The sequence below is a fragment of the Bradyrhizobium yuanmingense genome (genome assembly GCF_900094575.1).
In the GTDB taxonomy this organism is placed as follows: Bacteria; Pseudomonadota; Alphaproteobacteria; order Rhizobiales; family Xanthobacteraceae; genus Bradyrhizobium; species Bradyrhizobium yuanmingense.
In genome coordinates this window covers 55,708-169,400 of record NZ_FMAE01000003.1, presented here as the reverse complement: position 1 = coordinate 169,400, position 113,693 = coordinate 55,708, and the positions used below count along the sequence as shown (strand labels likewise).

Here is a 113,693-nt window from a genome sequence, read left to right as displayed (position 1 = left end):
GCCTCCTTGAAGCGCGCGTCCTGATTCCACAGCGTCGGCAGGCAGCCCGGCGGCATCGGCAGCCTGATGACGATCGAGCCCATGGTGTTGGGGCCGACCGGCTTTGCCGCTTCGTCGACGACATCGACCTGATAGCCTGGCATCGGCACCGTCGGCGAGCCGTGCTTCACCGGCAGCATGCCGAGGCCGACCGGATTGCCGGCGATGCACCAGCCCGTCTCGGTCTGCCACCAATGGTCGATCACCGGTACCTTTAGCTGCTGCTCCGCCCATTCCACGGTCGGCGGATCGGCGCGCTCGCCGGCGAGGAACAGGGTGCGGAATTGCGAGAGGTCGTACTGCCGGATGAATTTCCCTTCCGGGTCGTCCTTGCGGATGGCGCGGAAGGCCGTCGGCGCGGTGAAGAAGGCCACCGCCTTGTGCTCGGAGATCACGCGCCAGAACGCGCCGGCGTCGGGCGTGCCGACCGGCTTGCCCTCGTACATGATCGTGGTCGCGCCATGCAGCAGCGGGCCGTAGACGATGTAGCTGTGGCCGACCACCCAGCCGATGTCGGAGCCGCACCACCAGACCTCGCCCGGCTTGACGCCATAGAGGTTGAACATCGACCATTTCACCGCGACGAGATGCCCGCCATTGTCGCGCACGACGCCCTTCGGCACGCCTGTTGTGCCCGAGGTATAGAGGATGTAGAGCGGGTCTGTCGCGGCGACAGGCACGCAAGCCGCGCGCTTGCCGTCGTTCAGCGCCTTGCGGCGCAGGCTGGCCCAGTCGTAATCGCGGCTCGGCGTCATCTCGCAGGTGAGCTGCGGACGCTGCAGCACGATGCAGGCCTTCGGCTTGCTGCTGGCAAGCTTGATCGCCTCGTCGAGCAGCGGCTTGTACTGCACGATGCGGCCGGGCTCGATGCCGCAGCTGGCGGACAGGATCAGCTTGGGCTGCGCATCGTCGATGCGTGTGGCAAGCTCCTTCGCGGCAAAGCCGCCGAACACCACCGAGTGCACCGCACCGAGCCGCGCGCAGGCGAGCATCGCGACCACCGCCTCCGGCACCATCGGCATATAGAGGATGACACGATCGCCTTTGGCGACACCGAAATCCTGCATGATTGCGGCGAGCGCCTGGACCTCGTTCAGCAGTTCGGCATAGGTGAACTTGGTGACCGAGCCCGTCAGCGGCGAATCATGGATCAGCGCGACCTGGTCGGCGCGCCCCCGTTCGACGTGGCGGTCGAGGGCGTTGTAGCAGGTGTTGACGACGCCGCCGGCGAACCAGCGGCCGTAGGTTCCTTGCGAGGGATCGAAGATCTTCGTCGCAGGCTCGATCCAGTCGATCTCTTTCGCCGCCTCGGCCCAGAAGCTCTCGGGATCAGCCAGCGAGCGCGCATGGACTTCATGATAGCTGCTTTTGCCCTGGATATTCATTCCCGCGCTCCCGTTCCCTTTATTCACCTGGCTTGAACCTCGTGGCAGGACAGGCGCCCCGCCATGACAAGGATCAATTGCCGGCCTTGTTTGGAGCCATTTTCCCGGGAACGGGCCGCGGTTCAAGCTGAAAAGGATGGGTTTTTTTGGCGGAGGGGTGTGAAGCTTGCGCGGCATCGGCAGTCGGCCCCCTCTCCCGCTTGCGAGGGAGGGTTGGGGTGGGGGTGTCTCCGCGTTGGGATCGTGCAAGATTCATGAGGTCCCCAAGAGAGGAGAGAGCCCTCACCCGCCGCGCTCTCCGAGCGCGTCGACCTCTCCCGCAGGCTGGAGAGGTTACGGAGCCAGTCGCAAGGCTTCAGCTCCTTCGCCTCTCAGCTCTCCATCGCGTTCAGCCGCTGCAAGCGGTCCTGCATGATCCTCTTCAGATCGTATCCGGGGCGGCGGAAGCTCGCATTGCGCGTCGTGAGGAACTCGCGCTGGGTCTTGCGCAGGTCGCTAGCGGAACGTCCTTTGGAAGCCCTCAGCACGCGTTCATAGGTCTCGGCGATCTGACGGTCGAGCACGCCGAGCTGCGGATCGGCGCAGATCACTTTCTCGACCTCACGCTTGGCGGTGGCGCACTTGAAGGACGGACCGCTATCGTCGGCCGAGCGCGCATGCATTGGGCCCGGCGACGCCGCGCCGAACCTGGCGATCTCGGCAATCATGCTGCGGCGGCCGTTCGCTGCATTCTCGTTGCCGGGATCCAGCTTCAGCGCCGTCTCATAATCGGCAAGCGCCTTCTTGCGCTCGCCCATCTTCTTGTAGAGCACCGCGCGGTTGTTGTAGGTCTTCGCGAAATTCGGATCGAGCTTCAGCGCAGCCTCGTAGTCGCTCAGCGCCGCCCCGAGCTCGCCTTTGAACTGGTAGGAGTCGCCGCGGTTTGTCAGGAAGTTGGCGCGCTGCTCCCGCCGGATCGCCTGGTCGTAATCGGCAATCGCCTTGTCGTACTCGCCCATCGCAGCATAGGTCAGGCCGCGGTTGTCGTAATATTCCGGCACCTTCGGGTCGAGCCTGATCGCCTCGCCGTCGTCGGCGACCGCCTTGTCGAGCTGGCCGAGCTTCTTGTAGGCCGCGCCGCGATTGGTGTAGGTGCGCGCGCGGTCGGGATCGAGCCGCAGCGCCTCGTCGAAATTTCTGATCGCCTTCTCGTTGTCGCCGCCGAGATAATAGGCCACACCACGGTCGGACCAGGCTTGCGCATCGTCCGGCTTCAGCTTGATCGCCTGGTCGTAATCGGCGAGTGCGCGGTCGAGGCGGCGCTGATTGGTGTAGACGACGCCGCGCAGCTCGTAAGCTTCGGCATCCTGCGGGTCGAGCTCGATCGCCTTGGTCAGATCCGCTGCGGCGCGATTGAGATCGCCGCCGGCCTCGCGCAGGAGATCGCCGCGCACGCGCCAGGCCTTCGCGTTCTTGCCGTCGAGCGCGATGGCGCGGTCGAGATCCCGCAGCGCCTGTGACTGGCCTCCAAGGGTCTGCGCATTGGCTTCGGCGCGGACGACGAGGGCCGCGCTGCGTTCGGCGGCCGAATTGGCGGTCTGGTCGATGATGGCGCTGCACGCAGAGATCAACTCGACCGGGGCGGCCTTGCTTCCCAGCACGCACTCGGTGCTCGCCGCGGCGGGAGCCGCGAGAACGAAACTCATGGCCGCGCCGAGAAAGAGGGCGCGAAGCGAGATTTTGGCAGGCGAAAGCGCTTGCGCGGAGGCGTGAGTGCCGCACATGACATAGGGCTCCGTGACGTCGGGTTCTCACCGTTGTCGCAGCTGGCAAGCGATGGGTTCAAACCGGGCCTGGGAGGGACGGAGCGCTGCCGGCTCTCCCTCGCCCTGCTTGGGCAGGACTATCGCATATGAGATGTGGCTATGGGCACCGGCTGTCTCCACAGCGTCATGGCCGGGCTCGTCCCGGCCATCCACGTCTTTTCACACGGCACAAAGAACGTGGATGCCCGGTACAAGCCCGGGCATGACGACCCCTGCAATATTCAAATGCGATTGCCCTGCCGCTTGCCGGGAGAGGCGAAAATCTCAATATCCATCCACACCGTTCAGCCGCTGCAAGCGCTGCTGCATCGCCTTCTTCAGGTCGTATCCCGGCCGGCCGAAATCGGCATTGCGGCGCGCGATGAACTCGACCTGCTCGCGCTGGAGCGCTTTGGCCTCGGCCGCATTGCGCGCCTCCCGAATCGCACGGGCATTGGAGGCAAAGACCTCGCGATCGAGATCGGCGAGCTCGCGATTGCCGCAGATCGCCCGTTCCACCGCCCGACGCGCTCGCCCGCAATTGAAGCTGGGCTTGCCGGCGACCGCCATCTGCGCGCCGATCCGCTCGATCTCGCGCGCCATCGCCTTGTGATTGGCTTTGGCCTTCTCGTGGTTCGGATCGATCCTGAGCGCTGCGCCGAAATCCTGCACCGCCTTCGGCTTGTCACCCTTCTTCAGCCAGAGTTCGCCGCGCGCATTGAAGACGTCGGCAAGGCCGGGATCGAGCAGAAGAGCACGGCTGTCGTCGGCGATGGCATGGTCGACCTGATTGTGCCGCGCATAGAGCGCACCGCGCACGATCAGAGCCTTGATCAGATCGGCCTTCGTCGTCTTCTCGTTGTCGATCACTTCGGCGCAGGCCGTGGCGGCCTTGTCCATGTCATCGGCTGCGGCCGCGGCGAGGCAGGGCGCGACATCGACCTGCGTCACAGCCACCGGCTCGCCGCCGGTCGCGGCATCGGCCGGGGCGAACGATAGCGCATAGAGCAGTCCGGCGCCGATCAGCTGAATGAGAAAACGCATGCGTTGCAGTCGAAGCCTTGTCGTCGATGTTAAGCTCTTGCCTTGAAGCCGCACTATCCATCATACGGCCGGATTGGTGCTAGCTTGTGGCGCCGCTGAAATCGGCTTCGGGGATCATCGTGTCGACATTCGAATGGATCATTGTGTTGCTGCTCGGCGCGGTTGGCTTATCGGCGCTGGCGCGGCGGATCAAGGTGCCCTACCCGACCTTTCTCGCCATCGGCGGCGCGCTGATCGCCTTCGTGCCGTCGAGCCCGTCCTGGACGCTGGAGCCGGACCTCGCCCTTGCCCTTTTTGTCGCGCCGGTCCTGCTCGATGCCGCCTTCGACACGTCGCTGCGCGACCTTCGCAAGAACTGGGTTCCGGTCTCGACCCTGGTGGTGGCCGCGGTCGGCCTCACCACGGCCGCCGTGGCCTATGTCGCGCACCGGCTGATGCCCGACATGCCCTGGGCCGCCGCGGTCGCGCTCGGCGCCATCGTGGCGCCGCCGGATGCGGCCGCTGCGGTTGCGATCCTGAGCCAAGTCAAGCTGCCCCACCGCATGGTCAAGGTGCTGGAGGGCGAAAGCCTGCTCAACGATGCCAGCGCGCTGCTGATCTATCGCATCGCCGTCGGCGCGGTCGCCACCGAGCATCTGACCTGGAGCCAGGTCGCCCCGACCATGGCGCTGGCGCTGGTCGGCAGCGTCATCGCTGGTCTGGCCGCAGGCCGCATCATTCCGCTGTTCATGGAGCGGGTGACGGAGGCACCGAGCGCCATCATCGTGCAGTTCGCCACCACCTTCATGGTCTGGATCGCCGCCGAGCATCTCGGTCTCTCCGGCATCCTCACCATCGTGGTCTACGCCATCACGGTCGCGCGCACCGCACCGGCGCGCATCCCGGCGCGGCTGCGGGTGCCGTCCTATGCGGTGTGGGAGACGACCGTGTTCGTGCTCAACGTGCTCGCCTTCATGCTGATCGGCATGCAGATGCGGCCGATCTGGACGCGGCTGGATGCGGACGTGCGCTGGGAATATTGCGTGGCCGCCGCCTGGATCCTGCTTACGGTGATCCTGGTACGCCTGTTCTGGGTGACGTTCTATCGCACGAGCCTGCGGGTGCTGATCGCGCAGGGGCTCTATCATCCCAAGGATCCGCAGCAGGTGGCCTCGGCCAAGGGCGGGCTCATCATCTCCTGGTGCGGCATGCGCGGCCTCGTCACGCTCGCCACCGCCTTTGCCCTGCCGGAAAACTTTCCCTATCGTGACTTCATCGTCTTCATCGCGTTTGCGGTGGTGCTGGGATCGCTGGTGATCCAGGGCCTGACGCTGCGGCCGCTGATCCTCGCTTTCAACCTCAAGGACGACGATCCCGTCGGCATCGAGGTCGCCCGCGGCCGCGCCGTGGCCTATCGCGCCGCGCTCGATGCGATCGAGAGCGATCCGTCGGAGGAGGCGGAAATCCTGCGGCTCGAATATCGCGCCATCCTGATGCAGGCCGAGACCGATCCCAACGGCGGCATCAGCAACGGCGAACTGCCCGCCGATCCCCTGCGCCGCCGCGCTATCGAGGCCGCGCGCAAGGCGATCTTCGACCTGCGCGCCACCGAGGTGATCGGCGACGATGCGTTTCATCGGCTCGAGGAGGAGCTCGATCGCGCAGAATTGAGCGCGGGCGGATGATGTCTCTCCGCTGTCGTCCCGACAAGAGTTTGGGCGCTCTGCAATGTGCGCCGAGTCACACACAGCATCCCGCAGCTTGAACCAAACCCCGCCTCTCCAGACTCACCCCTGATGACGACCCTGATTGACGACCGTCGTGTACGCGCGCGTGATGCGTCGCCTGCACGATATTTTTATCTCCACATGGCGCTCGCCTGCGCCGCCACTGCCTTTCTCGGCTTCGCACCGATCTATTGGGTGCCGCTCGCTCACCGGACATTGTCCGCAAGCCCGGTGATCCATTTTCACGGACTCTTGTTCTTCACCTGGTCGCTTTATTTCGTGCTCCAGACCTGGCTCGCGGCCTCCGGCCGCGTGGTCAATCACCGCTCGTTCGGCATCGTCGGCGTCTCGCTTGCGACCGCGATGGTCATTTCTGGCTTCTTCGCGTCCGTGACCTCGATGAAGAACGCCGCGGCGCTCGGACAGGCCGATGCAGGCATCGCCTTCTCGATCGTGCCGCTGAGCGGCATCACATTCTTTGCCGTGGTGTTCGCGCTCGCCATCATGAACACGCGCAGGCTCGAGGTTCACAAGCGCCTGATGCTGCTCGCGGCGGTCTCGATCCTCGACGCCGCGATCGCGCGCTGGTTCCTGACCTTCCTCGCACCATCAGGACCGTCCGGCCCGCCGCCGGTGCCCGTGACGATCGCGCCTGCTGTGGTCGCCTCCCTTCTGCTCGTCGTCGCCATGGTGCGCGACTGGCGCGCCGAGGGCCGCATGCATCCGGTGTACATCACGGGCACGCTCGCGCTTCTGGCGGTGAAGGTGCTCAACTGGCCGGTCAGCGAAACGGCGGCGTGGCACGCATTTGCCGGCGGCATCCTGGCGCTGGCGCAGTAGGCGACCTAGAACCGCGGCAAATCCGGGAACGCCAGCTTGCCCGCGTGGACGTGCATGCGGCCGAGCTCGGCGCAGCGGTGCAGGGTCGGAAATACTTTTCCGGGATTGAGCAGGCCCTGCGCGTCGAAGGCGCATTTCAGGCGCTGCTGCTGGTTGAGGTCGATCTCGCTGAACATGTCGGGCATGAGGTCGCGCTTCTCGATGCCGACGCCGTGCTCGCCGGTGAGCACGCCGCCGAACTCGACGCAGGCGCGCAGGATATCGGCGCCGAAGGCTTCGGCGCGCTCGATCTCGCCGGGCTTGTTGGCATCGTAGAGGATCAGGGGGTGCAGATTGCCGTCGCCGGCGTGGAACACGTTGGCGCAGCCGAGCTGGTACTTTTCCGAGAGCTCGCGGATGCGCGCCAGCGCCTTCGGCAGCGCGCCGCGCGGGATGGTGCCGTCCATGCAGAGATAATCGGGTGAGATGCGGCCCACGGCGGGGAACGCGGCCTTGCGGCCGGCCCAGAACAGGTTGCGCTCGGCCTCCGAAGTCGAGATCTGGCAGGTGGTCGAGCCGCAGGCGTTCGCAATGGCCTCGACGCGCGTGATCAGCTCGTCGACCTCGATCTTGGGCCCGTCGAGCTCGATGATGAGCAGCGCTTCGACATCGAGCGGGTAGCCGGCATGGACGAAGGCCTCCGCGGCGTGGATCGCGGGCTTGTCCATCATCTCCATGCCGCCGGGGATGATGCCGGCGCCGATGATGCGGGCCACGCATTCGCCGGCCGCCTCGACTTGCGCAAAGCCGACCATCAGCGCGCGCGCCGTTTCCGGCTTCTGCAGGATGCGCACCGTGATCTCCGTGATGACGCCGAGCAGGCCTTCCGAACCGGTGATGACGCCCATCAGGTCATAGCCGGGATTCTCGCAGCCCTTGCCGCCGATGCGCAGGATCTCGCCGCTCATCAGCACGATCTCGCAGCCGAGCACGTTGTTGGTGGTCATGCCGTATTTCAAGCAGTGCACGCCGCCGGAATTTTCCGCCACGTTGCCGCCGATCGAGCAGGCGATCTGCGAGGACGGATCGGGCGCGTAATAGAAGCCGGCATGGGCGACCGCCTGGCTGATTGCGAGGTTGGTGACGCCGGGCTCGGTGACGACGACGCGGTTGTCGAAATCGATCTCGCGGATGCGCTTGAACTTGCCGAGGCCGAGCAGCACGCCGTCCTCGAGGGGCAGCGCGCCACCGGACAGCGAGGTGCCGGAGCCGCGCGGAACCACCTTGATGCCTTGCGCGGCACAATATTTCAGGACGAGCGAGACCTGCTCGGTCGTATCGGGCAGCACCACGACCATCGGCGGCTGCCGATAGGCGGTCAGCCCGTCGGATTCATAGGCCCGCATCTCGGCGAGGCTGTCGATCACGCCCTCGCCCGGCACGATTGCGCGCAAGGCGGCGACGATTTCGCTGCGACGCGCCAGCACGGCCTGGTCGCTTGCGGGCATCATGATGGCCATTTTAAGAAGCCTTCGTCCGACGGATGGAATTATCTCAGCAAATCAATCATGTCTTGCGGACTTTGGGTAGGTCCTCCGAAGGTCGCATTGCTTTGTTGCAGCGCAAGTTCTCTCTGGGGCAAGTCTGCTAGCAGGAAACCTGTCAGAGTTTCGCGGCTTGTCCACTTGCACCGGACCTGCCAAAACCACGACCCTCCATCTGACCCGGGAAGAGACGAAGAGCACACTTATGACAAAACTGACTTTCGGCGCGGTGACAATCCTCACCGTCATTGCCACCGCACCCGCCGCGATGGCGCAGGATGTCGCGGCCGGCAAGACATCGTTCAACAAGTGCCTGGCCTGCCACGCGATCGGCGAAGGCGCCAAGAACAAGGTTGGCCCGGAGCTCAACGGCCTCAACGGCCGCAAGTCGGGCGCGGTTGAGGGCTATAGCTACACGGACGCCAACAAGAATTCCGGCATCACCTGGGACGAGGCCACGTTCAAGGAATACATCAAGGATCCTAAGGCCAAGATCCCCGGCACCAAGATGGCGTTCGCCGGCATCAAGAACGAGACCGAGATCAACAATCTCTGGGCCTTCCTTGCCCAATACGACAAGGACGGGAAGATCAAGCAGTAAGCGCGCACGAGGCGGACGCTAGAGCTTCGGTTCTGATCGGACCAGAATCGAAGCTCTGGCTTTCTTGTTCTGACGCGTTTCTTCGCGCGAACCGGTTTCCACTTCGCTCGAAAAATGCTTTAGTCGGCGACCGCCTGCGCCGGGGCGATGTTTCCGATCATCGTCTCGATCTCCGCCTTCACGAGATCCGGCACGGCGTTCTGCACCATGTGGCCGAGATCGGGCAGCACGATCAGCTTTGCATTCGACACAGCCGCGGCGAACGGACGCGCGTGGATATTGGTTCTCACCGTCTTGTCGGGCTCGCCGGCGATGATCGTAACAGGCGCCGTAATCGCGCCATAGCGCGCGACTTGCGCGGCGACCGACTCCTTCAGCGTCACCAGATCATAGGCATTGGCGATGAACTCGCGCGGGCGCAGCAGGAGCGGTGTCGCGGAGTCCTGCACGAAACCATCCGGCATGATCTGCGGCAGGAACACGTTGCGGGCCCCGGCTTCGGTGATGAAATAGCCGAGCGGCAGCGTGATGGTGTAGGCGAGCAGCGGGCCGATCACGGGCGTTGCGATGATCTCGTTGTAGCGCCCGACACCGCCGCGCCAGGGATGCGTGACGGGCGCGAGCATCACGAGACCTGCCACGCGGCGCGGGTGATCGAGCGCGATCCGCGCGCCGAGGGCGCCGCTCCAGGAATGCACCACGAAGACCGCGCGATCGATCCCGAGCTTGCCGAGCGCCTCGTCGATCATGCGCGCCTGAATCTGCGGCGTCGAATCCTGCCGGCTTGCGCGCGTGCTCCAGCCATGGCCGGGGCGGTCGATCAGAATCACGCGATGATCCCGGGCGAGGAGATCGCCGAGCGGCCGCCGCATCGCTTCGAGGTTGGAGCTCGCGCCGTGCAGCATCACGATCGGCGGGGCGGCCTCGCGCGGGCCGATCTCGACGACGTGAAGCGCGGCGCCCTCGACCTCGACCATGCGCCCCTGCGGCGGAAAGGCCCGCTGCACGGCGACGATTCCGGCCTGCGTGAGCAGCGCCAGCAGGACCAGCGCCGTCACGACTGACATCACGATCATGGAGAGAATCCGGGTGATCCTGGGCACGGGGCAGTTACGGGTCTGCTCGGCCGGCAGTTTCGCCGCCGGCGGTGCGCGCTTCCACCAAAAATGCTGGGGCTGTGGATATGTGCATAATTGCTGATCGAGAAAACTCAATGAAATCAGAGCCATTCTAAGCCGCACGCAAGCTTCGGACCAGCTTCATGCGGGCGTCATCGCAGCTTCCATATAATCGCCATGGTCGGTTCCGCCATCTAGGCGCGGGTGGGCGCCGATCCTCCCCGCAACATCAGGGGGATGCGGGAAAGACCGGCAGGATTGTCCTGGTTTGAACCGGAGAATTTCGATGAGCTTCAGATCGAACGATACTGCAATCGACGAAATCGTCGCGAGCTGCAACGGCGACCTGCGCGGTGCGGTGCGGGCGCTGCTCCTGATCAACGAGCATCTCGAGACCGAGCTGGCAAAGGCCTACGCCGCAGCCGCCGACCGCGGCCTGGTCGAGCGCGGCAGCAGCGTGCTGCATTAAGCGCAGCCTAGTTCGCCCCCTCCTCCTGCTTTTCTTCCTCGGGCGTGACCGGGGGACAGACGCGAATCGTCGAGCGCGCAAGCTTGGCATCGGCCTTGGACTTGTAGGGACCGTCGCCGAACCAGATGTCGCCAATGATGACTGGATTGCTGGTCACGATGGCGCATTTGCCGGTGGCACGGTTGCCGACCACCCAGAACAGTCCGTCGGCGAAGCTCACCGTCCCCGACGCGAGCAGCAACGTCGCTGCGACCATCAAATGCTTCATGGCTTTCGCTCCTGCCATGCAGGTAGGCCTGCAACAGGCCTTGCAATAGTCCTTGCAACGTCCCGGCTCGGATCGTGGTTAATCCGCGGCGGCCGCGATCGCTCAAGATATGATCGAGTTATAGCTAGATGTCGCGGCCTTCGACCTTTTCGGTCAGCGCCTTGACCTGGTCGGGGATCTTTTCCAGGTGCGGATTGACGGCGAGCGCCTTGCGGTAGGCCTCGAGCGCGCGCCTCTCGTCCCCGACCTCCTGCATGATCATGCCGAGGCCGGCGAGCGCGCCGAAATGGCGGGGCTCCCGGATCAGCACTTGCTGAATGTCCGCGAGCGAGCGGCCATAATCGTTCTGCAGGTAATAGAGCGTCGCACGCCGGTTCCAGGCTTCGATGTAATCGGGCCTGAGCTTGATGATCGAATCCAGGAGCTTGATCGCGACGTCGATCTTCTTCGCATCGACGGCGGTCTTGGCGCGCGACATCAGGAGCGCGGCGGTGTCGCTCGGGGTCTGCAGCCAGATCGCCCAGATCCGCGCCTCGACATGCTTGGCGCTGGCCTCGTCGGGCGCCGCCTTCAGCGCGCCGAACAGGAAATCGAGATTCTTGCTGCGGTCGACCTTCGGCAGCTTCGACGGCGCCTCCGGCAGCTTCTTCTGCTTGCCGGGCGGCTCGACCTGCTGGGCCAGGGCGGCCGGCGCAAGGCCGGCGGTTCCCAGCACGAGGGCCAGACACAGGGTGCGCGCGAAACGAAATCTCACTGCCATGGTGGAAGTCTAAACGCGCAAAGCCACCCTTGCAAAGCAAAGGCGGCGTCAAACTCGTGTGAGACCGTGATCTTGCGGAGCGCGCGAAGGCGCCCGGCAGGGCGTGATCAGCCGCTCAGATCAGCCCTGGCGCGCCTTGAAGCGGCGCTGCACCTTGTTGATCACATAGACCCGGCCCTTGCGGCGGACCAGGCGGTTGGCGCGATGGCGACCGCGCAGCGATTTCAGCGAGTTACGGACCTTCATGGCAGAATCCTGAACGTTCGAAAGGCCGTGTTCGGCACTACCGTTTCGGCACGCGCGAATGTGGCAAAATGAGATTTTTCCCGCTGGCGGACCGACCGCCCGGGACGGAGCGGTTCTTAAGGCATGGCGGGAGGTCATGTCAATGTTAACTGCCCGGCTCCCAACGAGCAAAACCGCGAAAACAACCCCATGCTAGAAGCGGCCGGATCGGCCCGATCCGGCGCATTGGAGGTCAGGCCCGGCAAAGACAGTCGCTACCTGCGCTTTCGCCGCCACCAGCGCCTTGCCAAATTCGTTATATCCTATAATCAATTCGGCAACCCGTCGGGAGGACACCCATGCCGAAGCTGAAGCTGCCTGATATCGACAAAGTCGTCGCCATCGACATCCACACCCATGCCGAGGAGCCCTGCGGCACCCATCCCGACGACGGCTATGACGATTTCCAGGCGCAGATGGCGGAGTATTTCAAGTCGCCGCACAAGCATCCGCCGACCGTGCCGGAGACCGCGGCCTATTACCGCTCCAAGAACATCGCCGCGGTGATCTTCCCTGTTGATGCCGAGCGCGAGACCGGCTTCCGCCGCTACAAGAACGAGGAGATGCTGGAGATCGCCTCCGAGCATCTCGACGTGCTCATCCCCTTCGTCTCGATCGACCCGCACAAGGGCAAGCTCGGGGCCCGCGAGGCGCGCAAGCTGATCGAGGAATACGGCGTACGCGGCTTCAAATTCCATCCGACCATGCAGGGCTTCTACGCCAACGACCGCATGGCCTATCCGCTCTATGAGGAGATCAACAATGGCGGCGCGATCGCGCTGTTCCACACCGGCCAGACCGGCGTCGGCTCCGGCATGCCCGGCGGCATGGGCATGCGGCTGAAATATTCCAACCCGATGTACATGGACGACGTCGCGGCCGATTTCCCCGACCTCAAGATCATCCTCGCCCACCCTTCCTTCCCCTGGCAGGAAGAGGCGCTCTCGGTCGCGACCCACAAGCCGAACGTCTACATCGACCTGTCGGGCTGGTCGCCAAAGTATTTCCCGCCGATCCTGGTGCGCTACATCAACTCGATTCTCCAGGACAAGATGCTGTTCGGCTCGGACTGGCCGGTGATCACGCCGGACCGCTGGCTGTCCGATTTCGCCAAGATCGAGATCCGCGACGAAATCCGGCCGAAGGTGTTGAAGGCGAACGCGCGCAAGCTGCTGGGGATCTAGACGATCCGCTTCCATGAAACCGGCATGCAACTAGGTTTGGCCACGGGGTACATCTCGGCTGGCCCTGCCTAACGTATCCCTTCCATCTCTGGTCCGGATTCGGACGGCGCGTAGAGTACCTCGAACACGACGCGCGCCGCCTGCTCCGGATCCTCTGGGTACGTCAGAGCGACCGACATCGTACCCACAGTTCTTTCAGGCTGGCGGCCGGGCCGCGGTCCACATCGACCTCACGACGTTGTGTGATTCCACCCGATTCAAGCTTGGGCTGCTCACCAGCGGCGTCGAAGTAGGTGGATGGGGCGCGTGATACTCCGGCGATCCAGGACGCAAAAGCAGGTTGGAGGGAAACTTTCGGGTACCCGGGTCGTTCGCTAAGACACGTTGAGCAGCGAATGCCATGTCTCGCCCCACCGTCCTGATCACCGGCAGCAGCGGCTTTCTCGGCCAGGCGATCGCGCGCGGCTTGATGGATCGTTACCAGGTCATCGGCCTCGATGTCAGCCGCCCTAAGAAGCCGTTGTCCGGCATCGAGACGATTGAGATCGACCTCACCTCGGATGCAATCGTGGCGAAGGCGCTGGACCAGGTTCGTGCGCGAACAGGCCGTCGGATCGCCTCGGTCATTCACCTTGCCGCCTATTACGACACGACCGGCGAGGACAACCCGAGATACGATGCCGTCACCGTTCAGGGAACGCGCCGACTGCTGGCGGCCCTTCAGGCATTCGACACGGAGCAGTTCGTCTTCTCGAGCACGCTGCTCGTGCATGCTCCTAGCTCGGCAAAGGGAAGAAAGATCGATGAAGATTCGCCGATCGAACCAGCTTGGGCCTATCCGCAGTCAAAGGCGAAGACCGAGACCCTGATCCTGAACGAGCATGGCAACATCAAGGTCGCGATCCTGAGGCTTGCAGGTGTCTATGACGAGGATTGCCGTGCGGCATTCATCGCGCAGCAGATCGCCCGCATCTTCGAGCGCTTGCCGACCGCTTATCTCTTCACCGGCGACATCACCACTGGCCAGCCCTATCTCCACAAGAACGACCTCGTCGAGGCCGTGGTACGCGTGGTCGATCGACGCAATGATCTTGCTGATGAAACGACACTGCTCATTGGCGAAGAGGAAACGCCGAGTTACGACGAGATGCAGAGGCGGATTGGCCAGCTTGTGCATGGGGAGAGATGGCGGACGATGTCCCTCCCGAAAGAGATGACGAAGCTCGGCACTTGGATGCAGGAGAAGGTTCTCGATCAGGATACCGACATCAAGTCGTGGATGATCGAGAATGCCGACGACCATTATGAGATCGATACTTCGCGAGCGAGGAGCCTCTTGGGGTGGAAACCCCGACACAGTCTGACCGCCACGCTGCCCGAAATGATCCGGCGGCTTAAGGTCGACCCGACGGACTGGTACGAGACGAACAAACTTCATCCTGCGACGGTCGCCGCTTCCGAACCCGAGCTCGACCAGGCCGCGGAGAGACTGCGGCAATCGGTGGAGCCTTCGAAAGATGAGGTTGAGGCCGAGACGGAACGGCATCGGGCGCGCACGCTCTGGGCGCCGCTGACCAATGCAGCGATTGGACTGTGGCTCGTCGCCTCGCCTGTCACGCTTGGTCTCTTCGATCCATCCGCGGCGCCAATTCCACCGGCGCTGGGACATGAGATCGCTTCGCCCGAGACACGTGACGGCAGGCTCGGCATCAGCGAGATCGTGTCCGGCATTCTTGTCGTCGCGTTCGCACTCATCGGCATGCGTCGGCGCTGGCGCTGGTTGCAGTGGCTCACCGCTGCCGTCGGCATATGGGTCATGTTCGCACCTCTCGTGTTCTGGACCACGAGCGCTGGAGCCTACGCCACCGATACGCTTGCTGGCATGCTGATCGTGACGCTCGCGGTGATGGTTCCTCCAACACCGGGCATCAGCCGCCAAGCCCTCGCCGCCGACGATGATCGCCCCCTCGGCTGGACCTACTCGCCATCCACATTCAGCCAGCGCCTCCACATCATTGCTCTGGCCTTTGTCGGCCTGTTCGTCTCGCGCTATCTCGCCGCCTATCAACTCGGTCATATCGACGGCTTGTGGGATCCTTTCTTCGGCCCAGGTGATGCAGCGGTCGCCAATGGCAGCGAGGCGGTGGTGACCTCCTGGGTCTCGAAGGGCTTTCCGGTCGCCGATGCCGGGTTTGGCGCCTTCGCCTACGCGCTAGATGCCCTGGCAGGCGCGATCGGCGACCGTCGCCGCTGGCGCACAATGCCATGGATGGTGATTCTGTTCGGCCTACTGGTTATCCCGCTCGGGCTCGTGAGCGTCAGCTTCATCATTATCCAGCCCCCTTTGATCGGTGCACTGTGTACGCTCTGCATCATCCAGGCCGCGATCACGATAGTGCTCATCCCCTATTCGATAGATGAGGTACTGGCGAGCTGTCAGTATCTTTGGGGCGCGAAGCAGGCGGGCCAGCCGTTCTGGCGCACTTTCTGGCGCGGTGGCCCGGCGCTCTCCGAGAAGCAGGCGCCGACGCCCGATCTCGACCGCCCGTTATCGGCGGTGCTGCGCGATATCGTCACCGGCGGCGTCAATTTTCCCTGGACGCTGGTCGCGAGCTCTTTCCTTGGAATGCTGCTGATGATCACGCCGCTTGCCTTCGGCACGAGCCCGATCCTCTATTTCAGCGACCATATCACCGGCTGCCTTGTCATCCTCGTCGCCGTTACGGCGATGGCGGAGGTGGCGCGTGCCGCGCGGTTCGCCAACGTCGCGCTCGGAGCATGGGTGGCAATCTCCCCCTTTGTCCTCGACGGCGCCACGACAATCGCGACGATAGCCAACGTTGCAACCGGTGTCCTCCTCATCGGGCTGAGCCTGCCACGCGGCACCCGTAGCGCCGCGCATTACGGCGGATGGGACCACGCAATAGTATGACGCAACGGCGGGCTCTGCGTGGGCGCCACCGAAGATGATGCGGGGAGCTTTCTCATGACGCATCTGATCGGACCGCGGCATCACGTATGGCTCGCCGAGTGCTTGATCGCTGCAACAACAGAGGTGCCCTCTCTCCCGCAGGCTTGCGGGAGCGAGTCGGGAGAGGGTGCTTCCGCAATGGGACAATCCCCAAGAGGACAAAGCCCTCACCCGGCGCCATAGCCGATGCGAAGCATCGGCGTCTTAGAGAACGGCGGCCAGAGGCCGCCTATGCCTCTCCGCAAGCGGGAGAGGTGAACGAGCCCCACCGATCAATTCAACCTAAAGCCATTTCGCTCTAATCGTATCCTCATCGCAGCGCATGAGGGCTTCGATTCCATTGACCAAAGCCCTCGCACTCAGACGAAGGCTTCAGACTTGAGCCAAGCCTCCATCGACAAAGACCTCGCCGCCGGTCATGTAGCTGCTGTCCGAGGACGCCAGGAATGCGGCCACTGCCCCGGTCTCGCTGGGGTCAGCGACGCGCCCGATGGGCGTCGCGCTGCCGAGTGCATCGAAGGCTTCCTCGCCCACGACCTCCAGCGCCAGCTCCGTCTTGGTCGGCCCCGGCGACAGAACGTTGACGCGGATGCCGGTGCCGCGCAGGTCCAGCGCCCAGCTGCGCGCCAGATTGCGGATCGCGGCCTTGGTCGCGCTGTAGATGCTGAATTGCGGCGTTCCCATCACGCCCGTGCTCGAGCCGGTCAGGATGATCGACGATCCCCTCCGCATCAACGGCAGGGCTTTCTGCACGGTGAACACCAACCCCTTCACATTGACGTCGAAGATCTGATCGTAATGCTCGACCGTGATCTGGCCGAGCGGCGCAAACGCGCCGGTCCCGGCATTGGCGAACAGGACGTCGACATTGCCGCGTTCGGCTTTCACCGTCGCATACAGTCGGTCCAGGTCGGACAAGTCGGTGACCGATCCCCCGACGGCGCGCGCCGAGGACCCCAGCTGCGCGAGCGCAGCGTCGAGCGGCTCCTGCCGCCGCCCGAACAGATAGACGAATGCGCCCTCATCGACGAACCGTTTCGCGGCTCCGAGCCCGATGCCCGTTCCACCGCCCGTCACCACCGCCGTCTTGCCTTTTAGTCTGCTCATGATGTGCTCCTTCATTGAGGTTGCACTGAGCTGGCGGCGTACCCACCTATCGACAAGTATGCACCTTTTGGTAAGTACCCAAAAATGTCGTCAGATCGTTCAGACCTCATCTCCGCGCCGGCGCAAGCCCAAGCAGACGTCCAACGTTGCACGCCGAACCTGCCCGGCTTCACCTGCGGCCTGGATGCGACCTTGCGGGTGGTCTCAGGCAAGTGGAAGCCGCTGATCCTGTACTTCGTCGCCCAGGACGGACCGACCCGTTACGGCGAGCTCCGGCGCGCCATACGCGACGTCAGCGACAAGGTGCTGATCCAGCAGCTCAAGGAGCTGGAGGCCGATGGCCTGGTGAAGCGGACCGACTACAAGGAGGTGCCGCCGCGGGTGGACTACAGTCTCACGCCTTTGGGCCAGAGCCTCGCCGAAGCGCTGGTGCCGCTCTGCACGTGGGGCACCGAGCACATGGCGGAGGTCAGCCGGGTGTTCGCAGAGCGGGCGACCTGGACGCGGCCAGGACGTCAGCCGACCGGCTAGCTCGCGCTACTCGTCGTCCGAAGTCTGCTCCGCCCCTGATAGCAGCGCGTTGCCGCAACTCGACTTGCGTCCGACTTGGGCCAGGAGCGGACATCAGCCGTACTGATGCGATAGTTGTCATCTCGGCTACCAAGTTGGAGGTTGCGGCGCACGTTGAAGGGAGGCCAGAGCGAGCGTTTTCTCGTACTCGTTCAGATGGTGCTCTAGCGGCCACGCCGTAGCCCCGACTATACGAAGTTCTAGCGTATCCCTGTCCACAATGATGGGCGCGTTTCCGACAAGTGCTGCCGAATCGTCACCGATATCCAGAAACTGTTTCGCTTCATAAAAGAATATCCAACCGTAAGGCTTTGCGACTGTAGATTCGCGCACTATGCGAGCCTGCCCCTCGCACGTGAGTTCGACCCATAGCGTTGCCAATGCTGCCGCCTTTTCAAAGTCCAGTCGTCTTCATCTCATGCTCTCGTAGAGAGTCGTCAGTTCGGCCCAAGCGGTGGGCATGATCTCTCCAAATACGCGATAAGACCGCAAGGTGGCGATGTCTGCAATGGGTCACGCCCGGAAGAACTCAGGTCGAGCATATCGGGTCCGCTACACCCCGAGCAGCTGACATCCGACGGAGGTATCGCGTCGACCCCTTCGGGCTAGGAGCAGTCGTATGACTTCCGAACCTGCAAGGCGCGTTAGGCGAAATTGATCAAATCTAGCAGGTAATGCGCGAGTGCCACCGGCCATAGCACACCCGACCGCCGCAGCATTAACATGAGGAAAAGGCCAACAGTAGCCGTAGAAAGGACATTACCAAGGCCGGCCCACCAATGAATTGCGCCGAACAAAACTGACGTCGTGAGAACGGCAAAGATGCCGTCACCCAGATAAGGCCGGAATGCTAGCCGGATGTATCGGCGAAATATGACTTCTTCGCTGATAGCTACCAAGGCTAAGCCAAAAAAAAGATCGAACGCTTTTAGCCATCCGGTCGGGTGCGGATATGCGCCGAGAACGGTTGTAGGGAATGCCGCATTGAGGAAAGATTGCGGCAACTGGACAAAGCGATCTAGCAAGCAAATTCCGACGATCCAAAGGACAATCTCAAAAAGTGAAATTTGACGTCCACCTGTTCGAAATGCAGCGATCCGAGCAGAAGGCACTGCCGCCAAAATGGTGAGAGCAGTGATCCGACCCACATAGTCCCAGAGAAGCCAACTTGCCGCTTGATGTTGATGCAGCCGCATAACTTGCGACGCAACTAGCGCTATAAGGGCGAGGACGAACCACCAAATCAACGGGCGCGTATCGGAGCGATTGCTCTCACGCTCTTTAGGCACGACGAAAGAGTGCTCTTCCATGCTCGATGAGATATTCGCTTTACGTTTTTACGGTGACGAATCCTTCACTCCACGCGTCCTTGTCGATTTCCATCTCGCTGACTTGGAAATTATCGGGATAGTCGCGAAAGCCCTCAAAGCGCAGCTTGCGCAGTCTTGCTGCATCTGCTTCGGCCGCGCTGCTATAGAACCCGACGAGTTTATCTTCGGTATCATTCTCATCCAGAGCATCTTCGCGCGGATAGCTATGCCAGAGCAGGAAAACTGTGCGCATTTGTGTAAGGGCCATAACCGCGTGATTGCTTACGTCAGTTCGTCCAACCACCGCTGAGCCAATTTCGGCTCACCCGGAGTGTTTGAAAGGCGAGAGCCGATCTGCAGGAACCGCTCGTGGAGCTGGAAGGGTTCAATGCCGCACTTGTGGCGCAGGCGCTCGATTTTGGAGCCTAATTCAAGGAGCTCCTCCCGTGCGGGGTCGCGCAAACCAACTCGTTCGTACGAGCCGAAGAGTCCCCACTGTCCCTTAGCGCACCCCTGTAGTGCCGACAGAAGCAACTCCCTGTACGAAGCTTCAAGGGCCGCGAGCTGTCGTTCATACGAGGGTCTCATCGGCTCGAATAGGTTCTTGGGTCAAAGAATGCAGCGAGAGCGGAGACGACAGCGACAACCGCCAAGAACAGGACCGTGGTAGGATCGATGAACAGATACAAGACTGCCAGTATTCCGGCGACGGTCAGAGCTGGTCCAATGAGCGCAGGGTGCGTCTTAAGCCAGTTGATCACACTGTGGCGGACCTGAGGGACGTAGGCCGTAGCCGCGAGGAGAGCGACAAGTACAACAAGCCATTTCGGCATGGGACGAAGCGCCTTATTTGCCCTGCAACTACAATAGCTAAGCACGTCTGCATGAAGAATAGAGTTCAAATTATAGCGACTACCCGGCAATGTCTGTCTTGGGTCACAAGCTGCCGATCACACCTGCAGTGGCAGACGTCCGCTTTGCTCTGGTAAGCTGACGAATTATACGCACGCCCCAATCGGAGTTCTTGTGACCACAACCCCGGAAGGACAGCCGATGCCCATCAAAGCCGTCGTCTTCGACGCCTATGGCACGCTCTATGACATCCAGTCGGTCGCTGACGTCACTGAGGATGCGTTTCCCGGCTACGGCGAGATCATCACGCAGGTCTGGCGCATCAAGCAGCTTGAATACACCTGGCTGCGCTCGCTGATGCAAGCTTACCAGGATTTTGACGCGGTCACGCGCGACTCGCTCGCCTATACGCTGCGTGTGCTCGGACTCGCCTATGAGAGCGAGGCATTCGAGCGCGTCATCGAGAAATATCTGCATCTCGATCTCTATCCGGATGCGGCCGAAACGCTCGCGGCCCTGAGACCGCGCAAGCTCGCCATCCTCTCCAACGGCAGCCCGGACATGCTCAATGCGCTGGTACGCAATTCCGGGCTCGACCGCCTGCTCGATGCCACCATCAGCGTCGACGCGAAAAAGATCTTCAAGCCGAGCCCACAGGCCTATGAGCTGATCGGCGAGGTGCTCGGCACCGCGCCTGATGAGGTTCTGTTCGTCTCCTCCAATCCCTGGGACGCCGCCGGGGCAAAATCGTTCGGACTGAAGGTTGCCTGGATCGAGCGGGTGACGCCCGAAGCGATGGCGCTGGCTTGCGTCGAGAACGAACTCGTGGCACCGCTCACCATGTTCAAGGCGATCCGCACCCAGATGGACGAGCTCGGCTTTGAGCCGGATCATCGCGTCCGCGCCCTCTCCGAGCTGCCGGGAATCGCTTAGGGGTCGTCGCCCGCCTGTAAGATTGGAATGAGCTGCCCGGAATGAGCCTGGAATCCGTTCGCGCCTTCTTCGCCGAGAAAGCCCCCGACATCTCCGTCATCGAATCCCCGATCAGCTCCGCGACCGTGGCGCTGGCGGCCGAAGCCTATGGCGTCGAGCCCGGAATGATCGCCAAGACGCTGAGCTTGCGGATCGGCGAGCGCGTGATCCTGATCGTCGCGGCCGGCACCTCGCGCATGGACAACAAGAAGGTGAAGGCGCAGTTCGGCGGCAAGCCGAAGATGCTGGGTCTGGAGGAAGTCGCCGACATCACCGGACACGAGGTCGGCGGCGTCTGCCCGTTCGGCCTGAAGTCGCCGCTGCCGATCTATTGCGACGTCTCGCTGAAGGCCTTCGATGTCGTGGTGCCGGCCGCCGGCTCGACCCATAGCGCGGTGCGCATCACGCCGGAGCGGATGGCCGAGCTGACCGCGGCTGAATGGGTCGACGTCTGCGAGCACAGGCCCTGAGCGGCGCTATTCGTCCTCGTCGTAAGGCCGCTGTGGAGGCGGCGGAGCAATGTAGCGTGGTGGTGGCGCGGCGCGACCGCGCGGAACCTGTTGCTGCAGCGGCATCTGGTTGCTGGACTGGAACACCGCGCGGCAGCCGCTCGAGAGCTGCGGCGTGTTCTGCTGCAAGCAGGCCACAATGCGGTTCACATCGGGAATCTGATCGCTGCACAGGCGCCACACATCAGGTGTACATGCCATCTGCTGTTCCATCGTGCCGCGGTATTCCTGCGCGGATGCAGCGCTGTGCGCCACGATGCCGCCGACCGCAAGCGCCACACCTAGCGCGATCCGCTCTGTTCGCATGTCCAGATCCTTCCCAAGTCTCTCGAATTCTCTTCAATCAATGAGACGCGAGCTTGTTCTGGACCAACAACAAAATGTGAAAAGCGCGACTGGAACCATGGCAGCTCCCGCTGACGCCTTGGTCCGTGGCGCCCCAGCAACAGGGCAGAAGCAAACCGGCGTCTTGCGCGTTTCGCCATAAGGCATTTCGCGTGACGCCAAGAAGCATGACGGCGCTCCCGCTAGCAATGGGCTGCAATGAGGGGAATGTCGATGCCGACTGCAAGACCGGTCTGTGCGCAAAACGTCGCCACGGCCGCAATCTTTCGCCGCAAGCTGCTGGTCACCACCGCGCTGGCGCCCCTCGTGCTTGCCTTCCCGGTCCTGACGTCCAGCCCGGCGCGCGCCGCCTGCACCGTGGCAGGCACCGGCACGAGCGGCGCGCTCAATTCGGGTGATGTCGCAACCTGCACCGGCCTCGGCAACACCGATCACATCAACGCCACCGGCGGCACCAACGTCACCGTCAATGTCGGCGACGGCACCACGACATCGCTGCTGCCCGGCGCCGGCATACCTGCGATCGTTTTCGACGCCACCATCGCCTCGCATGTCACCGTCAACAATCAGGCGACAGTCTCGACCTCCAGCGGAGCGGTTCTGCTCTCCAACGGATCGACCCACAACAATGTGACGGTCGCCGCCGGTGCGATCGCGGAGGGTACGGGCAACGCCGAAGCAGCCATCGTCATCGACAATTCGAACGACAACCTCCTCAACATTCGCGGGACGGCCGTCGGCACCGGAGGAAACACGACGGGACTGCGGATCAGCGGGACGTCGAGCGGCAATGTCGTCCTCGTCTATGACAGCGGATCGATCGGCGGCGGCCATACCGGCGTGCAATTCATCGCCGGCGGCAATTCGCTCGTCAATGGCGGCACGATCTCCGGCGGCTTCTTCATCGCCATCCAGGGCTCTTCCGGCAGCGACACCATCTTCAACGCCGGCACCATCTCGGGCGGCGGCAGCGGAGCGATCGAGCTGAATGGCGGCGATGATCAGCTCGGCCTCGCTCCGGGGGCGACGATCACCGGGAATGTTCGCGGCGGGAGCGGTACCGACACGCTGAACTTCGGCAGCACTGGCAGCGCCACGTTCGACCTCGGCAATCTCGGCCCCGGCCTGCAATATGACGAGTTCGAGCAACTGAAGAAGAACGGCAACTCCGTCTGGACGCTGACCGGCACCACCGCCTTCAACGGCGCGACGACAGTGGACGCGGGCGGCCTGATCGTGAACGGCACATTGCCCTCGGTCGTCACGATCAATGGCGGCTATCTCGGCGGCACCGGCACCGTCGGCGGAATCGTCGTCAACAATGGCGGCATGGTCGCACCCGGCAATTCGATCGGGACGCTCAACGTCAACGGCAACGTCGCCTTCAATGCCGGCTCGACCTTCCAGGTCGAGATCAACCCCGCCGGCCAGTCCGACAGAATAGCGGCAACGGGCACCGCGACGCTCAACGGCGGCACAGTGCAGATCGTGCCGCTCGGCGCGGGCTTTATCGCCAATACGCAATACACCATCCTCTCGGCGGCGGGCGGCGTCAGCGGCACGTTCGCGGCGCTCACGAGCTCTGGCAGCCCGCTAGTCACAGGGCAGCTCAGCTACGACGCCAACAACGTCTACTTCCTGCTGCAGCAGATCGGCGGCTTCGGAACGTTGTCGGGGCTGACGCCGAACCAGGCCGCGGTGGCCGGCGCACTCGACCAGGCACAGCTCGGCGGCGCATCGGGATCGCTGGCTACCGCGATCAACACGCTCGCCGCGCTCAATACGCCGGGCATCAAGGCCGGCCTCGACGACCTGGCCGGTCAAATCCACGCCGATGGACGCCGCTTCGTCGCGGATCAAGCCGACATGTTCCAGAGCTTCATGTGGAATGCCGGGACGCAATCGCGCGGCGAGACCGTTCGGATGACCGCGTCCGCCTACGCGCCGGAGCCCACGGACCCGATCGGCAAGGCGCTGAACCGCCGCCGCGCGGCGCCGATGCAGAGCGTCTGGTTTGGCGGCTATGGCAATTGGGACAAGGTGGCCGCGAGCGACATTGCCTTCGGAACCAATTCAACCATCGCCGGCGCCGCGCTCGGCGCCGACCTCTGGCACATGCCGGGCTTTACGGCTGGCCTCGCGGTCGGCGCATCGACCGGCCAGCTGCGAATGGCCGGCCGCGGCGAGCGAATCGAGGCCAATGCCGGGCATGCCGGCGTCTACGCACGCAGCGAGGCCGGCGGCTTCAATCTCGCATCGGCGATCAGCTATTCCTTTGCGGCGCTCGACTCCTCGCGCACGATCGCGTTCCTCGGCGAGACGGCAACTGCCGCCTCGCGCGCAAACACCTTTGCCGCTTCGCTGGGCATCTCGCGGCCGTTCCAGACCGGATGGGGTCTTGTCGCCGAGCCCTTTGCCAAGGCTGATTGGTACGCGACACACCAGGGCAGTCTTTCAGAGGCCGGTGCGCCGGGGGTCAATCAGCTGGTGCGAGGCGGCAGTTTCGACCTCGGCTATGGCACGGCCGGCCTGCGCGGCAGCCAGCGCATGATGATGCCGAATGGCCACGCGGCACAGTTCGGCGCGACCATTGCCGTTCGTCATGAGTTTACCGGCAGCGCGGCGACCACGACGGCGGCGCTGGAAGGCGCACCCGGCATTCCGTTCGCGATCACCGGCGTCGAGCGCGCGCGCACGGTGGCGCTTGCCGGCGCCGAAATCCGGTGGGACCTGACGACCGCGACATCGTTCAAGGCCTCGTACGAGGGCGCGTTCGCGCCGGGATACGACCGTCACACGCTGCGCGGCCTGGTCCGCAGCGAATTCTGAACGGCCCTACTCCACCTTGCCGATCTTCTTCACCGCCGCGATCAGCCGCTTGCTGTCGGTCGCGACGAACTCAGAGAAGGCCGGCGCGTCCTGATAGGCGACGAGGCTGCCCGAGGTCTCGAATGCCTTGAGCACATCAGGACTCGTCATCACCTGTGCCATCGCCTCGCGCAGGCGAATCGCGATCGGCGCAGGAAGAGCGCTCTGCGCGAACAGCCCGGCCCAGATGTAAAACTCGACGTCCTTGTAGCCGAGCTCCTGGAAGGTCGGCACATCAGGGAAGCTCGCGATGCGCTGCGCGCCGCAATTGCCGAGCACGCGCAGCCTGCCGTCCTCGACCTGCGGTTTCAGCGTGCCGGGTGCAGCGGTGATCGCCTGCACGGTGCCGCCGAGGATCGCGGTCAGCGCAGGACCTGCGCCGCGGAACGGCACGTGCAGCAGTTTGATGCCGGCGCTGCTCGCGAACATCTCCATGGCCACATGCAGCGTGCCGTACGGCCCGGACGAGCCATAGGCGATCTGGCCCGGCCGCTTCTTCGCATCCTCGACGAAATCCTGCGCGGTTCTCCAGGGCGCCGAGGCCGGCACCGCGAGCAGCGTGGGATCGGCGAGCACGCGCGCGATCGGCATGAACTGCGAGACCTCGTAGGCGACGGGGCGGTCGAACAGCCGGTCGGCCTCGGGGAGCACCGCGAGCGAGGACAGCGTCATCAGCAGCGTGTAACCGTCGGGCTCGGCACGCGCGGCCGCGGCATTGCCGACCGATCCGCCGCCGCCTCCCGCCCGGTTGTCGACGATCACGGGTTTGCCGAGAATTCGCTCCAACGCCGTCGCGACCGGTCGCGCAGAGAGATCGGCCTGTCCGCCGGCCGGGAACGGAACGATCATGGTGATGTTGCGCGAGGGGTAAAGAGCTTGGGCAAAGCTTGATCGAGAGCAAGCGGCCTGTGCGAGGGGCAGCACGGCAGCGGCCTTCAGAAGTTCGCGGCGGTTCATTGGTGGGTACCTCCCCGATTGTTTTCGTGATTGGGAGGCAGCCTAACCGGAATGGATTGTGTTGCGATAGCCGTGCGCTTGCACCCTCCCCGGCGGGGCCTGGAGGGGGCGGCCGGTTGACCGCATCTCCCCAACTACTGCGACTGCAACAGGGTGGGCAGGCTCTTGTCGAGGACGTTGCCGAGCAGTTGCCGCGTCGACGCGCGCATCACTGGATTGTTGGCGGCTTCCGGCGGTTCTGGCCACTGCGCCCAATCGATACGCAGGGTCGGCGGCCCGGTCATAAAGTTGCTTCCGCTGATCGAGCCTTCGTCGCTCTTCAGAATATCGAAGCTTTGCCCGTCATGAACGTAGATCCGTATGACCGCGTAGATGTCGGCCATGTCGTACAGCGGGCTGACCTTCATGACACCGATGCCGAAGAATCCACCCTGGCGTATTCCCTTGATCACGACGACATAGCGTTTGCATCCGGCCTGACCGGCAACTTGGCGGACGATGGCGCCGGCCTTGTCGCTGCGAACGAACATGCCAAGCCCGGGATCGTAGGAACTGAATGCGGATCTATCGGCAGCGATCCTGCGGACGACAAAACCAGAGCCGACCGCGGCCCTCACACGTTCGACAACGAGGTCATCGAGCCCGAAACCGTCGACCGGAACCTCCTTGTTCTCGTTGCCGAACACGGTCACGCCGATCTTCTTCACGATGAAGCGATCGCCCAGCAGCGATATCACGCCGACGCACGGTCCTGCAGCTTGCGGCGTGGACTGCGAAGCAGGTGCCGGCTTGGGAGGCGCGTTCTTTGCCGGCTTGGCAACCGTCGCCGGCTGGTTGGTTTGCGCCTGCGCGGGGCCGGCCAGGCACAGTGCGAAGAGGAAGAGGCAAATAAGACGAAGCATCATGTAGCGGTCGTCGGGTTGTTGAGAAACGGGAAGCAGGAAACAGAACGCGGCGCGGGTATAGACAACAAAGTTCATGACCGCAACGCGAGGGCCCTAGCGTTTCTTCAACTTGGCAAACTGCCTGGGCAAAAACTCCGTCAGCGGCAATGCCGCAGCCGCACGCAAGAGACCGCGTCGATCCATGATTTGCCCTCGCCTGATTTTCTTGTTTCGCTGCCAGGCTAACGCGCCAGGCGGCAAGAACAAGACGTTTACGAAGCGTTAGCCATATCGGACTCCTTCAGGAACGCATGTCCGGGCCCGCTGTTGCCTTCCCAGGGAGAGTGGATGATGCGGAATCTGGCGACTATCGACGTTGCGCTGGACGAGATGCTGGTGAATCTCGCAGCGATCGTGTTGCGGCTTTCGACGCCCGAATTGACGGGAACGCCGGAAGCGCGGCGCGCGCTGGCGCGATCCGTCCATCAATATGGTGTGTGTGCGGCGCGGTCGAGCGACCCACGCGTTCACGAATTGAAGGCGCAATTGGAGGGGACGCTGAAGCCAAGCCTGCGCGTCGTCGCGATCCATGGCGTGAAGGTGTCGTAGTTCGTCATTGCGAGGAGCTCTTGCGACGAAGCAATCCAGAATCTCTCCGAGGAGACATGCTGGACTGCTTCGCTGCGCTCGCAATGACGGAGAGCGTTGAAGCCGCGCGCGCTCCTACGACGCTTTGCTTTTCCCGCGCGGCCGCCGCTTGCATGTGCCCGGCAGCTTCGCTGCCAGGAAATCGGCGAGCGCTTCGACGCGCGCGGGGCGGGGGCCGCCGGGCGGGGTCACGAGGTGCACGGCGCCTTCGGCCTGTTTCCAGTCCTTCAGGATGACCTCGACCTCGCCTGACGAGATCGTCTCGCCGACGATGAATTCCGGCAGATCGGCGATGCCGAGGCCCGCGATCAACGCCGGCATCACGGCTTCGCCGTTGTTGACGCGAAGCTGACCGCCCGGGCGCACGCTGGCCTGCTCGCCGGCCGAATTGGTGTAGTGCCAGGCATTGGGCGTGGAGAGATAGGCGTAGCTGAAGCATTTGTGCGCGGCGAGATGCATCGGGTGCGTCGGCCGGCCGTGTTTCTTGAGATAGGACGGCGCGGCGACCGTGTACCGCGGCATGGTGAAGAGCCGCCGCGCGATCAGCGAAGAGTCCGGCAGCCGCGCGATCCGAACCGCCATGTCGAAACCTTCGCCGATCAGGTCGACAGTCGCATCGCTCAAATGCAGATCGACGGAGACTTCCGGATAGGCCTGGAAGAACTCGGGCAGCAGCGGCGCCACCGCCTTGATGCCGAACGTCATGGGGACGGCGAGCCGCACCAGGCCGCGCGGCGCCACCGACTGCGCCAACGCCTCGTTTTCGGCGGCCTCGCCGTCGGCCAAGAGGCGCGTCGCGCGTTCGGCCAGCTTGTGGCCGGCATCGGTCAGCGCGAGCCGGCGCGAGGTGCGGTTGAACAGCCGCGCGCCGAGCCGCTCCTCCAATCGCGTGACCGCCTTGGACACCGTGGCCTTTGACATCCCGAGCTCGCTCGCAGCCCCCGCAAATGATCGCAGCTCCACGACTTTGGCGAAGATCGCGAGCGCTTCGAAATCTGGAAGTTTTGCCATGGCAGCCGGTCCTGATGGGGCATTTAAGGAAACAATGCGTTTCGACAGTTTCTATTTCTATACCACAGGCGAAGGCTTATCCAACAGGTCAATCCGACATCAAGGAATTGCACAGATGATCGAACTCAGACCTTTCGCGAAGCTCGGCGGCGCCGATCACGGCTGGCTCAAGGCCAAGCATCATTTCTCGTTCGCTGGCCATTACGACCCGAACAACATGGGCCACGGCGCCTTGCGGGTGTGGAATGACGACGAGATCGCGCCGAACACCGGCTTTCCCGCCCATCCCCACGCCAACATGGAGATCATCACCTATGTGCGCGAGGGCGCGATCACCCATCAGGACAGCCTCGGCAACGAGGGCCGCACCGAAGCGGGCGACGTGCAGGTGATGAGCGCCGGCAGCGGCATCCGCCACTCCGAGTACAATCTCGAGCCGACCAGGACGCGGATCTTCCAGATCTGGATCGAGCCGGCGATGCGCGGCGGACAGCCGACCTGGGGCTCGAAGCCGTTTCCGAAGGCAGACCGCTCCGGCAGGCTCGTCACCATCGCGAGCGGCTTTGCGGGCGACACGGACGCACTGCCGATCCGCGCCGATGCCCGGGTGCTCGCCACCACGCTGAAGGCGGGCGAGAGCGCGGAGTATGAGCCGCAGACGTCGCGGCATCTCTACCTAGTGCCGGCGGCAGGCGTTGTCGAGGTCAACGGCGTCCGCGTCAATGCCCGCGACGGCGCCGCGATCCGCGACGAGGCCAAGCTGAAGATCACGGCGCTCGAAGATTCCGAGCTCGTGCTCGTCGACGCGGCGTGACGAACAAGCAACCAATCACCTCACCCAATCCCAACGGAGACCACCATGACAAAAGTTCTCGTCCTCTATTATTCCGCCTATGGCCATATTGAAGCGATGGCCAATGCCGTCGCCGAAGGCGCGCGCGAGGCCGGCGCGACCGTTGACATTAAGCGCGTGCCCGAGCTGGTGCCGGCCGAGGTCGCGAAAGCCTCCTATTACAAGCTCGACCAGGCCGCGCCGGTCGCCAAGATCGAGGACCTCGCCAATTACGACGCGATCATCGTCGGCACCGGCACCCGCTTCGGCCGCATGGCCTCGCAGATGGCGAACTTCCTCGACCAGGCCGGCGGGCTCTGGGCCAAGGGCGCGCTGCACGGCAAGGTCGGCGGTGCCTTCACGGCCACCGCGACCCAGCACGGCGGCCAGGAGACCACGCTGTTCTCGATCATCACCAACCTGCTGCATTTCGGCATGGTCGTGGTCGGCATGAACTACGGCTTTGCCGGCCAGATGAAGCTCGACGAGGTCACGGGCGGTGCGCCCTATGGCGCCACCACGATCACCGGCGGCGACGGCAGCCGCCAGCCCAGCGCCAACGAGCTCGCCGGCGCGCGCTATCAGGGCCGCCAGATCGCGGAGACCGCCAAAAAGCTGCATGGATGATGCGACCCTGGGCGGCATTCTCAGCCGGGAATGCCGCCCCAATCCGGGATCGGGATACGGTCACCATTAAATCTGCGTGATGTCGGCGTGAGGCCGAACCGGCTCCGTCGGTAGAGGTGCGGGCACCGTCGAAAGCCACCAGCCCTCGCCGGCAAACCAGCATGTCTCGTCGGGGACGCCCTCTCTCCGCAACGACTGCACCCCTTCCCAACCTTTCGTGAACGCCTCGCCCAATCGCCGGCCGGCCTCGGCATCCTGCAATCCCGCGCAGCCGATGAATTGGGCGCGACTGAGGAATTTCGCCGGCCAGATTTCACCGTCATCCGGCCGCGTGATCATCAACATGCCGCCGTACATGCCTTCGGGCGCGAGCGGAAACACCAGCCGCCCGCCGGGCCGCAGCGCATCGAGCCATTCCGCCGCCGGCTGCGCCGCGCCCGCGCAGACATAGATCACGTCGGCCTCCGGCAGATCCGCCGCGATGCCCGAGCGTCCGCGCACGTCCACATGGGCGATGTCCTTCAGATTGTCGCGCGCAAGTCCCGCCAGACGTTCATCGATCTCATAGGCGTGAACGCGGCCGCCGGGACCGACGAGATGCGCGAGAATTGCGGTGTAATAGCCGCTGCCGGCGCCGATCTGGACCACGGTCTCGCCTTCCTTCACCGCGCAGCCGCTGAGCCAATAGGCGTGCGCTCCGGGCATGCCGATGTTGAGACCGCGCGCCGGGTCCAGCGCCAACAGCGCATTCTGATAGAGGAAGGCGGGATCATCGTCAGGCGTGACCACATAGGGATGGCCGCCGAGGCAGATCGACCACGGCCCGGGCCCGGCGAACGGCTCGCGCCTGACGGTCCGAAACGCCTGCTCGAGGCGAGGGTCTGCAGCCTTCGCAGCACCGCAAATCAACTGCGCATAGAATGCACGATATTTTGCCGAACGGTCTTCCATGTCGCCTCCGCGGAATGGAAGCGACGATAACACAACGAGGACGATCATCGGAAGGCTTGCGCAATCGCGGCCTTTTGTGACGGCGCCGTGACGTAGCCACGCCTCAACTCCGTTCCATTTTCTTCCTGACGAGGTCCTTGCCGATCGGCCGCACGGGTTCGCTCCGTAGCACCAGCGAGGTCGTCACAGCGCCAAAACCGGCGATGCGATCCACGATGGTCTCGAGATCCTCCGGCGCCGGAACGAGCACCTTGAGCACGAAACAGTCATCGCCCGTGACGCGATGGACTTCGATGATGTGAGGGATTTCGCTGAACCGCTTGAGGCAGGTCTTGATGTGCTCGTGCGAGGTGCGCAGGCGCACCAGCGCCATCAGGCCGAGCCCGAGAGCGCGCGGGTTGATGCGGGCGCCATAGCCCTCGATGATGCCGGCTTCCTCGAGCCGCTTGACGCGTTCGGACACGGCCGGCTGGGACAGCCCGACGGAACGGCCGAGCTCGGACAACGGTACGCGCGCATTGGCCTGCAGCGCCTCGAGGATCTTCAAATCCTTGGCATCGATGCTCCCGAAGCGATCCAAACTCAATTCTCCGTTCCACCTTGAGATCATCGGCAGATGGTCGATTTCGCCGATGACTTGCCATGTGATGCAGGACCGCGATCGGTCACACTGCGGTCAACTCAGATATCACGGGACGTTCATGCACGACATCATCACATTGCCCGGGCTCGGCGGCTCCGGAGATACCCACTGGCAGACGCTATGGGAGCGCGCTGACGCGCGCTTCACGCGATTCCAGCCGGCGAGCTGGGACCAGCCGGAGCTCGACGACTGGGAGCAAGCCCTGGAGCACGTGGTCGCGCGCTGCGCCAGGCCGCCCCTCCTGGTCGCACACAGCCTCGCCTGCCTTTTGGTGGCGCACTGGGCCGCGCGCTTCCCTTCCGCGATTGCGGGCGCCTTTCTGGTCGCCGTGCCCGATCCCGATGGCGGCCATTTTCCCGCGGAGGCCGCAGCGTTCAAGCCGGTCCCCGGCGGCGCGTTGCGCTTTCCCGCGCTGATCATCGCGAGCACGAATGATCCATATGGAGCGCTCGAGGTGACACGGCGGCGGGCGCAGGACTGGCAGTCCGGCCTGATCGTGCCGGGCGCGCTCGGCCACATCAATGCCGCGAGCGGGCTCGGCGACTGGCCGCAAGGACGCGCGTTGCTGGATGCTTTCCGGGCGGGCCTTCCGAGGTGATGGCGAAACAGACGGCGCCCGTCAGCGCGCTCCCTTGCCCATCGCCCTCGCCGCGAGGGAGGCGAGCTTCGGATAGCGCCGAAGGCCCTGCGCGGCGTGATCGCGCCAGGCGAAGGGCAGGCCGCGCCAGGACAGCGCGACGCTGACATCGGTCAGCGGCACCCTCTCGGCGCCGAAACGGCGCTTGTAGGCTTGATTGCCGACGCTGAGGTCGAAACGGCGCACGCCCAGTGCATGCAGCGCAGCCATGGTGCGCTCGATGACGAGCAGACCCGGCGAGCAGTTCGACCATGGATCGCCGGCATGGCTGATGCGCAGCAAGACATAGGTCGCACCGTGCTTGACGCCAAATGCGGTGGCAACGACGCCTTCGTCGCAGACCAGCGCCGACACCATGGCATAACCTTCCGCGAGCCCGTCGTGAACGACTGCGCGATAGAATCGCGCATGGGTCTCGTCGTTGAGAACGAACCGCGAGCCGAGCTTTTGCATGCGTGCCTGCTGCTGGAGATCCATCACGTCCAACAGCTCGTGCGCACGCCCGACATCGGCGGCGATCTCGAACCGCGCACCGGCAAGACGGCTGAAGACCCGCCAGCAGCGCGGCATCTGCAGGCGCTTGATCGCGGCCTGATAGCCGCCATAGTCGTCGCCCATCAACACGAGATTGCCGTTGAGCGAGGAGGATCCGATCCGGCCGAGCGATACCAGCGGGTTCGGCTTGCCGCCGACCTCCGCCGGCATCTTCTTCAGGCGGAGCAGATCGAAACGGTCGGGCAGAGCGCGTAGCGCGCCGATCAGCGCCGTGTTGATCGCGTCCGTCGCGCCCGCATCCAACGCGGCATCGAGCGCCAGGATCGGTGCGTTGTTGTCGGAGACGCCGAGGTCCGCGAACTCGACGATGCGGGTGCCGCGCCTGACATGGCTGATCATCGGCACGACCGCGATGTCCTTGCCGGTGGTAGCATCGGAGATCACGGCGATCAGTGGCGCGACGTCGTGAAACGACTCGTACCAGGCGCCGAGCCAGTTAGCATGCTGGAAGGCGGTGCGGTGCCCGGCGCTCAGGCGCGAGGCCGCGTGCCGCCAGTCACGCAGGAAATCGACCGCAATGGCCGACGCGCTGGACGCAAAATCGTCGGGCTGATCAACGCTGAGGAAGGTCATGCGCGGGGCTCGGTCTGCTCGATGCATTGGAACCTCGCCAGGAAGTGCAGGCCGGCCACCGCCAGCGCGAACATGAACCAGATCGGATTCTGTCGTTCGAGCAGGAAGGTCTCGGTGGCACCGTAGTACAGGCCGAACAGCCACACGGTCAGGAACAGCTTGGCCAGTGCGCCACTGCGGCTGTGAGCCTGCGCCGTCTGGAAATTGCGGAGCGGGGCGAGCACGAAGATGAGGATCACCAGCAGCAGCCCCGGCAGACCGATCGTGACCGCGAGATCGAGGTAGCTATTGTGGCTGTGCGCCGCCGATGTCGCCCATTCGGCTCCTTCCGCGGTGGCCCGCGCACTCACGTCGTCCCAGAACGCAGAATAGCCGTGGCCGATGATCGGCTTCTCGGCGACGGCCGCGAGCGCGAAGTCCCAGATCGCGGAGCGTCCGGTGAAGGTGGGATCGAGCGGAAGCAGCCGTGTCATCGCCGCCAGCACCGGACTGACGACACTGCCGACGGTCAACAGGTTCATCGCAATCAGCGGCACGAAGCAGATGAGCCGCTTCAGCCACAGGCTTGGCGTGACATAGACCAGCGAAGCGAACACGTAGATCGCAAGGCACAGCACCGAGGACGTCTTGCCGCCGGTGAAGATCAGGAAGGTGCCGGCCAGCACGGCGATCACAGGCCCCATCACGAACGAGCCGACGGCGGACAGGTAGATGCCGACATAGACCAGGATGGTCATCACGGCGGAGGCGATATTCTTGTGGCCAAAGCTGCCGCGCCAGTCGCCGGCAAGCTGCGGCTCGGTGACGTCGAGCGCCGTGTGGACCGCATATTGCGGCGCGAGGAAGACGCCGAGATAGCACAGCGCGAGCAGCACGAGCGCGGCGCCGCCCAGGCAAAGGTTGAAGCTGCGCCGCGTCGGCGGCAGCAACGGCAACACGATGGCGAGCGACGTCACGCTGACCGTGAGCACGAATCGCTGCATCGAAACGCCGCGGCTTTCCGAGAACACGATGTTGATCACAAGCCAGACCAGCAGGCAGAGATGCAGCGGCGTCACCAGGCTCTTCAGCGCGAGCGCATCGGTGGCAGCGACACACAGGATAGCGACCGCAGCCAGCAGGCCCCAGGCGATATACGTCAGCGCCATTCGTCCGCCGACGATCATGGTGACGTCGGGATTGCGCAGGTCCGGGAACGGATCGAGTGTCACCAGCACCAGCAGCAGCGCCCCGACCGCGACGAGGCAGCGCGCCACCTGCACGGCATCGACCCCTGCGAGGCGATCACGCAGGATATGGCCGAACGATCGGGCCCCGACGTCGGTCATGTTGGCGGCACTGCGGTCCATGGCTCAAGACATTCGGTAACGCCAGTGAAGCTTGGGGTCGCGGCTCAACCCTTCCGAGGCTTCGTCAACGGGTCTTGCGGAGGTCTGCGACATCGCGGGCTGCCGCATGATGCTCCGCGCGATCTCGTAATATTGCAGCGCCCGTTGCTCCAGCGTGAGATTGTCCAGGATGTAGCCGCGCGGATCGAACGCGCCCGCGGTGCACCCGGCCCAGAAATTGTCCCAGCCCGTCTCGAAGCCGGCGATGTCGGTGAACTTGACCCCGCAGCGTTCGTCCCAGTACGGCACCGACGACACCGGCGCGAACTGCACGCGATGCGGATAATAGTCGGGGTCGCGCCATGGCCCGCCCGGATCCCAGGCAAACACCGGCACGCCGCAGGACAAGGCCTGCTGATAGGCGATGCCCTGGCTCTCGCTTTGGCACAGGAAGATCATCGCGCGCGAACGCGCGAGCGCCGCCTGAAAATCGGCTTCCTTGTAGCTGCCGTAGCGCAGCTCCGTGAACGAGCGGCCTTCCTTAACGAGCCGGGCGCGCACGGGCTCAATCATCTCCGACGTGTAGCGCTCGCGGTCCCAGTGGACCTTGTCGTAGATCAAGACATCGACGGTCTTTTGCGCTCGAGCCGATGGCGCCCAGAGATTCGTGTCGATGCCGACAGGCCAGGCCTCGGTCTCGGGCCAATATGGCCGGTACATATCGACGTACCAGGGACCGGGCACCACGACCTTCTTCACCGGCAGACGCTTGAATAGATCAGGGTCGTCGAGCGGATGATTGTGGACGGCAGCGCCGAGCAGGATCGGGTTCTTCCATAGGAACTTGTCGAGCAGGAACGTGCGCCCGACGATACAGGCAAGCTCGTGGGGATGTTCCGCGATGTAACCGTAATCGTTGACGCGGTAGCGGATGCCGAGCCGGTCGAGCCCCGCACAGAGATTGAGGAACACGCGCAGCTGGCCACTCATGCGCGGCTCGCCGAGCAACAACCGGCGGGCGATGCGACGCAGATGCCTGTCGCCCGGAAACCAGCGGTCATCCTTGTCCTCGTAAAAGAGGTTCAGGATCATCGTATCGGGGGCGTGTTCGAACGTGTTTGCGGGCACGGGATTCCATCCGCGGCAGTCCGATGCGCATTCTCGCACGAGGCAGTCCGCCGCACTCTTCCAAATTTGCCACAGGCTTAATGCCAGCGGCTTAACGTTATTCTACGAAACCGGCGGCACACGGCCCTTCTCGGCAACGGTTCGAGCGGAATGCGAGTATCATGCGCGCACGCCGGACTTGCAGATCGCCAGCATTACCAGCGCGGCACATGGGGTCCTGGTTAACGGATCATTAAAGGCGAGCCGTAGCTTGATCACCGCTGAAGAGGTTCTCGAACTGCCAGCCGCCTCCCGCGCGGCAGCGCCGGCGCGCTTGCCGCTTCAGGTCGGCTCGACCACACCCATATCGGTCGTCATTCCGGCCAAGAACGTTGCGGCCTATGTCGGCGAAACGCTTGCCAGCGCTCTGGCGCAGCGCGAGGTGACCGAGGTGATCGTCGTGGACGACGGCTCGGACGACGAAACCGTTGCGATCGTCCGCGGCATGCGTGACCCGCGGCTGCACTTGTTCCACAACGATTCCGCGGGCGTATCGGCCGCACGCAATCTCGGCGCAAGACAGGCAAGCGGCGAGTGGTTGCTCTTCCTCGATGCCGACGACCGCCTGCGCCCAGGCGCGGTGGCGGCGCTGCTCGCTGCTGCGCGTGGCGCGCCGCGCGCCGTCCTCGTCTATGGCGATTACAACACGATCGACAGCGAAGGCCGCCAGATCGGCCGGCGCGGCCTCTTGAAGGGGCGCCGGAAGCCGTCCGGAGACGTGCTGACGCGGCTCGCCGCCGGCAATTTCATCGTCAATGGCGGCATCGCGCTCGCACGCGCGGAAGCTTTCCGCGCCATCGGCGGCTTCGATACGTCCCTCAAATATTGCGAGGACTGGCATTGCTGGTGCCGCCTCGCTGCGATCGGGGAGTTCGCGTTCGCGCCAGAGCTGCTGCTCGATTATCGTCTTCACACCACCAACACCATGAACGCCGCGATCCGGACGCCGAAGGACTTCTTCCCGGCCATCGCGCGGGTGTTCGATGACGGATTGATCCTGGCGAGACTGCCCGAGCACATGACAGCCGGGCTGCGCCTTGCCGCCGAGATTCATCTCGTTACCTACTCGGCGATGCAAGCGGTCCGCTTCGGCAGGTATCGCCAGGCGTTCGCTTATCTCGCGATGATCGGCCGGCAGTCGCTCAAATCGCTGCCACGCTCGGCAATCCGGGTCGCCCTCGCCCGTTTCGGTATCTAATCCTCGCCGCGTCAGGACGCGATCTTCGAGGCCTCGTAAGGCTTCGGCTCGAGGCCGAGGGCCGCCAGGGCGGCGCCAAACGCAACCATCACGGGATGCATCGCGACGACGGCTTTCGACGACGGCAACAAGGCGGCGGCGCGAAGCAGCGACAGCGGCAAGCGGCCCAGCATCTGCGCAAACACCCGCGCCCGCGCTGCTGCGCTCGGGGCGGCTTTGTACTGCACACGATAATTGATCGCGCCGATGCGCAAGCCGCGCTTTGCGATCCAGCCGAGGCTGGTGCGGCTACGCGGCACGGTCTCGGTGATGACGGCCTCCGCCGTCCAGTGGAACAGCATACCGGCGTCACGGCACCGCACGAAGAAATCGCAATCGCCGCCGCCAAGAAAATTGAAGCGCAGGTCGAACGCGGGACGGTCGAACCGCTCGAAGGCGGCCCGCGTGATCAGGCAATTGCCGCAGCCGTAGATCAGCGGCACCGCACCGCTGTAGTCGTAGGCGGGACAGAAGGCGGGATGACGCGAAAGCCAGGGCTTGCTGTCGTCGTCGAAGACCGGCAGCACCGGCCCGCCAACCACTTCGGCGCCGGTCGCCTCCGCGGTGCGGACCATCAGTTCGAGCCAGTCGCTTGATGCGATCTCGTCGTCGTCGATCATCAGGAAACGGGTGGCGGCGGGAAACAGCTGCTGCGCCGTCTCGAAGGCAGCATTGATCGCCTGGCAGTTCCCCTGCCGCTTCTCGATGAGGCAGACGCCCTGGAGCCTTCCACGGGCCAGAAACTCCACGGCAACCGGCGCGCTTTCACGCCGCACCGCATCGTTCTCGACCATGACGACGGCAAAGGAGCGCGGGGTGCGCTGGTTCGCGAGCGACTCCAGCGTCAGGCGCAGGTGTTGCGGACGACGGAAGCAGGGAACGCAGACGACGATGCCGACCGACAGGTCGATGACGCGAGAGCTCGCCACGATCTCGCGGTTGGGATCGCGCACGGCATCCGAGATGCGCGCCGCAGACAAGTCTGTCGGGATCAATGTCATGAGGTCTAGATGTCCGAGATGTATTGAAAAAGCCCTGCTTCGATCGCGCGTCCCACGACGGCACATCGCCGCGGGACAGATGCGTCTCAAAATGAACGGCTGCCGCGCGGTACATAGCCACCAAGTTCGCCGCGCGTCGTGCTGCAATTGGCGGTCCATGCGCCGACAACGCTCCAACATGAACAATACCGTAGTTAATGCGCATGCGCATTAACCGGGCCGTAAGCACTGCGACCGGTGAGACGGTGCGGCATCGGATTTGCTCTTCGGGCAGGCGCATTTTTTCCTGTAAATTTGAATAGAACAAGCGCGGTCAGAATCCATGAACAAGCCAGCCCCGATCGATTTCGCGACAGCCACGGCGATCCAATTCCCCGCGGCTGCACCATATGCCGAGGCGCTCCATGATCTCGTTCCGGGCGAAGCCCGCGACAGCCTGCTCGCCGTCCACGACGTGCTGTGCCGCGAGCTGCCGCAGGGCCGCCTCGCGATCTATGAGGCGGGCGGCGGCTCGTGCAGCGTTCTGCCACCGGAATTGCTGAGCCGCAGCAAGGTCACCGTGGTCGACATCGACGAGGACCAGGTCCGCAACAACACCTACGCCGACGAGGCGATCCTCGGCGACGTCCAGACCTACAGCTTCGCCCGCGAGACCTTCGATCTCGTGATCTGCTACAACGTCATCGAGCACTTGCCCCATGTCGACGCCGCGCTCTTGAACTTCCGCGATGCGCTGAGGCGCGGCGGGATGATCCTGATCGGCGCACCGAATCCGCGCTCGCTCTCCGGGGTCGTCACCAAATATTCGCCGCACTGGTTTCACGTCTGGTTCTACCGGCACGTCCGCGGCATCAAGGACGCCGGCCTGCCGGGCGAGCCGCCGTTCCCGACGTTCTTCCATCCGCTGGTGACGCTGCCCCGGCTGGAAGCATTCGCGGCCGCCAACGGCCTCGAGATGATCTATCGTCGTGAGGTCGAGAGTCCGCGCTATCCCGAGATGCGCCGGCGCAAGCCGCTGGTTGCGGCCCTGGTCGACGCCGGCGCCGCGGTGCTCAATGCCGTGCTGCCGCGCGGCACCGACGTCCGCCGCGGCGACTATCACGTCATCCTTCGGAGGATCTGACGGCGATGGCACGTGCGCGGCCCACCAACGGACGAACGACGGCTCGCAGCCATGCTGCGCGCGGTAACGAACCGTTAATTCCTGGAAGCGGCGGGTATCGCGGGCGTCATAGGGACGCGCCGAGGGATGGCATGCGCTTAAACGCTTTGTTTGCCATTTCGGTGAATAGTCCCTCAATGAGTATGGTTAATTTTCCCTGTTGCGTTGATTGGGCACCTATATCCCGGGTGCGTGGCGTAAAGCGAAGAGTAACCCCTCAGCCCGCGGCACTTGGAATGAAAGCTGGGGATCATGCTTGATTATAGCCAGCCGATCGATCGAGCCAGACCGGAGGCCGCGCAACGGAAGCCTCAGGCCGGCTTCAACGTGCTGGAGCTCGCCAATCTGCTCTGGCGGCGGAAGGTCGCGATCGCCGCGGCCGCCCTGCTCGGTGCGGCGCTTGCCGTCACGATCGGCAAGAGCGTGACGCCCCGCTACACCGCCACCGCTCAGCTCTATGTCGACCCGCGCGAGCTTCAGCTCGTCGACCGCGAGCTCACGCCCCGGGCCCAGGACGTCACCGGCATGGCCATGGTGGTGGAGAGTCAGGCGCGCCTGATCACCTCCAACAGCGTGCTGCTCCAGGTGATCCAGCAGGCCGGCCTCGACAAGGATCCGGAATTCGGAGGCGGTGAGGCTGGGAGCCTGATGTCGTCGCTGCTCGGCCTGATCGGCCTGCAACCGCGCGCGCCCTCCGCTGCGGAGAAGAGGGAAGTGGAGCTCGCGGCGCTCGATGCGTTGAACAAGCACATCGCGATCCGCAAAACCGAGAAGAGCTTCATCGTCGACATCGAGGTCTGGTCGACGGATCCCGCCAAGGCGGCGATGCTCGCCAACACGCTGACCAATGCCTATCTCGCCGAGTCCCGCAAGTCGCAGGCTTCGGCGGCACGGCGCGCCACCAACGATCTCTCCAGCCGTCTGAAGGAGCTGCGCGACCGGCTGCGTAACGCCGAGACCGCGCTGGCGACCTACAAAGCCCAGAACAATTTCGTCGGCACCCAGGATGCGCTGATCAGCGATCAGCAGCTCTCCGCCAGCAACCAGCGGCTTTCCGCGGCCCGCGCGGCGACGATGGACGCGCAGGCGCGGCTCGACCAGATCGAGGCGAGCCGCCGCACCGCTGCCGATGCCGGCGCGATTCCGGAGGCGCTGCAATCGCCGACCATTGCGAATTTGCGCGCGCAATATGCCGACGCCCGGAAGAAATATGCGGAGCAGGCCGGTGAGCTCGGCCCGCGCCATCCGGCGCTGCGCCAGACCGAGAAGCAGGTCGAGGACCTCAAGCGCACCATCAACGAGGAGATCGACCGCTTCGCCCAGTCCGCCAAGAACGATCTGACGCGCGCCCGCGACTTCGAGGCCTCGCTCAACCGCGCGCTGGAAGCGCAGAAGCGGCAGAGCGTTCAGCTCAGCCAGGCCGCCGTGCGCCTGCGCGAGCTCGAGCGCGAGGCCGACGCAAGCCGTGACGTCTATCAGTCCTTTCTCAAGCGCTCCCGCGAGACCGAGGAGCAGGAGAGCCTGAACACCTCGGCCGCCCGCGTCATCGGCGAGGCGACTGTGCCGCAGCGGCGCTCGTTCCCGCCGGCCATGAGCCTGTTCGCCATGATCGGCTTCATCTTCGGGGCGATCGCAGCATCGAGCTGGTTCGTCGTTGCAGATTTGCTTTTCGCCGGTGCAGCCGCGCCCGCGACGCCGACACCCGCCCGGCGTGAGCGCTCGCCAGCGCCGCAGGCGTCCCGAGCACCGGAGCTCCCGCGCGCTGCAGAGGTTGCTCAGCCGCGCCAGGCCCCGCGCGCTCCTGAAGCTGCGCCGTCGATGCCGGAGCTCGCCGCGCCCCCGCTGCAGCCTTCGATGGTCGAGCAGCCAATGATCGAGAAGCCGCTGATCGCACGCTTCCAGGAGGCCGACGTCATCCATACGCTCGGCGCCATACTTCCCACCGGCGGCGGCGTCGATCTCACGCGGCTGGGTTGGCCGACGCTGCGCCCCGGCTTTCCCATGACGAGCTTGCTCAACGCCTGGCGCGACATGCGCGCCGCGGTGACGCGGCGCGCCGGCGGCAACGCGATGCCGGTCGTCGCGCTCGTCGGCACCGGCAAGACCAGCGGCCGCAGCGTGGCCGCGCTGAACTTCGCGCTGGCGGCCGCACGCGACGGCGCCCGCGTGCTGATGATCGATGCCGACCATCAGGCGCGCTCGCTCACGAACAGGGTCATCCGTCCCGGCAAGAGCGAGCCGAGCAGGCTCGGCTGGCTCTCGATCGGCAGCAAGGACGCGCGCGAGATCAAGACGGTCAACGGCATCTCGGTGCTGCCGGCCGCCGAAGGCGACGCCGGCAAAGCCGCCGATGCCATCCACAAGGCGATTGTGCAGGCCCATTCCGCGGGCGGCTATGATCTCGTGATCCTCGACGGCCCGGCCATTCCGCTCGCGGCCGGCGGCCGCAAGCTGCTCGAGGACATCGACTCGCTGGTGGCCGTGCTGCCGACCAGCCTCGACGTCAACGACAGCCTGGAAGAGATCCTGGCCGCGCTCGGCCCGGCCGAGCGCAAGCTCGTCGGCGTCGTGCTCGACGAGCTCACCCCTGCAATGCAAACGCGCCAGCGAGGCAGACAATATGCTTGAGCGCCGCGTCAACCTCGACGGACGGGCAGCAACTGCCGAGGTGCCGAGAATCACCGTCGGCGGACTTCGCATGGCCGCGATCGACCTGGAAGAGACCGCCGATTTCATGATCGAGGCGACGAATCCCGACCATCGCATCGGCCGTCCGCTGTTCCTGACCTCGGCCAATGGCGAGGTGCTGGCGCGCTGCTCGACCGAGCCGCAGACCGAGCAGCTGTTCCGTGCCGCCGATTTGATCAACGCCGACGGACAGCCGCTGGTCGCCGCTTCAAAGCTGCAATCCTGGTTCCCGCTGCCGGAGCGCGTCGCAACCACGGACCTGTTCCACGTCGTCGCGCGCAAGGCCGAAGCCGCCGGCCGCACCTTCTACATGTTCGGCGCAAGCGAGGCCGAGAACGCCGCGGCGGTCGCGAACGTCCAGAAAATGTATCCACGTCTCAAAATCGTCGGGCACAGCCACGGCTATCTGCGCGGCGAGGCGCTGCGTGCCAAGGTCGAGGAGATCAACGCCCTGGCACCGGACTATCTGTGGGTCGCGCTCGGTGTGCCCAACGAACAGGCATTCGTGAAGGAATTCACGCCGCATCTGACCAATGTTGGCGTCATCAAGACATCCGGCGGATTGTTCAACTTCTTGTCAGGCAGTCGTTCCCGCGCGCCGCAATGGATGCAGAAGATCGGGCTCGAATGGGCCTGGCGCACCTTGCTCGAGCCGCGCCGTCTGCTCTGGCGTTATTTGACCACCAACCCCCGCGCGCTCTATCTTCTCTTCAGCCGCAACCGGCCCCTCCGTTAAGAGAAGAGCAGAATACGACATGACCGACCGACCGACCGTCCTCGTCACCGGGGGCGCTGGCTATATTGGCTCGCATGCCTGCCGTGCATTGTCCGCCGCCGGCTATCAGCCCGTCGTTTATGACAATCTCTCGACAGGTCATCGCAGCTTCGTATCCGGCCCGCTGGTGACGGGCGATCTGCTCGACGGCGCGGCGCTGGCGCGCGCCTTCGCCGACCACAAGATCGCGGCGGTGATGCATTTCGCGGCGGCGAGCCTCGTCGGGGAATCCATGACCGACCCGCAGAAATATTACATCAACAACGTTCAGGGCACGCTGTCGCTGCTGCAGGCGATGCGCAACGCGGGCTGCCATCGCATCGTGTTCTCCTCGACCGGCGCCGTCTACGGCAACGCCGATTCCAAGGCGCTGCCGGAAGACTTTCCTTGCGCGCCGATCAATCCTTACGGCGCGTCGAAATTGATGATCGAGCGCATGCTCGCCGACTACCGCACGGCCTATGGCTTCGGCGCGTTCTGCCTGCGCTATTTCAACGCCAGCGGCGCCGATCCGGCGGGCGGCATCGGCGAGCTGCGCGACAACGAAACCCACCTCATTCCCCGCGCGATGATGGCGCTTCAGGGCCATGTCGAGTTCGCGGTGTTCGGCGACGATTACGACACGCCCGACGGCACCGCGATCCGCGACTACATCCACGTCACGGACCTTGCGGCGGCGCATGTGGCGGCCTTGAGGCTTCTGGAGCAAGGCCATGCCGGCGGCAGCTTCAATCTCGGCACCGGCTCCGGCTTTTCCGTGCGCGAGATCCTCGACGCCATCAGGCAGGAGACCGGGCGCGAGGTGCCGCACACGATCAAGCCGCGCCGCGCCGGCGATCCCACCTTTCTGGTCGCCGATCCCTCTGCTGCAAGAAAGGTGCTGAACTTCGTTCCGCGTCACTCCGACCTACCGACGATCGTCCGCACGGCCTGGGCCTGGCATCAGAAGGCGCATCCGTTCAGGCCGCGTTAGGCAATCGCGGCTCCAATCGCTTGCTTGCCGTGCCCTGCAGCGCCTAGAATGACTTGTCGCGGCTGCGTCGGCACATTGCCGGCAGCCGCACGTTCCGCATTGCCGACGACGACGTCGGCCTTTCATGGTTCGGTTCGCTTGCACGAGCCGATTTCTCCGAGCGACGTGACGATCTAGTCAGCGTGTCGACCCGTCGTCGGACGCGATTCCGGGAGCATCGACCACATGCATCAGGCTGCCCGCCTGGAATTCGAGCGCGTGATGGAGGAGTTCGTCCGCTGGCATGTGGTGCCGGAGAACGAGCGTTCGCCCGCGCCCGCCTGGTGGTGGGGGCCCGCGATGGCCGTGGTCGACGACCAGGAGCCGATGAGCGCAACAAGCTGCTGCGCGTTGAACGTGAGCGAAGGGACGAGCTTCGCCGAGGGCGCGCGCGCCATTCTCGCGCTGTTCACCGAGCAGACGTCACTGACCGCTCCCCAGGACTTTCCGAGCAAGTCCGAGGGGGAAGAGCACGAGGTGCGCGAGCTGCACCCGCAGCCGTCAGACGACAGCGCGTTTCAGCCCTGAGGCTGCGTCTTCGTCGGCCGCTTCCGGCTGGAGCGGCGGCGCGACGGGCAGCGCCATGGGCCGCAGCAGCTCGCCCATCTGCCGCGCCGTCAGCGGCTTGGAGATCAGGAAGCCCTGCATCTCGTCGCAGCCATGGGCGCGCAGGAATGCCTCCTGCTCGGCGTTCTCGACGCCTTCGGCGACGACGGTCATGCCGAGGGCCTTGCCCATGCTGATGATCGCCTGCGCGATGGCCTGATCCTCCGAATCCTGCGGCAGGTCGCGCACGAAGGAACGGTCGATCTTGATCGTGTCGATCGGGAAGTGCTTCATCAGCGACATCGACGAATAGCCGGTGCCGAAATCGTCGATGGCGAGACGGATGCCGCGGCTCTGGATGGAGTCGAGCACCTTCAGCGCGCGGCCGACATTGCGCATCATCATGCTCTCGGTGACCTCGAGCTGGAGCAGCACGGGCGACATGCCGGAGGCCGCCAGCGCCTCGTCGACGTCCTGCAACAGATGCTCGTCGGCAAACTGCCGCGGCGACAGGTTGACCGCCATCGACAGCGGCAGCAGGCCGCGGCGCTGCCAGGCCATGGCCTGCGCGCAGGCCTCTTTCAGCACCCAGCGGCCGATCGGCACGATCAGCCCGGTTTCCTCCGCAAGCGGAATGAACTGTGCCGGCGAGACGCTGCCGAGATCGGGATGCGTCCAGCGCAGCAGCGCCTCGACGCCCGTGATCTGACCCGTCGCCATGTCCACCTTGGGCTGGTAGTTGAGCGAGAACTGCTCGCGCTCCAGCGCGCGGCGCAGCGCGCTCTCCAGCGACAGCCGCTCGATCGACTGCGTCTTCACCTCGTTGGAGAAGAAGCGATAGCCGTTCTTGCCGTCCTCCTTGGCGAGGTACATCGCCATGTCGGCGTTCTTGGTCAGCGTCTGCGCGTCGGAGCCGTTGGCCGGATACATCGCGATGCCGATCGAGGCGGTGGAATGGCACTCGTGGCCGGCCAGCTGCATGGGCTCGGCGAGCGCGGCGAGCAGCCCGGTGGCGATGCGCTGGACGTCCTCGATCTCGCCGCACTGGTCGAGGATCACCACGAACTCGTCGCCGCCGAGGCGCGCGACCACGTCGCTCGCCCGCAGGGCGCCGCGCAGACGGTTCGCCACCTCGAGCAGGAGCAGGTCGCCCGCCTCGTGACCCAGCGAATCGTTGATGACCTTGAAGCGGTCGAGGTCGATGAACAGCACCGCAAAGCGGTGATCGTGGCGTTGCGCCGCATCGATCGCCTCGCGCAGCAGGGCGTTGAAGGTCTCGCGGTTCGGCAGATCGGTCAGGCTGTCGTGCGAGGCGAGGTATTCGATGCGCTCGTCGGCCTTGTTCTTCTCGTCGGCGCGATCGAAGTTCTCCATCGCGAAGGAGACGTTGTCGGCGAGGCGCTGCAACAGCTCGACGAATTCGGGCGTGAAGGTCGCCGGTTCGGTCGACATGTAGATCATGACGCCGACCGCCTGGTCGTGCACGATGAGCGGAAACGCGGCGCCCGACCGCGCGCCGTCCGCGCGCACGATGGGGTGGAAGACACGGACGCGGTCGTCGTTGAGATAATCGTTGCTGATGCAGGGCTGGCGCGTGCGGAACGCCGTGCCGCTCATGCCGCGCCCTTCCGGCCGTTCGGGATCGACGGAAAGACGGACATTGCGCGTGGTGCCGGCGGAGGGACCTGCGGCGGCGACGATCTCGAGCTGGTCCGTGCCGGGTCTGGCCAGGGCAATCGTGGTCGAAGTGAACTTGGCGCCGTTCGACGCCGCAAGGCAGACGAGGTCGAACAGCTCGGCCCGCGACTTCGCGCGCATGATCGCCTCGTTGGTCGCGCTCAGCGCCGCGAACATGCGCGTCAGGCGCTCCTTCTGCGCTTCGGTGCGGGCCTTCTCCTCGGCGCGCTCGAAATTGTCGAGTGCGAAGGAGACGTTCTCCGCGAGCCGCCCGAGCAGCTCGACCAGATCGGGCGTGAACGTATTCTCTTCCGGTGCGAGGAAGAGCAGAATGCCGACCGGTTCCCGTCCCGCTCTCAGAAGCGGGAAGCTCGCCGCAGCCCGCGTTCCATCCTCGATGGCCTGCGCGCGCCAATATGCGGAGCGCGGCTCGTTCAGATAATCGTTCATCACACTGGGCCGGCACGTCCGCAGCGAGGTGCCGATGATGCCCTGGCCCTCGGGATGGTCGGCGGAAATGATGCAGGTACGCCCGCTCATGCGCTCCTGCAAGCGTCCCTTGACGGCAACGACGCGGACGAGTTCGCGTGCCTCGTCGATGATGCCGATCGTCGCCGAGGCGAACAGATCGCCGAGCACGGCCGCCTGGCAGGCCGCGTCGAACAACTCCTCGCGCGTCTTGGCGCGCATGATGGCTTCGTTGGTCGCGCTCAGCGCCTCGAACATTCCGCTCAGACGATTGCGCTGCTTGTCCGCCCGCGCCTTCTCATCGGCACGGTCGAAGCTTTCGAGCGCGAAGGCGACGTTGGCCTGAAGCTTGCGCAGCAGCTCGACGAGCTCCGGCGTGAAGGTGCCGCGCTCCGGGGAGTTGAACAGAAAGACGCCCTCGACCCGGTCGCCGTTGAACAGCGGCAAGGCCGCGGAGGATGCGATGCCGGTGCGGCGGGCGCTGGCCTGCCAGGGCGCAATGCGGTCGTCGGCGAGCACGTCGTTGCTGACGGCGGGCTGGCGCGTGCGAAACGCGGTGCCGGTCAAGCCGCGCCCTTCGGGCACCTGGTCGGAGGTGGAGAACGTGAAGTTGCGAACCTGATCCGCATTCGGGCCGTAGCAGGCGACGACGCGCAGCAGCCCGGTCCGATCGTCGACCAGCGCGACGGTGGCTGAGGTGAACTTTGCTCCCGTTGCGGTCGCCTCGCAGACGAGGTCGAACAGCTCAGCCCGCGACCGTGCCCGCAGGATCGCCTCGTTGGTGGCGCTGAGCGCTGCATACATGCGCGCCAGGCACTCTTCTTCGGCGGAGATCCGGGCTTTCTCGGCCTCGCGGCCGAAATTCTCGATCGCGAAGGAGACGTTCTCGGCCATGCGCAGCAGCAGCGCGACGATCTCCTCGTCTTTGGCCCAGGACCGGCTGATGAAGAACAGCAGCACGCCGACGCTCTCGCCGTGCCTGATCAACGGCGCGACCACGCAGGCGGCGACGCCGGTGTTGACGTTGGCCTGCTCCCACGGCGTGCCCCTGGTGCGGCTGGCGAGATCGTCCTCGACAATGGCTTTCTGCGTCCGGAACACCTCGCCCGAGATACCCTTGCCGTAAGGATTGTCCGGATCGACCGAATAGCGTGCCTGGGTGACGAGATCGAGGTTCTGCCCGGTGGCGGCGACAGGCTTCATCCAGTGCGAGTCCGGCTCGCGAAGTAGCACGATGGTCGCCAGCGACTTGCCGCTGTGGACCGAAGCGTCGCACACGAGCTGGTATAGCTCCCGCTCGGTCTTGGCGCGCAGGATAGCTTCGTTGGTGGCGCTGATGGCGCCGAACATGCGGTTGAGGCGCCGCGTCGCCCGCTCGCTGGTCTGCCGCGCGGTCTCACGGGCGAAATTGTCCAGCGCGTAGGAAATGTTCGCCGACATGCGCTCGAACAGTGACACCATCTGCTCGTTCAGCGAGTTGGCCTCGCCCCGCGTCACATACAATACGCCGACGCTCTTGCCATTGCAGAGCAGCGGCAGCGCCGCGGCCGCACCGATATGCGCCTTGGCGGCGCCTTCGCGCCACGCCAGCGAGCGCGGATCGTTCAGATAGTCGTTGCTGACGCACAGCTTCTGATCGCGAAACGCCTCGCCGCCGACGCCGGATCCTTCAGGCGTCCCGGCTTCCGTCGTGATCACGATCGAGCGGAGCCGCGCAACGTCATCGCCACAACCGGCCGCGTAGCGCAGCCTTCGGCCGTCCAGCTCGACCAGGAAAACGGCAACGGCCAGAAAATCCCCGCTCGAAAACCCGGCGTCGCAGACCTTCTGGTACAGCTCCTCCGGCGATCTCGCGTACAGGATCGCTTCATTGATGGCGCTCAACGCCGCAAAGGTGCGCGCGAGTGTCGTCGGCACGATCTCAGCTCCCAGGCATTTCTGCCTATTTTTCCCGGGACCTTTATGCGCGGCGATCGCCTAAGTGGTCGTTATTGCGCGGCGCAAACCGTCGATCAAAGTGAACGAGCTGCGAACGAGCGCGACAAAACTGACCGGAATACCGCCGCGACGCCGAACCGCCTACGAATGGCATGTTCAGTTACCACTTTGCAGCCTGTGTTGGTTTACGGGAGGTTGATATCGCTGTGCCGTAGCACCTCCTTCAAAACGGCAGCGCCACGCTGGTCTTGATCTCCTTCAGCACCACGTTGCTGCGGACGTAGCGGATGCCGGGGATGCGGAACATGAACTCGTCGAGGAAGCGGTTGTAGGCCGCCATGTCCTGCACGACGACGCGCAAATGATAATCGGCGTCCCCGGTGGTCGCAAAACACTCCAGCACCTCGCGGCGCTTGGTGACCCTCGCCACGAATTCATCGACGAACTTTGCATCGTGCCGCTCCAGCGAGACGTGGAGGATGGCGGACATCGCAAAGCCTGCCCGTTCGCGCGCGACCAGCGCCGCATAGCCCTGGATGACGCCGCTCTCCTCCAGCGCCCGCACCCGCCGCCAGCAGGCCGAGGTGGACATGCCGACCCCGTCGGCGAGTTGCTGATTGGTGGCGCGGCCATCTCGCTGGAGATGGGCGAGAATGCGGGTGTCCTGCTCTTCGATCATGGGAGGCTCCAGTTCGAGCAGATCTACCAGATTGGACGCCTGCATGCAAAATTGTACCGAATTTCCATAGCAGAAGGGATAAATAGGTAAGACCTACCAGCGGCCCGGGCATAGCCTTCCATCACTGGGCAGGATGCCGCGCGAGGTCCGCCATGGACGCCACTCCGTCACTCGACACGTACGAGCTCTCCGATCGCTATGAACGCGAGGAGGGCCGCGTCTTCCTCACGGGCACGCAGGCCATCGTCCGCATCGCGCTCGACCAGGCGCGACGAGACCGTGCGGCCGGGCTCAACACCGCCGGCTTCATCTCCGGCTATCGCGGCTCGCCGCTCGGTGGCATCGATCTCGAGCTCTGGCGCATCCAGCAGCGGCTCAAGCGGGACCGCATCGAATTCCTCCCCGCCGTGAACGAGGACCTCGCGGCTACCGCGGTGCTGGGATCGCAACAGGTCGAGACGCAAGGCGACCGCGAGGTCGATGGCGTGTTCGGGCTCTGGTACGGCAAGGGCCCGGGCGTCGATCGGTCCGGCGATGCGCTCAAGCACGGCAACGCTTATGGCTCCTCGCCGCATGGCGGCGTGCTGGTGGTCGCCGGCGACGACCATGGCTGCGTCTCCTCCTCGATGCCGCACCAGTCCGACGTCGCCTTCATGAGCTGGTTCATGCCGACGTTGCACCCCTCGGACGTCGGCGAATATCTGGCGTTCGGCGAATATGGCTACGCGCTGAGCCGCTTCTCCGGCATGTGGGTCGGCTTCAAGGCGATCTCCGAGATCGTGGAATCGGGCGCCTCCGTCGCGCTCCGCCCGCCGCGCCTCTTCCGCACGCCAGACTTCACGCCGCCGCCGGGCGGCCTGCACTATCGCTGGCCCGATTTGCCGGGCCCGCAGATCGAGGAACGGCTGGAAGCGAAGAAGCACGCGGTCTACGCCTTTGCCAAGGCCAACCCGATCGACCGGCACATCTACGATATCCCCAGCGCCACCTACGGCATCGTCACCACCGGCAAGGCGCATCTCGACCTGATGGAAGCGCTGCGGCTGATGGGCCTCGATGAAGCGGCCTGTCGCCGCATCGGCATCGACGTCTACAAGGTCGGCATGGTCTGGCCGCTGGCGCTGCACGACGCGATGGAGTTCGTGAGAGGCAAGCGCGAGATCCTGGTGGTCGAGGAGAAGCGCGGCATCATCGAGAGCCAGTTCAAGGAGTATTTTTACGACTATCCCGGCAGCAAGCCCGAGCGCATGGTCGGCAAGCACGACGAAACCGGCGTACGGCTGATCTCCTGGATCGGCGAATTGTCGCCTCGCGCGCTCGCGAACGTGCTCGCGCGCCGGCTCGATCCGATGTTTCCGGGTCTCAATCTCGCCGCGCGCGCGGCCGCCTTGATGCCGGAAGCCGCGCGAACGATCAATGTCAGCGGCGCGACGCGCACGCCCTATTTCTGCTCGGGATGTCCGCACAACACCTCGACCAAAGTGCCGGAAGGATCGAAGGCGCTCGCCGGCATCGGCTGTCACTTCATGGCGAGCTGGATGGACCGCGAGACCTCCTCGCTGATCCAGATGGGCGGCGAGGGCGTGAACTGGGCTGCTTCATCGCGATTTACCGGCCGCAAGCACGTGTTCCAGAATCTCGGCGAAGGCACCTATTATCACTCCGGCTCGATGGCGATCCGGCAGGCGATCGCGGCCAAGGCCAACATCACCTATAAGGTCCTGTTCAACGACGCGGTCGCCATGACCGGCGGCCAGCCGGTCGACGGGCCCGTCAGCGTCCATGCCATCGCCCACAGCGTCCGCGCCGAAGGTGTCGAGCGCATCGCCCTGGTGTCGGACGATCCCGCGCAATTCAGGCCGGCCGACCTGCCATCCGGCGTGACCATCCATCCGCGTGAGGAGATGGATGCCGTGCAGCGCGAGCTGCGCGAGGTTCCCGGCGTCTCGGTGCTGATCTACCAGCAGACCTGCGCCACCGAGAAGCGGCGCCGGCGCAAGCGCGGGCAGATGGCCGATCCCAAGCGCTTCGCCTACATCAACGACCTCGTCTGCGAAGGCTGCGGCGACTGCTCGGTCGAATCCAACTGCCTCAGCGTCGAGCCGAAGGAGACGCCGTTCGGCCGCAAGCGGCAGATCAATCTGTCGGCCTGCAACAAGGATTTTTCCTGCCTCAACGGCTTCTGCCCGAGCTTTGTCACGGTCGAAGGCGCGACGCGGCGGAAGAAGAGCGCGAGCCATATCGACGCGGCCGACCGCGCCGCCACACTACCCCTGCCCGCGCCCGCAACGCTCGAGCGGCCCTACGATCTCTTGGTGACCGGCGTCGGCGGCACCGGCGTGATCACCGTCGGCGCGCTGATCGGCATGGGCGCGCATCTGGAACGCCGCGGCGTTTCGGTGCTCGACTTCACCGGCTTTGCGCAGAAATTCGGGCCTGTGCTGAGCTACATTCGCCTGGCCGCGAGCCCCGAGGCGCTGCACCAGGTTCGCATCGACCAGGGCGCGGCCGATGCGCTGATCGGCTGCGACCTCGTCGTCAGCTCCTCGCCCAAGGCATCAGGCACATATCGCCGCGGCACCCGTGCCGCCGTCAACACCGCGGAAATGCCGACCGGCGACGTGGTCCGCTTCCGCGACGCCGATCTCGCTGCGCCAAGCCGCCTGCGCGCAATCGGTCAGGTCATCGGCGAGCACAATCTCGACAGGTTCAATGCCAATGCGCTGGCCGAGCGCCTGCTCGGCGATGCCGTCTACGCCAACATCATCATGCTGGGCTTTGCCTGGCAGCGCGGTCTCGTCCCTGTTTCGCTGCAGGCGCTGCTCCGCGCGATCGAGCTCAACGGCGTCGCGGTCGAGCGCAACAAGCAGGCCTTTGCCTGGGGCCGGATCGCCGCTGCCGATCCGGATTTTCTGCCGACCTCGGACAAGGCACCTGAAGCCGAGACGCTCGACCAGATCATTGCCCGGCGCGCCGAGTTCCTCACGACCTATCAGGACGACGCCTACGCGGCGCGCTACCGGGCGATGGTCGGAAAGGTCCGCAATGCCGAGGCCAAGCTGAACAGCCAGGCGCTGACCGAGGCGGTCTCTCGCGGCCTGTTCAAGCTGATGGCCTACAAGGACGAGTACGAGGTGGCGCGGCTGCACATGCGAAGCGGCTTTCTCGACGAGCTGAAGCGTGAATTCGAGGACGGCTTCAGCATCCAGTACCACCTCGCCCCGCCGTTTCTGAAGTCGCGGCGCGATGCACGGGGACGTCCGCGCAAACGCGCCTTCGGCCAGTGGATTCAGGTGCCTCTGGCCATGCTCGCGCGCTTGAAAGCACTGCGTGGAACGCCGTTCGATCCGTTCGGCTACACCGCGGAACGGCGCGCCGAGCGTGAACTGATCGCCTGGTATGAAGGCCTGGTCGATCGGATGCTGGGCGAGCTCGATGCGGCGCATCTGCCAAATCTCGTGGCGATCGCCAAAGGCCCGATGGATATCCGCGGCTATGGCCCGGTGAAGGACATCGCGATTTTGAAGGTGAAGGCCGAAGTCGAGCGGCTGCTCGCCGAACTGGACACGCCATCGCCGGCAAGGATGCACGCCACCGGTTGACGCGGCGCCGCGGACGCTTCAGCCTCTAAGGGGCGCTCTGATGGCCTCCTGCAATCGGGTGATGCATCATGGATTTCGACCAGTTGACACTGACGGAGGCCGCGGCCGGCCTCGCCGCCGGGACATTCACGAGCACCGCACTCACCCGGGAAGCCCTGGCCCGTGCCAAGGCCAACGCCGAGCTCAATGCCTTTGTCACCCTGGACGAAGCCGGCGCCTTGAAGGCCGCGGCCGCGTTCGACGCGGCAGGCGACAAGACAAAGCCGCTCGGCGGCGTACCTATCGTGATCAAGGACAATATCGAGGTCGCGGGACTGCCCTGCAGCGCCGGCACACCGGCGCTGAAGGATTACATTCCGAAGGCCGACGCGCCTGTCGTGACAAAGCTGCGCGATGCCGGGGCGGTCATCATCGGCAAGACCAGCATGCACGAGCTCGCCTTCGGCATCTCCGGCTACAACACCGCGTTCAAGACCGGCGCCGAGTATGGCGTGCGCAACGCCTATGATCGCACTTTGATCGCCGGCGGCTCCTCGTCAGGCACGGGGGCGGCGATTGGCGCACGGATCGTCGCCGGCGGGCTCGGCACGGACACCGGCGGATCGGTGCGGGTGCCTGCCGCCCTGAACGGATGCGCCTCGCTGCGCCCGACGGTCGGCCGCTACCCGCAAGACGGCATCGCACCGATCTCGCACACCCGCGATACCGCAGGCCCGATGGCTGCGACCATGGCGGATGTCGCGCTGCTCGACCGCGTCATCGCCGGTGGCGATGCGCTTGCGCCGGCGGATCTGACGCAGGTCCGCGTCGGCCTCGCGAGATCGATGCTGGCCAATCTCGATGCCGACACCGAGGCCGCGTTCCAGGAAGCCGTCGCGAAAATGAAGGTGCAAGGCGTCACGGTCGTCGGGATCGAGATGCCGCAACTGGCAGAGCTCGACGCCCAGGTCAGCTTTCCCGTCGCGCTGTACGAGGCCTATGACGATCTGGTCGCCTATCTCAGGCACACCGGCACCGGCCTCTCCATCGCGGCATTGGCGGAGCAGATCGCCAGCGCCGATGTGAAGGGCACCTATGACGGCTTGGTGATCCCGCGCAAGCTGCCTGGTCCCGACGGCACCCTGGTCGACGCCAAGCCGATCTACGACGCCGCGATCGAGATTGCGCGCCCCGCGCTGCAGGCGCTGTACACCAGGAGCTTTGCCGACAACCGGCTCGATGCGATCGCCTTCCCGACCACGCCGCGCGTCGCCATCCCCTCCAATCCGGAGTCCAGCAGCCTCGAGAATTTCGGCCTGTTCATTCAGAACACGGACCCCGGCAGCAATGCCGGGATTCCCGGCATCCAGATCCCGATCGCGCTCGGTGCCAGCAGCAGATTGCCGATCGGGCTTGAGCTCGATGGCCCCGCTGGTAGCGATTCCCGCCTGCTCGCGATCGGCATGGCGCTCGAGGCTGCGTTCGGCCGCTTGCCGCCACCGGCTCGCTGACGGACTCCCTCCGGAAATGATGGAAGGTGGCGCCTCGTTCGTTCGGCCGGCCGGACAAGGCGAGGGGAGGTCCGATCCCGTTCATCGTGGTATTTCGATGGGGGTGGGCGTACCTTCCTTATCGCTGTCGAATATGATCAGGACGCGCAATCCGGCGGAAGTCGCGCCCAGCGGCAGTAGTCCCTCCGGCTTTCGCTTTGGATCGAACGGGAGTTCCTTCAATAGCCGTACGGTCTCGGACGCTCCGTCCCAAGAATACATTGCGTAGGCTCCCGGCCCGTCCGCACCAGGACCGGCCAGGATGAGGGTGCGATCGCCGAACGCGGCGAGATCGCGTACACCCCTGTTGTCACCGAGCGGAAGTCGGAACAGCCGGTGAGACGTGCTTTTTCGATCACCGAACAGCGCGTCTATCTCTACCGACAGGACGACGGCGCGATTGTCGTTCAAGACGGGCCCCCGGAATCCCGCGAGCAACGTCCGATCGTCCTTGATCGCCACGCCCTCGATGGTCAAGCCGTTCTTCTCCAGCCTGATATCCATGAACTCGAGAAGCGCAGGTTCGGCCGCGATGACCTCTCGCAATTGCCCCGTACGCTCGATGCCCGACGCATTGCCATCTGCCCCCGTCGTGCGGAACCGAACGATCTGGCTGCTTGCGGCAATCCTGGCCCGAATCTTATCGGCATCTTTCTTGGGGTCGAGCTTGTGGTCCTTGTCCCGCGGATGACCATGCGAGCCGATGACGTAATACTGCCGTTTGGAGAAGGCGACGCCCTCGCCATCAAGTTCGAGCGCCTTGCCATTGAACGTGTTGTTGATCAACTTCACGGGGCTGCCGGCGACGAGCTTGCCGTCGGTCAATTCGATGAATTGAGCGCCCTGGAGATTGTCGTCGATAACGAGGCACGAACGGGGAAACCCATCAGCGGTCGTGCAGGCGATGCCGCTGACATCCTTCGACTTGCCTCCGTCCTTGCCGATCAGCTTGTTCTTGACCGGCCACGCATCGTCGGCCGCAGCAGGAGAAGGCTGCACGCCCCCCGCCATCACGAGGCCGAGCAGCAAAGTCGCAATCCATCCTGCTCTGGCAATGGTCATCGAAGCCTCCCTAGAGCGGCAGTCGGGCCAGATCAAGCCATCCAGCTCCATCACAGGATGATGCCGCCAATCCCTTGCGAAGCTCTCACGCAAGCGAACGTTGACCGGCTTGCCGCCGGTCGATCCGTCACACATGGAAGAGCAACAGATGGAAGAGGAGAAGCTAGAAACCTGGCCTGGACGAAACGTAATAAAAAAAATGGATCGAACCGATTGCCTCGGCCCCAAATACATCATTCATATCTCAGGTTGTATTGTTGCAGACAACTCGGCGTTGTCAACACGCTTTCTGCCGCACGTGGAGCCGTCGGTGAAAGGTCTCATGAATACGGGTTGATCAGCTTCTGCTGCTCGGCGCTGTGGTGCACGAGCAGGTCGATGAAGGTCCTCACTTTCGCCGACAGATGATGACGATGTGGATAGACCGCGTTCATGGAGAGCTCGACCGTCCGATATTCCGGCAACAGGCGCACGAGGCGGCCGGCTTCGAGATCATCCTGAATGAGGAACCCCGCCATCAGGCAGATTGCGGCGCCCTCCAGCGCGACCTCGCGCAGCGCTTCTCCGCTATTGGTGACGAAGCTGCCGGAGACGCGCACCGAGGCCGGCGTGCCCTTGCGATCGAGGAAGCGCCATTCGTCGCCGAACGGATAGTTCAAGTGCCGACCACAATTGTGCCCGGTGAGCTCGTCGAGCTTCTGCACCCGGCCGTGCTTCTCGATGTAATCGTGGGAGCAGCACAGCACGTGGCGCCAGGTGGCAAGGCTGCGCACGATCAGGCTTGAATCCGGTGGCTGTGTCATGCGCAGGGCAACGTCATAGCCTTCCTCGATGAGGTCGACCTCGGCCTCGCCCATGCGCAGATCGATCTTGAGCTCCGGATAGGTCGACAGCAGTTTGGCCGCAATCGGCGCGACGAACGGCACCATGTGCGTGGCGACGTGAATGCGCAGCGTGCCGCGCGGCACCGACTGCAATTCGCTCGCGATGTCGTCGGCCTGTTCGATATCGGCGAGAATCTGGACGCAGCGGTCGTAATAGGCCTTCCCGATCTCGGTCAGATTGACCTTGCGCGTGGTGCGGTGAAGCAGCCGCACCCCGAGCCGGTCTTCCAATGCCTGCACGTGATTGCTCACCATGGTGGTCGACATGTTGAGCTTGCGGGCTGCTGCGGAGAAGCCGCCGGTCTCGACCACCCGGCTGAACACTTCGAGGCTGGTCAATCGATCCATGGCTTTCCTTGACTGGGATGTGCGCCTCAGCAGCAATCGCGCTTGCGTAGCCGCTCGCCTGACCCGGTAGACATCACGAACCAGGGTGACCGGTCAGATTATCCACCTTGAATGGATAATCCTTCCAAAATCTAGCCAATTATCATCCGGGCCAGCAAGACCGATAGTCTCAGCGAGCCGACAGGAGACTGCAATGTCCGAAATGCCCCGCACCGAGACCTTCCAGCAAGCCACTGAAATCACGCGCGATTACGCCAAGGCGCCGCCCGCTATGCCGGCCCGGAACAGGGTCCGGCGCGCGGCCTTGGTGCTCGCGCTGCTCGCAGGCACTGCGACCATGGCCTACTACGGACACGATTACTGGACCAACGGCCGCTACCTCGAATCCACCGACGACGCCTATGTGAAGGCGGACTCCACGATCGTCGCGCCGAAAGTCTCCGGCTACATCGCCAAGGTGCTGGTCGGCGACAATGAGAAGGTTCGGGCGGGCCAGCTGCTGGCCAAGATCGACGACCGCGATTTCAAGGCGGCGCTCGACCAGGCGAAAGCCGACGTCGCTGCCGGCGAAGCCTCGGTCCGCAACATCGACGCCCAGCTCGAACTGCAGCAGCCGATCATTGAACAGAGCACCGCCGACGTCGCCGCTGCAGAAGCCAATCTGAAATTCGCGCAGGAGGAGCGCGCCCGCTACGACGACCTCATGAAGTCGGGCTCCGGCACGATCCAGCGCGCGCAGCAGACCGACGCGGCGCTGCGCGCCAGCAGCGCGCAATTGCAGCATGCCAAGTCCGGCCTCGTCGCCGCGCAGCGCAAGGTCGACGTGCTCACCACCCAGCGCGCCCAGGCCACCGCCCAGCTCGAACGCGCCCGCGCGGTCGCGCAGCAGGCGGCGCTGAACCTGTCCTATACCGAGATCACCGCGCCGGTGGACGGCACGGTCGGCGCCCGCAGCTTGCGTGTCGGCCAATACGTGCAGGCCGGCACGCAATTGATGGCGGTGGTGCCGCTCGACGCCGTCTACGTCGTCGCCAATTTCAAGGAGACCCAGCTCACCCATGTGCGGCCGGGCCAGCCGGTCGAGCTGCACGTCGACAGCTTCCGCAACATCAGCCTGCGCGGCCATGTCGACAGCCTGTCGCCGGCGAGCGGGCTCGAATTCGCGCTGCTGCCGCCCGACAACGCCACCGGCAATTTCACCAAGATCGTGCAGCGCGTTCCGGTGAAGATCGTCCTCGACGACCACAGCCTCACCGGCTTGCTGCGGCCTGGCATGTCCGCGGTGCCGACCGTCGACACCAAACAGGCGGTGCTGGCCGAGCGCGAGACGGCCAAGCGCCTTGCCGACAATACGTCCCGCGCGAATGGGGGTTGAAGCCATGGGCACGCTCCAACCGGCCCTCAACGCTACCTCCGCCAATCTCCCCGCCGCTGCTGCGCCCACGGCGGTGTCCACAAAGACCTGGATTGCGGTGATCGGCGCCACCCTCGGCGCCTTCATGGCGGTGCTGAACATCCAGATCGTCAACGCCTCGCTCGCGGACATTCAGGGCGCGATCGGCGCCGGCATCGACGACGGCGGCTGGATCTCGACCTCCTATTTGATCGCCGAGATCGTGGTCATCCCGCTGTCGGGCTGGCTCGCGCAGGTGTTCTCGATCCGCATCTATCTGCTCACCAACGCGATCCTGTTCCTGGTTCTGTCCGCGGCCTGCGCACTGGCGCAGGATCTGTCGCAGATGATCGTGCTGCGCGCTATCCAAGGCTTCACCGGCGGCGTGCTGATCCCGATGGCCTTCACGCTGATCATCATGCTGCTGCCGCGCGCCAAGCAGCCGGTCGGCCTTGCGCTGTTCGCGCTGTCGGCGACTTTCGCGCCGGCGATCGGCCCGACCATCGGCGGCTATCTCACCGAGAATTTCGGCTGGCAATACATCTTCTACGTCAACCTGGTTCCCGGCGCGATCATGGTCGGCATGCTCTGGTACGCGCTCGAGCCCAAGCCGATGAAGCTGGCGCTGCTTCGCGAGGGCGACTGGGCCGGCATCATCACCATGGCGATCGGCCTGTCCGCGCTCCAGACCGTGCTGGAGGAAGGCAACAAGGACGACTGGTTCGGCTCGCCGTTCATCGTCAAGCTCTCGATCATCGCCGCTGTTGCGCTGACGGCATTCCTGATTATCGAACTCACGGTGAAGAAGCCGCTGCTCAATCTGCGTCTGCTCGTGCGTCGCAATTTCGGCTTCGGCATGCTCGCGAACTTCCTGCTCGGCATTGCACTCTACGGCTCCGTGTTCATCCTGCCGCAATATCTGGCGCGTATTCAGGGCTACAATGCCGAGCAGATCGGCATGGTGCTGGCCTGGACCGGGCTGCCGCAACTCGTGCTGATCCCGCTGGTGCCGCGCCTGATGCAGAAGTTCGATGCGCGGATCATCATCGGCGTCGGCTTCGTTCTGTTCGCAGCATCCAACTTCATGAACATCAACATGACCAACGACTATGCCGCCGACCAGCTGCTGTGGCCCAATATCGTGCGCGCCATCGGCCAGGCGCTGGTGATGGCGCCGTTGTCGGCGGTCGCGACCGCAGGCATCGAAGCGGAGAATGCGGGCTCGGCCTCCGGCCTGTTCAACATGATGCGCAATCTCGGCGGCGCCGTCGGCATCGCGCTGCTGCAAACCGTGCTGTCCAAGCGCGAGCAATATCACTCCAACGTGCTGATGCAGTCGGTCTCTGTGTTCGAGGAGGCCACACGAACGCGGCTCGAGCAGCTCACGCAATATTTCGTCAATCACGGCGTTCTCGACCGTGCGGACGCCGCGCATCGCGCCTATGTCGCGATCGGCCATACCGTGCAGAAGCAGGCCTATATCTTCGCCTTCAGCGATACTTTCTACCTGCTCGGAATGGCGCTGATCGTCGCTCTCATCGCCGTATTCTTTCTGAAGAGGCCCGGCCAAGTCTCGGCCGGCGGAGCCCACTGACCCAACCAAAGAAAAGGAGAACGACCATGAAGCCCCGCATGAACTACTACCAGGCCGCGCCCGATACGATCAAAGCGCTGGTGGCGCTTGAGCAGCAGATCCAGTCGACCGGCCTGGAGAAATCGCTGATCGAGCTGGTCAAGATCCGGGCCTCGCAGATCAACGGCTGCGCCTTCTGCATCAACATGCACACCGAGGACGCCCGCAAGCGCGGCGAGACCGAGCAGCGCATCTACCTGCTCAACGCCTGGCGCGAATCCCCGCTCTATTCCGACCGCGAGCGCGCCGCGCTCGCCTGGACCGAAGCGGTGACGCTGATCTCAGAGACGCATGCGCCCGACGAGACTTACGAACAGGTCCGCGCGCAGTTCTCCGAGGAGGAGACGGTGAACCTGACCATGCTGATCGGTGCCATCAATGCCTGGAACAGGATCGCGATCGCATTCCGCGCCGTGCATTCGGTGAAGGTGAAGGCGTCAGTGGCTTAAACCGACGGCAACGGACGGTCTCGTAGGGTGGGCAAAGCGTAAGCGTGCCCACCATTCTTCAGCAAAAACGTGAGAAGGCGTGGGCACGGCGCAAGCGCGCCTTTGCTCACCCTACGACAGCTACCTATGCCGCTTACACCGCCGTCGCCTTGGCGAAGTCCACGTAGATCTCGCGAAGGCGCGTCGCCATCGGGCCGGGCTTGCCGTCGCCGATAGTCTTGCCGTCGATGGCGACCACCGGCTGCACGAAGGAGGATGCGCTGGTGATGAACGCTTCCTTGGCGGCGAGCGCTTCGGCGACCGTGAAGGAACGCTCCTCGACGCGGAGCTGGCGCTCCTCGGCAAGCGCGATCACGGCCTTGCGGGTGCAGCCGGGCAGGATCGCGTTGGAGTTCTGGCGGGTGACGATCACGTCGTCCTTGGTCAGGATGAATGCCGTGGACGAGCCGCCTTCGGTCACATAGCCATCCTGCAGCATCCAGGCTTCGCCGGCGCCGGCTTCCGCCGCGGCCTGCTTTGCCAGCACCTGCGCCAGCAGCGCCACGCTCTTGATGTCGCGGCGCTCCCAGCGGATGTCGGGCACCGTGATGACGTTGATGCCGGTCTTGGCCACCGCGGCATTGATGATGTCCTTCTCCGACGTGAACATCACCAGGCTCGACCTGACGTCAGCCTTGGGGAACGGGAAGTCGCGCCCCTTGTCGGCACCGCGCGTCACCTGGAGATAGACGAGGCCGTTCACGAGCTTGTTGCGCGCGATCAGCTCCTTCTGCAGCTCGGTGATGCGCTCGATGGTCTCCGGCAGCTTCAACTTGATCTCGCCGACGGACCGCTCCAGCCGCGCCAGATGCGAAGCATTGTCGACCAGCTTGCCGTCGAGCACGGCCGAGACCTCGTAGATGCCGTCGGCGAACAGGAAGCCGCGATCGAGCACCGAGATCTTGGCTTCCGAGAGCGGGACGAATGAGCCGTTGACGTAGGCGATCGAGTCCAAGGCAGGTCTCCTGGGAGGAAGGGATTTGGCCACCGGTATAGGAGATTTGGCGGGCTGGATAAACCCACGATCCGTCATTCCGGGGCATTCGCAAGGCGAATGAGCCCGGAATCCATCTCACCGCGGTACTGCCCCGCTTGATGGATCCCGGGCTCGCGCTACGCGCGCCCCGGGATGACGACGGGTTAATGCGACAGAATCTTCGACAAGAACTTCTGCGCGCGGTCGCTGCGGGGTTTGCCGAAGAAATCGTCCTTCGCTGCGTCCTCGACGATCTCGCCGCGGTCCATGAAGATGACGCGGTTGGCGACTTTGCGGGCAAAACCCATCTCGTGGGTGACGACCATCATGGTCATGCCCTCGCGGGCGAGATCGACCATGACGTCGAGCACCTCGCTGACCATTTCCGGATCGAGCGCCGAGGTCGGCTCGTCGAACAGCATCACGATCGGATCCATCGCGAGCGCGCGAGCGATGGCGACGCGCTGCTGCTGGCCGCCGGAGAGCTGCGCCGGGAATTTCTGCGCCTGCTCCTTCAAGCCGACGCGCTCGAGCAGCTGCATGCCCTTGGCCTGCGCCTTGTCATGCCCCCTGCCCAGCACCTTCTCCTGCGCCAGGCAGAGATTGTCGATGATCTTAAGGTGCGGAAACAGCTCGAAATGCTGGAACACCATGCCGACGCGCGAGCGCAGCTTCGGCAGATCGGTCTTGGGATCGTTGACCTTGGTGCCGTCGACCAGGATGTCGCCGCTCTGGAACGGCTCCAGCGCATTGACGCATTTGATCAGCGTCGACTTGCCCGAGCCGGAGGGGCCGCAGACCACGACGACCTCGCCCTTGGTGACATTGGTGGTGCAGTCGGTCAGCACCTGGAAGGTGGGGCTGTACCATTTGTTGACGTGGCTGATTTCGATCATGAGCGGGGAGCCCTAGCGAATGATGGCGATGCGCGCCTGGAGGCGGCGGACGCCGTAGGACGCGATACAGGAGATGGTGAAGTAGACCACGGCGGCGAACAGATACATTTCGACCAGGCGGCCGTCACGCTGCGCCACCTTGCTCGCCGCGCCCAGGAAGTCGGTGATCGACAGGACGTAGACCAGCGAGGTGTCCTGGAACAGCACGATGGTTTGCGTTATCAGCACCGGCAGCATGTTGCGGAAGGCCTGCGGCAGCACGACGTAGCGCATGCTCTGGGCGTAGGTCAGCCCCAGCGCACTCGCCGCGGCCGGCTGGCCGCGCGAGATCGACTGGATGCCGGCGCGCATGATCTCGGAGAAATATGCCGCCTCGAACATGATGAAAGTGACGAGCGAGGACGTGAACGCGCCGACGCTGATCGGACGCGAGGCGCCTGTCACCCACTGCCCGATATAGGGCACCAGGAAGTAGAACCAGAAGATCACCAGCACCAGCGGCAGCGAGCGCATGAAGTCGACATAGATGCCGGCGATGCGGCCCAGAATCTTGAATCCGGACAGGCGCATCAGGGCGAGCGCCGTACCGAAGATGAGGCCGCCGAGAGCTGCGAGGAAGGTCAGCGTCAGTGTGAACGTCATGCCCTCGTAGAACAGATACGGCAGCGCGCGGCGGATGACGTCGAAATCGAGATTGCCGAGCATCGCTTATTTCCCCGTGATGTAGCCGGGGATCGCAACCCAGCGCTCGAGGAAGCGCATCGCGGTCACGACGACGGCGTTGACGAGGAGATAGAGGATGGTCGCGGCGGTGAAGGCCTCGAACACCTGGAACGAGAATTCCTGCATCGAGCGCGCCTGTCCGGTCAGCTCGAGCAGGCCGATGGTGATGGCGACGGCGGTGTTCTTGATGGTGTTGAGGAATTCAGACGTCAGCGGCGGCAGGATGATGCGGAAGGCCATCGGCAGCAGCACGTAGCGATAGCCCTGCACGGTGGTCAGGCCGAGCGCAGTCGCCGCCATCTTCTGCCCGCGCGGCAGCGAGGAGATGCCGGCCTGCAGCTGCACGGCTACGCGCGCCGACATGAAGAAGCCGACCCCGATCGCCGCCGTCCAGAACGGCGCGTTCGGCAATTGCTTCAGCCACAGCCCGGCCGCCCTCGGCAGAATTTCCGGCAGCACGAAAAACCACAGGAAGAGCTGCACCAGAAGCGGCATGTTGCGGAAGAATTCGACGTAGGCGAAGCCGAACCAATTGGCGCCCTTCGACGGCAGCGTGCGCATGACGCCGACGATCGAGCCTGTGATCAGCGCGATCACCCAGGCCAGCGCCGCGGTCTTGAGGGTCAGCGCCAGCCCCGACAGCAGCATGTCGAGGTAGGTGCCGGTCCCCATCGGGTTCGGCTGGAAGAAGATTCCCCAGTTCCAGTTGTAGTTCACGTGTCCCCCGCGCGAACGCGCCCGTCATTGGACGTCTTGAGCGCCTATGCAAATGTCCGGCCACCCCAGTGTCAAGAGTGGCCGGACATGATCCCGATCGAAAGATCGAGGTTTTAGCTTACTTGTAGTCGTCCGGGTTCGGCGAGTCCGTCGGCTTGGCGAACTCGTTCTTCAGCTCGGCCGAGATCGGCGTGTTGAGGTTCAGTCCCTTCGGCGGGATCTTCTGGGTGAACCACTTATCGTAGATCTTCTGGGCCTCGCCGGAGGTGTAGAGCGCAGCCGTGGCCGCATCGACGACCTTCTTGAACGCGGGATCGTCCTTGCGCAGCATGATGCCGTAGGGCTCCGGCTTGGAGAACGCATCCTTGGAGATAACGTAGTCGCCCGGGTTCTTCGAACCGGCGACGAGGCTCGCCAGCAAGATGTCGTCCATGACGAAGGCGACCGCGCGGTCGGTCTCGACCATCAAGAAGGCTTCGGCGTGATCCTTGGCCGGAATGATGTTGGCGCCGAGGCCCTTGGCGGCGTTGGCTTCGGTGAGCTGCTTGATGTTGGTGGTGCCGGCGGTCGAGACCACGGTCTTGCCCTTGAGGTCATCGATCGACTTCAGGCCGCTCGACTTCTTGAAGACATAGCGGCTGGCGGTCAGGTAGTGGGTGTTGGTGAAGGCGACCTGCTTCTGGCGCTCGGCATTGTTGGTGGTCGAGCCGCATTCGAGGTCGATGGTGCCGTTGGCCATCAGCGGGATACGCGTCGCCGAGGTCACCGGGTTGAGCTTGACCTCGAGCTTGTCGAGCTTGAGCTCCTTCTTCACGGCGTCGACGATCTTGTAGCAGATGTCCATCGCGAAGCCGACCGGCTTCTGGTTGTCGTCAAGATAGGAGAACGGGATCGAGGAATCGCGGAAACCGAGCGTGATGGCGCCGGTGTCCTTGATGTTCTTCAGCGTGCCGGTCAGCTCCTGGGCCCCGGCTTGGCTGACGACGAGGGTCGCGGCGAGCGCGAGCCCGATGTGACGGAAATGTTTCACGTTTTTCTTCCCCTTTCGGATGATGCGGCCCGGATGCAAGCACAAATCGGGCCGGATTAGAATGTAACTTTCGGCTGGATTATCGGCTCAGGTTAACGGGCCAGTCGGTGGCTTTGGCAACTCGCCGAGATCCCAGAACAGCCCGGCCATCACCGTCAAGGCCTCTTCGGTCAATGGCAGCAGGATGTGCTCATTGGGCGCATGCTGGGAGCAGCCGGGATAGGAATGCGGCACCCAGATCGTCGGCAGTCCCAGGATCTCGGAAAACACGTCGTTGGGCAGCGAACCGCCGAAATTCGGCAGCACGGCCGGCGCCTTGCCGGTGGTCTCTCGCACCGAATCCGCCGCCCATTTGATCCACGGGCTGTCGAAATCGGTGCGCGATGCAGCAAAACTCTGCGCCGCGCGCACCTCGACCATCGGAAAACCGCGTCCGACCAGATGCGCGCGGACAGCGTCGATCAGCCCTTCAACCTTGGTCCCAACCACGAAACGCAGTTGCAGCACGGCACTGGCCTGGCCGGGGATCGCGTTGGCCGGCTTCTCGATATTGCCTGAGGACATCGCCAGCACTTCCAGCGTGTTCCAGGCGTAGAGCCGTTCAGCAGCCGAAAGCCCCTCCTCGCCCCAATTTTCGGCCAGCGCCGGCTCGTCGGCAGTCGGCACCACCTCGACGTCGGCGAGATAGGAGCGGATCTGGTTGGTCAGCCGCGGCGGCTTCAAGGCATCGAGCTGCAGACGGCCGTGGCCGTCGACCAGGGTAGAGATCGCGTTGACCAGGATGGTCGCGGGGTTGGCGAGCACGCCGCCCCAATTGCCGGAATGGTGGCCGCCGTCGCGCAAGTTCACGTCGAGGTGGATGCGGATGCCTCCACGACAGCCGAGAAACAGCGTCGGCCGATCGGCCGAGAGGCGCGGCCCGTCGGAGGCCATGAACAGGTCGGCCTTGAGCGCGTCGCGATGGAGATCGCAGACCTTGCCGAGATCGGGCGAGCCGATCTCCTCGCCCATCTCGATGATGAACTTGGCGTTGAAGCCGAGCTTACCGCCGCGCGCCTCGCGCACCGCACGCAGCGCGGCCATATTGATGCTGTGCTGCCCCTTGTTGTCGGCGGTGCCGCGGCCATAGAGGCGCGTCCCGGAAGCATTGGTGCGCCAGGGATCCCGGCCATCACGCCACTCGCCTTCCATGCCGTCGACGACATCGCCATGGCCGTAGACCAGCACGGTCGGCGCAGACGCGCTCTCGTGATGCTCGGCGAACAGGAACGGCGCCTTGCCGCTCGGGGATTCGACGATGCGGCTGGAAAAATCGAGCGCGGCGAAAGCCGGCTGCATCTCCTGCTCCAGATAGGCGCGCAGCTCGGGGCCGCGCTGCGGATTCTGGCTCTCGGTCTTGTAGGCGACGCGGCGGTCGAGTTCAGCGAGGAACGCGCCGGACTTGAAATCCTCACGGGCGCGGGCGATGGCGTCGGCTCTGGTCATGCTTGCTTTTCGAGATGTGAGACGAAGGACCTTACCTGAGGCGGGTTGGCCTTCGAAAGTGGCGGGGACTCGGATAGTTCTTGTAGTTCGCTTCTTGTAGGTCTCTTCTCGTGGTCCTCTTGGGATTTCGTTCTTGCTTCCTTGAGACTGGCTTGCCAGGCACAGCTGCGACGCTGACTTTGGCTTTGCCAAGCGCAAGCCTTCTATCTTGGCCCTTGCCAAGGGCCAATTATATGCAAGAACTTCGCCAAAGTTGGGGCGCACATCTATCATTCGAAGAGCGCTCAGTACAGGGCGCCGAGGGACCAGCATGGCCAAAGAGATCAGGCTCAACGCCTTTGCGATGAATTGCGTCGCACACCAATCACCGGGCCTGTGGACCCATCCGCGCGACCGTACCGCCGAGTATAACCGCCTGTCCTACTGGATCGATCTCGCCAAGACGCTGGAGCGCGGCCGTTTCGACGGGCTGTTCCTGGCCGACGTGCTTGGCGTCTATGACGTGTATGGCAACAGCCCTGACGCAGCCTTGCGCAATGCAGCGCAGACGCCGTCGAACGAGCCGCTGCTGCTGCTGTCGGCGATGGCGGCGGTGACGCAAAATCTCGGCTTCGGCGTCACCAGCAATCTGTCCTTCGAGCCGCCCTATCCGTTCGCACGGCGGATGTCGACGCTCGATCACCTCACCGAGGGGCGGATCGGCTGGAACGTCGTCACCGGCTATCTCGACAGCGCCGCGCGCGGTGCCGGCAAGGACAAGCAGACCGGCCATGACGACCGCTACGACATCGCCGACGAATATATGGAGGTCGTCTACAAGCTCTGGGAAGGCAGCTGGGAAGACGATGCCGTGCTGCGCGACCGCAAGCGCGGCATCTTCACCGACCCGGCAAAAGTTCATCGCGTCAATCATGCGGGCGCGAACTACCGCATCAACAACACCATTCACCTCAGCGAGCCCTCGCCGCAGCGCACGCCCGTGCTGTACCAGGCCGGCACCTCGCCGCGCGGCCGGCAATTCGCGGCCAGGCACGCCGAGTGCGTGTTCATGTCGGGACCGTCAGCCAAGGTGATCGCGCCGCGCGTCTCCGCGATCCGGCAGGAAGCTGCCGCACTCGGCCGCGATCCGGCGGAGATCCTAATGTTCTCGATGATGACGATCATCCTCGGACGGACGGAAGCCGAGGCGAAGGAAAAATACGCCGACTACCGCCGCCACATCAGCCCAGAAGGCGCGCTGGCGCTGATGTCGGGATGGACCGGCGTCGACTTCTCCGGCTACGACCTCGACCAGCAGGTGCGCCACGTCCAGAACGATGCCGGCCGCAGCGCGATGGACAACGTGACCCGCGCCGACCCTGACCGCGTCTGGACCGTGCGCGACGTCATCGAGCATGTCGGCATCGGCGGCGCTGGCCCGGTCGTGGTCGGCACGCCCGAGATGGTCGCAGACAAGATCGAAGCATGGTTCGAGGCGACGGATGTCGACGGCCTCAACGTCGCGTTCGCGATCTCGCCCGGCGATTTCGAGGATATCGCCGACATGCTGGTGCCCGAGCTGACGCGGCGCGGAAGGTACAAGAGCGAGTACGCCAAGGGCACGTTGCGGGAAAAACTGTTCGGCGAGGGCCGCGCGCGCCTCGACGCGCCGCATCCCGCGGCGGAGTATCGCGTGGGGAAGAAGGGGTAGGCGGAAGATCGCGCCACAGCCAGGCTGTCGTCCCCGCGAAGGCGGGGACCCATAACCACAGGAAGTAGTTTGGCGAAGACTCGGGAGCTCGATACGCCTACCAGCCGCAGTCGATAGATCACGCGGTATGGGGTCCCCGCCTTCGCGGGGACGACTGCGGGGCTACACCTTCCCGTCCACCATCACCTCGATCAGCTTGGTTCCCGGCCGATTGAACGCTGACGTCAGCGTTGCCTTCAGTTCGCTGACATCGCTGACCTTGATCGCCTCACAGCCGAGTGCCTTGGCGACGCCGGCGAAATCGACCGGCGGATTGACGAAATCCATGCCGACGTAATTGTCATCGCCGTGGAAGGCGAGCAGGCGCTGCTTGATGATGCGATAGCCGCCATTGTTGGCGATGACGACGTTGAGCGGCAGCTTGTGATGCGCCGCGGTCCAGAGCGACTGGATCGAGTACATCGCGCTGCCATCGCCGGAGAAGCACACCACGGGGCGATCGGGATTGGCAATGCTGGCGCCGACTGAGGCCGGCAGGCCCCAGCCGATGCCGCCGGAGGCGAGCCCGTGATAGCCGTAGCGGTCGCGATGCGGATGCAGGGCCGTGATCTGGCGGCTGGAGGTGAGACCTTCATCGACCAGGATGGCGTTGTCAGGCATCGCCTCGACCATTTGCAGCACGAGGAAGTCCGGATCGATCGGTGTGCGGCCGGCACTCTTGCCGATCTGCTCGACCAGCGCCGCGCGGCGCGCGGTCCAGTTCTTCGGCGCGAGCTCGGCGAGACGCTGCTTGGCGCGGCTCGCGAGGGCCGCGCCGCCCATCTCCTTGAGTACCGGGATCAGCGCGCGCAGTGTTTCCTTCAGATCCGCCTTCAGCGCGATCTCGGCCCCGTAGTTCTTGGCAATCTCCCAATCGATGAGACCGATCTGCACGATGCCGAGGCCCTCAGGCAGCGCGTCGACCTCGCTATAGACCGACATCCGCAGCGGATCGCCGCCGAGCGCGATCAGCAGATCGTACGGCGCGAGCGTATCGCGCGCGGCCTTCTGCACGCGCGCGAGCGTGCCGACGAAGCTCGGGCTTTCGGACAGAAAGTGCGAGCCGTAGGGCGTCGAGGACTGATAGGCCGCAGCGCCGAGCAGCTCGGCCAGTTCAGCCGCCTCCGTCAAAGCATCGCTCTTGACCACCTCGTCCATGGTGACGATCACGGGACGCTCAGCCTTGAGCAGGCGTGCGGCAAAGGCCTTCAGCGCCTCGTCCGACGGTTTCGTGCGCGCATCGATGCGGGTGGAGCGGCCGAGATCGATCCCGGCCTCGCTGTTGAGGATGTCGCCGGGCAGCGAGATGAACACCGGCCCGGTCGGCGGCGTCGTCGCAACCTTCGCGGCACGGCGCACGATGCGCGGCAGGTCCTCCAGCCGTGTCACCTCGACCGCCCATTTCACCAGCGGCTCGGCCATGCGCACCAGCGGACCATAGAGCACCGGCTCCATCAGACCGTGGCCCTGCTCCTGCTGGCCCGCCGTCAGGATCATCGGCGTGCCCGTGAACTGGGCGTTGTAGAGCGAGCCCATGGCGTTGCCGAGGCCGGGCGCGACGTGAACGTTGCAGGCGACGAGCTTGCCCGAAGCGCGGCTGTAGCCGTCGGCGATCGCGACCACCAGGCTCTCCTGCATCGCCATCACATAAGTGAGATCGGGATGGTCCTTCAGCGCATGCATGATCGGCAGTTCGGTGGTTCCAGGGTTGCCGAACAGATGCGTGATGCCCTCGTCCTTGAGCAGCGCGAGAAAGGCGGAGCGGCCGGTGATCTTGTTCTTCATGTTTCCTCCAGGAGCGGACCGTTGCCGCAAGGACCGAAAGCATGATGGCCGAGATGCTGGCAGACGCGCAAGGAAGCGCGGTCATGGCTGCGTTGCGCGGGAGAGGCGCTACATCTCCTCCCGCCCGAGTTCGAACGGGTCGTCCCCGCCAGCGCGCTTCTTCCTTTTCGAGCGCTGCCAGACGACGCCGGGAAAGCCCTTCAGCGGCACCAGGGGCTCGCCGGTATAGGCCCATTCCTGCAGCTCCTCGATGGCGATGTGATAGAGCGGCTGGCGGCCGGTGCGCTCGTTGAACAGGGCGCGCGGGATGTTGACCATGTGCGGCCCGCGCGGGCGCTCGTACATGATCGGCGTGCCGCAATGCGAGCAGAAGCTGCGCGCGATCTTCGTCGCCTTGTCCTCGTAGCGGGTCAGCGCGGTCTTGCCTGAGGTGATGCGGAAGCGCTTCTTCCAGCTTCCGACATAGGTGGCGTAGGCCGCGCCATGGGCGCGGCGGCTGGCAGCGGAATGATCGTGCCAGGCCCAGCGCGCGGGCACGTCGATCTCGAAGGCGACCTTGCCGCAGAGGCATTGGCCGGTGGCGATCCCTGCGGCGGCTGCGGCTTTGGCCATGGACGTCTCTCCGTCGTCATTGCTAGCGCAGCGAAGCAAGCTCGTCATTCCGGGGCGATGCGAAGCATCGAGCCCGGAATCCATCCCACGTCCAGGTATGCGGCCCGATGGATTCCGGGTTCGCGACTTCGTCGCGCCCCGGAATGACAGATCAAGCCGGCGTCAGCTCGTCATACACCGGATAATCCGTGTACCCCTTCTCCTCGCCGCTGTAGAACGTCGCGCGATTATACGGCGTGATCGGGTAGCCGTGCTCGAGACGACGCGGCAGATCAGGATTGGAGATGAAGATGCGGCCGAAGGCGATGATGTCCGCATGTCCGTCGGCGATCGCCGCATTCGCGGTCTCCCCGGTGAAGCCGCCGGCGGTCATCAGCACGCCGCTGTAGAGCGGACGGAACAGCACCATCGCCGATGGCACGTTCTGCCAGTTGACCTCGGCGCGGCCCGAGCCGCTGGAGCGCGGTTCGATGAAATGCAGGTACGCCAAACCCAGCTTCTCGAGCGCCTTCACGACATGGGTATAGAGCGGCATCGGATCGGGCTCGCCGGAATCATTGGCGATGCCGTAGGGCGACAGCCGCACAGCGACACGGTTCGAGCCCCAGACGTCGATCGCGGCCTGCGTGACCTCGAGCAGAAGGCGCGCGCGGTTCTCGATTCCGCCGCCATATTGATCGGTGCGCTGGTTGCTGCGCGATTGCAGGAATTGCTCGAGCAGATAGCCGTTGGCGCCGTGGATCTCGACACCGTCGAAGCCGGCGGCGAGCGCATTCTTGGCACCCTGCCGGAACGCCTCGACGATGCCCTTCACCTCATCAGTCTCCAGCGCGCGCGGCGTCTCGTAGTCGGCGATCTTTCCGTCGGCCGTCATCGCCTTCATGCCTTCGGCCTTGATCGGAATTGCCGAGGCCGAAACCGGCAGCTCGCCGCCGTGGAAGGAGGAATGAGAGACGCGGCCGACATGCCAGAGCTGGAGAAAGATGATGCCGCCCTTGGCGTGCACGGCATCCGTCACCTTGCGCCAGCCCGCGACTTGCGCCTCCGAATAGATGCCGGGTGTCGCCGGATTGCCGCGGCCGTGCGAGAGCACCGGCGAGGCTTCGGCGATGATCAGGCCGCCCTTCGTCGCACGCTGGCCGTAATATTCGGCGTTGAGTGGCCGCGGCGCGAAAGTGTCGCGCTCGGCCCGCATGCGCGTTAGCGGCGCCATCGCGACGCGATGCGCGAGCTGGTAGGGACCGACCTGCAACGGCTTGAACAAGGCTTCGAATTTCATGTGGTCCCCGGATGTCTTTGAAAGGATGCAGATGATTGTGAGGGAGACTGACCGCCTGAAGGCGGTGGTTGTTCTCCCTCTCCCCGTTCTTACGGGGAGAGGGTTGGGGTGAGGGGCTGCCTCGGCAATCGCGGTGAGAGTTGGACTCGCGGAGAGTCCCCCTCACCCGGAATCCGCGCGTTGCGCGAATTCCGGCCTCTCCCCGCAAGCGGGGAGAGGCGAAGGAGAGCCGGCCTTACGCCGTCTTGATCCAGACGGCCTTCACGTTGAGATATTCCTCGACGTGCTGCTTGCCGGATTCGCGGCCGTAGCCGCTCATCTTGTAGCCGCCGAACGGCACGGCCGGATCCATCGCCTGGTAGCAGTTGACCCACACCGAGCCGGCACGCAAGCGTTTCGCCACCGCATGGGCCTTGCTGACGTCGCGCGTCCACAGACCGGAGCCGAGGCCGAACGTGGTGTTGTTGGCGCGTTTGACCAGCTCGTCCATGTCCTTGAACGCGATTGCGGAGATGACGGGGCCGAAAATCTCCTCCTGCGCGATGCGCATGTTGTCCTCGACACCCGCGAACACCGTCGGCGAGACGAAGAAGCCCTTCGACAGCGCGCCTTCGGTGACCCGTCCGCCGCCGGCAAGCGCCTTCGCGCCCTCCTTCTGGCCGATGTCGAGATAGCCGGTGACGCGTTCGAGCTGCTGCTCCGAGACGAGCGGCCCGATCTGCACGTTGGGATCGAGGCCGTTGCCGACCTGCAGCTTCTTGCCGAACTCGGCGACGCGGCCGACGAACTCGTCGTAGATCGAGTGCTCGACGAACAGGCGCGTTCCGGCGCTGCAGATCTGCCCTGAATTGGCGAACACCGCCATCGCCGCGCCGGGCACGGCGGCGTCGAGATCGGCATCGGCGAACACGATGTCCGGCGACTTGCCGCCGAGCTCGAGCGAGACGCGCTTGAGATTGCCGGCGGACGCACGGATGATCGACTGGCCCGTGACATGCGAGCCGGTGAAGGCGACCTTGTCGACGTCGTGATGCGAGGCGAGCGCCGCCCCCGCGGTCTCGCCATAGCCGGGGACAACGTTGATGACGCCGGGCGGCACGCCCGCTTCCATTGCGAGCTCGGCGATGCGCAGCGAGGTCAGCGGCGCTTCTTCGGCAGGCTTGAGCACCACGGTGCAGCCGGTCGCGATCGCCGGACCGATCTTCCAGATCGTCGCAGTGAGCGGCCCGTTCCAGGGAATGATGGCGCCGACGACGCCGATCGGCTCCTTCAGCGTGTAGGAGAATATCTCGCCGGGTAGCGAGTTCTCGATGGTCTCGCCGTGGATCGCGGTGGTCTGGCCGGCGTAATAGCGCAGCATGCCGACGGCGCGCAGGCGGTAGGCACGGGTGCGGCTCAGCGGCGCGCCCATGTCGAGCGTGTCGAGCTGCGACAATTCGTCGAAATTCTTCTCGACGAGATCGGCGAGCCTCAGGAGCAGGTTCTGCCGCTCGAACGGCTTGACCTTACTCCACGGGCCTTCGAAAGCGCGACGCGCGGCCGCGACCGCACAATCGATGTCTTCCTTGTCGCCTTCGGCGACGGTTGCGAGCAGCTCGCCGGTGGCGGGATTGCGGGTCTCGAAGCGCTTGCCCGAGGCTGCATCGACCCACTTGCCGTCGATCAGCATCTGCTTGTAGGACCCGTTGGCGAACGGATGGCGCGTGATCGGAATAGCCTGCGACACAGCCATGGCTGCACTCCCTGTCAGTTGAATTGATTGGTTCGATCTGGGCGGGATCGTTCCGCCGAGGATACAGCCGCGCCTGATAGGCGTAAAGGCAGCGCGGAACGAAGACCTCCCATGCCGACTTGTGCAGGGTCGCATCGCTGCCATGCTATAGCTCGGCTGAAGGCTTTCCACGGAGACGCTCGATGTCACATCCCGCCATCGTCAAGAACAATGTTGCCGTGATCACGGGTGGCGCAGCCGGCATCGGATTTGCCGCCGCCGCGGCATTTGCGCGCGCTGGAATGAAGGTATGTATCGCTGACGTCGACGAGACACGCTTGGCAGAAGCTGCAACAAAATTGTCATCCGTAACATCGGCCGCAAACGTCATGACCTCGGCCGTCGATGTCAGCAAGATCGAGAGCGTGACGGAACTCGAGCGCGCCGTCCACGCGCGGTTCGGCGGCACCGATGTCCTCATGAACAATGCCGGCATTCAGCCCGGCAGCACGTTGTTCGACGCGCCGGATAATTGGCAACGCATCATCGCCGTGAACATGTGGGGCATCATCAACGGCTCGCGCATCTTCGCGCCAAACATGATCGCCCGTGGCAGGCGCGGCCTCATCATCAACACCGGTTCCAAGCAGGGCATCACCACGCCGCCCGGCGATCCCGCCTACAACGTCTCCAAGGCCGGCGTGAAGGCCTTCACCGAGGCGCTCCAGCACGAGTTGCGCAACACGAATGACTGTCGCGTCACGGCGCACCTGCTGATCCCGGGCTTCGTCTTCACCGGCCTGACCGCAAAGGGACGCACCGAGAAGCCGGCCGGCGCCTGGACGCCGGAGCAGACGGTCGATTTCATGCTGGCGCGGCTGGAGGCCGGCGACTTCTACATTCTCTGCCCGGACAATGACGTGCCGCGCGTGCTCGACGAGAAGCGCATGCTCTGGGCGGCCGGCGATATCGTCGAGAACCGCCCGCCATTGTCGCGCTGGCATCCGGATTACGCCGATGCGTTCGCGAAGTTTGTGGCGCGAGAGTAGGCCTGCACCGCTCTCTCGCTCGCCCCCAGGGCTATCGCATATGACTTGTGGCGGCGGTCTGCGCGCACGCCTCGTCCTTCGAGACGGCGCTGACGCGCCTCCTCAGGATGAGGCAAATCGGCGTCAGTGCCCGTTGAAACTGCTGCCGCGCACTCCGACCTCATCCTGAGGAGCCCGCCTCAAGCGGGCGTCTCGAAGGATGGCCGCAGGGAAAATCTCAAATGCGATAGCCCTGCGCTCGCCTCGGCCTCCCGGGAGGGTGGGGTCACGGCCACCTGGCCTTGCCCCACCTTGACTCCCCCAAAATTCGTTATACAACATAACTATTCTGACAAGGACGCAAATGACACAAGGAAACGCCGAGACCGCGAATGCGGGTCCCTCCGGGCTTTTGAGGATCGAGCGGGCGGACCGGGTTCTGACCGTGGGTCTGAACCGGCCGGCCAAGCGCAATGCGCTCAATGACGGCATCATCCTGGAAATCGGCGAGTGTTTTGCGAACCTGCCCGAGGATATCGGCGCGGTCGTCATCCACGGTATCGGCGACCATTTCTCCAGTGGCCTCGACCTCTCCGAGCTGACCGAGCACGACGCCACCGGCGGGCTCCTGCACTCCCAGATGTGGCACCGGGTGTTCGACCGCATCCAGTACAGCCGCGTGCCCGTGATCGCAGCGCTCCGGGGCGCCGTGATCGGCGGCGGGCTCGAGCTTGCCTGCGCGGCCCATATCCGCGTCGCCGAGCCCTCGACCTATTTCGCGCTGCCGGAGGGGCAGCGCGGCATTTTCGTCGGCGGCGGCGGCTCGGTGCGGCTGCCGCGGCTGATCGGCGTTGCCCGGATGATGGACATGATGCTGACGGGACGCGTCTACAGCGCGACCGAGGGCGCGTCCTACGGCTTTGCGCAATATCTGACGGAGGCCGGCAACGGGCTCGGCAAAGCGCTGGAGCTTGCGACCAAGGTGGCGTCCAACGCCCCGCTGACGAATTTTGCCGTGCTCCAGGCGCTGCCGATGATCGCGGAGGCCAATCCGCAGACCGGCCTGTTGATGGAGTCGCTGATGGCCACTGTCGCGCAGAGCGACAAGGAGGCCAAGCGGCGGATCCGCGAATTCCTCGAGCACAAGACCGCGAAGGTGAAGCCCAAATCATGAGCCTAAAGTCATGAGCGCCCAGCCGTCCTCTTCCGGCATCGAGCGCGGCGCGAGCAATTTCCCGCTGCGGCCCATCTCGTTCGGCGATCCCGTCGTCAACATCGAGCGGCGCGACGACGGCACGATTTATCTGCGGCCAAAGCAGCCGCTCGGCGACTATCCGGTCCGCATCACCGACCGCCTGCATCATTGGGCCACGACGACGCCGGACCGCGTCTTCATGGCCGAGCGCGAAGGCGGCCGCGGCTGGCGCAAGATCACCTATGCCGAGCTGCTCACCGCGAGCCGTCACATCGCCTCCGCATTGATCCAGCGCGGCCTGTCGGCCGAGCGGCCGGTCGTCATCCTCTCCGGTAATTCGATCGACCACGCGCTCCTGGCGTTCGGCGCGTTCTATGCCGGCGTTCCGTTCTGCCCGGTGTCGCCGGCCTATTCGCTGGTGTCGAAGGATTACGGCAAGCTGTCCTATCTGATGAAGCTGCTGACGCCGGGCCTCGTCTTCGCCGATGATGCCGACAAGTTCGCCGATGCGCTCGCCGCCAACGTCTCGCTCGGCACCGAGATCGCCGCGTCCTATGGCCACGTGCCGGGCCGCGACGTCACCCTGCTGGCCGATCTGATGGCGACGCCGATCCGTGGCGATCTCGACGACGTTCACGGCAGGATCGGCCCCGACACGATCGCAAAATTCCTGCTGACCTCGGGCTCGACCGGCAATCCCAAGGCCGTCATCAACACCCAGCGCATGATCTGCGCCAATCAGGTGATGCTGCGCGAGACGCTCGCCTTCCTGAAGGACGAGCCGCCGGTCATCATCGATTGGCTGCCGTGGAATCACACCTTCGGCGGCAATCACAACATCGGCCTGACGCTCTACAACGGCGGCTCGATGTATCTGGACGCCGGTAAGCCGGTGCCTGGGGGCATCGAGGAGACCGTGCGCAATCTCCGGGAAATTTCACCGACGGTCTATTTCAACGTGCCCAAGGGCTATGAATCGCTGCTGCCCTATCTGCGCGACGACCAGGGCTTGCGCGCCAAGTTCTTCGACCGGCTGCATGCGATGTTCTTCTCCGGCGCGGCGCTGTCGCCGTTCGTCTGGGACAGCCTCGACGAGCTCGCGGCGAAGGAGAAGGGCTATCGCGTGCCGATGCTGACCGGTCTCGGCGCGACCGAGACCGCGCCGTTCTTCATGTCGGTCAATCCGCGCACCAGCCGCTCCGGCCATGTCGGCCTGCCCGTCTCCGGCAACGACGCCAAGCTGGTGCCGAACAACGGCAAGCTGGAAGTGCGCGCCAAGGGGCCGAACGTGATGCCTGGCTACTGGCGCCAACCCGACATCACGGCAAAATCCTTCGACGAGGAAGGATTTTACAAGATGGGCGATGCGCTCAAGCCCGCCGATCCCGATGATTTCAACGCCGGCTTCGATTTCGACGGCCGCGTCAGCGAGGACTTCAAGCTCGCGAGCGGCACCTGGGTCAGCGTCGGCCCCTTGCGCGCGCGCCTCACCGCGGCCTGCGCGCCCCTGGTGCGCGACGTCGTCATCGCCGGCATCAATCGCGACGAGATCTCCGCGCTGGTCGTGCTCGATCTCGACGGCTGCCGGCTGATCAACCCGACGCTGCCGCCCGACGATCTCGTCGTCGCGACGCGCGACCGCCTGGTGCGCGAGGCGTTCCGCGAGCGTCTGACCCGTTTCCTCGGCCAGGCCACGGGATCCTCGACACGGATCACGCGCGCGATCCTGATGGACACGCCGCTCTCGATCGACAAGGGCGAAGTCACCGACAAGGGCTCGATCAACCAGCGCGCAGTGCTGGAGCATCGCGGCGAGCTGATCGAGGAGCTCTACGCTGCCAATCCGTCGAACCGTGTGATATCGGTCACCTAGAAAAATATCGCCAAAGGAGAACGCCATGTTGTTGAAGGATCAGGCAGCCATCGTCACCGGCGGCGCATCGGGATTGGGCGCGGCCACCGCGCGAAAACTGGCGGCGCAGGGCGCCAAGGTCGCGGTGTGCGACCTCAACACCAAGCTGGCCGAAACGGTCGCGGCGGAGATCAAGGGCATTGCCGTGACCTGCGACGTCTCCGATGCCGCCTCCGCTGAAGCTGCGATCGCGCAGGCCACCAAGGCCCACGGCCCGGCCCGCGTGCTGGTCAATTGCGCCGGCATCGGCGTCGCCAAGCGCGTGGTCGGCCGCGACGGCCCGATGGCGCTCGCCGATTTCGACAAGGTGATCAAGGTCAATTTGATCGGCACCTTCAACATGCTGCGCCTTGCCGCGGCCGAGATGTCCAAGCTCGAGCCGCAGGCGACCGGCGAGCGCGGCGTCATCATCAACACCGCCTCCGTTGCCGCCTATGACGGCCAGATCGGCCAATCCGCCTATTCGGCCTCCAAGGGCGGCATCGTCGGCATGACGCTGCCGATCGCGCGCGAGCTCGCGCAGTTCGGCGTCCGCGTGTTGACGATCGCCCCCGGCCTGTTCCTGACGCCGCTGCTGGCGAACCTGCCGCAGGAAGCGCAGGACTCGCTCGCCGCTGCCATCCCCTTCCCGCGCCGGCTCGGCCAGGCCGACGAATTCGCCGCGCTCGCGCTGCACATGGTCGAGAATGCCTACCTGAACGGCGAGGTGGTGCGCCTCGACGGTTCGCTGCGCATGGCGCCCAAGTAGATTCGTCGAGCAAGGCCAGCCAGATGTTCGTGAACCGGCGCGAGGTCCAGATCCAGTGGGGCGATTGCGACCCCGCAAACATCGTCTACTACCCGCGCTATTTCGCGATGTTCGACGATTCGACCTCGACCCTGTTCGAAGCCGCCGGCTTCTCCAAGCAGGACTTGGTCCGCAAATACGGCCTGGTGGGCATCCCCATGGTCGACACGCGGGCCAAGTTCTACATCCCCTCGACCTATGGCGACTGGATCACCATCGAGACCAGAATCGAGAGCATCAAGCGCTCGAGCTTCGAGGTGAAGCACAACGTCTACAAGGGCGAGGCGCTCGCGATCGAGGGTTTCGAGACCCGCGTCCTGGTCGGCCGCGATCCCGTTAACCCAGACAAATTGAAATCGGCACCATTCCCGGCGGAAATGGTAGCCAAGTTCACGGGGAGTTAAGTCCGGAGCTAAATCGCCGCATCACCAAAAGACGGGGCTGAATTACCCCGCGATTTCTGCTTTCAAATAAACACGTCAAGGGAGGAATAGATGAAACGCTTTTATTTGACCGCTGCCATCACTGCGGCCGCGCTGGCTCTGCCGGCATTGCCCGCGCTGGCCCAGACCAGCGAAGTCACCATCGGCATCACCACCACCACGACCGGCCCGGGTGCGGCACTCGGCATTCCCGAGCGCAACGCGCTGGAATTCGTGCCGAAGGAGATCGGCGGCGTGCCGCTGAAGGTGATCGTGCTCGACGACGGCGGCGATCCCACCACCGCCACCACCAACGCCCGCCGCTTCGTCACCGAATCCAAGGCCGACATCATCATGGGCTCGGCGCTGACGCCGCCGACCATCGCGGTCTCCAATGTCGCCAACGAGGCCGGTATCCCGCACTTCGGTCTGGCACCCTTCCCGATCACGCCGGAGCGCATGAAGTGGTCGGTGGCGATGCCGCAACCGATTCCGATCGTCGGCAAGGTGCTGTACGACCACATGAAGGCCAAGGGCGTGAAGACGCTCGGTTACATCGGCTATTCCGATTCCTACGGCGACCTCTGGTTCAACGATTTGAAGGCGCAGGCCGTGCCGATGGGGATGACCATCGTCGACGAGGAGCGCTTCGCTCGTCCCGACACCTCGGTGACCGGCCAGGTGCTGAAGCTCGTCGCCGCCAATCCCGACGCCATCCTGGTCGGCGCGTCCGGCACCGCGGCCGCGCTGCCGCAGACCGAGCTGCGCGAGCGCGGCTACAAGGGCCTGATCTACCAGACCCACGGCGCCGCCAGCATGGACTTCATCCGCATTGCCGGCAAAGCAGCGGAAGGCGTGCTGATGGCCTCGGGTCCCGTGATGGCCCCCGAGGAACAGCCGGACAGCGCGCTGACCAAGAAGCCCGGCCTCGCGCTGAACTCCGCCTACGAGGCAAAGTACGGCCCCAACAGCCGCAGCCAGTTCGCCGGCCATTCCTTTGATGCGTTCGAGATCCTCAAGCGCGTCATTCCGGCGGCGTTGAAGACGGCCAAGCCCGGCACGCCGGAATTCCGCGAGGCCATCCGCCAGGCGCTGCTGACGGAGAAGGAGCTGGCGGCGAGCCAGGGCGTCTACAACTTCACCGAAAAGGACCGCTACGGCCTCGACGAGCGCTCGCGCATCCTGCTCACGGTGAAGGACGGCAAGTACACGCTGGTGAAGTAGGCGTCGCCAAGATTCGAGACAACGAGAGCCGGCCCACTGGGCCGGCTCTTTGTTTTGGTTAGTGGAGTGAGCTGCAGCTCCGGCACCGGTGCGCCCCCTCTCCCGCTTGCGGGAGAGGGTTGGGGAGAGGTGCCTCCGCGTTGGGACCCTCCGAGACTTACGGAGAAAACCCCCTAGAGGAGAAAACCCTCACCCGGCGCTTCGCGCCGACCTCTCCCGCAAGCGGGAGAGGTTGCACCGAGTCAGCCGATGCACCGCGGCTACGCCGCCTGCCGCAGCGGCGTCCAGGCGAACTCGGGATAATAGTCGTCCATCATGCGGTCGACATAAGCGGTGAGGTTGGGAAATCCCTCGGCCCGCTCGCGCAAAGCGGATTCGAAGAACGGTGAGAGGACGCCGGCGAGCATACCGAACGCAGTGGCATCGACGCCGCAGGGCCTGTTGCCCATCAGGAAGGCTTTGTCGCCGAGCTGCACCGACAGCGCGAACAGCGAACGCACGGCAAGATCGACGTCGTCATCCGGCGCATGGCGGCCGAGGCCAGAGAGCAGATAGTTCTCGGCGACGCGGAATTGAGCGTCCTCGCGCAGCTTCTCGCGATTGTGCTCCGGCGCACCGTCGAAGAAATGCGCGGGCCCCTTGGCGAAATTGACCGGATCGACCCAGCGCGCGCCCACCAGCGCCCAATAGACGTGGTGCTCGATCATGCGCTCGAACGCCCAGGCCTGCGCACGCTCGGCCAAGGTGAGGCCGGCATCGAAATCGAAGCCGTAGCGGCGCTCGATATGGGCCCGGATGAAGGTGGAATCGGCCACCGCCTCGCCGCCATCGTCGATGAAGGGCAGCTGCCCCTTGGGCGAGGCCGGCGGCATCGCCCGCTCTTTCCGATAAGGCAGTCCCGCCATCTTGAGCTGCACCTCGGTCTTGGTGACGAAGGGGCTGATTTCCGGCAGGCCGAAGCCGGCGCCAAAACCGTAAAGCGTGATCATGCAAGCTCTCCTGAACCTGTCGAACGAGTGGAAGGAACCTAGCGGCCGGCTGCTGCCACCATGGTGGCAGCAGCCGTGATATCTTCTGCGAAGCGGGCCCCGCGCCAGGCGCGGCCCATCAGATGGCGGACCAGCGCATCCGCGGCATGGTTCAGCGAGCGTGTCACCACGCTTGCGAGCGCAAATCGGAGATCAACGGCCATGAGATCGAGCGGAACGAGGCGGCCAAACGCCCAAGCCCGCAACATTTGGCCGTGCCACAGCTGCGCCCGCCACAGTGGACCGGCCTGGCCGAAATGGGTTGGAATGATCATGGACAAATCCTCTTCAGTCGATGTGTTGTCCCGGTATAGAACCCCCCTGCTGCCAACATCCTGTCAGCAGCCGCGCGCCGATTTCTGATCCGTCGTTCGAGAAGAGAACTGTCATGAGACGCGCCGACCGGCTGTTTCAAATCATCCAGGTGCTAAGGCGCACGCGTAAGCCGCTGACGGCAGACGCGATCGCGGCCGAGCTCGAGACTTCGAAGCGCACCATCTATCGCGACATCGCAACCCTGATCGGCCAGCGCGTGCCGATCCGCGGCGAAGCCGGCATGGGTTACATCCTCGAAAAGGGTTTCGACCTGCCGCCCCTGATGCTGACGCCGGACGAGATCGAGGCGGCCGTGCTGGGCGCGCAATGGGTCGCAGGCCACGCCGATTCCGCGCTGGCGCGCGCGGCCGAAGACTTGATGGCCAAGATCGCCGATACCGTCCCGGAGCGCCTGCGCCCCTTCGTACTGGAGCCGGCGAGCCGGGCGCGTCCGAGCTGGAACCGGGAACCGGACCGCCTGGACATGGCGCGCACCCGGACCCAGATCCACGAAGGCAAGAAGATCATGCTGCGCTATCGCGACGAACAGGGCCGCCCCAGCGAGCGCATGATCTGGCCGATCTCGGTCGGCTATCTCGAAGCCGTGCGGCTGCTGGCGGCCTGGTGCGAGCTGCGCGGCGACTTCCGCAGCTTCCGCACCGACCGCGTGGTCGAGGCGACCTATCTCGACGAGAAATATCCGGAACGGCGCGACGTGTTGCGCGCGAGATGGCGGCAGAGCCTGGTCTGGGGTCCGCCGAAGGACACGTGAGAACGATGGACGAGACCGAGCTGTCGAGCTGTTGCCAGGGCTGCGGCGCCTGCTGCGGCTATTCGCAGAACTGGCCGCGCTTCTCGATCGAGAGCGACGAGGAGCTTGCGCTGATCCCGGAGGCGCTCGTCAACGACCGGCAATCGGGCATGCGCTGCGAGGGCGATCGCTGCGCGGCATTGCAAGGCGAGATCGGAAGGATGACGGCCTGCGGCATCTATGACGTGCGGCCGGAGGTGTGCCGCACCTGCATGCCTGGTGACGCCGAATGCGCGATGGCGCGGCGGAAGTTCGGCCTGCCCGTTATCGAGGCCGCTTAGGCGGGGACGGCTTCGCCGATCTCGTCGTCGAGCTCGTCATCGAGCGGTGCGAGCACCGAGAGCGGCTTGGTCGACAGCGTGATCGGCTTGCGCCCACCCGTCAGCGACGTCGAAGCTTTCGCGGTGCCTTCGCGCGACAGCGCGAAGAGCGTCGAGCCGACGCGGCCGCCATTCTCGATCAGGTCGCGCTCGCTGCAGCTCGCTGCGATCGCGACCGCCAGCGAGTGCAAATGGCTACGGCGGTAGCAGAACAGCGCCAGCCTGGCGCGCACGTCAGGGGAAACACTCTCAACCAGCCTCGGCAGGCCACTCTCGCTGGCGCGATACATCTCGCCAAGGAGCTCGTCGCGGACCGGGCAGAAATCGCTTTCAAAGGCGTCGCGGCTTGAAAACATTGCAGTTCTCCCTCGTGTAAGGAAGATGCAGCGCAATTCTCTAACGTAAGGTTAACCACGCTGCCCGGTAGTCACCCGGGGTGGTTGCGCGTCGGCCGCGAATCGGTGGGACGCCTTGGTGGGGTTTTCAAAGTCTTCCGCGGCGTCATGGCCGGGCTTGTCCCGACCCTTCACGGAAAGCCAGGAGGCACGAAGAACGTGGAGGCCCGGGACAAGCCCGGGCATGATGATCCCTCGTGCTGATGGCGATTGCCTCTCCCCGAAAGGCCCAAAGGCGACCTTCAGTTCGCCGCCATGAAGATCGCGAGGCCGAAGCCGGTCAGGTGGTGCAGCGCCTGGTCGACGCCGATCAGGGTCCAGAACCAGGGATGGGCGAGGTCGACGCCGAAATTGGCGGAGACGTATCCCTTGGCGCGGTCGATCGTGATGTGGATCAGGAAGTCGAAGAAGGCCACGAACCAGAATCGCGGCGCCACGATCACGATCAGCGGCAGCGCGACGGCAAGGTGGACCAGGCAGTGCACCAGGAGCGGCAGGGCCCAGCCATGCTTCTGATCCTTGCCGTGCGCCATCCAGGCGGTTTGAAGAACGAAATCGGCGATGACGTGCTTGAAGGTGAGCAGCAACATCCAGCCAATGAGCGCTTCAACCGGAATCGCCGATGACATGGGTGGAAACGACAAAGCTGACGCCCTCATTGACGTGACGAGAAGAATTGGAGCGTTCAGCGCAACTTCTTCTTGGACCGGTCAAATCGCCGGGACGCGCAATTTATGACATCTCCCGCGGCGGAATGCAGCCGGGTGGAACCGGAAAATCGCCAAGTGTGGCTAACCGGTGATAGGATGGCCAATCGCCGCGGACATATCGACTAAGGTTACCTCCGGCTCGAAATTTGCATTCCGCTGCCTTCGCGCTATCATCGGCGATCGGGAATATCGTTCTTTTTTCAGGCGTTTACGAATTACCGGGCCCGCCGCGCTTCCAAGCCACGCGCCGCCGCCAGCCAAACGATAAGGCCAGAGTGCCGCCATGAGTACCGAAGGCCCCATCGCATCGCCGACCATGCCGCCGCCCCGGCGCCCCAAGGTGATCAAGACCAACCAGCAGCAGGTTCTCCTCTACGTCGTGCTGACCCTGCTGCTGTCGTTCGCCACCGTCTGGGCCGGCCGCACGCTGGTGCACAATTCGGAGACGCTGACCTTTGCCGTCGGCGGCCCCAACAGCGATGAGGCGCTGTTCGCGGCCAAGCTCGCCGCCCTCCTGAAGAACAACGCATCGCGCTTGCGGATCAACATCGTCAACAACGCCGACAATGCCAAGGCGCTCGCACAGTTCGACCGCAGGCAGGCCGACCTCGCCGTGCTGCGCACCGACGCCAAGGTGCCGCTGCGGGCGCGCACGCTCGCGATCCTCGAGCACGATCTCGTGCTCCTGCTCGGTCCCGGCAACAAGAAGATCAAGTCGTTGGCCGAATTGAAGAAGAAGAAGGTCGCGGTCGTCGCCGAGAACGAATCCTCGCTCGCCTTCGTCCGCAGCATCCTCGACGTCCCCGATGGCCCTGAGGCTGCGAAGATCCAGATGGCGCCGCAGGGCGCGACGCTCGACAAGCTGTTCGCCCCGGCAAACGGCTTCAGCGCGGTGATCGCGATCGTCCACGCCTCGAAGGCGGTCCGGGACAAATCCTATGAGCAAGCCGCCAAGCGCGGCGGCTTCACACTGAACACCATCGAAGAAGCCAAGACGCTGGCGCGCAAATTTCCCGGCATTTCCGACGAGACCGTGACAGCTGGCTCGGTGTCGACATCCCCGCAGATTCCCGACGACGATCTCGACACGATCGGTCTCGAATGGCTGCTGGTCGCGCAATCCCGGATGTCCCCAAGCACGGCCGGCGAGCTCGCCCGCATCGTCTACGAGAACAAGTCGGCGCTCGGGCTCGACAACGGCTTTGCCACCAGGATCGAGCCGGCCTCGGTGGAGAAGGACGCCTTCGTGATCGCGCATCGGGGCGCCGCCGACTACATCAACGACGACACCAAGTCGTTCGTGGATAAGTACAGCGACCTGATGTATCTGGGCGTCGCAGCGCTCAGCGTCATCGGCTCGATCTTCGCCGCGATCTACGCCAAGATCACCCGCATCGCGCCGGAGAAGGCCAGCGAGCTCTCGACCGCCATCCTCGACATCGGCGAGCGGATCGAGCACGCCCATTCGCTGGATCAGCTCGAATGTCTCCAGGATGAGCTCGAGACCATCTTGCGCGGTGCCGTCATCGGCCTCAGGGACGGCACGATCAGTACCGACGGCCTCGACACCTTCAAGCTCGGCTACGAATTCGTCCGTGACGAGATCGGCATGCGCCGCGACTATCTGAAACGTCATGCCGGCGAAGCCGACAAGACGGTACGCGATGCCGGCCCGGCTCCGTCGGACGATAGCAATGTCGTGGTGGTGAAGACCGCCCAGAGCGCCTGACCCCGCCGGATTGAGCAACCCACCCACCACGCTCGTGTCCCGGACATGCCGCAATGCCGAAGGCGTTGCGGCGCTGAGCCGGGACTCAGAAGCCGCAGTTTCCGCTGCTCGATGGGCCCCGGCTCTGCAGCGCATCATCACAGCGCGTCGAAGACGCGCGTAAACGCGCTTGTGGTGCTGCGCTGCGTCCGAGACGAGAGTGAGGCTATGCTCCCGACCGATCGCTGCCGGTCGTCTGGAACCCTTCCCACCCGCAACCGTTGGTTTACGGTTGCAACCGGAGAACGCGGCATGCGTGCACTCCTCATCATCCTCCTTCTGGCAATGCTGGCGGCGGCCGGCTACTTCGCCTATTCCGCAATGGCGGTCGAAGGTGAGCCGATCCCGACGGAAGGCTATGTGGCACTGGCGCTGGGCGCGGGGTTTTCCGTCATTGTCGGCGTCGGGCTGATGGTGCTGCTGTTCTTCAGCAGCCGCCGCGGCTACGACGAGCCGCCACATTTCAGGTAAGGCACCCCGCCAGGGACGGCGGCGTGGACGGCAGGCCCGCTGCAGCGGCGCGGCAAACGACCGGCGCCGTCGTTGACGGCCTCCGCCCGGGCGGGCACTTTGGCGCCGACAACGGAGACGAGAATGTCGGACACAGCCGACGCAGCATCTAGCCCCCTGCTCGAAATCATCGGCGCCCGCGCCACCATCCGCCTCAACCGGCCGAAACATCTCAACCGGCTGCAGGCGGAGGATCTCGACGAGCTGACGAGACTGTTCGACCGGGTCGAGGCCGATCCCGATATTCGCGTGCTGGTGCTGACCGGAACCGGGCGCGCCTTCTCCGCCGGCTACGATCTCAATTCGGTCGCGGAACGCGCGGTCAGCGCGGGCGAGCAGCAGAGCGCGGGCTCGGCCTTCGAGGCCGTCGTCAACCGGCTCGAGGATCTCGGCGTGCCGACCATCTGCCGGCTCAATGGCGGCGTCTATGGCGGCTCGACCGACCTCGCACTCGCCTGCGATTTCCGCGTCGGCGTCGATACCGCGGAAATGTTCATGCCGGCGGCGCGCCTTGGGCTGCATTACTACCCGAGCGGCATCAAGCGCTACGTGACCCGCCTCGGCGTCGACAATGCGAAGAAGCTGTTCCTCACCGCGCAGAAGATCGACGCCCCGGAGATGCTGCGCATCGGCTATCTCACCACAATGGTGCCGCTGGAATTCCTGGACGAGGAGGTCGACACGCTCGCTGCGATCCTCGCCGGCAACGCCCCCCAAGCGATGCGCGGCATGAAGCGCGCGATCAACGAGTTCGCCCGCGGCGAGCTCGATGAAGGCGCCGCCGACCGGCGCCACCGCGACAGCATGCGCGGCGACGAGATCAAGGAAGGCATCAAGGCGTTCGCCGACAAGCGGGCACCGCGATTTTGACGCCCTCTCATCCACCCGCCGCGGCGGCATGCTGCGCCGCCATCTCCGCATCTGCGGCATTGATGCGCTGGAACGCCGGCCGCGCTGTCATGCGCTCCGCATAGCGGACGAAGACATCCTTCTTCGGCACGATGCCGAACATCATGGTCCAGCTGAACGCGACGCCCCACAATACGTCGGCCGCCGTCATGCGCTCGCCGAGCAGATAGGGCCCGTTCGCCAGCTGGGCCTCGAGCGCACCCAGCATCGTATCGTAATCGGCATAGGGCGATTGCGTGATCGGCGCCGGCTCTCGCTGCATGAACTTGTCGATCAAGGCCGGCTCGAACGACGACCCATAATAGGCGATCCAGCGCAGATAAGGCCCGCGCAGCGGATCGTTCAGGGCGGGGGTCAGCCCCGCTTGCGGGAACAGGTCGGCGAGATAGATGGTGATTGCGACCTGCTCGGTCACCAGCGCCTCGCCGTGGCGAATCGCCGGCACCTTGCCGAGCGGGTTGAGGGCGAGATAGGCGGGCTTGCGCTGATCCCCGGCCTTCATGTTGAGGACATGGAGCTCGTAAGGGGCTCGCAGCTCCTCGAGCAGCACGCGCGTGCCGGTGGCGCGCGTCTGCGGCGAATAGAACAGCGCGATGCGGTTTGGATCGGTCATGGCGGTCTCCATCTGGCCGGCTGGCGATGGCGCCGCTTGTAGCGGACCATACCTGACATCTTGTGTCAGGTATGGTCTAAGGGATCATGCGCGCGAGCCGGATGCTGTCGATCCTCACCACCCTCCAGGCCAGGGGACAGGTCACCGCGCCGGAGCTCGCGCAGGCCTGCGAAGTGTCGGTGCGCACGATCTATCGGGACATCGACGCGCTCGCGGCGTCCGGCGTTCCCGTTTATGCCGACCGCGGCGCGGAAGGCGGCTATCGGCTGCTCGACGGCTATCGCGTGCGGCTGAACGGGCTGTCGCAGAGCGAGGCGGGCGCGTTGTTCCTGGCGGGATTGCCAGGCCCGGCCGCCGCACTCGGGCTCGATGCTGCGATGATCGCCGCCCAAAACAAGCTGATGGCGGCACTGCCACCGAATTTGCGTGAGGATGCCGGGCGGATGCAGGAGCGTTTCCACTTGGACGCGCCCGGCTGGTTCGGTGAAGCGGAAGACCCGAAGCACCTGCGCACCATCGCCGGCGCCGTGCTGCGCGGGACGCTGATCAGGATCCGGTACCGGAGCTGGCGCGCCGAGAAGCAGCGCCGCGTCGCGCCGCTCGGCCTCGTGCTGAAGGGCGGCAGCTGGTATCTCGCAGGACAAGTCGATGGCAGCGTGCGTACCTATCGCGTCGCACGCGTGCTCGACTGCACAGCCCTCGGCGACCACTTCGATCGTCCCGCCGGCTTCGACCTCGCCGCCCATTGGCGGGCCGCGACGCTGCGGCTCGAAGGCGAGATGCACCCCAATGTTGCGATCGTCCGGCTGTCGCCTTTCGGCGTGAAGCTGCTCGACGCGCTCAGCCAGCCCTATGTCAAGGCACGCACACAGCTCGAGGAGACAACCGATGCAGACGGTTGGCGCATTGCGCGCGTGCCGGTCGGAAAGACATCGTGGCATGCCGCGGCCGAACTGCTGCGGCTCGGCCCGGAAGCCGAAGTCCTGGAGCCTGCTGATCTCCGCGACAAGATGGCCGAGCTGACGCAGGCGATGGCCGCGCGGTATCGCGCGGCGCAGAAAGCCTGATCGCGGCGCATTCTGCCGCAGCCGACGAAACATTCCTGAAACACGATTCTTCCCGCTTGCCATGAACGCGATCGCGTCTCGTCTCGACGGAAATGCAGGGACGCAACAATGGCCCTAGCGCCGAATGGAGAATGAAGATGTTTCGTAAGCTTGCACTTGGTCTGATCGCCGCCGGCACGCTCGGCGTTGCCGCTCTCGCCCCCACCGCGGCCTCGGCCGGCGGCTTCCATCACCATCATGGTCATCACCACTGGGGTCCCGGCTGGGGCTTTGGCGGTATCTACCTCAACACCGGCGTCAGCAATTGCTATCAGGAGCGCCTGGTCCGGACCCGTCACGGCCTGCGCGTGCGCGTCGTGAACGTCTGCGCCTACGGGATCTACTGATATCTCGATATCACGACAAAGCTCCGGTCGCATCGCGGCCGGAGTTTTGCGTTGAGCTAGCCGGCCTGCCGCTGCCGGCGAAACCAGGCCCAGGTTTCGCGCGTCGTTCTGATGTAGCCGCGGCCGCGATGGACGATCTCGCCGTCGACGATCGCGTTCAGCTTCGGCAGGGCGTGAAAGGGGATCGAGGGATAAGCGTGGTGCTCGACATGATACGGCATGTTCCACGCGAACCATTTGACGATGGCACCGGTGTAAGTCGTGCGGGTGTTCTGAAAGGCGCTGCGGGTGCGGTCGCAACCGGTATGCTCGGCGTAGAGATAGGGCCGCAGGAAGAACTGCCCGATCACGAGCGGCACGATCCAGACCCAGAGCAGCAGCGCTGAAGAGAACCACAGCGACAGCGCGAGCAGCAGGGCGTAGAGCGCGACATAGGCGCGCGCCTCGGCAACGATGGTGCTGCGCTTGCTCTCGGGAATCCATGGCACGACGACCTTGCCGGTGATCGCGTGGCCGAGCATCAGCCGCAGACGGCCGGCGACCTGGAGCAGGCCGCTATAGGCGAGCGCAAGCTGGGTGTCGGACGTCGGCTTCACGCCAACGATCAGCTCGGGATCCCTTTCCGGGTCCTGCGTGAAGCGATGATGGTCCCAGTGAAACAGACAATAATATTCGTAAGGCAGCCCGATGATGAACGCCGAGAGATAGCCGACGCCGAGATTGAGGCCCCGGCTCCTGAATGCCGTCTTGTGCGCGGTCTCGTGCACCGCCATGAACAGGAAGGCGACGACATAGCCCTGCACCACCATCAGCGGCAGCGCCCAGAGCGCGCCCCAGCTCGACGAAACCTTCCAGATCAGCACGCCCACCAGCACAATCACGCTGTAATGGCCGAGGCTCTGCACCGCACCTCTGATGTTGGAGCGAACCGACAATTCGCGCAGCGTGGTGGGCGTCAGGGGCTTCAGGCGATGGCCGGCGTCCGGAATGGTTGCGTCGCTCATGGTCGGTTGCGTGCCCTACTTGCGGAGAAGCTCGGCGATCTCGACCTTGATGAAGGCCTGGTCGCGGGGATTGTTGATGGGATTGCCGGAGCGATGGCCATGCAGCGACGGGATCGGATGCAGCACCGCCGATCTCGCGTTGACGAGCTTGCCGAGTTCGTCCTCGTTGTCGTGCACGTCGAAATAACGGTCAGTCGCGCCCGGCATCAGCAGCATGTGGGCCTTGATCGCCGCCAGCGCGCGATCGAGATCGCCGGCGAATGCCCCACACCGACTGATGTCGCCACGCTGCCAGATGCCGATCTGCGCCAGAAGATCGTTGGCATCGCGCCGCGCGAAGGTCGCATCCCAGGCGCGGACGAGATAATCCTCGAGTGAAGTGAAGCCGGCCTCGCGCCAGAGCTCGTCGCGGTAGAAGCCGTGCGACATCGCCCAGCCGGCATAGACGCGTCCCATGGCGCGGTAGCCGGCGACGGGTTTTTCGAGGAAACGACCATCGCGGAAGGCGGGATCGGCCGTGAGCGCGGCCTTCACGCTTTCAAGGAAGACGTAGTTGTAGGGTGCGCAGCGGGCGCTGCCGCAGACGACCGCGGCGCGCTCGACCATGTCCGGATGCAGCGCCGACCAGTGATAGGCCTGCATGCCGCCCATCGACCAGCCATAGACCAGCGCAAGCTTCGAGATGCCAAAGCGCTCGGTGAGCAGCCGGTGCTGGACCGCGACGGCATCGTGATAGCTCACTTCCGGGAAAGGCGCGGGCGTGTTCGAGGGCGACGACGACAGGCCGTTGCCGAACAGGTTCGGGATGATGATGAAGTAGTGCGTGGGATCGAGCACGCCGTCGGGCCCGATCAGCCATTCAATGTCGGTGTGCTGGGCGCTGAACGAGGTCGGATAGAGGATGACGTTGTCTTTGGCCGGGCTCAGCGTGCCGTAGGTCTTGTAGGCGAGCTTCAGCGCGGGAAACACGGACCCGGATTGGAGCGTGACGTCGCCAGCCTCGAAGATGTCGTAGTCGCGCTGCGCCGTCATGCACTCAGCTCCCGCTCACGGAGGCCTTCTCGGCGTCCGCGATGCATCGATCATGCCGGCTTTCGCCGGATGCGTCGCTTTACTTATAGTGTACTATTAGTACAGTTATTCGGCGCCGGCAAGATAAATCCGGTCCGCAACCCGGCTCAGGCGATGGCCGCGAGATAGCGCACGACCGACGCAGCAAACGCCGCCTTGGCACCGCTGGCGATGTTGCGGCCCCACCAGGCGCCATAGATCCGGTCGAAGGCGAACGGCTCGACGGCCGATGCAATCCGCCGCACCGCGGCGGCGTTGAGCGGCATGTAGTTCGGATAGGAATACATGAAGCTGACGAAGCGCCGGTCCATCGTCACCTGCGCGATATCCCCCGTGAGCAGTGCACCCTTGCCGTCCGCACCACGCGCATAATACAGCACGGTGGCGCCGGAGAAGTGGCCTCCGGTGCGCAGCAGCAGCACGTCGTCGGAGAGGCGATGGCTTTCGCCGGTCCAGTGCACGATCGCCGGATGAGGCCGCGTGACAAAGGCGCGATCGTCGGCGTGCAGATAGACCGGCACGCCACCGAACCTGTCGCTCCAGTCGGCGACCGCGCCATAGTAATGCGGATGCGAGATCGCGATGGCCTTGAGACCGCCGAGTGCTGTGATGTGATGGATGGCCTCGTCGCTCGCGAGTGGAATGCAGTCCCACATTACGCAGCCGCCGCCGTCAGGCACCAGCAGCGCCCGCTGCCCGATGGCAAAGCTCGGCTCTATGCCGATCCCGGTCAGGCCGAGATCGTCGCGCCCCACCAGTCGGTGCTTGCGCGCGAGCTCCTCGCGCGTGAGGAAAGCTTGACCATCCCAGCCGACGAACTGGCGCTCGTCCTCGCAGATCGGACAGGCCGCAGGGGGTTTTCCGCTATCCGGGAATTGAGCGCCGCAGGTTGCGCAGGTCCATAGGGGCATCGCGCTGATCCATCATGATCCAGTCTTGCAAGACATGACGTCGCACTCGCCGGATCGCAAGAGCAACCGGAACCAACGCCATGAGAGCAGGTTAAGGTCTGGTCCGCCCGGGCGCACCCGCAGCGCCCGCCGAGTCCGCCTCATGCGAGATCCGATTCGATCGGCAGCATCAAGTTCAGCGTCTCGATGACATCTCGCCCTTCAACGTCTCGCATCTGGCCCCTGTTCGCGCTCAATTTCTTCATGGCCGACATGCAGTCGGGCATCGGGCCGTTCGTCGGGGTCTTCCTTCAGGAACGCGGCTGGGCGACCGGCCTGATCGGCACGGCAATGACGATCGGCAATGTCGCGGGTATGCTGGTCACGACTCCGATCGGCGGCTTCATCGATTCCAGCCGCAACAAGCGGCTGTGGGTGATCATTCCCGGCATCTGCGTCGTCTCGGCGTCTGCAATCATCCTGATCTCGCAAAACTTCTGGGCGGTGACGTTCTCGCAAGTCGCGCAATCGCTGGCGAGCGCCGCAATCGTGCCGGCCGTCACGGGCATCACGCTCGGCATCGCCAAGCAGAAGGGCTTCAATGCGCTCAACGGCCGCAACCAGGCGTACAACCACGCCGGCAACATGGTCGGAGCCGCGCTCTCAGGCTATCTCGGCTACAAGTATGGCTATTTTGCCGTGTTCGCGCTGGCGGCCCTGTTCGGCGCCATCGCGATCGCTTGCGTGCTGATGATTCCAGCCAAGGCGATCGACGATCGCGCCGCGCGCGGCAGCAAGGAGGACGATTCCAAAGCGCCTCCGGATGCGATGACGATGCTGCTGAAGCACAAGGCGCTGCTCGTGCTGGCTCTCGCCCTCGCGCTGTTCCACCTCGGCAATGCCGCGATCGTGCCGCTGTACGGACTTGCCGCGGTCGCCGAGGGACAGGCCAACGGCCCGAGCTTCGTCGCAACCACCGTGGTGATCGCACAGGGCGTGATGATCGTGACCTCGCTGATCGCGATGAAGGCCGCGAGCAAGCGCAATTACTGGCCGGTGATCCTGGTGTCTTTCATGTTCTTGCCGGTCCGCGGCGTGCTCGCCTTCTTCGTCACGGGATGGTGGGGCGTCGTGCCGATGCAGGTGCTCGACGGCATCGGCACCGGACTGCAAACGGTCGCCGTCCCCGGCATGGTCGCGCGCGCGCTCAACGGCACCGGCCGCATCAATCTCGGCCAAGGCGCCGTGATCACCGTGCAGGGCGTCGGCGCGAGCCTCAGCCCGGCTCTCGGCGGCTGGATCGCGCAATGGATCGGCTATGGGCCGACCTTCCTGCTGCTCGGCGGCTTTGGCCTGGCGTCGATCGCGCTGTGGCTGGCCTTCAGTGCGGCGGTGAAGAAATATTGAGCGACAGCGCCGTATGGCAGTCGCGGCGCAACGTGCCCGCCTTCGATCTGCCCAATAAGCAGGCTGCGGCACCTCGTCGCTGGCTCAGCGCGTAGGTGCGAGTGGTTTTTTGCGCAATCTGGCGCTTTTCCAGTTGCCGCATCCCCGGCGCGCCGACGAAAGTGCGGACCGCAATGAATCGGCAATAGGCGTTCCGGCGATCGATGACCCAGCCGCAGCTCTCATTCGATGGCGACCCGAACGGTGCGGCCTATGAACAATGGCGCGAGCAGTTTTGCCGTCAGGTAGCGAACGTCGATTTCGTGCCGGTTGGTGAAGGGCGCGTTCACCGAACCATTGCGCCTGCCATTCTTCCCCGCCTCAGACTCTCGGCCTCGTTCGGCACGCCGATGTCCTTCGTGTCATTGGGAACGAACGACGAGTTGGTGATCACGACGTCGCCCAATTCGGCATTGCGTGGGGCCATGGGGAAACGGCCACTGGAGGTCGCCGCCGGCGACATCACGATCGGCGATCCCTCGATCAAGGGGGCCCAAATCACGCAACTGGCGTATGGTAATTTCCAGACCGCGCTGCTGCCGCGAAAGGCCCTGCTGCGCGCCTGCCCGAATGCCGAGGACCTGATCGCGGGGTCGATCTCCGGCGCCAACCCGATCACATCGATGTTCCTGCGATATTACGATCTCGCGCATGCGCACGCGGACAAGCTCGCGCCGGCGGAGCTCGATGCGGTCTCGCAGCACCTGTTCGACCTCGCCGTCCTGATGCTCGGCGCACGCGGCGATGCCGCCGAAGAGGCTCAATTGCGCGGCCTTGCGGCGGCGCGCTTCGAAGCGCTCAAGTCCGACATCCTGGCGCAGCTGGACAGCCCCGCATTGTCGCTGTCCGACCTTGCAGCCACGCACCGCATCAGCGCGCGCACGATCCAGTTACTGTTCGAGAAGGCCGGCATCACCTATAGCGGCTTCGTGCTGGAGCAACGATTGCTGCGCGCCGAACGACTGCTGCGAAATCCTGCGATGCGCAGCCGCAAGATCATCGAGATCGCGCACCTCGCCGGATTTCACGACGTCTCTTACTTCCATCGCGCGTTTCGCCGCCGTTTCGGAGCGACGCCCGACGACGTCAGGAAGCTGGCTGGCGAGGCCGAATAGGCGAGTTCGCCGCGACGGCGCCGGAACGGCGCCTGCTACGTCCCAAAGCTCTTTTGCACCGCCTTGTCGAGCGTCTCGCCGCCGACGAAGCGCTGGCGCAGCTCGCGCTTGAGCAGCTTGCCGCTCGGATTCTTCGGCAGGGCGTCCACGAAGATCACGCGCTTGGGCACCTTGAAGTGGGCCATATGGCCGGCGCAATGTCTGATGACGGTTTCTTCGTCGAGCTTTGCCCCGGTCTTGACCACGACGATGGCGGTCACCGCCTCGATCCAGCGCGGATCGGGCAGGCCGACGACCGCGACTTCGGAGACCTCCGGGATGCGATAGACCATCTCCTCGACCTCGCGGCTCGCGACGTTCTCGCCGCCGGTCTTGATCATGTCCTTGACGCGGTCGACCACGGTGATGTGGCCTTCCTCGTCGACCGTGGCGAGATCGCCGGAATGAAACCAGCCGCCGGTGAATGCCGCTGCGGTCTTGACCGGATCGTTGTAATAGCCGGAGAGCAGATGCGGCGAGCGATGCACGATCTCGCCGACTTCGCCGACCTTGACGTCCTCCATCGCTGTGTTGACGACGCGCGTCTCGACGTTGAGCACGGGCTTGCCGGCGGAGCCGGCCTTGCGGAGCTGATCCTCCGGCCGCAGCACGGTCGCGAGCGGCGCGATCTCGGTCTGGCCGTAGAAATTCCAGAACTTTACGGCCGGCAGCCGGCGCTGCAATTCGAGCAGCACCTCCACCGGCATGATCGAGGCGCCGTAATAGCCCTTCTGCAACGTCGACAGATCGGTCTTGTCGAAGTTCGGCGAGCGCAGCATCGCGATCCAGATCGTCGGCGGCGCGAAGAACGAGGTGATCCTGTGCGCCTGGATCAGCGCCAGGATGTTGTCGGCCGTCGGCTTGCCCGTGATCACGCCGGAGGCGCCGAGATACACCTGCGGGCCCAGGAACACATCCAGCTGCGCGCAATGATAGAGCGGCAAGGCGTGCAGGAACTTGTCGTCCACGCTCATGCCGCCGTCGATGATGCAGCTGACATACTGCCACATCACGGCTTCATGGGTCAGCATCGCGCCCTTGGGCAGCGATTCCGTGCCCGAGGTGTAGACGATCTGCGCTAGATCGCGGCTGTCGACCGAGGCGTCCAGGAACGAGCCGTCGGGATGCAGGAGATCGTCGAAGGTGGTGAGGTCTGCAGGCGGCGCGGCCGGATCCTCGCCCGGCAGCCAGATCATCTTCTCGACCGCGCAATCCTTCGCGCTCGCCGCGCGTCCCGGCCCGACGAAATCGGGTCCGGTCGCGAGCAGCCTTGCGCCGGAGCTCTTCAGGATGAAATTGATCTCGTCCGGATTGAGCATGAAGTTGATCGGCACCAGCACCGCGCCGATCCGCGCCGCCGCGAAGCGTAGCGCCGCAAAGGCGTGCGAGTTGCGCGAGAGCACGGCGAGGCGGTCGCCCTCGCCAACGCCGAGGCCGAGCAGGCCGCGGCCGAGCCGGTTGCAGATCGCATCCATCTCGGCAAAGCTCCAGCTGACATCGCCGCAGCTCACCGCGAGCTTGTTCGGCTCACGGCCTGCGGAGCGGCGCAGGAGATCGCCGATGGAATGCTCGCGCGCTTTCGAGATGGTGGCTGCAATGTCGCCGGTCATTTCTTCCCCGTGGAATTTTCGCTCGGCAGAAAGGCTGCGAGCTTTCGCGTTTCGCGGAACGTAGTCGGCAGTGTCAGCGACGTCAAATTGCACGCAGGCAAATCAAAACTCGCGAAAACAACCCCATGCACAGTAGACGGGGGTTGCAAAATCAATGGGTTAGGTGGGGAGTGGGATTGGGTGCGGGTTGGGCAGGATTTCAGGAGCCAGAAAGCCGAGGAATCGTGGTGACTCGCCCGTCCGGCTCGCCCAAGCGAGCCGAGGCGAATTGGCCGCGATCGTTGCCGCCATTCCGAATGACGCCTCCCGTGATTTGCTTCGTCGGGCAAAACAGGAGCATAGTGGCATCATCGCAGGAGGCCGAGCAGACCGTTGCGCGATCCCTCGGCGTGATCGGCGACTGATGGTCGCTGCTCATCATCCGCGATGCGCTGGCTGAAAGCGGCGCTTCGGTGAGTTTCAGAAAAGCCTTGGGATGGCAAAGAACATTTTGTCGGTCCGGCTGCAGAAGCTCGTCGAGCATCGCATTCTCGCCACCGCCCCGGCTTCGGATGGCACCGCCTACAAGGCGCAGGTCCTCACCCTAAGGGGAAGAAACGTTATCTAGCCTGGCTGCGCTCTGGTAGTGGGGCGAAGGATTTTGCTTAGCACCCGGCGGGCTCACCTATGACGTGGTCGACAGGGAGACGCAGAAGCCGTTTCGCCCGAAGTCAAAGGCGCGAGATGGAAGCGTGCTCGGACCGTGCGATATGCGCGCATTGCCGCGCCGGGCGCCAAAGGCGCAACGCAGCGCTTCATCGAGTCGACAAAGGCATGCCGCGCCTTCTGAGCCATCTAACTTCTGAACCATCAAAAACAAAAATGGCCCGCGTATTGCGGGCCATTTTCGTCTCTAATCCGGTCAGTCCGAATTTGGTGTCGCATCTTTCTTTTTGGCAAGGTCCTGGATCTGCCAGCCATCAGCCTCCAGCTTCTCAAATCCACTTCGCAGCACCTTGAGAACATCATTGGTGGTGTCGCAAATCTCTTGGCAGCGGCGGTCTTTGGTGAGGATTCCATCAAAGTACGTGGCGTACGTTGCGAATATGGCGTCCACCATCTGGCTGCCGATGTTTTCCGCCGAGGCGCCCTTTGCACCTCCCTCTTTGATGCAACGAAGGGCGACGACATAGCCCGCCACCGCAAAGCGAAAAAGGAAGGCATTTGGAAGAGTTTTAAAATCCGGAAGTTTCTTGAAGTAGTGGTGTGTGGCAACCAGTCCAACTAGGAGGCCGAAGATATGGTCCGTTATCTTTCTGAGAAGCTCAGGAGTTATCGGCTCGCCTTTACGTAGAATCTTTAGCTCCGCCTCAGTGTAGTCCTGGGCATGCTCAGCTAGGTTCGCTGTGAACGTTTCCTGGTTCTTCACAGTTTTCTCAAGGTCAAACGCGGCGGCTTCACACTTACCTTTCAACTGCTTCTGCAGAAGTTGATCGCCATTCTTTGCACCCTCCACCTTGTCACAGAACGTTTTGAAGAACGCCGTCTGCTTCTTATCGACCAACCGCCGCTGCAGCCCTCGACTTCGGCGGCGTGAACGGAGCCCAGCTACAGAGTACGTCGGCTGTAATATTTTGATCTGCTTCGGGCGTTCGGCGCAGACCGCAAGTTGATCTGAAATTCCTTGTGCATCACCGATCTTCAACATTTCCAATATTGCAAAGTCGGGTAGAACTGCCATGTTTGCTGGATCGGATAAGTATTCCTTCAGGTGGTCCGATTTGAGGCTGTTCGTATCGATCACCATCCGCTTCAAGTGCTACCCCTGTTTATCGGCCAATAAGGCTTCCCAAAGCTCGGTAACGGCTGCGTCTTCAAGGCCCGCCGCTCGCAGTCCCTCAAAATTCCTTTTCACGTAGTCGATGGCGCTTCCACTCGTGCCGCTCGCCTTGACGACAAGCGCAGCTAGCTCGGCGACGCTTTTCGACCGGTCAAACAAGTTGCGCCCGTTGTAGATATAGGTCAGGGCCTGAACGGCCCGTCCATCAGCCAATTCCACACGAAGTGACGTCGGCGTACACGCCTCTCGTTTACGCAAATATGATAGAAGAGCCATTGAGGTCCGTTCGTCGCCCGAAAATTCGAAGGCAACGCCTTCACATCTCTCACCTGATGCCCGCTTCAGATTCAGCGTCACGCCCGGGTTTTTTTCAGTACCCCAATTCACGACCGATTTCTTGTTAAACGCTCGCCGATACCCGTGAAGGGTTGCCCGTTGGAGGCTCAGACATCCGAACTCTGATTGCCAGCCGTCAAACGTGAGCGAGCCAAAGCCGAATATCCAGATCACACTCGAAATCCTCTCCTTTTATTTACAGGCTGAACGATGCCGCTGTGGATCTAACGGAGCGCCACTTGGATTTGCTGACAACCTGACGTAATTTAAACCCATGGAAAATCAACTTATTGTTGTTATTGATTACGAAAGTCCGCCGCGGGCCGAAGACATTGGCGCGCTCTTTTCAGCCCTCGCGAAGGACTACAAGACGGTCTCAAGGGGCCGGGTACTTGTCGTCGCCAACATCGAACACGGATCGATCGTCGCCACGCTCGTGGATTGGGCATTTCAGGCCCTCCCCTACGTCAAGGCATCGGTCGAGACGGCAAAAGGAGCCAAAGCCCTCGCAGACTTCGCCAAACTGCTGAAAGATAGTATCACAGCTGTGAAGTCGCCCAACCACGCAAAATCATTACCGCCTAGCGCAGGTAAACGGTCTGTTCATCGCACGATGAGAGCGATGGCCAAAACCGCCTCGGAAAACCATTGTGATATCCGCATCAAACATACCGAACCCGACGGAGAAACTTTGGAAGTTGAAATCACAGCCCGCCAGGCCGTTGAAATTCAACAGGTGCTTGATCCGCCGAGAGCCATTCAGGAGCACGCGACTCCGCAATTGCCGACCGTTCGCGAAGCAATTGGACGTCTTTACGGCCCTGGCGCTCAGGCTTACTCGGAATCAGAAGCCCAAACGATCGCAGACTCGCTCTTTGATGTACTAGAAAACGCGGGGCTCATGGAGATCGTTCCTCAACTTATCACGGGCCTTCGCCTGAAAGGATCGCATACTCTGGCCGAGGCTCTGGAAATTAAGCTGAATGAGCGAAGAGGAAAACTCGGGCCTCCATTGACGACCAGGTGACGGTTAATCGAGCGGCTCTATGCCGACTTCTCGGCATTGGCGATGCCAGATGACGGGACGCATACCGCTCATCTCTTCAAAGGACGTAATTCGCGAGAAAGATTGATAGCGAGGATGACGCAAACGAGATCGCTGGACCACGGCCCCGCAGAAATGTCCCTAAACGGGAAGGATACGTTCAAGCCCTTCAAAAATGTATCCGTCGTTGGTCTTTCGGTAAGGAACAAAAGCTATGCCGTTTTTCTTCATGACGCGTGCGAGACCCTCGCCATAGCCCGAGACTCCGGCTTTCGCGCTGACAATGACCGTCCGGTCGGCCTTGGCATGCTCGTTGTAGACGAGCACTTGTCCGCACGCGAGCATCAGGTCATGCGAAAGGGCCGAAGGCTTCACTTCGAAAAGAACTGACCTTGCATTCTTCTTAACCAGAAGGTCGGGTGTGACAACATCGCATGGGCATTTCTTATAACCGAGAGCTTCAAGCTGTTTCCAGAGCGCGATAGTGAGAGGATTGTGCTGCGCGATGAAGACCGCGCTTGATCGCTCGCCGCCGGCAGCGGGCCCGGCATCCATGCCGGTCCCCCTGCCTTTCGTGCCGCCACGGCCTCCGCCCGCACCAAGATCGACGTTGAGGCGGCTGAAGTGATATTCCAGAATGCGATCGAAGAAGTGATCATCATCGACATAGGCGATCCGGTAGTAAAGACGGCCATTGATCTGGATCATCGGCTCGTCGCGATGCGGCCGTGCGCGCCCGTCTCGCGCGTAAACGCGGCCGTCATGGTAGAGCGCGATTCCCTCGGGATCGCGTGCGAGGATCGCGGCTGTTCTGCCGATCCCCGATCTTGCGCTGTAGGTCGCGAAGCCAAGGACGTTCCTGTTGCCGTGCGATCCGTCGAGCGGAGGCCCCCACAAATTGACCCCCATCCATTTGAATTCGATCCAGAAATCGAGACCAAATCCGGCAAGGTCCTCTGCTCCTTTGTAGCCGCGCAGAAAGTATTTGTTGTCGGGTTCATGGCCCGTGAATTGCTTCTTCATGCGAGCGTGCAGCCGCTCGAATACTTCGATTTGCGCCTTCTTCGACTTGATGATGGCCGGTCGCATACTGCCCCTAGGATTGGCAAACGAGGTATCTTATCGCCGAATCAATTATCGTGACAGTCCAGTGCGGTCACCGTAATCCCTGGAAATCCGAATCGAAGATGGCGCCCTACGTGGAATTGGATCGTCAATTCGTTGATTACGACGAAGACGATGAAGCGGAAAATGAAAGCACATCTTTCGTCGACCTCTATTCGAGCAAGTCGTGGGATCAGATCCTCCAAGCTCGCTGCACGGTCGTCATGGCTGAGGCTGGCACCGGCAAATCAGAGGAGTTTCGGCAGCAGGCGCGCCGTCTCATCGCGGAAGGAAAACCTGCCTTCTACGCAGCGCTCGATCTACTGGCCAAACTTCCGTCACTACAATCCGCGCTGAACATCGGAACGGCAGAAGACCTCTTGACGTGGCAACGCGGAGAAGAACACGCCTACTTCTTCCTGGACGCCGTGGACGAGGCAAAGCTGGCAGATCCTCGCGACTTTACCATCGCGATCACGCAGTTTGCGGACGCGGTAGGCCCTAACAACACGCGGTATTCCCTCGTCGTCTCAACGCGTCCGCACGCTTGGCAGGCTAACGCAGATCGCGCAATGCTCGCCGAACGTCTCGGCTTGCAATCGGTCACCGACGTCGCGGAGGAAGCGAAGGACCCGGCGAGAACGACTGACGGTGGTGAAGAAGACGGGGTAAGTGACGACGACGGGTTAGATGGGTCGGCGACATCGGGAACGGAGAAGAGTCCGCCGGTCAACGTCGTTCGCCTGGCAGGGCTGAGCACTGAACAAGTCTCGAAGTTTGCAGCGGCCAACGGCGTTGATAGACCCGAAGCATTTATCGCTGCCGTTGAGCATGCGAATGCTGAGGTTTTCGCAACGCGCCCGGCCGATCTCCCTGGGCTTATTGCGCTTTGGAAGCGCGATGGAAGAATAGGTAACTATAGCGATGTCGTTAGATACAACGTCGAGATCAAGCTATCCGAGCTGAACCCCGCTTATAAGGGACGCGGCATTGCCTTAGAGCACGCTGTTCTAGGGGCCCAAGCCCTGGCCGCCGCCGCAACCTTGTCGGAACGAACTTCGTTCCTTCTTCCTGATGAGGGCACGGCAGAACGGGTTCGTTCCAACTCGATCGACCCCGGGACTGTGCTGCAGGGCTGGAAAGCAGAAGAGATCAATGCTCTTCTGTCCACGGCCCTGTTCGATGAATCGTTGTACGGCACCGTACGTTTCCATCATCCCACGGCCCGAGAATACCTTTGCGCCTGCTGGCTCGCCCGGCTGCTGGACAGGCGAAAGAACAGGCGGAAAGTCGAAGCCCTGCTCTTCGCTCGTCCGTACGGGACAGAGCACACTGTGGTCCGGCCCGCCATCAAACCCATTGCCGCATGGCTCGCGCTCACAGATCAGGATATTCGCGACCAGGTCCTCAATGCCGATCCTAAAGTCCTGCTGGAGAACGGCGACGCGTCCGCCTTGGATATCGGAACACGCGGCACCTTGCTTAAGGTATTCGCGGAACGGTACCAGGACCGCAATCATACCCCGATCAGAATTGACACGCGGGAGGTGCGTCGCTTCGCCGACCAACGACTTTCCAGTTCGATACGCGCTCTATTTGACCGATATCGCGAACACCTCGACGTAAGACAACTTCTGCTCAGAATCGTGCGCGAAGCGGCCATTCCAGGATTTCAATCCATCGCTTTCGACTATTTCAAGGAGCGGACGGCAGATTCTTGGACGAAAGCACTGTCGGTCCAGGTGATAGCGGCCACGGGCTCCGTTGCAGATAAGCGGAAATTGGCGCGCCTGATCCTGCGAGACCCTGCTGGCATTGCCCGCGACCTAGTGGGTCACGCGCTGGAATTCCTGGTGCCAGAGTACATCAGTTATGTGGATCTCGTGGACCTTCTACGAAAGCTGCCCGCCAACGCCGCCTACGATTCGGATCTGGTCAATCATGAACTCGAGACGATCCTCGCGAACATTCCCCATCAGCAGGAGAAGCTCGATATCCTTGAGGGCTTGAACGCGTTGCTGACTACACCGCCTCTACACGACGACGAATTCACTCGTATTTCTACCAGATATGATTGGCTCCTCCCCTCAGCAGGCGCACTAGCGTTTGACATCATAGGCGGCGGGGACGGATATTTCTCAAACCCAGCACTCCTGTCGGTCCTGAGCATGTGCCTGGAGGCGGGCCACATCTCCCGGTACACCGACAATGTCGAAGAGAAGGCCTCAAAAATCGTCGGGGAGACGCCAAAGCTGAAGCATGAGTTGTTCTGGCATGAAGTACGGCGCATGCGTCGGCGAGGCCAAGGCCCGGTCATCGAGTGGAGGCAGGTGTCTCCTTTTCAGTTGCTCGGCGTACTTAATTTGCGAGACTTCGAATTCTTCACGGCGGTTATCCGCGACTGTCGAAGTCTTGATGACAAACGGACGGCGGTTTCGGCCGCATTTGCGGCTTGGCATCACTCGGGCCGTCCGGAAGAGAAGCTTGAAGAGCTGAAAGCGGCGGTGGCCAGCAGCGAATCGTTATCCTCTGAGTTGGAACTATTGATTTCGCCGTCGCTACCGGACGAAGCCACGCGCCGGAGTATGGCACAGCTCGCCGCGAGGCGCCAAAGGAGCGATCAGGAAAGAGAGCGGCGCTCACGCGACAGGCAGGAGTGGATCGAAAGATTGAAGGGAAATCCGTCCCAGGTAGGAGATCTCTCCATCGCCCATGAAGGGAAGGTTTGGAACAATACTCGATGGCTATTTGATGAAGCCAGGAAGGCCGAAAAGAAGAATACGGCTTGGACAATGACTAAGTGGCAGGGCCTCATACCCGAATTCGGGGAGGAGGTCGCCGTGAAATTCCGCGATTTCTGTAGGGGGTTTTGGCGGCAATATAGGCCGCCAATCCGGTCATCGTATAAGGGGGCTGCACACTCGACGCCGTGGAATGTAATTATAGGCCTAAGTGGAATTGCCATGGAGGCCGACGGTTCAGCCGGTTGGGTAGAATCGCTATCGGGCGGGGAAGCGGAAGTGGCGGCCCGCTATGGTACGTGGGAACTCAACAGCTTCCCGCGGTGGTTCGAGGATCTTCGAAACGCCTATCCTGCAACCGTCGACAGGTTACTCTTGGATGAGGCGAAATGGGAGTTGACCACTCCCGCCGAGAGTTCGCGAGGTTACATCTTGTCGCGACTGCGGCGTAACGGTCAGCTCGGTGGCGAACTGAGCGGCAAAATCGCGACACTTGTGCGAGATCATCCGCATGGCACGCAGTATGCCGTCCGTGAGGCCATAACGATTGTCATGGCGGATGAGCGCCGCCCCCCAGATTCCTTCCTAGAGATCACGCGAGTTCGAGCGTCGATTGATTCTCCGCTGCGGGCCCTCTGGATCGCGGCATTGCTCGCCCTGGATGGGTCTTCTGGGCTTAAGTCGCTCAGGATCTGGGTTAAGGGAGGGTCAGACGATAGCGAGCGTGCGGCGCGGGCCAACGCCGTACTGCATGAGCTTTTCGATGAAGATCGGCGGGGCATTGCCTCTGCGCACAAGGACTTCGTGACGGTGCCAATCCTACACGAGATGCTGGGCTATCTGCATCTGGCACAGTTGATCGAGACGGAGGACGAAGATGAAGAAGGCGAAGCCCACTACCGCTCGCTGAGCTATCGTCAGCGACACGGTCGAGACCTCCTTTTGGAGTTGCTGTTCAACCTGCCGGGGCGTGAGACCTACGATGCCCTGATTGCCTTGGCGGACAACATCAAGGAGCGCCGCGACTACTTCCTTGTCTTGGCGGAACGTCGCGCAGAGCAGGATTCCGACGCAGGTCCATGGGCCCCCTCCGACGTCCATGCGTTCGCCGCCGATGTTGAACGCGCGCCGAGAACTGAAGATGATCTGTTCCGCATCGCTCTCTCGCGCCTCGATGATCTCAAGCATGAGTATGAGGAAGGAGATGAAAGCGAGGCCTCACTGCTGCGGAAGGTGTCCAACGAGGTGGAGCTTCGAAAGGTTATAGCGAACCGCCTCAAGCTTGCTGCACGATCGAGCTATACGACCGGCTCAGAAGAAGAGCTGGCAGACGGGAAGCGCACGGATATTCGCCTTCACCACCCGGCAGTCGAGCGCCGTATTCCGATCGAGATCAAAATCGCGGGTCAATGGCAAGCGCACGAGCTGAACGAACGCCTGAAGAATCAGCTGATAGGCCAATACATGCGCGAGGCGCGGCACGGGATATTTCTCCTGGTGAACCGTGGGGGTACAAACGACTGCAAGCGCTGGCGTGTGAACAATCGTCTGGTTGGACTCCAGGAGCTTGAATCGTGGCTGCGCGGCCAAGCCAAAGCCTACCAGCGGACCAATGGTCGCGTCTCCGGCCTGGAGATCGTATCGTTTGATCTGCTCAAACTTGGCTCATCAAAGCTTTCCCTCAAACCAGCGAAGAAGGCGGGCAAGCCGAAGAAGTCGGCCAAACGTAGTGCGAGAAGGCAACCTAGGTAGTCAGGTGGCCCTCCCAACGCAGGCCTCAACAAGCTACCCCTCCAAAATCGCGACCGCTCTTGTCCATCCCGCCGAGGCTCGCTCGATCTTCACGGGGAAGCATGACACCTTGAAGCCGGTTGGCGGCAGCAGTTCGAGATTGTGCAGCTTCTCGAGATGGCAATAGCCGATATGGCGTCCGGCCTTGTGGCCTTCCCAGATCAGGCTGGCGTCTTTCGTCTCGGCATATTTCTTCGCGGTGTGAACGAACGGCGCGTCCCAGCTCCAGCCATCGGTGCCGGTCAGGCGCACGCCGCGCTCGAGCAGGTACATGGTTGCTTCGTAGCCCATGCCGCAGCCCGAGGTGACGTAGTCCTGCTGGCCATATTTGGCGCCGGCGCTGGTGTTGACCACGACGATCTCGAGCGGCCTCAGCTCGTGGCCGATGCGCTTGAGCTCGGCCTCGACGTCTTTGGCCGTCGCGACATAGCCGTCCGGCAAGTGCCGGAAGTCGAGCTTCACGCCGGGCTGGAAGCACCATTCCAACGGCACCTCGTCGATGGTCCAGGACCGCTCGCCGCGATTCATGGTCGGGTGAAAATGCCAGGGCGCATCGAGATGCGTGCCGTTGTGGGTGGAGAGGCTGACCTGCTCCACCGCCCAGCCCTGGCCATCAGGCAGATCCTCGGCCTTCAGTCCATCGAAGAACTGCAGCATGCGCGGCAGGCCCTGCTGATGATTGATGTACTGGATCGTCGGATGATTGCCAGGCGGGTCGGCCGGCACGTCGTTCTGGAGGGGGACGGAGATGTCGATCAGCTTGCTCGTCATGGCGCTTCCTCGTTGATTGTTCTCGTTGGCGGCAGTCAGGCGTCGCTTCAAGCGCGCCTTCAGACGCCCCCTTCAGGTTTCTTGCCGCTCGACGCGATTCTTCAAAATGCCGATCTTCTCGACCTCGAGCTCGATCGTATCGCCATGCTCGAGAAACCAGCCGAGCTCGAGGCCGCAGCCATTGCCGACCGTGCCGGAGCCGATGAATTCACCGGGCATCAGCGTCTCGTCCTGGGAGACGTGCGCGATGATCTCCTCGAACGAAAACAGCATGCCCTCGGAGATGCCCTTGGAGCGGGTCTCGCCGTTGACGCGCGCTTCCATCTTCAGCTTGTAGGGATCACCGATCTCGTCCGGCGTCACGATCCAGGGCCCCATCACGTTGCCGCCGTCAAAACTCTTGCCCTTGGCAGGGCCGAGCCGCCCCTCCATCTCGATGCGCTGGGCGTCGCGCGCGGAGAAATCGTTGAAGATGGTGTAGCCGAAGATGTGATCCCCAGCCCTCGCAGGCGTGATGTTCGCGCCCTTGTTCTTGGTGATGATGCCGAATTCGAGCTCGTAGTCCATCACCTTGCTGTAGCGCGGCCATTTCACCGTGGTGTTGGTGCCGCGGACGCTGAAGCGGTTGGTGATGTAGTAGATCGGCTGCTTGCGATAGACCTCGGGCAATTCGCCGAGCGGCTCGGCGTCGATGCGCGCCAATTCCGCCATGTCGCCCTTGGCACGCGCGGCGAGCTTTTGCTGCCCGCGCGGCGCCTGCAGGATGTGCAGGGGGAACGACATGCCGTCGCGCATTTGCCTCGGCTCCGGCACCGGCGCGAGGATGTCGACGGTGGTGACCGCCGCCGACAGCGTCGCGTCCTTTCCGTGCTTGTCGAGCAGCACCCGGGCCCGATCGAGCGCGCGGGGCCCGGCGTCGATCAGCGCCAGCATCGAGCCGAAGGCCGGATCGGCTCCGCCGTCCCGTGCGGCCGCGGCGGCGAGGTCAAGCACCTGGCTGTCATTGCTATGGACGGCTCCGATCTTCTCCTGGCCGGCCGATCTGAACGTTGCGAGCTTCACCTTGGGCACCCCTTGTCATCGTTTCAAATATATGATCAGATAAAATATCGATGAACAAGACTGAAAAATACAAAACGGGGAGAGCGCAGTGAGGCGAACGAGCAGAACGATGTTGGCGGGCCTCGTGCTCGGGATGTCTGCTGGCCTGACGGCACCTGCGCTGGGCCAAGCCAAGATCCAGATTGGCTGCACCGCGACCTCCGACTGCGCCTCGGCCATGGTCGCGGTCGACGAAGGCATCTTCAAAAAGCACGGGCTGCAAGTCGAGATGACGCCGATCGCGATCAACTCCAACATCCCGGCGGCGATCCTGTCGAACTCGATTCAGGTCGGCGGCCCCACCTCCACCGTCTTCCTCCAGGCCGTCGACGGCGGCCTCGACCTCGTCGCGATCGCCGGCGCCTCGGTCATGAATCCGACCTCGAACACCGCCATCGCCGCCTTCGTCCGCAACGGCATCACCATCAAGGATCCCAAGGATTTCATCGGCAAGAAGGTCGGCGCGCCCGGCCTGAACGCCTTTCTCCATGTGCTGTTCGTGAAATGGCTGGTCGAAAAAGGCGTCGATCCCCGAAGCGTCAATTTCGTCGAAGTCACCTTCCCGACCATGGCCGACATCATCAAATCAGGCGGCGTCGATGCGGTGCTCACGGCCGAACCGTTCGTCACGCGCATGAGCAATGCGGGGCTCGGCTCGGTTGGCGCGCGGTACGGCGCCGAGCTCGGCCGCACCGATCCGATCATCTTCTATGCCGCATCGCGCGACTGGGCGGAGAAGAATGTGGCCACCGTGAAGAAGTTTCGCGAGGCCGTCGCGGAGGCCGCCGCGATCGTCAACAGCGACCGCGAGAAGGCCTCGGCCTCGATCGCCAGGTTCACCAAGCAGCCGCTCGATCTCGTCAAGGCAACGCCGCCGAACCAGTCCGAGCCGAACCTCAAGCCGCAAAACCTCAGCTGGTGGATCGAGGTGATGTCGTCGCAGAAGATGCTGCAATCGAAGCTCGACACCGCGAAACTGGTGCTGAACTAAGGGATATCGACGATGCCAGCTCCCGAGCGCACTCTCGAACGCCTGCCGACGGAAGCCGGCACCTTGAGCGAGCGTGCCGCAAACCTCATCGAGCAGGACATCCTGGCGGGAGATCTCGCACCGGGATCGCGGCTGGGCATCCTCGACCTCGTGCAACGTTACGATATCGGCGCCACGCCCCTGCGCGAAGGCCTTTCGCGGTTGATGTCGCGCGGCCTCATCGTCGGCATCGGCCAGCGCGGCTTCCGCGTCGCCGAGGTCAGTCGCGAAGATCTCGCCGACATCACCTGCATGCGGACGGCGGTCGAGATCGAGGCGGTCAGGCTCGCCATCCTCCATGGCGATGCTGCCTGGGAGGCCGGCATCATCAGCGCGCTGCACCAGATGCGCCGACACATCGAACGCACCGGCAACGAATTCCGCGAGGGCGCGGCGGAGTTCGACCGGCTGCACAAGGGCTTCCACACCGCGCTGCTCGCCGCCTGCGGCTCGCGGCGCATGCTGGCCGCCCACTCCGACCTCTACGACCAGGCCTACCGCTACCGCCGCGTGATGATGGGCGCCATCGACAGCGGCGAGAGATTCATCCGCAGTCACCAGATGCTCGCCGACCTCGTGCTCGCCCGCGACGTGGCCGCCGCGCAAAAAATGCTGGCGGCGCATCTGCACTCGACCATCGATTTCGTCTATCCGCAGGCGGGCGGGGAGCAATCATGAGCGTCGTTGCAAGGCTCATTGAGGCGCGCGCCGCGCGGCGGCAGAAACCGCTGATCGCGTTCAATGCCGCGACGCTGCGGCTCGGCGGCAAGACCATCATCGAGAATCTCGATCTTCAGGTGCGGCCGGGCGAATTCCTCTGCATCGTCGGCGCCTCCGGCTGCGGCAAGACCACGGCGCTGCGGCTCGCCGCAGGTCTCTATCGCCCCACCAGCGGCGCGGTGACGTTTGAGGGCGAAGAGATCACCGAGCCGCGGCGCGAGGTCGCGATCGTGTTCCAGGATTACGGCAAGGCGCTGTTGCCGTGGCGGACCGCGGCCGGAAACATCTCGCTGGCGCTGGAAGCCTCGCGCGTGCCGGCGCGCGAACGCGGCGCGCGCATCGAGGCGCTGCTGCGGAAGGTCGGACTGCCCGGCCATGCTGACAAATATCCGACGGAAATGTCCGGGGGCATGCAGCAACGCCTGCAGATCGCGCGCTGCCTTGCGCAGGAGCCGACCACGCTCTTGATGGACGAGCCGTTCGGTGCGCTGGATGCAATGACGCGGCAGGGTCTGCAGGACGAGGTCCTGTCGCTGACGCAGGCGAGCGAGACCACCGTGATCTTCGTCACCCACGATCTCGACGAGGCGATCTATCTCGGCGACCGCGTCATCGGCCTCTTGCCGCATCCGGGCCGGATCGGGATCGAGCTCGACGTCGACCTGCCGCGTCCGCGCGACCAGCTTGCCACCCGCGAGCATCCGGAATTCCTGCGGCTGCGCCGACAATTGTTCGACTTCATCAAGGCGACCGAACATTGAGCCTCGACCGCGCGAAGCCCTTGCTGCTGCCGCTGGCGCTGATGCTGGCCTTTGAGCTCTGGGCGCGCCTCACCCATCTGCAAAGCGACAGCCTGGCCCCGCCGAGCGCAATCCTCGCAGCGCTGGCCACCGCGCTCGCCGATCTCTCGATCCCGGTCGCGACCCGCGACACGCTGTTCGCCGCCTTTGCGGGTCTGGCCATCGGCAGCGCCATCGGGCTTGCGCTCGGCATCGCCTTCGGCATTTCGCGTCCTCTCGATCGGCTAATGGAGGTGACGGTCGAGGCGATCCGCCCGATTCCCTCAATTGCGCTGCTGCCGATTGCGTTGATCGCGCTCGGCTTTGGCTATCGCATGGAGATCGTGATCGTGGCGTTCGCCTGCGTCTGGCCGATGCTGATCATGACGCGCAGCGCAGTGCGCAGCATCGAGCCGCGATTGATGGAAGTGTCGCGGGCCTTGCGGCTGAGCGCGCCGCAACGGATCGCGAAGATCGTGATCCCGGCCGCACTGCCGCGGATCTTTGTCGCCTTCCGCCTGTCGGCCGGGATCGCCCTGATCGTCGCGGTCACCGTCGAGATCGCCATCAACCCGATCGGCTTGGGTGCCGGCATCATGCTGGCACAGCAGGCCCTGCGCGCCGACCTGATGCTCGCCTATCTCGTCTGGATCGGCGCGATCGGCTACGCGCTGAACATGCTGTTGATCGCCGCCCAGCGCCGTCTGTTCGGCCGCGCCGCGCTCGCCGGAGACAATCCATGAAGCGCACCGCGATCCTCTGGCGTTTGGCAAGCGCCCTCGTCGCAGCCGGCTTCATCGCGGCGTGGCAACTCGTCGCCAATCTGAAGCTAGTGTCGCCGGTGTTCCTGCCCGGTCCGGACCGCGCCTGGGCCGCTTTGGTGCGCGGCTTTTCCAGCGGCGATCTCGCGGGCAAGCTCATCGGCACGCTGGAGCACATGGCCTATGGCTGGTTCGCCGCCTCGATCGCCGGCATTGCGCTTGGCGCGCTGATCGGTTCGTCCCGGATGATGCGCGCCTATGTCGCGCCGTCGCTGGAATTTTTGCGGCCCCTGCCGGTCTCGGCGATCATCCCGGTCGCGATCGCGATGCTCGGGCTGACGCAAGGCATGGCGCTGTTCGTGATCGCCTTCGGCGCGATCTGGCCGATCATGCTCGCCACCATTCACGGCTTTGCCGCCGTCGAGCCGCGGCTCTATGAGGTCGCCCGCTCGCTGCAGATGTCGCGCACCGCAATCATCGCCAAGATCGCCCTGCCCTCGGCATTGCCGGATATCCTCGCGGGCATGCGGCTCAGCCTGACCGTCGCGCTGATCCTCTCGGTGGTCTGCGAGATCCTGGCCGGCCTCGACGGCCTTGGTCACTGGGTGCTGCTCTCGGCACGCGCGTTCCGGTCCGCCGACCTCTTCGCCGGCGTCATCCTGCTCGGCGCGACCGGATATTTGACGTCGATTGCGATGTCACTGGTCGAGCAGCGGCTACTCGCCTGGCAGACCGCGGCGAGGTAGCGCGGCGATCCCATCGCCAAACAAAAACGGCCCGCATCAAGCGGGCTGTTGTCGTCTCGGATCCGGTCAATCCGAATTTGGTTGCGGGGATAGGATTTGAACCTATGACCTTCAGGTTATGAGCCTGACGAGCTACCGGGCTGCTCCACCCCGCGTTAAACCTTTGCGCGCCTTCGGTTAAATCCTGGGGACGGTCGGTTGAGGCCGGCGCTGGTCGCGCTGGCTTTCCACTTCCGTCCCAAAGGCTTCCTTGGAAGGCGACCCCTGGGCAACGCCCGTCGGGTGCGGGGGGTATGTATCAAGGCGGGCTGCCTTTGGAAAGGGCTGCGGGAACGTTTTTTTCGACTTTGTGACAGGGGAATGGACGAGTTTCCGCGCCGTTCCGCGCGCTCTTGCCAGAAGTTCCACAAACGGCCAGCCTGCGGCAACAAGATTAAGGCCGAAAACGCCGGGGTGCCGTTCCGGGAGGCGAAGCGAACCTCGAGATTCCGGGTTCGCGCTTCGCGCGCCCCAGAATGACGGTAAACGGGGGAAATAACATTGACCGACACATTCGATTTCGTCGTCGTGGGCGCGGGCTCGGGCGGCTGCACCATTGCGGGGCGGCTGTCGGAGGATCCAGGGACATCCGTCGCGCTGCTCGATGCGGGGGGACGGAACGACACCTGGCGGATCACGACGCCATTCGGGCTCGCGTTGCCCTATGCCGCGGCCAATTGGGCCTTCGATACGGTGCCGCAGAAGGGCTTGAACGGCCGCATCGGCTATCAGCCGCGCGGCAAGGGCCTCGGTGGGTCCTCGGCGATCAACGCCATGGTCTATATCCGCGGCCACAAATGGGATTACGACCATTGGGCCGCGCTCGGCAATTCCGGCTGGTCGTATGCGGACGTGCTGCCCTACTTCAAGCGCTCGGAAGACAACGCCGATTTCGACGGCGAGTATCACGGCAAGGGCGGACCGCTGCATGTCAACCGGCTGCGCTCGGACAATCCGATCCATGACGTCTTCCATCAGGCCGCACGCGAGGCGCAGTTCCGCATCCGCGAGGACTTCAATGCCGATGACCATGAAGGACTCGGCAGCTATCAGGTGACCCAGCGGGGCGGCGAGCGCTGGAGCGCGGCGCGCGCTTATGTGGCTCCTCATCTGGGCAAGCGCGCCAATCTGCGGGTCGAGACCGGGGCGCAGGCAACGAAGATCCTGTTCGAATCGGGGCGCGCGGTCGGCATCGAATATGTGCAGGGCAAGCAGACAAAGCAGCTGCGCGCCCGCCGCGAGGTGATCCTCGCCGCCGGCGCCTTCCAGTCGCCGCAGCTGTTGATGTTGTCGGGCGTCGGCGACGGCGACGCGCTTGCCGCGCACGGCATCGGCGTCGTGCATCACCTGCCGGGCGTCGGGCGCAATCTGCAGGACCATCCGGATTTCGTGTTCGTCTATGCCTCCGATTATCCGCACTTCGTTCACGCCTCGATCAGTCGGCTGCCATCCCTGCTGCGCGGCATCCAGCGATATCGCCGCGAACGGCGCGGCGTGATGACGACGAATTTCGCCGAGTGCGGCGGCTTTCTGAAAACCCGGCCTGATCTCGACGTGCCTGATATCCAGCTCCACTTCGTCATCGCGATGCTCGACGACCACGGCCGCAAGAAGCACAAGGAGGCGGGCTTCTCCTGCCATTTCTGTCTGCTCAGACCGAAGAGCCGCGGCAGCATTTGGCTGAAGAGCGCCGACCCCCTCGCAGCGCCCTTGATCGACCCGAACTTTCTGGGCGAGGCGGAGGATCTCGAGGCGATGGTCGCCGGCTTCAAGACGACGCGGCGACTGATGGAGACGCCTGCGATGCGGGCGCTGCAGAAGAAGGACATGTTCACATCCGACGTGAAGACGGACGAGGACATCCGCGCCATTCTGCGCGCGCGTGTCGACACCGTCTATCACCCCGTCGGCACCTGTAAGATGGGCACCGACGCGATGGCCGTGGTCGATCCGGCGTTGAAGGTGCATGGCATCGGAGGATTGCGCGTCGTCGACGCCTCGATCATGCCGACGATGGTCGGCGGCAACACCAATGCGCCGACCATCATGATCGGGGAGAAGGCGGCGGATATGATCCGTGGAGAGATGCGCTAAGTCGTTTTCCGTCATTGCGAGCGCAGCGAAGCAATCCAGAGTCTTTCCGCGGTGGGATTCTGGATTGCTTCGCTACGCTCGCAATGACGACGCGGATAGAGGGGTCGTATCCGCGCTCAGCTCAGCAAAAACCCGCCGTCCACGGTCACCACGCTGCCCGTCATGTAGCGCGAGGCATTCGACGCCAGCAGCAGGATAGCGCCGTCGAGATCGGATTCGGCGCCTACGCGGCGTTGCGGGATGCGCTTGGCGAGGCGCTCGCCTGCCGGCGTCGACCAGAAGGCGTGGTTCATCTCGGTATCGATATAGCCGGGCGCAAGCGCGTTGATGCGGATGTTCTGGCCAGCGAGCTCGAGCGCCATCGCTTTCGTCGCCTGGATGATGCCGGCCTTGGAGATCGCGTAAGGCGAGAGCGCCTTCAAGACGCCGGTGCCGAGCACGGAGGCGATATTGACGATGTTGCCCGGCTGCTTGCGCGCGATCATGCGCCGCGCCACTTCGGTTGCGAGGAAATAGGCGCCTTTGAGATTGGCACCGATCACGGCGTCCCAATCCGCCTCGGTCTGCTCGGTCGCGAGCTTCTCGATGGCGATGCCGGCATTGTTGATCAGCACGGTGACGGGGCCCAGCGCGGCCTCAGCGGCATCGACCGCCTTGGCGATCGAGGCAGTGTCGGTGACGTCGAGCGCGACCGCAGCGGCGCGACCACCCTTGCCGCGGATCTCCTCTTCCAGGCCCTTCAATTTGTCGGTCTGCCGCGCAGCGAGCGCCACGGCCGCACCATGCGCCGCCAGCACCCGGGCAAATTGCCGGCCGAGCCCCTGGCTCGCACCCGTGACGAGGATGGTTTCTTTACTGACGTCGAATAGGTCTGACATGACGCGTTCCTTGCGCGGTTCCCTTAAGCTTGAGGCCACCAATACAGACGATTTTAGCGATCTGAAACCGGAATGATCGGCTCGGCGTTCATTCGTTCCGTCGAGGCAGGGCTTTCGCGCATGAACAGTTTCGATCTCGCCGTCTATGCCGCGCTGGCAGTCGCGGTCGGCTTGGGGTTCAGGACCGGGCTGCTACGCAGCGCCATGACCATCCTCGCCTATCTGCTCGCCGCCCCGATCGCGGTGGCGCTGATGCCGCTGATCGCACCGCAGATCGCCGGCAATCCGAACTCGCCGCTGCTGCAGAACTGGATCTGGTTCTTCGCCATCTTCGTGGTCGTCGGCATGCTGTTCGGCCATATCGGCCGCATCGCGCTGAACGACACGATCGGCGAGGCCGGCCTCGGCGACCGGCTCGGCGGCGCGGCGCTCGGCGCCGTCAGGGTCGGCCTCGTCGCCACCACCTTGGTGCTGGTGTTCGATCAGATCGTGCCGACGAACCGCCAGCCGCCCTTCCTCGCCGGCTCGCATCTGCGGCCGCTGTTCTCGACCGCGGGCCAGATGGGCTTCAAGTCCCTGCCGCCGGAGGCTGCCGCCGCGATCGACCGCCTCAAGCAGGAGCGGCGGATCTGATCTGGCGCATTTGCATCGCTAGCCGCGAGGCGCATGCATTTTGGTGCGGGCCGATCCCTTATCAGCGGCATCACAGTTGGCTAATGTAGCCGCCGTCCAAAACCTGCCTGACATTTACGGGAGTGAAACAGTGGATCTTGGGATCAAAGGTCGCCGCGCCATCGTCTGTGCATCCAGCAAGGGCCTCGGGCGCGCCTGCGCCTTCTCGCTGGCGGAGGCCGGCGTTGACGTCACGCTGACCGCGCGCGGCGCTGATGCGCTGAAGAAGACCGCCGACGAGATCCGCAAGGTCTATCCCGACGTGACGGTCACCGAGATCGTCGGCGACATCACGACGCCGGC

Annotated in this window: 102 protein-coding genes, 1 tRNA gene and 1 pseudogene (2 of these 104 only partly in view); 52 read left to right on the top strand and 52 right to left on the bottom strand. The window is 64.0% G+C overall.

Translation table 11 applies throughout. From position 1 onward, the window contains the following. The 3 genes from GA0061099_RS10525 to GA0061099_RS10515 form a co-directional block, all read right to left on the bottom strand. Nucleotides 1–1,424: the 5' portion of a propionyl-CoA synthetase gene (locus GA0061099_RS10525; RefSeq protein ID WP_036021206.1), read on the bottom strand. It extends 487 nt beyond the left edge of the window; only the first 1,424 of its 1,911 coding nucleotides appear in the window; its start codon is at nt 1,422–1,424; the stop codon falls past the left edge of the window. Between the two features lie 371 nt (nt 1,425–1,795). Next, on the bottom strand, nt 1,796–3,187 hold the full coding sequence (locus tag GA0061099_RS10520; RefSeq protein WP_036021203.1) for a tetratricopeptide repeat protein: 1,392 nt from the start codon (nt 3,185–3,187) through the stop codon (nt 1,796–1,798). Nucleotides 3,188–3,493: 306 nt separating this feature from the next. Next, nucleotides 3,494–4,252, bottom strand: coding sequence for a tetratricopeptide repeat protein (locus GA0061099_RS10515; protein ID WP_036021193.1), 759 nt, complete (start codon nt 4,250–4,252; stop codon nt 3,494–3,496). Between the two features lie 86 nt (nt 4,253–4,338). Between GA0061099_RS10515 and GA0061099_RS10510 the strand changes: the two genes are divergently transcribed. Beyond that, nucleotides 4,339–5,916, top strand: coding sequence for a cation:proton antiporter (locus GA0061099_RS10510; RefSeq protein WP_085971970.1), 1,578 nt, complete (start codon nt 4,339–4,341; stop codon nt 5,914–5,916). A gap of 111 nt (nt 5,917–6,027) precedes the next feature. Further along, nucleotides 6,028–6,798, top strand: a complete 771-nt coding sequence (locus tag GA0061099_RS10505) for a hypothetical protein (RefSeq protein ID WP_036021190.1) — start codon at nt 6,028–6,030, stop codon at nt 6,796–6,798. 5 nt (nt 6,799–6,803) lie between these two features. Here the strand turns inward: GA0061099_RS10505 and GA0061099_RS10500 are convergent, their stop codons facing one another. Further along, a complete protein-coding gene (locus GA0061099_RS10500) occupies nt 6,804–8,297 on the bottom strand; it encodes an FAD-linked oxidase C-terminal domain-containing protein (protein WP_074447681.1) in 1,494 nt (497 codons plus the stop codon). 229 nt (nt 8,298–8,526) lie between these two features. On the opposite strand from GA0061099_RS10500, the gene cycA reads away from it, so the two are divergent. Beyond that, nucleotides 8,527–8,922 carry a cytochrome c-550 CycA gene (gene cycA, locus GA0061099_RS10495; RefSeq protein ID WP_035997470.1) on the top strand — a complete coding sequence of 132 codons (396 nt, stop codon included), beginning with the start codon at nt 8,527–8,529 and terminating at the stop codon, nt 8,920–8,922. Between the two features lie 119 nt (nt 8,923–9,041). Here cycA and GA0061099_RS10490 read toward each other — a convergent pair whose 3' ends face one another. Beyond that, nucleotides 9,042–9,998 carry an alpha/beta fold hydrolase gene (locus GA0061099_RS10490; protein ID WP_036021165.1) on the bottom strand — a complete coding sequence of 319 codons (957 nt, stop codon included), beginning with the start codon at nt 9,996–9,998 and terminating at the stop codon, nt 9,042–9,044. A gap of 328 nt (nt 9,999–10,326) precedes the next feature. Here GA0061099_RS10490 and GA0061099_RS10485 point away from each other — a divergent pair, with 328 nt between their 5' ends. After that, nucleotides 10,327–10,509 (top strand): hypothetical protein, encoded by a 183-nt coding sequence (locus tag GA0061099_RS10485; protein WP_028180446.1) that lies wholly within the window; start codon nt 10,327–10,329, stop codon nt 10,507–10,509. 7 nt (nt 10,510–10,516) lie between these two features. Here GA0061099_RS10485 and GA0061099_RS10480 read toward each other — a convergent pair whose 3' ends face one another. From GA0061099_RS10480 to ykgO, 3 genes are all read right to left on the bottom strand, one after another. Beyond that, nucleotides 10,517–10,777: a hypothetical protein gene (locus GA0061099_RS10480; RefSeq protein ID WP_036021163.1), complete on the bottom strand. Its 261-nt coding sequence runs from the start codon at nt 10,775–10,777 to the stop codon at nt 10,517–10,519. 124 nt (nt 10,778–10,901) lie between these two features. Further along, complete coding sequence (locus GA0061099_RS10475; protein ID WP_036021162.1) at nt 10,902–11,537, bottom strand: tetratricopeptide repeat protein; 636 nt, start codon at nt 11,535–11,537, stop codon at nt 10,902–10,904. A gap of 120 nt (nt 11,538–11,657) precedes the next feature. Beyond that, nucleotides 11,658–11,783, bottom strand: coding sequence for a type B 50S ribosomal protein L36 (gene ykgO, locus GA0061099_RS10470; protein WP_006611362.1), 126 nt, complete (start codon nt 11,781–11,783; stop codon nt 11,658–11,660). A 338-nt stretch (nt 11,784–12,121) separates the two neighbouring features. Here ykgO and GA0061099_RS10465 point away from each other — a divergent pair, with 338 nt between their 5' ends. Together GA0061099_RS10465 and GA0061099_RS10460 are read left to right on the top strand one after the other, a co-directional pair. After that, entirely contained in the window at nt 12,122–13,006 is an 885-nt protein-coding gene (locus tag GA0061099_RS10465) for an amidohydrolase family protein (protein ID WP_036021159.1), read from the top strand. Between the two features lie 400 nt (nt 13,007–13,406). After that, entirely contained in the window at nt 13,407–15,938 is a 2,532-nt protein-coding gene (locus GA0061099_RS10460; RefSeq protein ID WP_036021156.1) for an NAD-dependent epimerase/dehydratase family protein, read from the top strand. Between the two features lie 411 nt (nt 15,939–16,349). Here GA0061099_RS10460 and GA0061099_RS10455 read toward each other — a convergent pair whose 3' ends face one another. Beyond that, entirely contained in the window at nt 16,350–17,084 is a 735-nt protein-coding gene (locus GA0061099_RS10455; protein WP_036021181.1) for an SDR family NAD(P)-dependent oxidoreductase, read from the bottom strand. Nucleotides 17,085–17,243: 159 nt separating this feature from the next. On the opposite strand from GA0061099_RS10455, the gene GA0061099_RS10450 reads away from it, so the two are divergent. After that, nucleotides 17,244–17,615, top strand: a complete 372-nt coding sequence (locus GA0061099_RS10450) for a winged helix-turn-helix transcriptional regulator (protein WP_036021178.1) — start codon at nt 17,244–17,246, stop codon at nt 17,613–17,615. Nucleotides 17,616–17,741: 126 nt separating this feature from the next. On the opposite strand, the gene GA0061099_RS10445 is transcribed toward GA0061099_RS10450, so the two are convergent. The 3 genes from GA0061099_RS10445 to GA0061099_RS10435 all read right to left on the bottom strand — a co-directional run bounded on the left by GA0061099_RS10445 (nt 17,742) and on the right by GA0061099_RS10435 (nt 19,217). Further along, a complete protein-coding gene (locus GA0061099_RS10445) occupies nt 17,742–18,035 on the bottom strand; it encodes a YrhB domain-containing protein (RefSeq protein WP_225149338.1) in 294 nt (97 codons plus the stop codon). A gap of 263 nt (nt 18,036–18,298) precedes the next feature. Beyond that, nucleotides 18,299–18,964 carry a CPBP family intramembrane glutamic endopeptidase gene (locus GA0061099_RS10440; protein ID WP_036021153.1) on the bottom strand — a complete coding sequence of 222 codons (666 nt, stop codon included), beginning with the start codon at nt 18,962–18,964 and terminating at the stop codon, nt 18,299–18,301. 19 nt (nt 18,965–18,983) lie between these two features. Next, nucleotides 18,984–19,217: a hypothetical protein gene (locus tag GA0061099_RS10435; protein ID WP_036021151.1), complete on the bottom strand. Its 234-nt coding sequence runs from the start codon at nt 19,215–19,217 to the stop codon at nt 18,984–18,986. A gap of 800 nt (nt 19,218–20,017) precedes the next feature. On the opposite strand from GA0061099_RS10435, the gene GA0061099_RS10420 reads away from it, so the two are divergent. Further along, on the top strand, nt 20,018–20,749 hold the full coding sequence (locus GA0061099_RS10420; protein ID WP_035997422.1) for a haloacid dehalogenase type II: 732 nt from the start codon (nt 20,018–20,020) through the stop codon (nt 20,747–20,749). Between the two features lie 41 nt (nt 20,750–20,790). Continuing rightward, nucleotides 20,791–21,258: a YbaK/EbsC family protein gene (locus tag GA0061099_RS10415; protein ID WP_036021146.1), complete on the top strand. Its 468-nt coding sequence runs from the start codon at nt 20,791–20,793 to the stop codon at nt 21,256–21,258. Nucleotides 21,259–21,264: 6 nt separating this feature from the next. Here GA0061099_RS10415 and GA0061099_RS10410 read toward each other — a convergent pair whose 3' ends face one another. After that, entirely contained in the window at nt 21,265–21,603 is a 339-nt protein-coding gene (locus tag GA0061099_RS10410; RefSeq protein WP_036021144.1) for a hypothetical protein, read from the bottom strand. Between the two features lie 252 nt (nt 21,604–21,855). On the opposite strand from GA0061099_RS10410, the gene GA0061099_RS10405 reads away from it, so the two are divergent. After that, nucleotides 21,856–24,471 (top strand): autotransporter outer membrane beta-barrel domain-containing protein, encoded by a 2,616-nt coding sequence (locus GA0061099_RS10405; RefSeq protein ID WP_157785979.1) that lies wholly within the window; start codon nt 21,856–21,858, stop codon nt 24,469–24,471. Between the two features lie 6 nt (nt 24,472–24,477). Here GA0061099_RS10405 and GA0061099_RS10400 read toward each other — a convergent pair whose 3' ends face one another. Both GA0061099_RS10400 and GA0061099_RS10395 read right to left on the bottom strand, forming a co-directional pair. Further along, the gene (locus tag GA0061099_RS10400; protein ID WP_036021141.1) at nt 24,478–25,467 is read right to left on the bottom strand and encodes a Bug family tripartite tricarboxylate transporter substrate binding protein; all 990 of its coding nucleotides are present in this window, start codon (nt 25,465–25,467) and stop codon (nt 24,478–24,480) included. 134 nt (nt 25,468–25,601) lie between these two features. Further along, nucleotides 25,602–26,447 (bottom strand): hypothetical protein, encoded by an 846-nt coding sequence (locus tag GA0061099_RS10395; protein WP_141697578.1) that lies wholly within the window; start codon nt 26,445–26,447, stop codon nt 25,602–25,604. Between the two features lie 255 nt (nt 26,448–26,702). Here GA0061099_RS10395 and GA0061099_RS10390 point away from each other — a divergent pair, with 255 nt between their 5' ends. Next, complete coding sequence (locus GA0061099_RS10390; RefSeq protein WP_036021169.1) at nt 26,703–26,960, top strand: hypothetical protein; 258 nt, start codon at nt 26,703–26,705, stop codon at nt 26,958–26,960. A gap of 114 nt (nt 26,961–27,074) precedes the next feature. Here GA0061099_RS10390 and GA0061099_RS10385 read toward each other — a convergent pair whose 3' ends face one another. After that, a complete protein-coding gene (locus GA0061099_RS10385) occupies nt 27,075–28,010 on the bottom strand; it encodes a LysR family transcriptional regulator (protein ID WP_036021140.1) in 936 nt (311 codons plus the stop codon). Nucleotides 28,011–28,125: 115 nt separating this feature from the next. Here GA0061099_RS10385 and GA0061099_RS10380 point away from each other — a divergent pair, with 115 nt between their 5' ends. After that, nucleotides 28,126–28,824 (top strand): pirin family protein, encoded by a 699-nt coding sequence (locus GA0061099_RS10380; protein WP_036021138.1) that lies wholly within the window; start codon nt 28,126–28,128, stop codon nt 28,822–28,824. Nucleotides 28,825–28,869: 45 nt separating this feature from the next. After that, nucleotides 28,870–29,469: an NAD(P)H:quinone oxidoreductase gene (gene wrbA / locus GA0061099_RS10375; protein ID WP_057028278.1), complete on the top strand. Its 600-nt coding sequence runs from the start codon at nt 28,870–28,872 to the stop codon at nt 29,467–29,469. A 66-nt stretch (nt 29,470–29,535) separates the two neighbouring features. On the opposite strand, the gene GA0061099_RS10370 is transcribed toward wrbA, so the two are convergent. Beyond that, nucleotides 29,536–30,420, bottom strand: a complete 885-nt coding sequence (locus tag GA0061099_RS10370) for a protein-L-isoaspartate O-methyltransferase family protein (RefSeq protein WP_036021167.1) — start codon at nt 30,418–30,420, stop codon at nt 29,536–29,538. A 103-nt stretch (nt 30,421–30,523) separates the two neighbouring features. Beyond that, entirely contained in the window at nt 30,524–31,000 is a 477-nt protein-coding gene (locus GA0061099_RS10365; RefSeq protein ID WP_036021132.1) for an Lrp/AsnC family transcriptional regulator, read from the bottom strand. Between the two features lie 121 nt (nt 31,001–31,121). Here GA0061099_RS10365 and GA0061099_RS10360 point away from each other — a divergent pair, with 121 nt between their 5' ends. Next, on the top strand, nt 31,122–31,661 hold the full coding sequence (locus tag GA0061099_RS10360; protein ID WP_036021129.1) for an RBBP9/YdeN family alpha/beta hydrolase: 540 nt from the start codon (nt 31,122–31,124) through the stop codon (nt 31,659–31,661). A 21-nt stretch (nt 31,662–31,682) separates the two neighbouring features. Here the strand turns inward: GA0061099_RS10360 and GA0061099_RS41070 are convergent, their stop codons facing one another. The 3 genes from GA0061099_RS41070 to GA0061099_RS10345 are packed head-to-tail and all read right to left on the bottom strand — an operon-like array spanning nt 31,683 to nt 35,284. Beyond that, the gene (locus tag GA0061099_RS41070) at nt 31,683–32,828 is read right to left on the bottom strand and encodes a GNAT family N-acetyltransferase (RefSeq protein ID WP_036021126.1); all 1,146 of its coding nucleotides are present in this window, start codon (nt 32,826–32,828) and stop codon (nt 31,683–31,685) included. Then, nucleotides 32,825–34,177, bottom strand: a complete 1,353-nt coding sequence (locus GA0061099_RS10350) for an O-antigen ligase family protein (protein WP_074447679.1) — start codon at nt 34,175–34,177, stop codon at nt 32,825–32,827. The genes GA0061099_RS41070 and GA0061099_RS10350 overlap by 4 nt, the downstream gene beginning before the upstream one ends. Nucleotides 34,178–34,180: 3 nt before the next feature. Then, nucleotides 34,181–35,284, bottom strand: a complete 1,104-nt coding sequence (locus GA0061099_RS10345) for a glycosyltransferase (protein ID WP_036021091.1) — start codon at nt 35,282–35,284, stop codon at nt 34,181–34,183. Nucleotides 35,285–35,534: 250 nt separating this feature from the next. Between GA0061099_RS10345 and GA0061099_RS10340 the strand changes: the two genes are divergently transcribed. Beyond that, complete coding sequence (locus tag GA0061099_RS10340) at nt 35,535–36,521, top strand: glycosyltransferase (RefSeq protein WP_036021089.1); 987 nt, start codon at nt 35,535–35,537, stop codon at nt 36,519–36,521. 11 nt (nt 36,522–36,532) lie between these two features. Here GA0061099_RS10340 and GA0061099_RS10335 read toward each other — a convergent pair whose 3' ends face one another. After that, a complete protein-coding gene (locus GA0061099_RS10335; protein WP_036021086.1) occupies nt 36,533–37,561 on the bottom strand; it encodes a glycosyltransferase family 2 protein in 1,029 nt (342 codons plus the stop codon). A gap of 322 nt (nt 37,562–37,883) precedes the next feature. Here GA0061099_RS10335 and GA0061099_RS10330 point away from each other — a divergent pair, with 322 nt between their 5' ends. From GA0061099_RS10330 to GA0061099_RS10310, 5 genes are all read left to right on the top strand, one after another. After that, nucleotides 37,884–38,684, top strand: coding sequence for a class I SAM-dependent methyltransferase (locus GA0061099_RS10330; protein WP_036021083.1), 801 nt, complete (start codon nt 37,884–37,886; stop codon nt 38,682–38,684). A gap of 291 nt (nt 38,685–38,975) precedes the next feature. Next, nucleotides 38,976–41,351, top strand: coding sequence for a Wzz/FepE/Etk N-terminal domain-containing protein (locus tag GA0061099_RS10325; RefSeq protein WP_036021080.1), 2,376 nt, complete (start codon nt 38,976–38,978; stop codon nt 41,349–41,351). Further along, nucleotides 41,344–42,147 (top strand): WecB/TagA/CpsF family glycosyltransferase, encoded by an 804-nt coding sequence (locus tag GA0061099_RS10320; RefSeq protein WP_036021077.1) that lies wholly within the window; start codon nt 41,344–41,346, stop codon nt 42,145–42,147. Before GA0061099_RS10325 ends, GA0061099_RS10320 begins: the two co-directional genes overlap by 8 nt. A gap of 19 nt (nt 42,148–42,166) precedes the next feature. After that, a complete protein-coding gene (gene galE, locus GA0061099_RS10315) occupies nt 42,167–43,159 on the top strand; it encodes a UDP-glucose 4-epimerase GalE (protein ID WP_035997363.1) in 993 nt (330 codons plus the stop codon). 225 nt (nt 43,160–43,384) lie between these two features. Then, nucleotides 43,385–43,726: a hypothetical protein gene (locus GA0061099_RS10310; RefSeq protein WP_036021076.1), complete on the top strand. Its 342-nt coding sequence runs from the start codon at nt 43,385–43,387 to the stop codon at nt 43,724–43,726. Here GA0061099_RS10310 and GA0061099_RS10305 read toward each other — a convergent pair. Together GA0061099_RS10305 and GA0061099_RS10300 are read right to left on the bottom strand one after the other, a co-directional pair. Then, nucleotides 43,700–47,806, bottom strand: coding sequence for a bifunctional diguanylate cyclase/phosphodiesterase (locus tag GA0061099_RS10305; RefSeq protein ID WP_036021074.1), 4,107 nt, complete (start codon nt 47,804–47,806; stop codon nt 43,700–43,702). The two genes, GA0061099_RS10310 and GA0061099_RS10305, sit on opposite strands and share 27 nt — an antisense overlap. A 244-nt stretch (nt 47,807–48,050) precedes the next feature. Next, on the bottom strand, nt 48,051–48,506 hold the full coding sequence (locus tag GA0061099_RS10300; protein WP_036021113.1) for an Lrp/AsnC family transcriptional regulator: 456 nt from the start codon (nt 48,504–48,506) through the stop codon (nt 48,051–48,053). A 152-nt stretch (nt 48,507–48,658) separates the two neighbouring features. Here GA0061099_RS10300 and GA0061099_RS10295 point away from each other — a divergent pair, with 152 nt between their 5' ends. Further along, nucleotides 48,659–52,108, top strand: coding sequence for an indolepyruvate ferredoxin oxidoreductase family protein (locus GA0061099_RS10295; RefSeq protein WP_036021072.1), 3,450 nt, complete (start codon nt 48,659–48,661; stop codon nt 52,106–52,108). A gap of 68 nt (nt 52,109–52,176) precedes the next feature. Then, nucleotides 52,177–53,598, top strand: coding sequence for an indoleacetamide hydrolase (gene iaaH, locus GA0061099_RS10290; protein ID WP_036021070.1), 1,422 nt, complete (start codon nt 52,177–52,179; stop codon nt 53,596–53,598). Nucleotides 53,599–53,679: 81 nt separating this feature from the next. Here the strand turns inward: iaaH and GA0061099_RS10285 are convergent, their stop codons facing one another. After that, nucleotides 53,680–54,699 (bottom strand): DUF3616 domain-containing protein, encoded by a 1,020-nt coding sequence (locus GA0061099_RS10285; protein WP_158644884.1) that lies wholly within the window; start codon nt 54,697–54,699, stop codon nt 53,680–53,682. A gap of 320 nt (nt 54,700–55,019) precedes the next feature. Continuing rightward, nucleotides 55,020–55,931, bottom strand: coding sequence for a LysR family transcriptional regulator (locus tag GA0061099_RS10280; RefSeq protein ID WP_035997299.1), 912 nt, complete (start codon nt 55,929–55,931; stop codon nt 55,020–55,022). 193 nt (nt 55,932–56,124) lie between these two features. On the opposite strand from GA0061099_RS10280, the gene GA0061099_RS10275 reads away from it, so the two are divergent. From GA0061099_RS10275 to GA0061099_RS10265, 3 genes are read left to right on the top strand one after another with little or no spacing between them, the layout of a single operon-like run. Beyond that, nucleotides 56,125–57,306: an HlyD family secretion protein gene (locus tag GA0061099_RS10275; RefSeq protein ID WP_036021065.1), complete on the top strand. Its 1,182-nt coding sequence runs from the start codon at nt 56,125–56,127 to the stop codon at nt 57,304–57,306. Nucleotides 57,307–57,310: 4 nt separating this feature from the next. After that, nucleotides 57,311–58,918, top strand: coding sequence for an MDR family MFS transporter (locus GA0061099_RS10270; RefSeq protein WP_036021062.1), 1,608 nt, complete (start codon nt 57,311–57,313; stop codon nt 58,916–58,918). A 26-nt stretch (nt 58,919–58,944) separates the two neighbouring features. After that, entirely contained in the window at nt 58,945–59,406 is a 462-nt protein-coding gene (locus GA0061099_RS10265) for a carboxymuconolactone decarboxylase family protein (RefSeq protein WP_036021059.1), read from the top strand. A 133-nt stretch (nt 59,407–59,539) separates the two neighbouring features. Here GA0061099_RS10265 and GA0061099_RS10260 read toward each other — a convergent pair whose 3' ends face one another. From GA0061099_RS10260 to GA0061099_RS10235, 6 genes are all read right to left on the bottom strand, one after another. Further along, nucleotides 59,540–60,400 carry a D-amino-acid transaminase gene (locus tag GA0061099_RS10260; RefSeq protein WP_036021055.1) on the bottom strand — a complete coding sequence of 287 codons (861 nt, stop codon included), beginning with the start codon at nt 60,398–60,400 and terminating at the stop codon, nt 59,540–59,542. 185 nt (nt 60,401–60,585) lie between these two features. After that, nucleotides 60,586–61,317, bottom strand: a complete 732-nt coding sequence (locus tag GA0061099_RS10255) for an amino acid ABC transporter ATP-binding protein (RefSeq protein ID WP_035997285.1) — start codon at nt 61,315–61,317, stop codon at nt 60,586–60,588. Between the two features lie 12 nt (nt 61,318–61,329). Then, nucleotides 61,330–62,022 (bottom strand): amino acid ABC transporter permease, encoded by a 693-nt coding sequence (locus tag GA0061099_RS10250; protein ID WP_036021052.1) that lies wholly within the window; start codon nt 62,020–62,022, stop codon nt 61,330–61,332. A gap of 3 nt (nt 62,023–62,025) precedes the next feature. Further along, complete coding sequence (locus tag GA0061099_RS10245) at nt 62,026–62,757, bottom strand: amino acid ABC transporter permease (RefSeq protein ID WP_035997279.1); 732 nt, start codon at nt 62,755–62,757, stop codon at nt 62,026–62,028. A 118-nt stretch (nt 62,758–62,875) separates the two neighbouring features. Next, a complete protein-coding gene (locus GA0061099_RS10240; RefSeq protein WP_036021110.1) occupies nt 62,876–63,787 on the bottom strand; it encodes an amino acid ABC transporter substrate-binding protein in 912 nt (303 codons plus the stop codon). 87 nt (nt 63,788–63,874) lie between these two features. Further along, on the bottom strand, nt 63,875–65,272 hold the full coding sequence (locus GA0061099_RS10235; protein WP_036021049.1) for a M20 family metallopeptidase: 1,398 nt from the start codon (nt 65,270–65,272) through the stop codon (nt 63,875–63,877). A gap of 310 nt (nt 65,273–65,582) precedes the next feature. On the opposite strand from GA0061099_RS10235, the gene GA0061099_RS10230 reads away from it, so the two are divergent. After that, nucleotides 65,583–66,962 carry an LLM class flavin-dependent oxidoreductase gene (locus GA0061099_RS10230; protein ID WP_036021046.1) on the top strand — a complete coding sequence of 460 codons (1,380 nt, stop codon included), beginning with the start codon at nt 65,583–65,585 and terminating at the stop codon, nt 66,960–66,962. Nucleotides 66,963–67,124: 162 nt separating this feature from the next. Here GA0061099_RS10230 and GA0061099_RS10225 read toward each other — a convergent pair whose 3' ends face one another. The 4 genes from GA0061099_RS10225 to GA0061099_RS10210 form a co-directional block, all read right to left on the bottom strand. After that, complete coding sequence (locus tag GA0061099_RS10225; RefSeq protein ID WP_036021044.1) at nt 67,125–68,786, bottom strand: thiamine pyrophosphate-binding protein; 1,662 nt, start codon at nt 68,784–68,786, stop codon at nt 67,125–67,127. A gap of 108 nt (nt 68,787–68,894) precedes the next feature. Then, on the bottom strand, nt 68,895–69,398 hold the full coding sequence (locus GA0061099_RS10220; protein ID WP_036021041.1) for a GFA family protein: 504 nt from the start codon (nt 69,396–69,398) through the stop codon (nt 68,895–68,897). A gap of 151 nt (nt 69,399–69,549) precedes the next feature. Further along, complete coding sequence (locus GA0061099_RS10215) at nt 69,550–70,677, bottom strand: alkene reductase (RefSeq protein WP_036021039.1); 1,128 nt, start codon at nt 70,675–70,677, stop codon at nt 69,550–69,552. Nucleotides 70,678–70,912: 235 nt separating this feature from the next. Beyond that, nucleotides 70,913–72,409 (bottom strand): aldehyde dehydrogenase family protein, encoded by a 1,497-nt coding sequence (locus GA0061099_RS10210; protein WP_036021038.1) that lies wholly within the window; start codon nt 72,407–72,409, stop codon nt 70,913–70,915. 182 nt (nt 72,410–72,591) lie between these two features. Here GA0061099_RS10210 and GA0061099_RS10205 point away from each other — a divergent pair, with 182 nt between their 5' ends. The 6 genes from GA0061099_RS10205 to GA0061099_RS10180 all read left to right on the top strand — a co-directional run bounded on the left by GA0061099_RS10205 (nt 72,592) and on the right by GA0061099_RS10180 (nt 78,956). Beyond that, entirely contained in the window at nt 72,592–73,437 is an 846-nt protein-coding gene (locus GA0061099_RS10205; protein WP_036021036.1) for an SDR family NAD(P)-dependent oxidoreductase, read from the top strand. A 343-nt stretch (nt 73,438–73,780) separates the two neighbouring features. After that, nucleotides 73,781–74,590, top strand: coding sequence for a crotonase/enoyl-CoA hydratase family protein (locus GA0061099_RS10200; RefSeq protein ID WP_035997250.1), 810 nt, complete (start codon nt 73,781–73,783; stop codon nt 74,588–74,590). 10 nt (nt 74,591–74,600) lie between these two features. Next, a complete protein-coding gene (locus GA0061099_RS10195; RefSeq protein ID WP_036021034.1) occupies nt 74,601–76,484 on the top strand; it encodes a feruloyl-CoA synthase in 1,884 nt (627 codons plus the stop codon). Between the two features lie 25 nt (nt 76,485–76,509). Next, the gene (locus GA0061099_RS10190) at nt 76,510–77,271 is read left to right on the top strand and encodes an SDR family NAD(P)-dependent oxidoreductase (RefSeq protein ID WP_036021029.1); all 762 of its coding nucleotides are present in this window, start codon (nt 76,510–76,512) and stop codon (nt 77,269–77,271) included. Nucleotides 77,272–77,294: 23 nt separating this feature from the next. After that, entirely contained in the window at nt 77,295–77,714 is a 420-nt protein-coding gene (locus tag GA0061099_RS10185; RefSeq protein WP_035997242.1) for an acyl-CoA thioesterase, read from the top strand. 90 nt (nt 77,715–77,804) lie between these two features. Beyond that, nucleotides 77,805–78,956 carry an ABC transporter substrate-binding protein gene (locus GA0061099_RS10180; RefSeq protein ID WP_035997239.1) on the top strand — a complete coding sequence of 384 codons (1,152 nt, stop codon included), beginning with the start codon at nt 77,805–77,807 and terminating at the stop codon, nt 78,954–78,956. Between the two features lie 260 nt (nt 78,957–79,216). On the opposite strand, the gene GA0061099_RS10175 is transcribed toward GA0061099_RS10180, so the two are convergent. Next, nucleotides 79,217–79,945: a glutathione S-transferase family protein gene (locus tag GA0061099_RS10175; protein WP_036021027.1), complete on the bottom strand. Its 729-nt coding sequence runs from the start codon at nt 79,943–79,945 to the stop codon at nt 79,217–79,219. 38 nt (nt 79,946–79,983) lie between these two features. After that, nucleotides 79,984–80,259 carry a hypothetical protein gene (locus GA0061099_RS10170; protein ID WP_035997233.1) on the bottom strand — a complete coding sequence of 92 codons (276 nt, stop codon included), beginning with the start codon at nt 80,257–80,259 and terminating at the stop codon, nt 79,984–79,986. 113 nt (nt 80,260–80,372) lie between these two features. Between GA0061099_RS10170 and GA0061099_RS10165 the strand changes: the two genes are divergently transcribed. Further along, nucleotides 80,373–81,071 carry a helix-turn-helix transcriptional regulator gene (locus GA0061099_RS10165; protein WP_025033709.1) on the top strand — a complete coding sequence of 233 codons (699 nt, stop codon included), beginning with the start codon at nt 80,373–80,375 and terminating at the stop codon, nt 81,069–81,071. 5 nt (nt 81,072–81,076) lie between these two features. Beyond that, nucleotides 81,077–81,391: a YkgJ family cysteine cluster protein gene (locus tag GA0061099_RS10160; protein ID WP_035997229.1), complete on the top strand. Its 315-nt coding sequence runs from the start codon at nt 81,077–81,079 to the stop codon at nt 81,389–81,391. Here the strand turns inward: GA0061099_RS10160 and GA0061099_RS41065 are convergent. Both GA0061099_RS41065 and GA0061099_RS10150 read right to left on the bottom strand, forming a co-directional pair. Continuing rightward, nucleotides 81,388–81,786, bottom strand: coding sequence for a hypothetical protein (locus GA0061099_RS41065; protein WP_035997226.1), 399 nt, complete (start codon nt 81,784–81,786; stop codon nt 81,388–81,390). The genes GA0061099_RS10160 and GA0061099_RS41065 overlap by 4 nt on opposite strands. 281 nt (nt 81,787–82,067) lie before the next feature. Continuing rightward, nucleotides 82,068–82,415, bottom strand: a complete 348-nt coding sequence (locus tag GA0061099_RS10150; RefSeq protein WP_050995827.1) for a DUF3307 domain-containing protein — start codon at nt 82,413–82,415, stop codon at nt 82,068–82,070. Between the two features lie 403 nt (nt 82,416–82,818). Here GA0061099_RS10150 and GA0061099_RS10145 point away from each other — a divergent pair, with 403 nt between their 5' ends. The 3 genes from GA0061099_RS10145 to GA0061099_RS10135 all read left to right on the top strand — a co-directional run bounded on the left by GA0061099_RS10145 (nt 82,819) and on the right by GA0061099_RS10135 (nt 85,683). After that, on the top strand, nt 82,819–84,264 hold the full coding sequence (locus tag GA0061099_RS10145; RefSeq protein ID WP_074447677.1) for a TAXI family TRAP transporter solute-binding subunit: 1,446 nt from the start codon (nt 82,819–82,821) through the stop codon (nt 84,262–84,264). A 291-nt stretch (nt 84,265–84,555) separates the two neighbouring features. Next, nucleotides 84,556–84,774 (top strand): hypothetical protein, encoded by a 219-nt coding sequence (locus tag GA0061099_RS10140; protein WP_035997220.1) that lies wholly within the window; start codon nt 84,556–84,558, stop codon nt 84,772–84,774. 123 nt (nt 84,775–84,897) lie between these two features. After that, the gene (locus tag GA0061099_RS10135; RefSeq protein ID WP_036021024.1) at nt 84,898–85,683 is read left to right on the top strand and encodes an enoyl-CoA hydratase/isomerase family protein; all 786 of its coding nucleotides are present in this window, start codon (nt 84,898–84,900) and stop codon (nt 85,681–85,683) included. 7 nt (nt 85,684–85,690) lie between these two features. Here the strand turns inward: GA0061099_RS10135 and GA0061099_RS10130 are convergent, their stop codons facing one another. Continuing rightward, a complete protein-coding gene (locus GA0061099_RS10130) occupies nt 85,691–86,335 on the bottom strand; it encodes a glutathione S-transferase family protein (RefSeq protein WP_036021105.1) in 645 nt (214 codons plus the stop codon). An 86-nt stretch (nt 86,336–86,421) separates the two neighbouring features. Between GA0061099_RS10130 and GA0061099_RS10125 the strand changes: the two genes are divergently transcribed. Then, nucleotides 86,422–87,402, top strand: coding sequence for a helix-turn-helix transcriptional regulator (locus GA0061099_RS10125; protein WP_036021021.1), 981 nt, complete (start codon nt 86,422–86,424; stop codon nt 87,400–87,402). 137 nt (nt 87,403–87,539) lie between these two features. Next, on the top strand, nt 87,540–87,788 hold the full coding sequence (locus tag GA0061099_RS10120; protein WP_035997328.1) for a hypothetical protein: 249 nt from the start codon (nt 87,540–87,542) through the stop codon (nt 87,786–87,788). A gap of 56 nt (nt 87,789–87,844) precedes the next feature. Here the strand turns inward: GA0061099_RS10120 and GA0061099_RS10115 are convergent, their stop codons facing one another. The 3 genes from GA0061099_RS10115 to GA0061099_RS10105 form a co-directional block, all read right to left on the bottom strand. Further along, nucleotides 87,845–88,792, bottom strand: a complete 948-nt coding sequence (locus tag GA0061099_RS10115) for a fatty acid desaturase (protein WP_036021019.1) — start codon at nt 88,790–88,792, stop codon at nt 87,845–87,847. A 15-nt stretch (nt 88,793–88,807) separates the two neighbouring features. After that, a complete protein-coding gene (locus GA0061099_RS10110) occupies nt 88,808–89,824 on the bottom strand; it encodes an alpha/beta fold hydrolase (RefSeq protein ID WP_036021017.1) in 1,017 nt (338 codons plus the stop codon). A 146-nt stretch (nt 89,825–89,970) separates the two neighbouring features. Then, nucleotides 89,971–90,774, bottom strand: coding sequence for an MBL fold metallo-hydrolase (locus tag GA0061099_RS10105; protein WP_036021015.1), 804 nt, complete (start codon nt 90,772–90,774; stop codon nt 89,971–89,973). A 186-nt stretch (nt 90,775–90,960) separates the two neighbouring features. On the opposite strand from GA0061099_RS10105, the gene GA0061099_RS10100 reads away from it, so the two are divergent. Then, nucleotides 90,961–92,160 (top strand): MFS transporter, encoded by a 1,200-nt coding sequence (locus tag GA0061099_RS10100; protein WP_036021013.1) that lies wholly within the window; start codon nt 90,961–90,963, stop codon nt 92,158–92,160. Nucleotides 92,161–92,363: 203 nt separating this feature from the next. Beyond that, nucleotides 92,364–93,314, top strand: coding sequence for an AraC family transcriptional regulator (locus tag GA0061099_RS10095; RefSeq protein ID WP_036021010.1), 951 nt, complete (start codon nt 92,364–92,366; stop codon nt 93,312–93,314). A gap of 35 nt (nt 93,315–93,349) precedes the next feature. Here GA0061099_RS10095 and GA0061099_RS10090 read toward each other — a convergent pair whose 3' ends face one another. Beyond that, nucleotides 93,350–94,963: an acyl-CoA synthetase gene (locus GA0061099_RS10090; protein ID WP_074447676.1), complete on the bottom strand. Its 1,614-nt coding sequence runs from the start codon at nt 94,961–94,963 to the stop codon at nt 93,350–93,352. Nucleotides 94,964–95,373: 410 nt separating this feature from the next. On the opposite strand from GA0061099_RS10090, the pseudogene GA0061099_RS42045 reads away from it, so the two are divergent. Next, nucleotides 95,374–95,808, top strand: a pseudogene (locus GA0061099_RS42045) (winged helix-turn-helix transcriptional regulator). Between the two features lie 56 nt (nt 95,809–95,864). Here GA0061099_RS42045 and GA0061099_RS10080 read toward each other — a convergent pair. Beyond that, complete coding sequence (locus tag GA0061099_RS10080) at nt 95,865–96,758, bottom strand: hypothetical protein (protein WP_141697577.1); 894 nt, start codon at nt 96,756–96,758, stop codon at nt 95,865–95,867. A gap of 3 nt (nt 96,759–96,761) precedes the next feature. After that, nucleotides 96,762–97,292 (bottom strand): gamma-glutamylcyclotransferase, encoded by a 531-nt coding sequence (locus tag GA0061099_RS10075; protein WP_036021001.1) that lies wholly within the window; start codon nt 97,290–97,292, stop codon nt 96,762–96,764. A gap of 100 nt (nt 97,293–97,392) precedes the next feature. Here GA0061099_RS10075 and GA0061099_RS10070 point away from each other — a divergent pair, with 100 nt between their 5' ends. Next, the gene (locus GA0061099_RS10070) at nt 97,393–98,145 is read left to right on the top strand and encodes a hypothetical protein (protein WP_036020998.1); all 753 of its coding nucleotides are present in this window, start codon (nt 97,393–97,395) and stop codon (nt 98,143–98,145) included. A gap of 159 nt (nt 98,146–98,304) precedes the next feature. Here the strand turns inward: GA0061099_RS10070 and GA0061099_RS10065 are convergent, their stop codons facing one another. Then, nucleotides 98,305–99,252, bottom strand: coding sequence for a hypothetical protein (locus GA0061099_RS10065; protein ID WP_036020992.1), 948 nt, complete (start codon nt 99,250–99,252; stop codon nt 98,305–98,307). Nucleotides 99,253–99,350: 98 nt separating this feature from the next. Between GA0061099_RS10065 and GA0061099_RS10060 the strand changes: the two genes are divergently transcribed. Continuing rightward, complete coding sequence (locus tag GA0061099_RS10060; protein ID WP_036020990.1) at nt 99,351–103,760, top strand: hypothetical protein; 4,410 nt, start codon at nt 99,351–99,353, stop codon at nt 103,758–103,760. 33 nt (nt 103,761–103,793) lie between these two features. On the opposite strand, the gene GA0061099_RS10055 is transcribed toward GA0061099_RS10060, so the two are convergent. Further along, the gene (locus GA0061099_RS10055; RefSeq protein WP_036020988.1) at nt 103,794–104,570 is read right to left on the bottom strand and encodes a cyclase family protein; all 777 of its coding nucleotides are present in this window, start codon (nt 104,568–104,570) and stop codon (nt 103,794–103,796) included. A gap of 72 nt (nt 104,571–104,642) precedes the next feature. Next, the gene (locus tag GA0061099_RS10050) at nt 104,643–105,632 is read right to left on the bottom strand and encodes a fumarylacetoacetate hydrolase family protein (protein ID WP_074447727.1); all 990 of its coding nucleotides are present in this window, start codon (nt 105,630–105,632) and stop codon (nt 104,643–104,645) included. A 109-nt stretch (nt 105,633–105,741) separates the two neighbouring features. Between GA0061099_RS10050 and GA0061099_RS10045 the strand changes: the two genes are divergently transcribed. The 5 genes from GA0061099_RS10045 to GA0061099_RS10025 are packed head-to-tail and all read left to right on the top strand — an operon-like array spanning nt 105,742 to nt 109,707. Then, entirely contained in the window at nt 105,742–106,662 is a 921-nt protein-coding gene (locus tag GA0061099_RS10045) for an ABC transporter substrate-binding protein (RefSeq protein ID WP_036020986.1), read from the top strand. 12 nt (nt 106,663–106,674) lie between these two features. Further along, nucleotides 106,675–107,379, top strand: a complete 705-nt coding sequence (locus tag GA0061099_RS10040; protein WP_036020984.1) for a GntR family transcriptional regulator — start codon at nt 106,675–106,677, stop codon at nt 107,377–107,379. Further along, entirely contained in the window at nt 107,376–108,182 is an 807-nt protein-coding gene (locus GA0061099_RS10035; RefSeq protein WP_036020982.1) for an ABC transporter ATP-binding protein, read from the top strand. The genes GA0061099_RS10040 and GA0061099_RS10035 overlap by 4 nt, the downstream gene beginning before the upstream one ends. After that, entirely contained in the window at nt 108,179–108,943 is a 765-nt protein-coding gene (locus GA0061099_RS10030; protein WP_036020979.1) for an ABC transporter permease, read from the top strand. The genes GA0061099_RS10035 and GA0061099_RS10030 overlap by 4 nt, the downstream gene beginning before the upstream one ends. Beyond that, nucleotides 108,940–109,707 (top strand): ABC transporter permease, encoded by a 768-nt coding sequence (locus tag GA0061099_RS10025; protein ID WP_036020975.1) that lies wholly within the window; start codon nt 108,940–108,942, stop codon nt 109,705–109,707. The genes GA0061099_RS10030 and GA0061099_RS10025 overlap by 4 nt, the downstream gene beginning before the upstream one ends. A gap of 78 nt (nt 109,708–109,785) precedes the next feature. On the opposite strand, the gene GA0061099_RS10020 is transcribed toward GA0061099_RS10025, so the two are convergent. Further along, a tRNA-Met gene (locus GA0061099_RS10020) sits at nt 109,786–109,862 on the bottom strand. Nucleotides 109,863–110,247: 385 nt separating this feature from the next. Between GA0061099_RS10020 and GA0061099_RS10015 the strand changes: the two genes are divergently transcribed. Then, nucleotides 110,248–111,840, top strand: coding sequence for a GMC family oxidoreductase (locus GA0061099_RS10015; RefSeq protein ID WP_074447675.1), 1,593 nt, complete (start codon nt 110,248–110,250; stop codon nt 111,838–111,840). 116 nt (nt 111,841–111,956) lie between these two features. Here GA0061099_RS10015 and GA0061099_RS10010 read toward each other — a convergent pair whose 3' ends face one another. After that, on the bottom strand, nt 111,957–112,718 hold the full coding sequence (locus tag GA0061099_RS10010) for an SDR family oxidoreductase (RefSeq protein WP_036020969.1): 762 nt from the start codon (nt 112,716–112,718) through the stop codon (nt 111,957–111,959). A gap of 120 nt (nt 112,719–112,838) precedes the next feature. Here GA0061099_RS10010 and GA0061099_RS10005 point away from each other — a divergent pair, with 120 nt between their 5' ends. Together GA0061099_RS10005 and GA0061099_RS10000 are read left to right on the top strand one after the other, a co-directional pair. Beyond that, entirely contained in the window at nt 112,839–113,351 is a 513-nt protein-coding gene (locus GA0061099_RS10005; RefSeq protein WP_036021099.1) for a CvpA family protein, read from the top strand. Nucleotides 113,352–113,481: 130 nt separating this feature from the next. Further along, nucleotides 113,482–113,693, top strand: the 5' portion of a protein-coding gene (locus tag GA0061099_RS10000) for an SDR family oxidoreductase (protein ID WP_036020966.1). 571 nt of this gene lie beyond the right edge of the window; only the first 212 of its 783 coding nucleotides appear in the window; it begins with the start codon at nt 113,482–113,484; its stop codon lies off the right edge, out of view.

Excerpts from the sequence above, each read along its gene's own strand:
- GA0061099_RS10520 (WP_036021203.1), bottom strand. The coding sequence starts at position 3,187 with ATGTGCGGCACTCACGCCTCCGCGCAAGCGCTTTCGCCTGCCAAAATC.
- GA0061099_RS10515 (WP_036021193.1), bottom strand. The coding sequence starts at position 4,252 with ATGCGTTTTCTCATTCAGCTGATCGGCGCCGGACTGCTCTATGCGCTA.
- GA0061099_RS10505 (WP_036021190.1), top strand. The coding sequence starts at position 6,028 with ATGACGACCCTGATTGACGACCGTCGTGTACGCGCGCGTGATGCGTCG.
- GA0061099_RS10500 (WP_074447681.1), bottom strand. The coding sequence starts at position 8,297 with ATGGCCATCATGATGCCCGCAAGCGACCAGGCCGTGCTGGCGCGTCGC.
- cycA (WP_035997470.1), top strand. The coding sequence starts at position 8,527 with ATGACAAAACTGACTTTCGGCGCGGTGACAATCCTCACCGTCATTGCC.
- GA0061099_RS10490 (WP_036021165.1), bottom strand. The coding sequence starts at position 9,998 with ATGATCGTGATGTCAGTCGTGACGGCGCTGGTCCTGCTGGCGCTGCTC.
- GA0061099_RS10485 (WP_028180446.1), top strand. The coding sequence starts at position 10,327 with ATGAGCTTCAGATCGAACGATACTGCAATCGACGAAATCGTCGCGAGC.
- GA0061099_RS10480 (WP_036021163.1), bottom strand. The coding sequence starts at position 10,777 with ATGAAGCATTTGATGGTCGCAGCGACGTTGCTGCTCGCGTCGGGGACG.
- GA0061099_RS10475 (WP_036021162.1), bottom strand. The coding sequence starts at position 11,537 with ATGGCAGTGAGATTTCGTTTCGCGCGCACCCTGTGTCTGGCCCTCGTG.
- ykgO (WP_006611362.1), bottom strand. The coding sequence starts at position 11,783 with ATGAAGGTCCGTAACTCGCTGAAATCGCTGCGCGGTCGCCATCGCGCC.
- GA0061099_RS10465 (WP_036021159.1), top strand. The coding sequence starts at position 12,122 with ATGCCGAAGCTGAAGCTGCCTGATATCGACAAAGTCGTCGCCATCGAC.
- GA0061099_RS10460 (WP_036021156.1), top strand. The coding sequence starts at position 13,407 with ATGTCTCGCCCCACCGTCCTGATCACCGGCAGCAGCGGCTTTCTCGGC.
- GA0061099_RS10455 (WP_036021181.1), bottom strand. The coding sequence starts at position 17,084 with ATGAGCAGACTAAAAGGCAAGACGGCGGTGGTGACGGGCGGTGGAACG.
- GA0061099_RS10440 (WP_036021153.1), bottom strand. The coding sequence starts at position 18,964 with ATGGAAGAGCACTCTTTCGTCGTGCCTAAAGAGCGTGAGAGCAATCGC.
- GA0061099_RS10435 (WP_036021151.1), bottom strand. The coding sequence starts at position 19,217 with ATGCGCACAGTTTTCCTGCTCTGGCATAGCTATCCGCGCGAAGATGCT.
- GA0061099_RS10420 (WP_035997422.1), top strand. The coding sequence starts at position 20,018 with ATGCCCATCAAAGCCGTCGTCTTCGACGCCTATGGCACGCTCTATGAC.
- GA0061099_RS10415 (WP_036021146.1), top strand. The coding sequence starts at position 20,791 with ATGAGCCTGGAATCCGTTCGCGCCTTCTTCGCCGAGAAAGCCCCCGAC.
- GA0061099_RS10410 (WP_036021144.1), bottom strand. The coding sequence starts at position 21,603 with ATGCGAACAGAGCGGATCGCGCTAGGTGTGGCGCTTGCGGTCGGCGGC.
- GA0061099_RS10405 (WP_157785979.1), top strand. The coding sequence starts at position 21,856 with ATGCCGACTGCAAGACCGGTCTGTGCGCAAAACGTCGCCACGGCCGCA.
- GA0061099_RS10400 (WP_036021141.1), bottom strand. The coding sequence starts at position 25,467 with ATGAACCGCCGCGAACTTCTGAAGGCCGCTGCCGTGCTGCCCCTCGCA.
- GA0061099_RS10395 (WP_141697578.1), bottom strand. The coding sequence starts at position 26,447 with ATGAACTTTGTTGTCTATACCCGCGCCGCGTTCTGTTTCCTGCTTCCC.
- GA0061099_RS10390 (WP_036021169.1), top strand. The coding sequence starts at position 26,703 with ATGCGGAATCTGGCGACTATCGACGTTGCGCTGGACGAGATGCTGGTG.
- GA0061099_RS10385 (WP_036021140.1), bottom strand. The coding sequence starts at position 28,010 with ATGGCAAAACTTCCAGATTTCGAAGCGCTCGCGATCTTCGCCAAAGTC.
- GA0061099_RS10380 (WP_036021138.1), top strand. The coding sequence starts at position 28,126 with ATGATCGAACTCAGACCTTTCGCGAAGCTCGGCGGCGCCGATCACGGC.
- wrbA (WP_057028278.1), top strand. The coding sequence starts at position 28,870 with ATGACAAAAGTTCTCGTCCTCTATTATTCCGCCTATGGCCATATTGAA.
- GA0061099_RS10370 (WP_036021167.1), bottom strand. The coding sequence starts at position 30,420 with ATGGAAGACCGTTCGGCAAAATATCGTGCATTCTATGCGCAGTTGATT.
- GA0061099_RS10360 (WP_036021129.1), top strand. The coding sequence starts at position 31,122 with ATGCACGACATCATCACATTGCCCGGGCTCGGCGGCTCCGGAGATACC.
- GA0061099_RS41070 (WP_036021126.1), bottom strand. The coding sequence starts at position 32,828 with ATGACCTTCCTCAGCGTTGATCAGCCCGACGATTTTGCGTCCAGCGCG.
- GA0061099_RS10350 (WP_074447679.1), bottom strand. The coding sequence starts at position 34,177 with ATGGACCGCAGTGCCGCCAACATGACCGACGTCGGGGCCCGATCGTTC.
- GA0061099_RS10335 (WP_036021086.1), bottom strand. The coding sequence starts at position 37,561 with ATGACATTGATCCCGACAGACTTGTCTGCGGCGCGCATCTCGGATGCC.
- GA0061099_RS10330 (WP_036021083.1), top strand. The coding sequence starts at position 37,884 with ATGAACAAGCCAGCCCCGATCGATTTCGCGACAGCCACGGCGATCCAA.
- GA0061099_RS10325 (WP_036021080.1), top strand. The coding sequence starts at position 38,976 with ATGCTTGATTATAGCCAGCCGATCGATCGAGCCAGACCGGAGGCCGCG.
- GA0061099_RS10320 (WP_036021077.1), top strand. The coding sequence starts at position 41,344 with ATGCTTGAGCGCCGCGTCAACCTCGACGGACGGGCAGCAACTGCCGAG.
- galE (WP_035997363.1), top strand. The coding sequence starts at position 42,167 with ATGACCGACCGACCGACCGTCCTCGTCACCGGGGGCGCTGGCTATATT.
- GA0061099_RS10310 (WP_036021076.1), top strand. The coding sequence starts at position 43,385 with ATGCATCAGGCTGCCCGCCTGGAATTCGAGCGCGTGATGGAGGAGTTC.
- GA0061099_RS10300 (WP_036021113.1), bottom strand. The coding sequence starts at position 48,506 with ATGATCGAAGAGCAGGACACCCGCATTCTCGCCCATCTCCAGCGAGAT.
- GA0061099_RS10295 (WP_036021072.1), top strand. The coding sequence starts at position 48,659 with ATGGACGCCACTCCGTCACTCGACACGTACGAGCTCTCCGATCGCTAT.
- iaaH (WP_036021070.1), top strand. The coding sequence starts at position 52,177 with ATGGATTTCGACCAGTTGACACTGACGGAGGCCGCGGCCGGCCTCGCC.
- GA0061099_RS10285 (WP_158644884.1), bottom strand. The coding sequence starts at position 54,699 with ATGACCATTGCCAGAGCAGGATGGATTGCGACTTTGCTGCTCGGCCTC.
- GA0061099_RS10280 (WP_035997299.1), bottom strand. The coding sequence starts at position 55,931 with ATGGATCGATTGACCAGCCTCGAAGTGTTCAGCCGGGTGGTCGAGACC.
- GA0061099_RS10275 (WP_036021065.1), top strand. The coding sequence starts at position 56,125 with ATGTCCGAAATGCCCCGCACCGAGACCTTCCAGCAAGCCACTGAAATC.
- GA0061099_RS10270 (WP_036021062.1), top strand. The coding sequence starts at position 57,311 with ATGGGCACGCTCCAACCGGCCCTCAACGCTACCTCCGCCAATCTCCCC.
- GA0061099_RS10265 (WP_036021059.1), top strand. The coding sequence starts at position 58,945 with ATGAAGCCCCGCATGAACTACTACCAGGCCGCGCCCGATACGATCAAA.
- GA0061099_RS10255 (WP_035997285.1), bottom strand. The coding sequence starts at position 61,317 with ATGATCGAAATCAGCCACGTCAACAAATGGTACAGCCCCACCTTCCAG.
- GA0061099_RS10250 (WP_036021052.1), bottom strand. The coding sequence starts at position 62,022 with ATGCTCGGCAATCTCGATTTCGACGTCATCCGCCGCGCGCTGCCGTAT.
- GA0061099_RS10235 (WP_036021049.1), bottom strand. The coding sequence starts at position 65,272 with ATGACCAGAGCCGACGCCATCGCCCGCGCCCGTGAGGATTTCAAGTCC.
- GA0061099_RS10230 (WP_036021046.1), top strand. The coding sequence starts at position 65,583 with ATGGCCAAAGAGATCAGGCTCAACGCCTTTGCGATGAATTGCGTCGCA.
- GA0061099_RS10225 (WP_036021044.1), bottom strand. The coding sequence starts at position 68,786 with ATGAAGAACAAGATCACCGGCCGCTCCGCCTTTCTCGCGCTGCTCAAG.
- GA0061099_RS10220 (WP_036021041.1), bottom strand. The coding sequence starts at position 69,398 with ATGGCCAAAGCCGCAGCCGCCGCAGGGATCGCCACCGGCCAATGCCTC.
- GA0061099_RS10215 (WP_036021039.1), bottom strand. The coding sequence starts at position 70,677 with ATGAAATTCGAAGCCTTGTTCAAGCCGTTGCAGGTCGGTCCCTACCAG.
- GA0061099_RS10210 (WP_036021038.1), bottom strand. The coding sequence starts at position 72,409 with ATGGCTGTGTCGCAGGCTATTCCGATCACGCGCCATCCGTTCGCCAAC.
- GA0061099_RS10205 (WP_036021036.1), top strand. The coding sequence starts at position 72,592 with ATGTCACATCCCGCCATCGTCAAGAACAATGTTGCCGTGATCACGGGT.
- GA0061099_RS10200 (WP_035997250.1), top strand. The coding sequence starts at position 73,781 with ATGACACAAGGAAACGCCGAGACCGCGAATGCGGGTCCCTCCGGGCTT.
- GA0061099_RS10195 (WP_036021034.1), top strand. The coding sequence starts at position 74,601 with ATGAGCGCCCAGCCGTCCTCTTCCGGCATCGAGCGCGGCGCGAGCAAT.
- GA0061099_RS10190 (WP_036021029.1), top strand. The coding sequence starts at position 76,510 with ATGTTGTTGAAGGATCAGGCAGCCATCGTCACCGGCGGCGCATCGGGA.
- GA0061099_RS10185 (WP_035997242.1), top strand. The coding sequence starts at position 77,295 with ATGTTCGTGAACCGGCGCGAGGTCCAGATCCAGTGGGGCGATTGCGAC.
- GA0061099_RS10180 (WP_035997239.1), top strand. The coding sequence starts at position 77,805 with ATGAAACGCTTTTATTTGACCGCTGCCATCACTGCGGCCGCGCTGGCT.
- GA0061099_RS10175 (WP_036021027.1), bottom strand. The coding sequence starts at position 79,945 with ATGATCACGCTTTACGGTTTTGGCGCCGGCTTCGGCCTGCCGGAAATC.
- GA0061099_RS10170 (WP_035997233.1), bottom strand. The coding sequence starts at position 80,259 with ATGATCATTCCAACCCATTTCGGCCAGGCCGGTCCACTGTGGCGGGCG.
- GA0061099_RS10165 (WP_025033709.1), top strand. The coding sequence starts at position 80,373 with ATGAGACGCGCCGACCGGCTGTTTCAAATCATCCAGGTGCTAAGGCGC.
- GA0061099_RS10160 (WP_035997229.1), top strand. The coding sequence starts at position 81,077 with ATGGACGAGACCGAGCTGTCGAGCTGTTGCCAGGGCTGCGGCGCCTGC.
- GA0061099_RS41065 (WP_035997226.1), bottom strand. The coding sequence starts at position 81,786 with ATGTTTTCAAGCCGCGACGCCTTTGAAAGCGATTTCTGCCCGGTCCGC.
- GA0061099_RS10150 (WP_050995827.1), bottom strand. The coding sequence starts at position 82,415 with ATGTTGCTGCTCACCTTCAAGCACGTCATCGCCGATTTCGTTCTTCAA.
- GA0061099_RS10145 (WP_074447677.1), top strand. The coding sequence starts at position 82,819 with ATGAGTACCGAAGGCCCCATCGCATCGCCGACCATGCCGCCGCCCCGG.
- GA0061099_RS10140 (WP_035997220.1), top strand. The coding sequence starts at position 84,556 with ATGCGTGCACTCCTCATCATCCTCCTTCTGGCAATGCTGGCGGCGGCC.
- GA0061099_RS10135 (WP_036021024.1), top strand. The coding sequence starts at position 84,898 with ATGTCGGACACAGCCGACGCAGCATCTAGCCCCCTGCTCGAAATCATC.
- GA0061099_RS10130 (WP_036021105.1), bottom strand. The coding sequence starts at position 86,335 with ATGACCGATCCAAACCGCATCGCGCTGTTCTATTCGCCGCAGACGCGC.
- GA0061099_RS10125 (WP_036021021.1), top strand. The coding sequence starts at position 86,422 with ATGCGCGCGAGCCGGATGCTGTCGATCCTCACCACCCTCCAGGCCAGG.
- GA0061099_RS10120 (WP_035997328.1), top strand. The coding sequence starts at position 87,540 with ATGTTTCGTAAGCTTGCACTTGGTCTGATCGCCGCCGGCACGCTCGGC.
- GA0061099_RS10115 (WP_036021019.1), bottom strand. The coding sequence starts at position 88,792 with ATGAGCGACGCAACCATTCCGGACGCCGGCCATCGCCTGAAGCCCCTG.
- GA0061099_RS10110 (WP_036021017.1), bottom strand. The coding sequence starts at position 89,824 with ATGACGGCGCAGCGCGACTACGACATCTTCGAGGCTGGCGACGTCACG.
- GA0061099_RS10105 (WP_036021015.1), bottom strand. The coding sequence starts at position 90,774 with ATGCCCCTATGGACCTGCGCAACCTGCGGCGCTCAATTCCCGGATAGC.
- GA0061099_RS10100 (WP_036021013.1), top strand. The coding sequence starts at position 90,961 with ATGACATCTCGCCCTTCAACGTCTCGCATCTGGCCCCTGTTCGCGCTC.
- GA0061099_RS10095 (WP_036021010.1), top strand. The coding sequence starts at position 92,364 with ATGACCCAGCCGCAGCTCTCATTCGATGGCGACCCGAACGGTGCGGCC.
- GA0061099_RS10090 (WP_074447676.1), bottom strand. The coding sequence starts at position 94,963 with ATGACCGGCGACATTGCAGCCACCATCTCGAAAGCGCGCGAGCATTCC.
- GA0061099_RS10070 (WP_036020998.1), top strand. The coding sequence starts at position 97,393 with ATGGAAAATCAACTTATTGTTGTTATTGATTACGAAAGTCCGCCGCGG.
- GA0061099_RS10065 (WP_036020992.1), bottom strand. The coding sequence starts at position 99,252 with ATGCGACCGGCCATCATCAAGTCGAAGAAGGCGCAAATCGAAGTATTC.
- GA0061099_RS10060 (WP_036020990.1), top strand. The coding sequence starts at position 99,351 with ATGGCGCCCTACGTGGAATTGGATCGTCAATTCGTTGATTACGACGAA.
- GA0061099_RS10055 (WP_036020988.1), bottom strand. The coding sequence starts at position 104,570 with ATGACGAGCAAGCTGATCGACATCTCCGTCCCCCTCCAGAACGACGTG.
- GA0061099_RS10045 (WP_036020986.1), top strand. The coding sequence starts at position 105,742 with ATGTTGGCGGGCCTCGTGCTCGGGATGTCTGCTGGCCTGACGGCACCT.
- GA0061099_RS10040 (WP_036020984.1), top strand. The coding sequence starts at position 106,675 with ATGCCAGCTCCCGAGCGCACTCTCGAACGCCTGCCGACGGAAGCCGGC.
- GA0061099_RS10035 (WP_036020982.1), top strand. The coding sequence starts at position 107,376 with ATGAGCGTCGTTGCAAGGCTCATTGAGGCGCGCGCCGCGCGGCGGCAG.
- GA0061099_RS10025 (WP_036020975.1), top strand. The coding sequence starts at position 108,940 with ATGAAGCGCACCGCGATCCTCTGGCGTTTGGCAAGCGCCCTCGTCGCA.
- GA0061099_RS10010 (WP_036020969.1), bottom strand. The coding sequence starts at position 112,718 with ATGTCAGACCTATTCGACGTCAGTAAAGAAACCATCCTCGTCACGGGT.
- GA0061099_RS10005 (WP_036021099.1), top strand. The coding sequence starts at position 112,839 with ATGAACAGTTTCGATCTCGCCGTCTATGCCGCGCTGGCAGTCGCGGTC.